Source organism: Devosia sp. P2_G7, assembly GCF_056403495.1.
This window is the reverse complement of the sequence record NZ_JBFUFI010000004.1, coordinates 1-110,469: the sequence shown is the minus strand read 5'-3', so window position 1 is coordinate 110,469 and position 110,469 is coordinate 1. Positions and strand designations below refer to the sequence as shown.

Sequence of the window (110,469 nt, the reverse complement as noted above, 5' to 3'; positions counted from 1 at the left end):
CCATCGCCTGGACGGCGTGCGGGTTGGCTTTGCATTCGCCGCGATGCGCCTTGCAGAACTCAGAGGCGCCCACCGGAATGCTGGTGATGCCGCCTGCGGGGGCGAAGGCCGGGTTGGTGAAATCGACCTGGTCGGCGCGTGCCGGCATGGCGAGAATGAATGCCGCCATCCCGATTGCGACTGCCGCTGCGATGAACCCTTTGAACTTCGACATCGTGGTTGCCCCCTGACGGAAGCCACGATGCCCGGGCCAAATTGCCCCGAACGAAAAACTGCAAGCTAGTTTTTATGCGAATTAGAACGGTCCCGGTGAGGACTCGTTAGGCATAGCGAGGCGGTTGGGAAGCGGGGGTTAGTTGACCCGCAGGTTCTGCTGCACGACGGTCAGCATTTCCTGGGCTGAGACGAACTCGACGCCGACGCCATCGGCGAAATGGCGGACGACGCGGGCGCGCATGCGGCCCAGCGTGACCGGCGTGCCCATGGCGGGACGCACGGCGAGCTCGATGGCGGCGCCGGAGAGCGAGATGTCGATGATCTTGCAGTTGTAGCGGCGGCCATCGTCGAGCACGACGGTCGAATGGCGGTTGTCGGGCACCACGCGCTCGTGCCGGCGGTCTTCCGGCAGGTTGAGCAGGTCCTTGTTGGCGAGCCAGGTGAGCTGGGCCGCCATCTTGTCGCGCTTGCGGAGGGTCGCGACGACATCCATCTTGAAGCCGCCGTCGATGATATCAGTCACGTCGCCCTCGATGCGACCGAGGTGGTCGATATAGGCGATCACCTTCTCGCCCGGTCCGCCCGAAATGGGGGCAATGACCACGGCGTCGCCGGGAGACATCTCCAGCACCTGGCAGGGGAATTCACGACGATCGCTGAGCATGTAGCGGCCGAGCAGCGATACCTTTACGCGCTGAAAGCGTGGCAGCTGCGCGTAAGAGCGGGCAGGTCGCGCCGAGCGGGTATTTTCGGTGAGCATATGAACGACCTGCCGGGGGCCAAGCGATTGATTGGCCTAGGCTAGTCCACTCTTGGTTAACCGAAGGTAAGGCTTGCGGCGCGGAATGCTCCAAAGTGCCGATTTTTAGCGCCGGCCGCCGTCGATCACCGCCAGGTGGGCATAGCGGCGAGCCGTGCGGCCGAAAACCGTGGCGCTCATCGGGGTAGGGACCGACGCACCGGCGCTGGCGAAGACCAGGTCTTCGGCCGGCACCGCGGTCGCCATTTCCGCGGTCATGTCCGCCAGCGACACGTCGTCCGGCCAGATCAGCCGCAGGCCCGTGATGCGCTGCTCCATGATCGGCTGCACGCCGAACCAATAGGGCTCGTCGATCGAGGTCATGGCGCCGAGCAGGCGGGTCTGGGTGGAGCCGTTGTGACGCAGCGGCAGGAGGATCGTCTCGACCGACAGGCGCGTGTGCACCGCCGTCGTGCCCTGGAACGTGACGAGGGCAACCGCATGATCCTCGGTGACGGCGCGGACCAGGGTGTCGATGGCGTCGCGGTCACGTTCGTGCCACAGACGCGTAAAGGAGCGGCCCTTGAGCTCGCGGGCATAGGCCGAACAGAGATGCGAGCCGGCAAGCCGGAAGTCGAACTCGCTGGAATCGTTGAGTTCTAGAATGAACGTGTTAGCCAGTGCGGTGCGGATGCGGGTGGGGTCGATGTCCCGCCGATCCGGAGCGCTGCGCGAACCGCGAAGCGCATTCCAATAGTCGAACAGCGCCTTGGTGCTGGCCTTTTGCATAGTCTTTTTGCCTTGTTCCCAAACCCCCGGATCGTCTCCCGGGAAGGGACGACCGCCGCAGAGCCATAGAGTGTCAAAACCGGCGGCGGAAATCGCCCTTAAACAATTGTTAGGGTTAACGTGGCGGACCCCGTGTGGATAATTCGGGGGATTGGGCTACAAAGCCCGGAAAACCGGGAGCTTTCATGTCCGACGAGCAAAAAACCCAGGGAACACAGGGGCCTGAGGCCCATCAGCCGGCGATCCTGCTGCCCGGGGTGATCACCGCGCTGCTGGGCCTGATGCTGGCCGTACATGTCGCGAGAGCCTTCGTTCTTAACGAGTCCGGGGACCTTCAGCTTATCTACTGGCTGGCCTTCATCCCGGCTCGCGCGATTGCCGCAGGGCAGTTTGAAGGGGGGTGGATACCGCTCCTCTGGACACCGTTCACGCACGCCTTCCTGCATGCCGGATGGGACCACCTTTTAATCAATTGCGCCTGGTTGGCCATTTTCGGCACCCCGGTCGCCCGCCGCTACGGCCCCGCCGCCACGGTGATTCTCTTCCTCGTCACGGCTGCCGCGGGCGCCGCGGCGTTTGCTGCGACCACCCTGCCGGACGTGCAGTTGCTTATCGGTGCCTCGGGGGGCGTTGCCGGGCTCACGGGCGTTGCCTGCCGCTTCATCTTCCAGCCGGTGATTGTGGCTCGCGATCCCGAGACCGGCGAGGAGTTAGTGCTGGGCCGCCGCATGGCGAGCCTTGGCGAGTTGATGCGCAACCAGCGTGCGGCCTTCTTCATTGTGGTCTGGCTGGTTCTCAACGCTGCCGTGCCGTTCCTGCCCCTATTGATCGGGCAATCGATCGGCATCGCCTGGCAGGCCCATCTGGGCGGTTTCCTCGTCGGCCTGTTCCTCACGCCGCTGTTCGAGCGCCGCCCGCAGGAGAGTACGAAATGAGCGACAGCCCAGAACTCACCGAGCGAATCGTCACGCTGGAGACGAGGATCGCCTTTCAGGATCAGGCCATCGAGGAACTGAACGCGGCTCTTGCCGAGCACTTCAGGGAAATCGAGGCGCTGAAGCGCGACCTGCATAATCTCGGCGCGCAGCTCCGCGACGTCGAATCCCACCCGGCGCTAGCGCCGGGCGTTGAGCCGCCGCCGCCGCATTACTGAGGCTTGTAGACCTCGGCCGGATCGAACAGCCGGGGCTCGCCGGTGTGGCGGAGCGTCGTGCTATCCTCGACGATGCGATAGAAGCAACTCTTCCGGCCGGTGTGGCAGGCGGCGCCGCGGCCGGTCTGCTCGACCAGTAGCAGCACCACGTCCTGATCGCAGTCGGTTCGCATCTCAATGAGCTTCTGGACCTCGCCCGAGCTCTCGCCCTTCTTCCAGAGCTTCTGGCGCGAGCGCGAGTAATAGTGGAGCTCGCCGGTCTCGATGGTCAGCCGTAGTGCTTCTGCGTTCATATGCGCCACCATCAGCACGCGATTGCTGCCGGCCTCCTGCGCCACCGCAGTGACGAGGCCGTGCGCGTCGAACTTTGGCGCGAATAGCGTGCCTTCCTCGAGGTCGGCATGGCTGAGGGTGCTGGGGTCGGCGAACGTTGTGCTCATGGGCGGGTTCTATCCCGCGCACGGCCTCGGCTCAATCCATGCGCCTAATCTTCGAGCGCGATCCAGATATCGAGCGATCCAAGTCCGGTCCGCGGATTGAAGGCATCGCCATAGTGCTCGATGTAGCTGTGGGGCGCCTGCTTCTTGCGATAGCCGGAGCTTGGCAGCCACTCGCTGAAGATGGCGTCGAGCGTCGAGAAGATCGTGGTGATGTGGCCGCGATGGGTGAGCCGGGCATAGCGTTGCGCCGGCACCACGATCTCGTCGAACTCGGGCGGCAATTCCGCGTCTTCCCCCACCTCCATGGCGCAAATGTACTCGGTCGTTCCGTCCTCGGGGAAGTAGCGCCCGCAGGTGCCATAGGTGCTGCAGTCATCGATCGCGCCGTGCACGTTGCCGACATAATGGCTGAACCGCTGCCACTGGGCGGGGATCGAAGGGCCGAGCGGCAACTTGTGGCGGCCCATGATGCCGGCGAGGCGCAGGGCAGGGCGCCTCTCGATCTCCGGCGCGCTGAGCGTGACCTGGGTTATGGGGTCGAGGCGCATCGGCTGCAGCAGCGGCAACTCGGCGAGCGAACGCCGCCGCCGCAGGTCCTCGGGCGTCAGCCCCATGAGGTCGCGAAACGCGCGCGTGAAGGCTTCGTGCGAGCCGTATCCGGCATCGAGCGCGACGCCCAGGATGTCAGGCGCCCCACCGGCGAGGGCCTTGGCGGCCTCCGTGAGCCGGCGACCGCGAAGGTAGTGCTTGATGGAGTAGCCGGTTTCTTCGGGAAAGATGCGCGACAGGTGATAGCGCGACACCCCGGCATGCACCGCCAGCTCTTCGAGCGTCAGCGGCATGCCGAAGCGGGACTCGATCATCCAGAGGGTCTTGGCGACGGCGGACATGGGCTCACCCTATGCACGGCAGTCTATACCACGCTTGATCGCAGTTGCGGTCCCGCGTGAGCTTAGGTCCCTTCGATCGGTGGAAGTACTTAGCGGGGTGTTGCAGCGACAGCACGCGCCGTCAATTTCGCAGCAGCAGCGGATGTGCGATCGGCAGAGAACTTGCCGGCCTTCCCTGTAGATGCCTCTATATCGGCCAGTATTGGGGGCAAAAATGAAACGGATAGTTGCAACATTGGCCGGCCTTGCGCTGGCAATACAGGTGGCGCCGGCGTTGGCATTCGACTGGAACGGCTTTTACGCCGGCGTGAGCGCCGGTTACAGCGTCGGCCACTCCGACGCGGCCTACGATGCCCCGGATATCCTCGCGCCGTTCAGCACGTTCAACCTCGACAGCGACCCCACGGGCGCCTTTGTCGGCGCCACCCTGGGCGGCAACGCGGCAATGAGCAGCGGTCTTGTCGTCGGCGTCGAGGGCGACCTGTCCTACGGCAACATCACTGACACGATCGCGGACGACTTTGCGACCTATCGCGGCGACCTGGGCAACACCATCACCTCGACCTCCGACTTTTCCGGCACGCTGCGCGGTCGTCTCGGCTTCGACGGTGGTGAGTTCCTGCCGTTCCTGACCGCCGGCCTCGCCGGCGCACACGTCAAGGTTGAGGCGACCGACGGTAACCTCAGCGATGACGCGACGCTGTTCGGGTGGACTGCGGGGGCGGGCGTGGAGCTCGCGACGAGCGACAGCATGACCGTCAAGGCCGAGTATCTCTACACCGACCTCGGCGAGCACACGTGGTTCGAGGGTGCACTCTGGTCGTCGACGTCGCATTCCACGTCGAACGCAATCCGGCTCGGCCTGAACTTCGCCCTCGACTGAGCAGCGCCGGCTTCCGGCTCAGCGCTTGCCGATCATGGCGAAGAAGCGGTCCTGCTCGTTGCGATCCTCAGCGAACACCCCGGTGAAGCGCTGGGTGATGGTCAGGGCACCATGGGCGCGCACGCCGCGCATCGACATGCACATATGCTCGGCCTCGATCATCACCGCGGCGCCGCGCGGGTTGAGGTGCTCGTTCACCGCGTCGATAATCTGCGCCGTCATGTTCTCCTGCACCTGCAGGCGGCGGGCGTAGACCTCGACCAGGCGAGCCAGCTTCGATAGGCCCACCACGCCGTCATGGGGCAGGTAGGCGATGTGCACCTTGCCGAAGAACGGCACCATGTGGTGCTCGCAATGCGATGAGAACGGGATGTCGCGCACCAGCACGACGTCGTCGTAGCCGCCGACGTCCTTGAAGGTGGTCTGCAGGATTTCCCGCGCGCTCTGGTGGTAGCCACCGAAGAACTCGCCATAGGCGTCGGTGACGCGGTGGGGGGTATCGAGCAGGCCCTCGCGGCTCGGGTCATCGCCCGCCCAGGCGATCAGCGTGCGAACGGCCTCCTCGGCCTCCGCGCGGCTGGGGCGGGTGATTTCAGAGACGAGCTTGGCGTGCTGCGGCTTGGCGCTGGCGTCCATCTTGTTCCTCGGTCAATAGCAGGCGACAGACGCAATACGTCGCCCCACGGTTCCCGGTGTTGTCAGTGACGATGGACGCCGCTGACTTGTTGCATCTCGATGATTATATAGGTTGCCGACGAACGCGGCCAAGGAACAGTTTCGCGAAAAAGATGGAACTCAGCGATCTTTATTCGGACCGGATCCTCGAACTCGCCGGCAATCAACCACGACCGGGTCGCCTCGCCGATCCCGACGCCAGCGCCCGCAAGGTCAGCCGGGTGTGCGGCTCGACCATCGAGGTGGACATCAATGTCGCCGACGGAGTGATCACCGGCTATGGCCATGACATCCAGGCCTGCGCGCTGGGACAGACCTCCGCCGCAGTGGTCGCGACCCACGTGGTTGGAACCCCGGTAGCGGAGTTTCGGCGCGTTCGTGACGAGATGACGGCGATGCTCAAGGCCGACGGCCCGCCGCCGTCTGGCGAGAAGTGGGCTGATCTCAAGTACCTCGAACCGGTCCGCGAGTACCGTCCGCGCCACACCTCGACGCTGCTGGTGTTCGACGCAGTGTGCGAGGCGCTCGACAAGCTCGAAGCTCCGCGGGTGGCGGCCGCCGGCTGATGCAGCGCGCCGTGCACGTGTTCTGGACCATCGTCGACTGGCCCTTCAAGCTCGTCTCCTACGTGCTGATCCAAGGCTATCGCTACTCGCTGTCGATGTTCATGGGCCGCAACTGCCGGCACTCGCCCACCTGCTCGGAATTCACCCGCGACGCCATCTGGCGGCACGGGTTCTGGCCTGGGGGCTGGATGGGCGTGGCTCGGATCGTGCGCTGCCGGCCGGGCGGCACGCACGGGTACGATCCGGTGCCGGAAGCGGTGCCGGAGACGGCGCATTGGTATGTGCCGTGGACTTATGGGCGCTGGAAGTAGCAGTTCACACCGATTGCGGAGCGTTGGGCGGGCGCGTAGCCTTCCTTGCGAGGGCACGGAGGTGGGACTATGCGCCAATTCTTCGTGACGACAGTGCTAGCGGGCGTACTGGCTGCGCAAGTTTTCGTCTTTCCGGTCATCCAGCCAGCTTCGGCGGCGACCAAGCTGACACAGAGCCAGCAGGCTGCGATTTACTTGCGGTGCAAGAAATCCGGCGGGACAGGCAAGGCCTGTTGCGCGGCCGCCGAGGGGACCTGGAAGCCCGACCCCATAGGTGCCGGCGGCACCTGCGACCTGGGTGGCGCCAGCCTGAAGCAACTGCCGGGCGGCCGCATCCTCCTGGCTCCGAACAAGGCACTGACTGCGCCCTGATGACGGACCATCAGGGCGAGTGTGTTGCGGGATCGGAGCGTCCAGCCCTCCACCGAGCCGCTGAGCGCGCGCCGAACTTGTTGCCTTTGCTCTGGCCGTGCTAGACACGCCGCCTTGCCGGCATGCCGCCGGCACAATTCCCAATTCTGGAGATGAAAATGATCAAGGTGACGTTCCCCGACGGTGCAGTACGCGACTATGCGCGTGGCACCACCGGGACCACCGTGGTCGAGGGCATCTCCCCAAGCCTCGCCAAAAAGACGGTCGCCATGAAGTGGAACGGGGTCCTCAGCGACCTGTCCGATCCGCTCGAGGAAGACGGCAAGATCGAGTTCGTGATGCGCGACAGCGCCGACGGGCTCGGGCTGATCCGCCACGACTCGGCGCACGTCCTCGCCGAAGCGGTGCAGGAGCTGTGGCCGGAGACGCAGGTCACGATCGGCCCGGTCATCGAGAACGGCTTCTACTACGACTTCAAGCGCGACATGCCGTTCTCCGAGGACGACTTCCCGGCCATCGAAAAGAAGATGGCGGAGATCATCGGCCGCGGCGCCGCCTTCACCAAGGAAGTGTGGACGCGCGACGAGGCGAAGCGCGTGTTCGCCAGCAAGGGTGAGAACTTCAAGGTCGAGCTGGTCGACGCCATTCCAGCCGACCAGATGATCAAGATCTACAAGCAGGGCCAGTGGTTCGACCTCTGCCGCGGCCCGCACATGCGCTCGACCAAGGACATCGGTACGGCGTTCAAGCTGACCAAGGTGGCCGGCGCGTACTGGCGTGGCGACAGCAACAATCCGGTGCTGAGCCGCATCTACGGCACTGCCTTCGCCAACCAGAAGGAACTCGACGAGTACCTCCACATGATCGAGGAGGCCGAGAAGCGTGACCATCGGAAGATCGGCCGTGACCTCGACCTGTTCCACCTGCAGGAAGAGGCGCAGGGCTCGGTGTTCTGGCACCCCAAGGGGTTCGTGCTCTACAACCAGATGGAAGAGTACATCCGCCGCCGGGTGAACGCGAACGGCTACAACGAGGTGAAAACCCCGCAGCTGATGTCGTCGAAGTTCTGGGAGGCCTCGGGCCACTGGGGCAAGTACCGCGAGAACATGTTCGTGGTGCCCGATGAGGTCCCTGGCACCGAGGAAGAAGGTCCGGTTCTATCGGGTAAGGCAGAGCTCATGGCGCTCAAGCCGATGAACTGCCCGGCCCACATCCAGATCTTCAACCAGGGCATCAAGAGCTACCGCGACCTGCCCATCCGCATGGCGGAGTTCGGCTGCTGCCACCGCAACGAGGCGCACGGCGCGCTGCACGGCCTGCTGCGCGTCCGCCAGATGACCCAGGACGACGCCCACATCTTCTGCACCGAGGAGCAGATCCAGGAGGAGACGGAGCGCTTCGTCCACCTGCTGTACTCGGTGTACGAGCACATGGGCTTCGAGAATGTCGTCATCAAGCTCGCGACGCGGCCGGACAAGTTCGGCGGCACCATCGAGCGCTGGGACGCGGCTGAGAAGGCCCTGGGCGATGCGCTCAAGGCCACCGGCTACGACTTCGTCATCGCCGAGGGCGAGGGCGCCTTCTACGCGCCCAAGCTCGAGTTCCATCTGAAGGACGCCATCGGGCGCTCCTGGCAGGTGGGCACGCTGCAGCTCGACTATGTGCTGCCCGAGCGGCTCAACGCCACCTACGTGGCCGAAGACGGCTCGCGCAAGTACGCGGTGATGCTGCATCGCGCGATCCTTGGATCGCTCGAGCGCTTCATCGGCATGATGATCGAGCACTATGCCGGCAAGATGCCGATGTGGCTGGCGCCGACGCAGGTGGTGGTCGCGACCATCGTCTCGGAGGCTGACGACTATGCGAAGAAGCTGGTCGCCCAGCTCAACGCCGGCGGCATCCGAGCAGAGCTCGACGTGCGCAACGAGAAGATCAACTACAAGGTGCGCGAGCACTCGGTGCAAAAGGTGCCGCTGATGTTCGTGGTTGGAAAGCGCGAGGCTGAGGAGGGGACGGTGTCCGTTCGTCGTCTCGGCACTGAAGGCCAGAAGGTGATGCCGGCAACCGACGCGATCGTCGAGCTGATGGCGGAAGCCGTGCCGCCCGACCTGAAGCAGAAGGCCGCGGCCTGATCGACTGGACAGAGAGGGGCCGCAGCGATGCGGCCCCTTTCATTTGGCCGGCCTACTTCTTGTCGGGAACATAGCAGTTGTCAGCGACGAGAATGACCTCGCCCAGCTTCAGCGCGGCGAGCGATTCCTTCACCGGGTAATAGTCGCAGTCGTCCTGCTCGACGAGCGAGCCGTTGCTGTCGAGCTGCTCGCAGTAGCCGCCGGGACGCTTGTAGCCTTCGGGCGCGTCGGGGCCGCAAAGGGCATTGGTGCTCGAGCCAGCAAAGGCCGGCGTTGCAACCGGGAACGCCGCCGCCGAAGCGATGAGCAGGGTGATGGCAAGGATGTTCTTCAAGGTTCTCTCCTGAGTTGTTTCGCCAGAAAACTGGCGAGAAAGACGGGCATCTGGTCCGCCGGGTATGGAGCAACGCTACTCAGGACGCGCTGAATTGAACCCGAACTCGCCGTTCAAAGGTCGTTCATAGTCATAATACGACTTATGATGATTCGGGCTGATGTGACCGACTTATGCGCGCAAAAGACGAGGGCCCGTCCATCAGGACGGGCCCTTTGCATCTACGTCGGTCGTGGCCGCAACACGGCTAACGGTCACTGATCTTCGGGGCCATCACCGTCATCGACGACGCAGTACAGGCCGCAGCTCTCGCCGCTATCCGAGGTCGAGCTGTTGGCGCCAATCTGCTCGCAATAGCCGCCGGGGCGCTTGTAGGCCTCCGGTCCATCAGGGCCACACTTGGCGCTGATGCTGGTGTCTACCGCGAAAGACGGAGTTGCGATGGGGAAGGCTGCGAGGGAGGTGGCCAGGAGAGCCACGGTGATGAATTTGTACATTGTGCGTCCTTTGGTGCTGTCCGGCGATCTGTGAGCGGATATCGTTATGATGATCCGTCGAATGAACGGCTTTGTAGGGAAAATGGCGTGAACCGTCGTGGAACCTGCCATTCAGGTTCGGTTCAGCCCCGAGACCAAGGGCAATGTTTGCGCGCAAACAGAAAGGGCGGCTATGGAGCCGCCCTTTTCGCAGATGTTCAGCCGCAGTTGTCAGGCAGCTGCGATGTGAATGCTGATCCGGCGGCCGTTGCCGGCAGGCATGGCCGGGGCCGTTCGGCAGAGCAAGCGTGCCGGTTCGTCGCCGGCATTGCGGTAGGCGAACCAGGTCTTGGCGGGGATGCGGACGAACGATCCGGCGGCGACGAAGCCGGCGGCGCCGTTGATCATCACCTCGAGAGTGCCTGTCTTCACCACGAGCACGGTCTCGGCAAGATCGTGCTGCTGCGGCCCGATCTGCACCTGCGGCGGCAGCGTGTGCGACTGCGCCTGGTACTGGAAACCGGCACCGGACGGATTGGCGACGTGAACGACGCGGTCGCCTGCGATGAAGAATGCATGCCTCGACATGACTGGTCCCCCCCAAGGGACATGTGTCCGAAACGTGCTGCCGTATCTAAGATAGGGCAGATGAACGGCATTTGAATAGTGGAGAAGAAAAGAGCGGCGCGACGGCCGCTCTTTCTGCGAGCGCCTAGAGCAGCAGCGGCAGATAGTTGTAGCAATTCTCGGCGACGATCACCTTCTCGGCCGGCGCCTTCAGGTCGAAGAAAGTCGGATAGTAGTAGGTGAAGTCGCAATCCTCGGACTCGACGAGCGATTTGTTCGAGCCGACCTGGTCGCAGTAGCCGCCCTCGCGCTTGTAGGCTTCCGGGGCGTCAGGGCCGCACAGGGCCTGGATGCCCTTGTCGACGGCGAAAGACGGGGTGGCGACCGGGAAGGCAACGAGCGAGGTGGCGAGCAGTGCGAGCGCAATGATCTTGTGCATTATGTTCTCCTGTTAGACGAGCAGCCCGCCGGTGGGCGGGCACGAAGCGAACGAACCGTTCGCGTCGTTGGCCGGTCTGATAGGAGGGGTTGCTTGAACCGATTCCGAACTTGCCGTTCAGCGGTGGTTCAGCGGATCGTGGGGTCGCGGAACTGCACGCCGAGCTCTTTGACGGCCCGCCAGACGACGATGCAGGCCTGCGGCCGGACCTTGTCGACCACCAGATCGAAAGTGCGCGGAATGCGGGTTACCGAGGCGACTTCGAGCTTGGCGCCGGTCTCGGACAGGTTCCGGATGATGCAACGAATCCGGGTGCGGCCGCCGTCGAATACGATAGTTGCTTCGATAACGGTGTTGCGACGCGGCGAAAGTCGCTTTTCGAGACGGATATCCAACGGTCAATTCCCCCAAAACCCGTGCGGACAATGCCTGATGCGACGTTGGGGAAATGCTTATGGAATGGATAAACTTGTGCGACGAGTTGCCTATTGCAATCCGGCGAGACGCAGGCCTTGCAGATAGCGCGCCAGCAGCGACGGATACATGAACCGCAGCCCGTCGCCGATCGAGGCGATGGTCACGTCCGGGTGGGCGCGCTGGAACTGCTCCAGTGAATCGCGGGCAGCCGCGAGGTCGCCCTGATGAGCCTGGTACACGGCGAGATCCCGATAGGGCCAGGTGATGCCGGGACGCTCCGACATGGCACGCTGGGCCCAGGCGATCGCCTCCTGAGGGCGGCCGGCAGCGAAATTGGCGAGCCCCATTCCCAGGTGCACGTTGAAGGCGAACGGATCCATCGGGGATAGGCGAGCAGCGCGCTCGAAGGCTGCAAGGCCTTCCTCCGGCGTGCCGAGATAGACATGGCCCCAGCCGCGGCGCATCCAGGCCCAGGCGTGGTTGGGATCGAGTTCGAGCGCGCGGTCGGCGAAGGTAGCGGCCTGCGCCACGTTGCCGCCCAGCATCATCATCGCAGAGGCGAGGGCGGTTAGCGCGGTGGGATCGTCGGCGACATGCTGCGATGCGGTCTCGACCAGCTCGGCGGCTATGCGTCGCTCGGCGGCGAAATCGGTGGTCCAGTTATAGGCCACCTGCTGCCCATGCGCCCAGGCGGCCAGGGCTGCCGCCAGCCCGTAGTGGGGTTCGAGCCCCAGCGCCCGGGTCAGCAGGGTAATGGCTTCGCGATTGTCCTCCGGGCTATGCGACCAGAGGTGGGGCAGCGAGCGCATCACCAGGTCGTAAGCCGCGAGGGTGTCGGGGCGCTTCTTGCGGGCCCGCTCGACCTCGGCGCGTCGGATGGACGGCTGGATGGCGCTCGCTACCTCGGCGGCCATGCGATCCTGCAGGTCGAAAAGGTCCGCGACGGCGCCATCGACCTTGTTGGACCAGATGTGGCTGCCGGCATCGGACTCGACGAGCTGCGCGGTGATCCGCACACGTTCGCCGACCCGGCGGACTGAACCTTCGACGACGTAGCGTACCCCAAGCTCACGGCCGATCTGGCGGATATCGACGCCGGCGCGGCCCTTGTAGGTGAAGGCCGAATTGCGGGCGATGACGAAGAAGTCCTTCACCCGGCTCAGCGTTGCGGTGATCTCCTCGACCACGGCGTCCGCGAAATAGCTCTGGTCGGCCTCGCCCGAGAGGTTGTCGAACGGCAGCACCACCACCGAGGGGCGGTTGCTCGGCGGCGGAGGGGGTGGGGATTCGATTTGCTGCGGGCGCGCCACTCCAGCCGGATGCCAGGCGTAGATGCGGACGGTCTTGGTGATGTTCTTGAGCTCGGTGGGGCCCATGTCGATGAACGGCAATTCGATCGTGCCGTCCAGGTACTGGTACATCCACTTGGTGATGCACATGCCACCGGCCGGCGAGTGGCTCTGCACGCGCACCGCCAGGTTGATGCCCGAACCATAGAGGTCGTTGCCGGCCACCAGAACGTCGGCCAGGACGATGCCGGCGCGCACCTGGAACATCTCGCCACCCGGCGCGTGGATCTTGCGCTCATGGATCTGGCGCTGCAGGTCGGCGGTCCATTGGACGGCGGCGACGACGCTGTTGAACTCGGCCAGGAGGCCATCGCCCATGGTCTTGAAGACCTTGCCGCCGGCGGCCCCGATGGTGCGCGAGATCAGCCGATCGTAGACCCGCTGCACGAGGCGCAGGGTCTGACGTTCATTGCGCTCGACGAGGCGGGAATACCCCACTACGTCCAGCGACACGATCGGGACTAATCGACGGTCGGGCTGAGCCATTCTCTGTGCTTCTGCTGCAAGCCTCCGCTCTATAGCACTGTGAAATGTAACGGAGATAGCGGGCGCGCGCGGGACTCGCGAACAATTCGAGAGGAGGTTGGCCGCAACGGACTTGCCGACGCCTCAGGCGGCGGGTTCGCACGCCGCGGCCCGGTCCAGCAGCAGGATGCGCTCACGCTCATTGCGGGTGAGGCTGGCGGCGCGCTCGAACTCGCGGCGGGCCTCTGCAAGGCGCCCCAGTTTCACCAGGAAATCACCGCGGACGCTGGGAAGCAGATGGTAGTTCCGCAGTGTCGGATCGTCGGCAATCGCATCGAGAATGGCGAGGCCGTTGGCGGGACCGAAGGCCATGGTGTGGGCCACGGCGCGGTTGAGTTCGATCACCGGACTTGGCGTCGCGTCGGCCAGGGTGTCGTAAAGCGAGGCGATGCGGCTCCAGTCGGTCTGGTCGGCGCGTCGGGCACGGGCATGGCAGGCGGCGATCGAGGCTTGCAGCACGTAGGGGCCGGTGCCGCCGAGGGCCTCCGCCCGTTCGAGGCCGACGAGGCCTCGGCGGATCAGCATCTGGTCCCACAGCGCGCGGTTCTGTTCGAGCAGCAGCACCGGCTCGCCGTTCGGGCCGCTGCGGGCACGCAGGCGCGAGGCCTGGATTTCCATCAGCGCTACAAGGCCGTGCACTTCCGGTTCGTCGGGTGTGAGGCCGGCAAGGATGCGGCCGAGGCGCATCGCCTCCTCACAGAGCTGCGGTCGGGTCCAGTCGTCGCCGGCCGTGGCGGAGTAGCCTTCGTTGAAGATCAGGTAGAGCACCTCGAGGACCGAGGCGACCCGTTCGGCGCGGTCGCTGCCGCGTGGCACCTCGAAGGGCAGGCCGGCTTCGGCGAGGCTTTTCTTGGCGCGGACGATGCGTTGGGCGATGGTTGGTTCCGCCGCAAGGAAGGCGCGGGCGATCTCGTCGGTGGTGAGGCCACCCAGCAGCCGCAGCGTCAGGGCGACGCGCCCCTCGGGCGACAGCACGGGGTGGCACGAGGTGAAGATCAGCTTCAGCAGGTCGTCGCCCACATCGTCGTCGAGCGGCGTGTCGAGATCGGGCGGGGTCTCCTCCTCCTCGCGGATGTCGTAGCCGAGCTCGTCGAGCTTGCGGGCGGCCATCTTGTTGCGGCGGAAATAGTCGATGGCGCGGCGCTTAGCGGTCTGCATCAGCCATGCACCGGGGTTGCGCGGTACGCCGCTCTCCGGCCAGTGGTTGAGGGCGACGATCAGCGAATCCTGCGCCAGCTCCTCGGCTAGGCCGACGTCGCGCACGATTCGCGTCAGGCCGGCGATCAGCCTGGCCTGCTCGATGCGGAATACCGCCTCGATGGCGCGGTTTGTCTCTCTCTCGGTCATCGCGGCAGATCAGACCAAATCCGGTCCGCCGCGGCAAGGTGCTCATCCTGCGCCAAGCGGGCGGCGCGCCGCGTCGTTGCTCGCCATGGCTTCGGTATAGGCCTCGCCGAAGTCCTCCTCGGTGAAGAGCTGGCGGATCTCGATCTCGACGTTGCCGTGGCCGTCGAGCTTGGGCCACGTCTTGACCCATTCGATAGCTGCCTCACGTGAGGGAACCTCGATCAGGGTGTAGCCGGCGATCAGTTCTTTGGCCTCGGCGAACGGTCCGTCGATGACAGTGGGCTTGCCGTTGCTGAACTTCACCTTGGCGCCACGGGAGCTCGGCATCAGGCCGGAACCGGCGATCACGATGCCGGCCTTGGCCGCGTCCTCGTGGAATTGCGTCATGTCGGCGATCAGGTCGGCGCCGGGCATAACGCCCGCCTCGGTTTCGGCGTCCGCCTTGCGGATGACCATGAAGCGCATATCTCGATCCTTCTGGGCAGGTTAGTTCGTGATGGGTTGCTGGGTGGCGTCGCGCCAGGCCTGTTCCTTGGCAACCGCCTCCTTGGGCACGACCTCGGCAAAGTCAGCCGCCTCGAAGATCCGGCGGAGTTCGATCGTTTCGCCATCGTCGAAGGGGATGCGCTTCACCCACTCGAGGGCTTCGTCCTGCGACTTGGCGCTGATGATCCAGAAGCCGGCGACGAGTTCCTTGGCTTCACCGAAGGGGCCATCGCGGACGACCAGGTTGCCGGCTTCGGAGGTCACGCGTGCGCCTTTGCTCGATGGATGGAGTCCCTCGGCTGCGAGCAGCACGCCGGCGTTGATCAGGTCCTCGTTGAACTTGCCCATGGCCTCGAAGACTTCCGGTGCGGGCATGACGCCGGCCTCGGATTCGGGGCTGCCTTTGACGATGATCATGAAGCGCATTTCGATCTCCTTGTTCCGTTGCAGGCACCGCGCCAGCGGCGCGACCTCTTCCTGCCTCAATGACACAACGAGCGAGGGGGCGTGGAATCGACACAGCCCGATACGATTCTTCAGATTCTCTTCGGGACGGATCCGCAGACGGTCAATAGACCGTCGTAAGAACCTCGATTTCCTTGGCTGCCCCCGGCTGCACCTGGAACTCGCGATTGTAGACCTGTTCGCCGCGCTTGGCGAAGACCAGGTAGTCTCCCTCTCCGAGCACCGTGGAGGGGAAGGCGCCGATATTGGAGAACACCGTCTGGCCGTCGGCCGTCTTCACCGTCCAGTCGATATCGGCAATGGCCTCGCCGCCGGCTTCGCTGACGAGCTTGAACGAGACCTGGGCGGCGCGGTGGTAGAGCGTGGCGTCGGTCAACTGGCCGGGCTCCACCCGCAGGTCGGCGCGCACGACCGCGTTCACGTCGCCGAAGTAGGAGACGATGTGGTAGGTGCCGGCATTGAGGGTAACGATGTCGTTTGGGCTGAGGTTCTGCGCCACCAGCGTGCGGTCTGCTTCGCTGCTGCCGGTGGTGTAGATGTCAAAGCGGAGCAGGTTGATCGGGATGGCGACGTCGCCGGTTACCGCTGCGTTGAGCCGCATCGCGCCGGCATCCAGCACGAGTTGCTTCGAGTTCTGACCCTCGGCCACGGTCAGCGTGTCGGTGGTCTGGGCTCGGCCATAAGCGACGTGCACCACGTAGCTGCCCGGCGGCAATTCGAGATGCGCAGTGGCGTCGTCGGATTTCTTCGCCAGCACCAGGTCGCCCGCCGCGTCGGTGCGAGTTTCGAAGACACGCCAGGTCACGCCATCGGGCAGGGTGCTGCCGTCGTCGGTGATCTTGGCCATCAGCGTGACCGGCTGCGGCGTGGTGTTGATGGCAGCGACGGCAGCGGTCGCTGCTGCTGCGGGGCTGGCTTCGGGCGCGGCCGCGTCGGCGGCGTCGGGACTGGGCGTATCAGCAGGAGCTGGCGTATCGGCGAGTTGTTCGACCGCCTGCGGCATGCGGTCGGCGCGGCGGGGCAGCGGGACCGGCGGGTCCTCGGCGATGGCCAGCATGGGCGCGAGCATCGCTGCGATCCCGAGAATGCCGATCCAATACCTGAGTTTCACCCTAACGACCCCGCAGTCGCGCGCCTCTGGCGCATCGCTTCAAAATGCCTCGCGTGCCTACGCTTGGATTGGGGAAAAGCTGTGTCATAAGGACCAGACGCTCGCAAGGACCAGACCATGCCCATCAACGCCGCAGTGCGCGACTATCTAAAGACCCGCCGTTCGGTCGGCATCGGTTTCCTGAAAGACCCCGGCCCAACGGCAGAGGAACTGCAGGAAATCCTGACCATCGGGACGCGCGTGCCTGACCATGGCAAGTTCGTGCCGTGGCGGCTGATTCTCATCGAAGGCGAGGATCGCGTGCGGGCCGGCGAGCGGCTGGCCGAGATCGCCAAGCGCAAGCGCCCGGAACTGGACGAGGCTGGTCTCGATCTCGAGCGGCGGCAGTTCCTGCCGGCCCCGTTGACCATCGGCGTGCTGCTGTCGCCCAAGCCCAACCCGAAGGCGCCGGAGATGGAGCAGTTGCTGTCGGCCGGCAATGTTTGCTTCAACCTCTCACATGCGGCGTTCGCCATGGGCTTTGCCGCGAGCTGGACCAACCGCTGGTACGGGTTCGATACGGAAGCCCAGAGCATGCTCGGCGCCCGCGGCGGGGAGCGGTTCGTGGGCTTCGTCCATATCGGCACGCCGACGGCGGTGATCGAGGATCGCGATCGGCCGAACCTCGAAGATGTCGTGAGTAAGTGGCAGGGCTAACCATTCGTTAACCAGTCAGAGGTGATTGGTTAATCGAATGTTAGCAACGGACCCTTCGAGTCGATGGGCGTGAAGCCGATATCGGTGCCGCAGCCGCTCGCCTATGCCATGGATACGGCAGGGGCGAAGAGCGATGTCGACTTCGATTACCTGCTGCGCACCGCCATCCGGGAAAGCAGCCTCGATCCCGAAGCCAAGGCGCCGACATCGAGCGCTACCGGGTTGTTCCAGTTCCTCGACAGCACCTGGCTGCAGGTCATGAAGCAGGAAGGCCCGCGGCTCGGCTACGGACAGTACGCAGACGCCATCAAGGTCGACTCGGACGGGGATTATTACATTGCCGACAAGGCGCTCCGGCAGGAAGTTCTGAAGCTGCGCGAAGACCCGCAGATCGCCTCGGACATGGCCGCCGCCTTCACCCGCAGCAATGGGGCGTATCTGTTCGAGAAGTTCGGCCGCATGCCGAGCCCGGGCGAGCTCTACATCGCGCATTTCCTCGGGGAGCAGGGTGCAGAGAAGCTGTTCAACGCCGGCCTCAAGGATCCGGACCAGATTGCCGCCAAGCTGTTTCCGAAGCAGGCCAAGGCCAACCGGTCGATCTTCTACGAAGGCGGCGAGGCGCGGACGATACGACAGGTGTACCGGGCGCTGGTGGCAAAGCACGACGGCGCGGCCGACCCTCGCTTCCAGGCCCAGCAACTGGCGGTCGATCCGGCGGCAGCGGGGAAATGGGACGCGGCCCCAATCCCGTCGCGCTTCTCGACCGATGACATGTCGTTCACCTCGCTGTTCTCCAACGAGGGTGAAGTACAGGGCCGGACGCTGATGAGCCCGGTCAGCGAGGCCCAGGGCAGTGCGCTGTTCACCCAGATGTATGGCCAGGACGGTACCCTGCCAAAGCCCCCGAAGTTATGGTGAACCGTTCCTTAAGCCTTCCTCGATAGCGTCTTTCTCGGCGCCTACCGGAGAGCTTGATGGTCGCGTACCAGGATTTCGTCACGCTGAGCCAATCGCGTGACAGTGAGGAGCGGGGGCAGGCGGCCCACCTCGCGGCCATGGCCTATCTCAACCATTTCGGCCCGGCTGATGAGCATGCGGCGCTCTATGCCGCGCTGATCGGCTTCCTCGACGATCCGTCGGTGCGCGTGCGCGGCGCGCTGGCCTATGGGTTGCTGCATGCCGTGGAGGCGCCGCGGCCGATTCTCCTGGCGCTGCTGCAGGATAGTCCGGTGATCGCCCGTGCCGTGGTGCAGTATTCGCCGGCACTGGTGGATGCCGACCTGATGGCGCTGATCCGGGGCGCCGACGAAGCCATGCTGCTGGCGACTGCAACGCGCGAGCGGATCAGCCAACGCGTTGCCGAGGCGCTCGTTGCCAAGGGTGGGAGGCTGCTGCTGACCAAGCTGCTCGACCGGCCGGATGTGCCATTCTCGGCGGTGATGCTGCGGCAGGTGGCGGATCGCGATGGCGCCGAGGACGCCGAGTTGCGTGGGCTGCTGCTGGCGCGGGACGACCTGCCGGCCGATGCGCGGCTGGTGCTGGTGCAGGCGGTTGCCGCCGCGCTTCGCGGCGCGCGGGTCATCAGTGGCGCGGTTGCTCCACATCGGCTCGACCGGTTGCTCCGGGACGCGACAGACACCGCACTGACGGCGATCGGCGAACGGGAAGCGGCGGCGGGCAGGGCGCCTTACGCGGCGGAACTGGTGGAATCGGAGAGTGTGTCCACGCGCGTCATGCTGCACGCCATCGTCCAGGGCCACGTGCTGTTCTTCGCCGACTGCGTCGCGCAACTGGCGGAAACGCCGCGCGAGAAGGTGTTCACCCTGCTCGAGCATGGCAGCCGGGCGGCGCTGAACGCGCTGTTCTCGCGCTGCGGTCTCAGCGAGGCCGTACGCAACATGCTGGCGCGGCTGATCTTCCACGCCCGCGCGGCGAACCTCGCGGACGACTTGGCGGCGCGGCACTTCGTCGTGACAGCGCTGACCGAGGAACTGATCGTCGAGCATGATGGTGTGATCCCGCCGGACCTCGAGGAGGCCTTCGCCTATCTCAGCGAGCAGAACGTCATGCTCGCCCGGCGAGCTGCGCGTGGCGTGATGTCAGCCTTCGCCGGGATGACCCAGGCTGAGATGGCGCTACCGCAGGTCTCGGTGGAAGAGCGGCTGGCGCTGCCGGCGGCCTAGTAGCGGAACTGCTCGCTCAGCACGCGTTCGTCGAGCCCGGTGCCCGGATCGAACAGCAGCGTCACCTTCTGGCTGCGGTTCTCCCGCACCGTCACCTCGATGACGCGCTGGAATTCGACATTGTCGGCAACTGCACTCACCGGCCGCTTTTCGGCCTCCCGCGTGCGGAACGTCACCACGGCCCGGTTGTTGAGGATGGCGCCGCGCCAGCGGCGCGGACGGAACGGCGAGATCGGCGTCAGGGCCAGCAAAGGCGAGTCGATCGGCAGGATCGGACCGTGGGCCGAGAGGTTATAAGCGGTCGAGCCGGCCGGCGTGGCAAGCAGCACCCCGTCACAGATCAGTTCCTCGAGCCGTGGCTGGCCGTCGACGAGGATTTCGACCTTCACCGCCTGATAGGTCATACGGAAGAGCGACACCTCGTTGAGGGCAAGGGCCTTGTGCTCGGACCCGTCCGCGAGGCGAGCGTTCATTTCGAGCGGGTAGATGTGCGTTGGACGTGCCGCCGCCAGCCGGGCGGCCAGGTCGTTGGACGAGAATTCGTTCATCAGGAAGCCGACGGAGCCGAAGTTCATGCCGTAAACCGGCACGTTCTTGCCCATCTTGCGATGCAGCGTCTGCAGCATCAGCCCGTCGCCACCGAGCGCCACGACATGGGTGGCTTTGTCGAAGCCGCAGTCGCCGTAGCGCTCGCGCAGCAGGTCCGCGGCGCGGTCGGCCTCCGGCGTGCCGCTCGATACGAAGCTTACTCCTTCGATGCGTTCAGTCACTGCCGGCCCCTCGCTACCAAGCCCGCTGCCTAGCATGCACAGGTGACGCGGGGAAGAACGGGTTGATTGGGCCCTTCGTCTCAACTACATGAGCGGCAAGGAATTTGAGGACAGAAATGCGCGCCGAAATCACCAAGGTCATCGCCGAAATCGAGCAGGTCGTAAGCCTGCTGAGGAGGCATCTTTGACTGGGACACAGCTGAAGCACGTCTCGACGATCTGACGGCTCGCACCGAGCATCCCGACTTCTGGGCCGACCCCGACAAGGCGCGGCCGATCATGCAGCAGCGTGATGAGCTCGATGTGCAGGTGAAGGCGGTGAAGGCGTTCGAGGCCTCGGTCCGCGACAATTCCGAACTCATCGAGATGGGTGAGGCGGAGAACGACGCCGGCATCATCAAGGAAGCTGAAGAGGCGCTGCAGGAGACGCTGAAAGATGCGCGCTCGGCCCAGGTCGAGACGCTGCTCTCTGGTGAAGCCGATTCGAACGACTGCTACCTCGAAATCCACTCCGGTGCCGGCGGCACCGAGAGCCAGGACTGGGCCAACATCCTGTTGCGCATGTACACGCGCTGGGCGGAGCGGCGGAAGTTCAAGGTCGAGACGATGGAAATCCACGATGGCGAAGAAGCCGGGATCAAGTCGGCGACGATCAAGGTCACCGGCCATAACGCCTATGGCTGGCTGAAGACCGAGAGCGGGGTGCACCGTCTCGTCCGCATCTCGCCCTACGACAGCGCGGCGCGGCGCCACACCAGTTTCTCGAGCGCGTGGGTCTATCCGGTGGTGGACGACACCATCAACATCGAGATCAACGAAAGCGACCTCAAGGTCGACACCTATCGTTCGTCCGGTGCCGGCGGCCAGCACGTGAACACGACCGACTCGGCGATCCGCATCACCCACGTCCCGTCGGGCATCATCGTTGCCTGCCAGCAGGAACGCAGCCAGCACAAGAACCGTGCGACGGCCATGGCCATGCTGAAGGCACGCCTCTACGAGGCAGAGTTGCAGAAGCGCGAGGAAGCGGCGAACGCGGAATCGGCCGCCAAGACCGATGTGGGCTGGGGTCACCAGATCCGCAGCTACGTGCTGCAGCCCTACCAGATGGTCAAGGACCTCAGGACCGGCCACGAGACCTCGAACACCTCGGCGGTGCTCGATGGAGACCTCGACGACTTCATGGAAGCGTCGCTGGCGGCCCGCGTGAGCGGCTACGCCGACAAGGTCGCCGACGTCGACTAATGAGATTGGCCGGCGACTTGCGTCACCGGCCAATCAACCGTCAGGACCCGAATATCGAAATGAGCGCCCAGGGCCACCTTGGCGCATGGGTAATGTGTTACCGGTTACGTGTAACGCGCGCATGATGTATTTGAACTAGTGTGCATATTCTGCGTTTCGAACCGTGGCGCGGCTGCAGCTTGCAGCTCATTTCGGAGGTTCGCGGTGGAGGACGACCTAGTCGACAGGATCTACGAAGCCGGGGCCATCCCTGACTTGTGGCCAAGCGTGCTCGAGGAATTGGGTAAGGTTGGCAAGGTCAGCGGGACGCTATTGTTCGCCGTGCGCGGCGAGTCGGCGCATTGGACCGCCTCGCCAAGTCTACACGACATGTCGAAGGGCTATTTCGAGGCCGGTTATCCGGGCCGCGACGATCGCACTGCCCGGTTGTTGGCCTACGACCATTCCGGCTTCGTCACCGATCTCGACGTGTTCACGCGGGAGGATTGGGAGGCCGATCCGATCCGGCAGGAGTTCTTTGTGCCACGCGGCTACGGCTGGGGAGTGGCAACCGGCATCAAGGTGCCGACCGGCGACCTGCTGATCTTTCACGGCGAGCGGCGTCTCGAGGACGGGCCGGTGGAGCGCGACGTCGTGGCGCGGCTCGATTTGCTGCGGCCGCATCTGGCGCGAGCCGCGCTGATGTCGGCGCGTATTGCGTTCGAACGCGCGCAGGGAGCGGTGTCGGCGTTGGAGATGGTGGGCGTCCCCGCTGCAGTGCTGGGGCCGCGAGGGGCAGCAATCGCCACCAACAAGCTCCTGGATGCCCTGAGCCCCGATGTCGTGCAATCGCGGCCGACGCGGTTAGGGCTCGCCAATCCGCGGGCTGACCAGATGCTGATCGACGCGCTGGAAGCGGCCGAGCTGGGATTGCACACCGGGCCTTCAAGGTCGATCGCCGTGCCGGCCAGCGAGGGCCGCGCGGCAATGGTGGCGCATATACTGCCGATACGGGCTTCGGCGCGCGAAGTGTTCACGGGGGCAGCCGCGGTACTGCTGATGACCCCGGTGACGCTCAGGGAGTTGCCCGATCTTGCGGTGATCCAGGGGTTGTTCGATCTGACGCCGGCCGAGGCGAGGATTGCTCGCGCGCTTGGTGGCGGGATGACCATAGGCCAGATCGCCGCCACCACCGGCGCGAGCGCAGCAACCGTGCGCAATCAGGTGCAGGCAGTGTTCGGCAAGACCGGGATGCATCGGCAGGCCGAACTCGTCGGCCTGCTGCAGGGACTGTCGCCGACCGCTGGCGAGGCGCCTCCACCGTCGCCTAGCGCGGTGTCTCCACTGTCGCAATCGCCGCCGCGTAAGTGATGCCGCCGCCGAAGGCGACGAGCCCGAGCCGGTCGCCCGGCTTGGTGGTCGGCAGCGCATCCATCAGCGCGAGCGGGATGGTCGACGAGCTGGTGTTGCCGAGATTGCGGATGATCGAGTGCGCAGGACGGCCCGAGCGGCGGGCAATGGCGTCGATTATGCGCTGGTTGGCCTGGTGCGGCACCATCAGATCGATATCGTCCATGGTGATGCCTTCGGCCGCGCAGGCAGAGGTCAGCGTCGCTGTCATGGCGCGGACAGCATCGGCGAATACTTCGCGGCCGTTCATCTTGATGTAGCCCTCACCGGCGCGCGGCACGCTCAGCAGTTCTCCCGATTCCGGGGCGCCGGCGATGGTCGGCTGGGCGAAGGTGAAGAGCGTCGGCTGATCATGGCCCGGCCCCTGCACCAGCGAAGCGGTTGCGGCATCGGCGAACAGCACAGCGGTGTTGAAGTCGTTCTGGTCGAGCAGCGGCGACAACACCTCGGACGTGACCACGAGCACCCGTGCATCCGGGTTGTTGGTCACGTAGTCGCGGGCATTGGCGAGCGCGTAGAGGTAGCCCGAGCAGGCGGCGTTGATGTCGTAAGCCGGCAAGCTGGCGCGGCCGGCGGTGCTGACGGCGTCGGCGACCCGGCAGGCGAGCGACGGGGTGATCACATCCGGCGTGCCGGTGGCAGCGATCACCAGGTCGATGTCGCCGATCTCGAGTTGCTGTTCATCGAGCAGCTTCTGCGTCGCTGAGACGGCGAGCGAGAATACTGTCTCGCCGGGCTGCACCCAGCGGCGGCTCTCGATGCCGGTGAGCTTGACGATGTCGCCGGCGTCGCGCGTCTGCCAGTTGCCCTTGAGGTCCGAGTTCTGCACTTTTCGGGCGCCGGTGATGCCGGCAATGCCGGCGACGCCAACCGGAATATCGGCGCGGCCGACGATCGCCGGAGCAGGCTGCGCAGCGGCGCGGCGCTTCAGGATCGCCTTGTCGATGCGTTCGGCGGTGACGGTGGTCTGCTGCCGCGCCACGGAGGCGTCGGCCTCGACGAACATCAGCGGCGCGCCGACCGGGACCTTCTGCTTGAGCTCGACCGGGATCGACAAGACCTTACCGGTGACCGTGGCCTGCACGTCGACTGCTGCCTTCGTCGCCTCGACTACGGCGACGAGATCGCCGGTCTTGATCATGTCGCCCGGCTTCACCAGCAGCTCGACGATCTCCACCTCGTCGTCCGCCGGTCCGGAGCCGATGGCGGCGATGGCAGCAGGGCCCGCATCCGCCTTGGGCGCTTCCCATTCGAGATCGAATTCAAGGAGCGCTGCCGCGGCTTCCATGATCCGCCGGTAGGAGGGCAGGGTGTCGATCTGCCGCTCGAACTGGAACGGCACGTGGATATCATCGCGAGTGACGCGTTTGGCGCTCACCGGCACGCCGGCGTGCTCCATCACCGTCGCCATCACCTCGGCACCGAAGCCGGCGGTGTGGTTGTCCTCGTGAACGACGAGGAGGCGCTTGGTGCGGCGGACGGAACGCAGCACGGCGTCCTGGTCCCAGGGCGAGATCGAGCGCAGATCAATGATGTCGAGTTCTGCGCCTGCGCCAGACAAGGTCTCGGCGGCCAGCAGCGACTGGGTCAGTGGGTTGCCCCAGGTGACCAGCGTCAGGTCGTTCCCCTGTCGCACCGCGCGGGCGCGGCCAGGAGTGACGAAGTGCTTGGTGGTGTCGTCTGAAGTGCGGCGATCCGACAGGTTCAGCCCGCTCTTGGGGTAGAGGAACACCGTCGGCCGCTTGCTCTGGAAGGCGGCGTTGAGCAGGCCCGCGGCATCGCCGGCGCTCGATGGCATCACCACGTCGATGCCGGGCACGTGGGCGAGGATCGATTCGAGCGTCTGGGCGTGGAACGGGCCGAGCCCGGCCTTGTAGCCGCCGCAGCTCACCATCAGGATCACCGGCGCCTGCCAGGTCCCATCGGTGCGCCAGTACATCGAGCCGAGCTCGGAGATGATCTGGTTGAAGCCGAGCGGCAGGAAATCGGCGAACTGGATGAAAGCAACAGGCCGCTGGCCGGTCAGTGCGCGGCCGATCGAGGTGCCGATGATGGTCGATTCGGACAGCGGCGCGTTGCGAACGCGGCCGGGAAAGGCGGTCGAGAGGCCTTTCGTGACGCCGAATACGTCGCCTTTGGGATCCTCGATGTCCTGGCCGAGCAGGTGCACTTCACGGTTGGCGGCGAGCTGATCGCGCAGCACGCGGTTCAGTGCCTCGCGCATGGTGAGGTTCGGCGCCTTGGGGTCGCCCCGATACTCCTTGGTGTGCGCGAAATCTGCCGGGTAGGGCGCCTTGGCCTCTCCAGCGGTCTGCGGCACCGCTTCGCCGCGTGCCTCGAGGACTGCCGCCGCGACTTCACCGATCAGCGTGGTCTCGAGCTGCACCAGCGCGGTGTCGCCCATCTGCGACTCGCGCAGCGATTGGCGAATGGCCTCGAGCGGATCGCGGCTCTTGCCGGACTTCAGGTCGTCGGCGGCACGATAGAGTGCCTGGTCGTCGGCATTGGTGTGATCCGACAGCCGCTCCAGTTCCATCAGCAGCAGCGTCGGGCCGCGCGTGGCGCGGGTATGAGTTACGGCGGACTCGAACGCGGCGCGGGTGGCCGCCAGATCGACGCCGTCGACGCGGCGGATCGGCAGGCCGAAGAAGCTTTCCGCCGGACCGTTGGGCAGGTCGAAGAAGGTCTGGCCGGGGGTCTTGGTAGAGATGGCCCAGTTGTTGTTCTGGATGACGAAGACCACCGGCGCCGCGGTGCGCACGGCTTCGCCAACCGCCTCGAGGAACTCGCCTTGCTGGGTGGTGCCGTCGCCGACGCAGCAGATCACGACCGGCGAATCGGGATGGAACTTCACCGCCTGGGCGTTACCCACGGCGTGCAGCGCGTTATTGCCGACCGGGCCGACCATCGAGGCGACGTTCAGCTCACGCGCCGAATAATGGGCGCTCATCTGGCGGCCGGCGGAGTGGGACGGGCCAGTTGCCAACAGGCTGCGGAAGAATTCGACCAGCGGCAGGCCACGCGCCAGAAGTAGCGCCTTGTCGCGATAGTGGAGGTGGAGCCAATCCTGCTGGCCGAGATAGTCGGCGATCAGCGCGGTCGACTCGTGCCCGGCGCCGGAGACGTGAAAATGCGCAAGACCCTGCTTGACCAGGTCCTGTTCCACGCGGTCGATCTCTCGGGCGAGAAACATCGCCCGGTGCAGCCGCAGCATCGTTGGAATGTCTGAGGTCATCAGCATTGTGTCGGGAACCTAGACCCGCTCCCGGCGAAAAACCAGAGCAACTAGCTGGTCTTGGGCGAATGCATGGCTGATTTGCTTAAGTCGTTGCGGAGTTGCAATCGGCTAGGCGCCGAGGAACCTCGCGAGCCGCTTACCAACGGCGAGATACTTGCCGGGGTCCACTGCGACATCCTTGCGGCGCACTTCAAAGTGCAGATGCGGTCCGGTGGAGCGGCCGGTGGACCCGACCTTGGCGATCGGCGTGCCGGTGTTGACCACCTGTCCCTCCTTGACGAGGAAGGCACTGAGGTGGCCGTAGCGGGTAACAAGCCCGGTGGTGTGGGTGATCTCGACCAGGTTGCCGTAACCGGACTTCTCGCCGACGAAGGTCACCTTGCCATAGCCGGCGCTGAGGACCGTGGTGCCGCGGGGCGCCGGGAAATCCAGGCCGGCATGAAAGGCGCGGCCGCCGGTGAAGGGGTCCTTGCGGTTGCCGAAGGTCGAGCTGATGCGGTTCAGCGACCCCATCGGCTTATGGATCGGCGCGAGGTCGATGGCGCTGCGGGCGGCCTTGAAGCGAGCCAGCGCCAGGTAGACATCGTTGGCGTCATCGACGATGCCGGCGGCGTCGGGGCCATCCACTGGCGGCTGGTAGGGGCCTCCGACGGCGTCGGCGAGCCCCTCGGGCATGCTCGGCTTGATGCCGAGGCCGCTGAGCTCATCGAGGATGGTGTCGGTCGATTCGGTGGCGGATTCGGAGAGAGCCGCCAGCGCCATGCGGCTATCATCCATCATAGTGGTCATCGAGGCGCTGACCTCGGCAAGATTTCCGGCAGGCGTGGCGGTGGGGACGAGGGCGGCTGCAACAGGCGGTGAGTCATCGTCGTCGACGGGCGTCGCCGCGGCGGTCTCGATACCGAGCTCGGCGGCCTTCTCGGCAAGTTGCTTCACCAGCTGATGCTGCTCGAGCAGCACTTCCTGCTGCTGGGTCAGTTCCTGCAGCTGCAGGTTGATATCGCCAGCCTGGGCAAACTGGCGCGAATGCAGCCGGTCGACCTCGACGCGCAACTGGGCAATGCGATCCTCGTAGGCGGAAACGACCACGTCGCTCTGGCCGCTCAGGAGGGCAGAGATATCCGGAGCCATCAGAAAGCCGACGAGGGTGAGAATGTTGGTCGCCAAGAGGGCGGTGAAGCCGGCGTAGAAATAGATTGGCCGGATACCGGGCCCGTGGTCGCGCCGTGCCTTCTGGGGCGGTGCGCCAAACACCTTGGTAACCGGCTGTACGCCGTTCGATTTCGCACGCACCGCCGCAACTCCGGGACGCCACTCAACTGGTCCCGATCATGAACTGTTAGGGTTAACAAACGCGAAAAGGCGGCTTACGCGCCGGCGCTACGCCTTGGCGCGCCGGGGTTTGGGAGCAGGTATTCCGGTGCGCTCCACCAGCGCCCGAGTCGCTGCGAGCACCTTTTCGGCATGGCCCTTGATGCGGGTGGCGTGGAAGACTTCGGCGACGTTGCCATCGGGGCCAACCAGCACGGTGATGCGCTTCACCCCCATATACTCGACACCCCACAGCTTCTTCAGCTGCCAGATGCCATAGGCTTCGATCGCCTTACGCTCGGGGTCGGCGGCGAGGATCACGCCCAGATTAAACTTGTCTCGGAACGAGCAGTGTTTTTCGACGCTGTCGGGAGAAATGCCGACGACGATCGCACCGAGACGCTTGAATTCGGGCATCTGGTCGGTGAACTCGATGTTCTCGAGCGTGCAACCTTCGGTGTCGTCCTGCGGATAGAAGTAAAGCACCACGGGGTGCCCGAGATGATCGGACAGGCGGAACTTCTCGTAGCTGTCGGTGACGAGCTCGAAGTCGGGGGCAGGGCTGCCGGGGCTGGGTACGGTCATGTAATCCGGTTCGATAGACAGTGGAGCGCCGGAAAAGCGGCGCATCCAAGGGGTGTTAGTGCCATATTGCAGCCGGTATCATCAGGCAGTGAACCGCTGCTCGCTTTGATTCTAGAATAGGGCGGCAAAGCGAGCGGCCTCAAGTCGGAAAGCAGTGAAACCTACTCCAGCCCCTGGCTCCCAGCTCCGAAAGCGCTCGGCATGGCGCATCCTGGGTAGGATCGCGGCGGCGACAGTCGCTGCGCCTGTAATCCTGCTCGTCGCCATGTACGCCGTGCTGCTCATCACGCCGATTCCGCTTCCTTTCGTCAGTTCGCAGGTCCGCAACCTGGTGATCGGCTCGATGCCGGCCGGCAGCCAACTCGAACTTGGCGACATGGCGCTGGCGCTCGAGGGGTTCGTCTGGCCGGTCATCCAGTTCAAGCCAGTGACTTTTACCGACGTGAAGACGGGCGGCACGGTCAGCATGGACGCGCTGGAGGTGGGCTTCTCGCCGATACGCGCCCTGGTCGGGCAGCCCGGCGCGACGGTGACGATCGTTGGGCCGCATTTGCAGGTGAACCAGGATCTGTTCGGGCCGCGGCTGGCGAAGTTCGAATATGTCGACGAGCCGGATGGTGGCCGCACGGTGCGGATCATCGAGGGGCAGGACCAGTTCCCCGAGGTGAATCTCTCGACCGGCGGCGTCGACGTAAAGGGCCAGGTTCCCGAGGCCAGCCTCGGCATCCGCTCGGATAATGACTGGCTGGTCTACAACCTCGAGGCCGCCGCCAAGGGCATCGCCGGCATCGTGCAGCAGGCCAAGCTCGGCAACTTCTCGCGGCTGGTGGTGCGCAACGGCGCACTCGACATGAACGATGCGCTCTATGGCGTGCTGCGGCACTTCACCGAGATCAACATCGACATCGCGCCCAACGCGGACGGCAAATCGGCCTCCGGCAATTTCTCCGCCGGCATTGGCGGCTCGGTGATGAACGGCATCCTCGAGTGGGTGGAGACGGGCGACGGCGGAGCGCGGCTCAAGGCCTCGATCACCAACCTCGATCCGGGCGCCTTCGCCCCGTTCGTCGGCGAGCAGGAGACGGCGATCTCCGTGGTGGGCACGGCGTCGGTTTCCATCGATGTCGGCTTTACTGACGTGCAGAAGATCACCGATGGGCTGTTCCATGTCGATCTGACCGGCATGGACGTGCGAGTGAACAACCAGTTCTTCCCCATCGCGACCTCGATCGCGGAAGTCGTCTGGGACCCGGCCATCGGGCAGTTCACCATGGGTGAGATGCAGGTGAGCGTGGCTGGCAGCACCGGCTATGTCAGTGGGGTGTTCAAGCTGGGCCTCGACCCGCTTTACGGTCCGATCGTCGGCATGAAAGTGGCCGCGCGCGATGTCTCCATCTCGAACGAGCTGGGCGCGCCAGAAGCGCCGTTCACCGAGGTCAACTTCCAGGGCTGGTCGGCGCCGCTCTATGGCGCCACCGGCATCGATCAGTTCGAGGCCAAGAAGGCCGATGGCAGCCAGCTCGTTTCCACCGGCCGCATCGACGTGGTGCGGCGCGGCACTGGTTTCGAGATGAACATCGCCGGCGATGGGCTGTCGGCAGACGACCTCAAGCGGCTGTGGCCCGCCTTCCTTGCGACCGAGTCGCGCGACTGGTTCGTCAAGAACGTGGTTGGTGGCCGGATCAAGAAATCGACGATGCGCTACGACTTTCCGATCGGTTCGCTCGGCGAGCCCGGGGAGAACAAGCCGATGCCGAAGAATGCGATGTCGATCGACATCGTCGGTACCGGTGTGCAGATCAAGGCGCTCGACACGATGGATCCGATCACCATCGAAGGCGAGATGAAGCTGAGCCTGAAGGACACCGACATCCAGATTTCCGGCGACGGAGCGACGATCCCGACGCCCAAGGGAAACATCTCGATTGCCAATGCCGGCTTCATCATCGGATCGAACAGCGACACCGAAGCCGTTTACGAGATCTCGGGCGACCTGTCGGGCGGCATTCCGGCGCTTATCGCCTGGACCAAGGAGAACCAGCCGGACGCACTGAAAAAGGTGGCGCTGCCGTTCGATCTCGACATTCTGAACGGCCAGGTCTCGCTGGGGCTGGTGGCAACCTTCGTCACCGACAAGAAGACCAACCAGCCGAGGACGATGGACTATGTCATCAACGGCACGCTGCAGGACCTCGAGACGTCTTCGCCGATCCAGGGGCACACGATCGGCAAGGGGCAGCTGCAGTTCCGCTTGACCCAGGCCGGCTTCAACGTGGGCGGTACCACCGAGCTCGACGGGGTCCCCGCCGAGGTCTCGGCCATGGGAACACTCGATCCCAAGAAGCCGGACGTGGTGCTGACCGCGAAAGTGGATTCCGACGCGTTCAAGAAGTTTGGCGTCGATGCTTCGGCCTTCGTCGACGGGCCGCTGACCGTGTCGGTGAAGCCGCTCACCGACGGAACCATCCAGTTGGCCGCGGACCTCAGCGCCGCCAGCCTCAACATCAAGGACCTCGGCATCAGCAAGAAGGCCGGCGTCAAGGGAGCGGCGCAGGCGCAGATCAAGATGGCGGGCGACGCCGTCACCATCAACGACCTCGGCCTCGGCTTCGGCGACGTGAAGCTCGAGGGCAGCCTCGACTTCGATCTCAAGAACGGGCTGCAATCAGCTGAGTTCACGTCGTTCGCGCTCAGTCCGGGCGACCAGGCGCAGGTGTCGCTGACGCCGATCCGCAACGGCTACCAGGTGCGCCTGCGCGGCGACCAGCTCGACCTGAAGCCAATGCTGCAACGCTTCTTCAGCCTCACTGGCGACTCGACGGGCGGCCCGCAGGCGACGGCGGTCAATCAGACCATCGCGGTCGATGTGGAGTTGAAACGCGCGCTCGGGTTCTACAAGACCACGGCGTTCAACGTCGATCTTGACCTGGTGCTGCGCGGGGCGGACCTGCAAAGGGTGAACCTGCAGGCTAATCTCGGCGGCGATCGCAGCGTCTCGGTTACCACCAACCCGACGCCCGACGGCAAGGTCATGTCAGTGGCGTTCAACGACCTCGGAACGCTCCTGCGGCTGATGAACGTCTACCCCAATATCGAGGGAGGCGTTGGCAGCCTGGTGGTTGAGACCATCAAGGATCAGAAGATCGACCAGGGGCAGTTCGCGCTGCGCAACTTTGCCTTCGTCAACGAGGGGAACGTGGCGCAGATCCTCGGCAACCACACCGAGTCCAAGCAGATGATTGCGCGCTCCAACAAGCTCGAGTTCAAGAGCGCGGAGGCAGAGTTCGTGCGCCGCAGCGACCGGGTGGAAATTCGCGATGCTGTGCTGGCCGGCGCTACCGTCGGGGGCACGGCGCGTGGCTTCATCTATACCGACAAGCGCCAGTATGACCTCACGGGCACCTATGTGCCGCTGTTCGGTCTCAACAACGCGTTCTCCAAGCTACTTGGGCCGCTGGCCGGCCGCGATGGCGAGGGATTGTTCGGGGTGACGTTCGCCATCCGCGGGCCGCTCGACAAGCCGGACTTCAAGATCAACCCCATGTCGGCGCTGGTGCCGGGCGCGTTCCGGCGGATGTTCGAATACCGCGCGAAGGAAATTCCGCGCGTCGAGTGACCGGCGGGGTAGGTTGATTTCAATCAAAGTATAGGTTGGCGGAACGGCCTAGGATCTCCACATGATCATGCGGAGGTACATGAAATGTATGCACATATTCTCGTTGCAACGGATGGTTCGGAGCTGGCTTCACGGGCTCTCGACCATGCGCTCGGTCTCGCCAAGGCGCTCGGCTCGGCGGTGTCGATCGTCACGGTGACCGAACCGACGGCGGTACTTGGCGGGGGCTACGCTTCCGTCGCCGGAACCGCGTTCGATCCGATTCCTGAATTGATCGAGGCTCAGGAGGCAGCCGCCAAGGATCTCCTGGCGAAGGCCGAAACGGCGGCCTCCGCTGCGGGGGTCGTCGCGAAGACGGTCTACGTCAACGACAGTTTCCCGGCTGACGGCATCATCAACACCGCCAACTCGGTTGGTGCCGACTTGATCGTCATGGGCTCGCACGGCCGCCGCGGGCTTGGCCGGCTGCTGCTCGGCAGCCAGACCAATAACGTGCTGGCGCACACCACCATCCCGGTGCTGGTGACGCGCTGAAGCCGGTCAGATCGGCTTCAGCAGGGCGTGCTTCTTCTTGCCGACGGAAAGCTTGATCACGCCTTCAGGCAGCAAGGCGGCCGTACCCAGAGTGGCACGGTCGTCGGTTGCCGGCTCGTCGTTGACGCGCACGGCGCCGGACTGAATGTGTCGGCGCGCCTCGCCGTTAGACGCGGCAAGGCCGGCGGTCACGAGCGCCGCAAGCAGGCCGATGCCGGCGTTGAGGTCGGACTTCGTAACCTCGGCCGTGGGCAGTGACAGGTCGAGCGACCCCGCCTCGAAGGTGGCCGAAGCGGTCGAAGCCGACTGCTCCGCGGCCTCGCGGCCGTGCACGATCGCGGTGACTTCCGTCGCCAGCACCTTCTTCGCCTCGTTCAACTCAGACCCGCCCAGTGCCGCAAGCTTCTCGATCTCGTCGAGCGGCAGGCGGGTGAAGATTTTCAGCCATTTGCCAACGTCGGCGTCCTCGGTGTTCCTGAAGTACTGCCAGAAATCGTACGGGCTGAAGAGGTCGCCGTTGAGCCAGACGGCACCGGACGCCGACTTGCCCATTTTCTCGCCCGACGCCTTGGTGAGCAGCGGGGTGGTGAGCGCATAGAGCTGCGGGCCGCCCATCTTGTGGCTGAGGTCAACGCCGTTGATGATGTTGCCCCACTGGTCGGAGCCGCCCATCTGCAGCACGGCGCCATATTCCTTGCTGAGCACGGTGAAGTCGTAGCCCTGCATGATCATGTAGTTGAACTCGAGGAACGTGAGCGACTGCTCACGTTCGAGCCGCGTCTTCACACTGTCGAAGGACAGCATGCGGTTGACCGAGAAATAGCGGCCGATCTCGCGCAGGAACTCCACGTAGTTGAGCTTCAGCAGCCAGTCGGCATTGTTGACCATGATCGCATCCGTCGGGCCATCGCCGTAGCGCAGGATGCGGCTGTAGACCTTCTTGATGCTCTCGATGTTGGAGTTGATCTTTTCGACCGTCAGCACCTGACGCTCGGCCTCCCGGCCAGTCGGATCACCGACCATCGACGTGCCGCCGCCCATCAGGCTGATGGGGCGGTGGCCGGTTTCCTGCAGCCAATAGAGCAGGGTTACCGTGATCAGGTTGCCGATGTGGATCGAGGTCGCCGTGGCGTCGTAGCCAACGTAGCCGGTTATGGTCTCCTTGGCCGCAAGGGCATCGAGCCCTTCCGGATCTGAGATCTGGTGGATGAAGCCTCGCTGATCGAGGACGTTCAGGAAGTCGGACTTGAACTTGGCGGCCATTGGCTTGCCTTTTGTAATCGACCGGCTCGTCATGAGGGTGCGCGCACCCTCATGAGGACCTCATCCCGAGCCTTCCGAAGGAGGAGGTCCGGGGCGTATGGCTAGCGCCCCTTGCCCGCCGCGATTTCCGCGCGGCGCCGGTCAAGATAGTCGGCGCAGCGTTCGGTCAGTTCGTCGATCTTGCCTTCGTAGAAGTGGTTGGCACCCTCCACCTGCTGCTGCTCGATGGTGATGCCCTTCTGCGTCTTCAGCTTGTCGACCAGCTTCTGCACCGATTGCGGCGGCGCGACGCGGTCCTTGTCGCCATGGATGATCAGGCCCGAGGACGGGCAGGGGGCGAGGAACGAGAAGTCGTAGAGGTTTTCCGGCGGGCTCACCGAGATGAAGCCTTCAACCTCGGGGCGGCGCATCAGCAGCTGCATGCCGATCCACGCGCCGAACGAGAAACCGGCGATCCAGCAGCCGCGCGACTCACGGTTGAGGCTCTGCAGCCAATCGAGCGCCGCCGCGGCATCGCTGAGTTCGCCGATGCCGTGATCGAACAGGCCCTGCGAGCGGCCGACGCCGCGCGAGTTGAAGCGCAGCACCGAGAAACCGCGCTGCGCGAACATGTAGAACAGGTTGTAGACGATCTGATTGTTCATCGTGCCGCCGAACTGTGGATGCGGATGCAGAACGATGGCGATCGGGGCGTTGGGGTCCTTGCCCTGCTGGTAGCGGCCTTCGAGGCGGCCCTCAGGTCCGTTGAAGATGACTTCTGGCATAACGTCGTTTCCTTGGGCCCCGCCGGACACTAAGGCGCATAGCTGATGCTCGCGCCCGGGCCGGTCTCTCGGCTTGACGAATGGTGCGCCGCTCCCTAAAACATGGGTCGAAAAGTCCAGTTTCGAATAATTCTAAACTGGGTTTTCGCAGGCGGCAGTTGGTGTTCCAACCGCTTCCGGTTGCTAGTGAGCGCTCCTTGTAGAGAAAGTGAGCGCCCGATTTCAAGAATTGTTTCGGGCTCCTGCGAGCGCCTCGGCGTCGCAGCCTGCATTCGGAACAGATCAGGCGAGCCTTGGGTTCATGACGCGACAGTCGATCTATCTCGATCACAATGCGTCGGCGCCGCTTCTGCCGGAGGCGCGTGCCGCCCATATTGGTGCGCTGGACCTCGTCGGCAACCCCTCATCCGTGCATGCCCAGGGCAGGGCGCTCCGCGCCGTCATCGACAAGGCTCGCGCACAGGTGGCGCGGCTGGCCGGGGCCGAGCGTGACCAGGTGGTGTTCACCGGATCAGCCACGGAGGCCATCACCCAGGCGATCGTCGGCGGCGCCAAGGCGTTCAATGTCGATGCCCTCGTAGTGTCGGAAGGCGAGCACGCGGCGGTCCTGAAGGCAGCTGAGGCGACTGGGCTGCCGGTGAAGAAGATCGGCCTCGATGCCGATGGAGTGATCAAGGTCGACGAGATCGCGGCGGCTTTGGCTGCGGCGGACCTCGTCGGGATGCGCGTGCTGGTCGCAGTGCACCTCGTCAACAACGAGACCGGCGTGATCCAGCCGGTCGATCGTATCGAGGTGCTGGTGGGCCCGAGCCCGCATTATCTTTTTGTCGATGCGGTGCAGGGGTTTGGCAAGATGGGGCTCGAATTCAGCTCCCGCGCACCCGATATGATGGCAGTGAGCGGCCACAAGATCGGCGCTTCGGCTGGGATCGGCGCGTTGCTGATGAAGGGTCACGCCGACCAGGTCCGGTTGATCCCGGGCGGCGGCCAGGAAAGCGGACGTCGGGGCGGCACAGAGTCGGCCGCGGCGATCGCAGGTTTCGGCGCAGCGGCTGAAGTGTTCGCCGAACGCTTCTATGCAGCGAACGTGAGCGAGTTGGTGCGGACCGCTGAGGATGGGATGCGACTGATTGCGCCCGACCTCGTTGTCTTCGGTGAGAAGGCTGACCGGATCGGCAACGTGACGAATTTCGCGGTGCCGGGGCTGAAGAATGCGGTGGCGATGATGGGGCTCGACCTCCTGGGTCTTGCCGTCTCTTCGGGTTCCGCCTGCTCCTCCGGGAAGGTCGGCCCGAGCCATGTGCTGGCTGCGATGGGCGTGCCGGCCGAGTTGAGTGAGTGCGCAATGCGGGTGAGTTTCGGCTGGTCCTCCACGATCGAGGACGTCGAGGCTTATCTCAGAGGTTTTGGCGAAGTGGTTGGGCGTCACAAGTCCCGCCGCGTCGCAGCATAGGAAGAAGACAATGGCCCGTTACGATATCCCGACTTTGAAGGAAGAGATCGAGGGAGACACCGTCGAGAAGGTGCTCGCGCTCGATGTCGACAAGTACAAGTACGGGTTCGAAACTGACATCGAAGTCGACAAGGCGCCCAAGGGCCTCAACGAGGACACCATCCGCTTCATCTCCGCCAAGAAGGGCGAGCCGGAGTGGATGCTGGAGTGGCGGCTCGACGCCTACAAGCGTTGGCTGACCATGGACGAGCCGACCTGGGCCAAGGTGCACTACCCCAAGATCGACTTCCAGGACATGTACTACTACGCGGCGCCCAAGAGCTCGAACCGGCCCAAGAGCCTCGACGAGATCGATCCGGCGCTGCTCGAGATGTACGAGAAGCTCGGCGTGCCGCTGAAGGAGCGTGAGCTTCTCGCGGGCATCGAGCAGCCGAAGGTTGCCGTGGATGCCGTGATCGACTCCGTTTCGGTCGGCACGACGTTCCGCGCCGAGCTTGAGAAGATGGGCATCATCTTTTGCTCGATCTCGGAGGCGATCCGCGAGTACCCGGACCTGGTGAAGCAGTACCTGGGCTCCGTCGTGCCGGTGTCCGACAATTACTACGCGACGCTGAACTCCGCCGTCTTCACCGACGGCTCGTTCTGCTACATCCCCAAGGGCGTCCGCTGCCCGATGGAGCTCTCGACCTATTTCCGCATCAACGAAGCCAAGACCGGCCAGTTCGAGCGCACCCTGCTGATCGCCGACGAGGGCGCTTACGTTTCGTACCTCGAAGGGTGCACGGCACCGGCCCGCAACGAACACCAGCTGCATGCGGCGGTGGTCGAGCTCGTCGCGCTCGCCGACGCCGAGATCAAGTACTCGACGGTGCAGAACTGGTTCCCTGGCGACAAGAACGGCAAGGGCGGCGTCTACAACTTCGTCACCAAGCGCGGCGATTGCCGCGGCGATCGCTCGAAGATCAGCTGGACGCAGGTTGAAACCGGCTCGGCGATCACCTGGAAGTACCCGAGCTGCATCCTGCGCGGCGACAACTCGTCGGGCGAGTTCTACTCGATCGCCATTTCGAACGGCTATCAGCAGGTCGATAGCGGCACCAAGATGCTGCATTTGGGCAAGAACACCACGAGCCGGATCATCTCCAAGGGCATCGCGGCGGGTTTTTCGGACAACACCTATCGCGGCCAGGTCTCTGCTCACGCCAAGGCCAAGGGCGCGCGCAACTTCACCCAGTGCGACAGCTTGCTGATCGGCGACAAGTGCGGCGCGCACACCGTGCCGTACATCGAAAGCCGCAACGCAACGGCGGTGTTCGAGCACGAAGCGACGACGTCGAAGATCTCGGACGATCAGATGTTCTACTGCCAGCAGCGCGGCCTCTCGGAAGAGGAAGCTGTGGCGCTGATCGTCAACGGGTTCGTCCGCGACGTGCTGCAGCACCTGCCGATGGAGTTCATGGTCGAGACGCAGAAGCTGATCTCGATCTCGCTCGAGGGCAGCGTCGGCTGATGGCCAAGTACTGGTTCGCGCGCCGGTTTCCGGTCACCGAGGTCAACGCCAATCGGATGGGTCCGGTCAGCCGTGAGGGCTGGCTGGTGGTCTGGTCGTTCGTGGGCTCAATGGTGCTGGGCGCCATCGGGCTGGTCGTCGCCTCGTTCGCGTTCCGGCAGCCGATGATCGGCTTCATCATCCTGATCGTGCTGTCGTCGATCGGCATGACAGCGTTCCTGACGCTCGCCTATCAGAAGGGCGACAAGAACCACACCGTGGACGACTACAAGTCGGGCAGGGTGCGCCAGAGACCCAGCCAAGACATGGGGCGCCAGTCGTGAGCAGGCCGATCGTGAACATTGCCGATCTCGACCTCAATCACGAGGTGAAGGGTTCTCTCTACGAGGCGTCCGACGCCCGGATCGGGCCGATGATCGGGGTCCGTGACCTCGGGATCAGCTATACCGAGGTGCCGGCTGGCAAGTCGGCCTGCCCGTTCCACAACCATCACGTCGAGGATGAGATGTTCATCATCCTCGAAGGCGAGGGCACGTATCGGTTCGGTCCGGATAGCTATCCGATCAAGGCTGGCGATGTGCTCGGCGCCCCGGCCGGCGGGCACGAGACGGCGCACCAGATCATCAATACGGGCTCGGGCCCGCTCCGCTATTACGGCATCTCGACGATGTCGATCGCAGACGTCTGCGAATACCCTGACTCGGGCAAGTTCGGCGTGTTCAGCCGCTCCACCCGCAACCCCTACGACAAGTCCACCGTCCGCCACCTCGATCGTCTGGGCAATGGCCTCGACTATTGGGACGGCGAACCCGGCGCAGAAGGCACAGAGAAATGACCACCCCCATGCTCGAAATCCGCGACCTCACCGTCCGCATCGAGGAACGCGAGATCCTCAAAGGCGTGAATCTCGTCGTCCCCAAGGGCGAAGTGCACGCGATCATGGGGCGCAACGGCTCGGGCAAGTCGACGCTCAGCTATGTGCTGGCGGGCAAGGAGGACTATGAGGTCACCGGCGGCGAAGTGCTGCTCGACGGCGTCAACATCCTCGAGATGGAGCCGTCGGACCGTGCCACGGCCGGACTGTTCCTTGCCTTCCAGTACCCGATCGAAATCCCGGGCGTCGCGACCATGACGTTCCTCAAGGCGGCGCTGAATGCCAAGCGCAAGGCCAATGGCGAAGGCGAGCTCTCCACTCCCGACTTCATGCGGGCGGTGAAGGAAGCCGGCGCATCGCTGCACATCGACAGCGACATGCTGAAGCGCGCCCTCAATGTCGGGTTCTCCGGTGGCGAGAAGAAGCGCGCCGAGATCCTGCAGATGGCGCTGCTGAAGCCCAAGATGTGCATTCTCGACGAGACCGATTCCGGCCTCGACATCGACGCGCTGAAGGTGGTGTCCGAGGGCGTCAACGCGCTCCGCTCGCCGGACCGCTCGATGCTGGTGATCACCCACTACCAGCGGTTGCTGAATCACATCGTGCCGGATGTCGTGCATGTGTTCTCAGACGGCAAGGTGGTGGAGAGCGGTGGCAAGGAGTTGGCGCTGGAACTCGAGGCCAAGGGCTATGCCGGCTTCGACGATGCGGCGGCGTAAGGGAAATGACCATGCATGTCCCTGTCCGGCTCGGGCCGGCTGAACTGAAGCTCATCGACCAGCTCACGGCCGCCGGTGCGGTCGCGGAGGCCGAGCGCCTGACTGGTGCCGGTCTGCCAACACGGCGGGTCGAGGCCTATCATTATACCGACCTGAAGCAGTTGCTGCGCTCGGTTCCCGAACTGGCGGGTGCTGCCACCGAGGCGAGTGCTCCGGCGCTGCGCGTCGCCGGTGCCTATCAGCTGATGATCGCCAATGGTGTGGTGCAGGAGACCGGCACGGCGCCGGCCGGCGTCATCGTCGGCAAGGCGGCGGGTGGCGTACTCGACACCCGTGACGATGTGGTTACGCGTCTCAACATGGCGCTGACGAAGGAGTGCCTGACGCTCGATCTCGACGGTTCCGTCGATCCGGTGATCCAGATCGACCGTCGCACCGAAGGCGCGGCCGGTCACTCGACCAGCGCCGCGAAGATCTTCGTTTCCGATGGCGGCAGCGCAGTGATCCTCGAGACCTATTCGGGCAGCGATGAAGCCCACCTTGGCAACCACGCCACTTACCTGGCGGTCGGCAAGAACGCCAAGGTGACCCACATCACGGTGAACCTCGCGGCCAAGACCGCGACGCACTTTGCCTCGAACGAGTATCACCTCGCCGAGGGCGCGCAGTTGCGCACCCTGATCATCAACGCCGGCGGCGCGCTGAGCCGTACCCAGCTGTTCCCGCGCTACGAAGGCGCCGGAGCGCACGCCGATGTCACCGGGCTCAACCTCGTCAGCGACGGGCAGCACAGCGACATCACCATGGATGCACTACACGCCGTCCCGCACACGTCGTCCAAGCCGCTGTTCAAGTCGATCGCCCGTGGGCGGTCGAAGGCGGTGGTGCAGGGCCGGCTGGTTGTGGCGCGCGATGCGCAGAAGACCGATGCCAAGCTGATGAGCCAGGGGCTGATGCTCTCGGACGAAGCCGAGATCCTCACCAAACCCGAGCTCGAGATCTATGCCGACGACGTGGTCTGCGGCCACGGCTCGACCTGTGGCCGGCTCGACGACGAGTCGCTGTTCTACCTGGTGAGCCGCGGCATCGCGAAGGCCGACGCCGAGACCATGCTGGTTCGGGCTTTCCTCGCCGAACTGATCGACCCGATCGAGGACGAGGCGTTGAACGAGGCGCTGACGGCCGTGATCGAGGACTGGCTGGCAAGAGGCTAGTGGTTTGCACATGAGCTTCGATCTCGCCAAGATCCGCGCCGATTTCCCGATCCTCGAAGAGAAGATCCACGGGAACCGGCTGGTCTATCTCGACAGCGGCGCGTCGGCGCAGAAGCCGAACCAGGTGCTCGACCGGATGGATTGGGCACATAGGCACGCCTATGCCAACGTCCACCGCGGCCTCCACACGCTCGCCAACCGGGCCACGGAGGCCTACGAGGGCGGACGCGAAGCAGTGCGGCGGTTCGTCAATGCCAAGCGGCCGGAGGAGATCATCTTCACCCGCTCGGCCACCGAGGCGATCAACCTCGTCGCGGCGTCCTTCCTCGGTCCGCGGATCGGCGAGGGCGACGAGATCGTGCTCTCGATCATGGAGCACCACTCCAACGTCGTGCCGTGGCATTTCCATCGCGAGCGCAAGGGCGCGGTGCTGAAGTGGGTGGACGTGCGCGACGACGGCAGCTTCGATCTTGATGCGTTCGAGGCGGCCCTGTCGCCGAAGACGCGGATGGTGGCGATCACGCATATGTCGAACGTGCTGGGCACGGTGACGCCGATCAAGCAGATCATCGAGATTGCCCATGCGCGGAAGATCCCGGTGCTGATCGACGGCAGCCAGGGTGCGGTGCACCTCAAGGTGGACGTGCAGGACCTGGGCGCCGATTTCTATGTGTTCACCGGCCACAAGCTCTACGGCCCGACCGGTATCGGCGTGCTGTACGGGCGCTATGACCTGCTCGCCGACATGCAGCCCTACCAGGGCGGTGGCGAGATGATCGACGTGGTGACCCGCGACACCGTCACTTACAACGAGCCGCCGCACCGCTTCGAGGCCGGCACGCCGCCGATCGTGCAAGCGATCGGGCTCGGCGCCGCCATCGACTATGTCGAGGGGATCGGCCGTGAGGCGGCGCAGGAGCACGAAGCGGAACTTACCGGTTACGCGATGGAACGTCTGCAGCGGATCAATTCGCTGCGCCTGATCGGCACTGCGCCGGGCAAAGGCGGTATCTTCTCGTTCGAGGTCAAAGGCGCCCACGCGCACGACGTCTCGACGATTCTCGACCGTTACGGCATCGCGGTGCGCGCCGGCACGCACTGCGCCATGCCGCTGCTGCAAAGGTTTGGGGTCACCTCTACCTGCCGGGCCTCCTTCGGCCTATATACCGGCAAGGATGATATCGACGCTTTGGTCGAGGGCATCGAAAAGGCGCGAAGCTTTTTCGCGTAAGGGTTGGATATGTCTGACGAAGCGAACGAACTGGCTCCCGATACCGCTGCTCCCACCGTCGAGGTGGTAGCGGAGGAGCCGCTGCGAATCTCGCCGACTATCGCGGCGTCACTGCCCGCTGAGGACGTGGAGCGGATCACCAAGGACCTCATCGGGGTGCTGAAGACGGTCTACGACCCCGAAATCCCGGTCGACATCTACGAGCTGGGGCTGATCTACAAAGTCGACCTCGATGACGACCGCAACCTCACCATCGACATGACGCTGACCGCACCAGGCTGTCCAGTGGCCGGCGAAATGCCGGGGTGGGTGGAGAACGCGGCGCGCTCGGTCGAGGGCATCCAGGACGTCACCGTCAACATGGTCTACGATCCGCCATGGGACGCCTCGCGCATGAGCGAGGAAGCGCAGGTCGCACTGAACTGGTGGTAAAGTTCACGCGTTAGGTCTATATATCGTCTTGTTACGATGAAGGTCTGCAGCCGATGCCTTTGAAGATCATGAGCCTCACCGATGCTGCCGTCGAGCGCATCAACGAGATCATCGAGGACAGCGCCACGCCGGTGATGGGCGTGCGCGTCGGCATCAAGGATGCCGGCTGCGCCGGGCAGTCCTACACGCTTGCTTATGTCTCGGAGCCGGTGAAGGGCGACGACCATATCGAGGACAAGGGCGTCCACGTCTTCGTCGAGCCCAAGGCGACGCTGTTCCTGCTCGGCACCGTGATGGACTTCGAGGAAGACATCCTCAAGTCCGGCTTCACCTTCAAGAACCCGAACCAGACCGGCGAATGCGGCTGCGGCGAGAGCGTGCAGCTGAAGCCTGCGGATCTGAAGGCATTGGCCGAGGCTCGGCAGCACGCCTGATCCGGAGCGACCGGGCTTGGCACGCCACTAGCGTTGCGCTACATCCATCCCGCTTGCTTCAACCTCACCCCGGCAAAGGACCGGGCCATCCAGGATATCGATGTGTCCGGCGCAGCCGGAGTGAGTGCGGCCACGGCCGCCTGTTTGACGGAGTCCACCATTGACCGCCGCCGCTTCCTCAAAGCCCGAGGCTTTGACCATCATTCCGCCTGACCATCCGCTCGTCGGCCGCGTCACACCGCCGGGGTCGAAGTCGATCACCAATCGCGCGCTGCTGCTGGCGGCGCTCGCGAAGGGAACAAGCCGGTTGACCGGGGCGCTGAAGAGCAAGGATACGGCGCTGATGGCCAAGGCGCTTATCCAGATGGGCGTCAGTGTCGAGGAACCGGATGCGACCAGCTTCGTCGTCACCAGCGATGGCACGCTGAAGGCGCCGACCGAACCGCTAGTGCTGGGCAATGCCGGCACCGCCACGCGCTTCCTGACGGCTGCCGTATCGCTGGTCGAGGGCAGGGTGGTGGTGGACGGCGACGACGCCATGCGCAAGCGCCCGATCGAGCCGCTGCTGGTGGCGCTTCGCTCGCTCGGCATCGATGCGACCAGCGAAACCGGCTGCCCGCCGGTGGTGATCAACGGCACCGGTTCGTTCGGCAGCGGCCGCGTCGAGATCGATGGTGGCCTCTCCAGCCAGTACGTCTCGGCGCTGCTGATGGCGGCGCCATTCGGCGAAGGTCCGATCGAGGTGGCACTGACCGGCAAAGATCTCGATGCGCGGGGCTACGTGAACCTGACGCTCGCGGCGATGCGGACGTTCGGCGCCAGCGTCGAGCAGGTTAATGAGATGACGTGGAAGGTCCAGCCCACCGGCTACCAGGCAACGGACTTTCACATCGAACCCGATGCCTCGGCTGCAACCTACCTCTGGGCCGCCGAAGCGCTGACGGGCGGCAAGATCGACCTCGGCGTGCCGATGGACGCGTTCACCCAGCCCGACGCCGAGGCTGCGAAGCTGATCCGCATGTTCCCCCGCATGCCGGCGGTGATCGATGGCTCGCAGATGCAGGACGCCGTGCCCACCCTCGCCGTGCTCGCCGCGTTCAACGAGACACCGGTGCGCTTTATCGGCATCGCCAATCTCCGGGTCAAGGAATGCGATCGCATCTCGGCGCTCTCCACCGAGCTCAACCGGATTCGGCCAGGGCTGGCGCATGAAGAGGGCGATGACCTGGTGGTGTCGTCGGACCCGCGGCTGATCGAGCTGAAGCACCGTAACGCCCGCACCAGCATCGAGACCTATGAGGATCACCGCATCGCGATGAGCTTCGCGCTGGCGGCACTGAAGATCGGCGGGATCTCGATTCTCGACCCGGACTGCGTGGGAAAGACCTACCCGGGCTATTGGGACGCGCTGCGGTCGCTCGGGGTGGAGACGGCCTAGGCCGCGACGATATCGTCGTCCTTGAGGTCGTTCTCGCCCACCACCAGGTTACGGCCGCGGTGCTTGGCAGCGTAAAGGCAGCGGTCGGCGCGCTCGATCAGGCTCGAGGGCGTGTCTTCGGGCCGGTACAGCGCGACGCCGAACGACGCGGTGACCCGGCCGAGCTTCTCGTTGGTCGAGCGCTTCAGCAGTTCCTTGGCCTGGATTGCCTTGCGGATATTGTCGGCGAGGATCATCGCGCCTTCGAGATCGGTATCCGGCAGCACCGCGGCGAACTCCTCGCCGCCGTAACGGGCGGCGATGTCCTTGCCCTTGATGTTCGATTTGAGCGTCATGGCAACGAGGCGCAGCACCTGGTCGCCGGTCTGGTGGCCCCACGTATCGTTGAAGCGCTTGAAGTGGTCGATGTCGATCAGCATCAGGCACAGGTGGTCGCCGCTCTCCTGTGCCCGGCCGATTGCACGCAGCAGGCCATCGTCGAACGCCTTGCGATTATAGACTTTGGTCAGCGGGTCGAGCAGGGCCTCGCGGCGCACGTCGTCGAGGTCGCGCTGCAGTGCCTCGATGTCGTCGCGCGAGGCGGCGAGGTTCATCTCGAGCAGGTTGTTGGCGTCCTGCATGCGGCGGGTTTCCGCCAGCAGAGTGTTAGCCAGTTCGCGCAGCCGGACACCGTCGAGCTGGTCCGCCCCCAAATCGCCGCCGGCTACCTGCAGCGTTGCAGAGTAGGCGTTGGCGGTGGTCATGGCGGTATCGATCGCGTCATGGATGGCGACGATGCGGTGCGACATGCGCTCGGAGACGCTGGAGATGCGAGCGTCGGCGTCCTGCGCCTTGAGGAATTCGTTGTAGAGTCGCTCCGCGATGTCGGCGTTGGCGTGGCCATCGCGGAAAATGGCGTTGATGCGGGCGTTTAGCGCCGGGTTGATACCGGTCGCATAAGTATAGAGCAGCTCATAGAACTGCGGGTACGGTGGAATCGTCGCGCGCTTCAGCAGGTCGATCGCCGAATTCGCGTAACCGAGAGCGCGTCTGAATTCCTGCTCTGACACCGTTCCCCCAAGCACCGGTCGACGCCGGTAGTTCGGGCGCCATTGTCTGTCTTTCAGGATTAACGGCGCGTAAAAACACTTCGGCCGCTAGGTATTCTACGCAGATCGGCAGACGAAGTCTGTTGATCGAGCCTATTTCCGGAGCAGAAACGCCGGAATCGGTCCATCCGAACCGAACGGCGAATCGGCAACAATCCCCTCCACGTGATCGTTGCGCGGTGCGCGACCCGGTTTCTCGGCGCCGTTGCCGCGGTTGCGCTCGGCACGCGGAGCCTCGCTGCGGGGCGCGTCGTTGTGTGCCGGGCGGCGCGAGCGCTCTGTATGCTGGCCACGCGGCTCGCGGTTCTCCTGCGGCGCGGCTTCGGCCGGCACTGCCTCGTTCTCACGTGCACGGCCCCCGCGGCGGCCACGACCACTGCGTGGAGCACGCGGCTCGGTGCCTTCCTCGGCGGCCGGAGGCGCGGCGCGCTCGACCGGCGCTCCGCCCAGCTTCACCTCGGGAATGTCCTTGGCGATCAGCTTGGTGATGGCGTCGATGTACTTGCCGTCCGACGGAGTCGCCAGCGTGATTGCAACACCCGAGCGACCAGCGCGACCGGTTCGGCCGATGCGGTGCACGTAGTCTTCGGCATGGGTCGGCACGTCGAAGTTGAAGACGTGGCTCACCGCCGGGATATCGAGGCCGCGGGCCGCGACGTCGCTGGCGATCAGCAGCTTCAGCTTGTCAGTCTTGAAGCTGTCGAGCGTCTCCGTGCGGCTCTTCTGGTCCATGTCGCCGTGGAGGCCTCCGGCCGAGAAGCCGTGGCGCTCAAGCGAACGGGCGAGGGTCGCCACATCGCGCTTGCGATTGCAGAAGATGATCGCGTTCTTGAGGTTCTCTTCGTCGCGGATCAGCCGGCGCAGCGCGTCGCGCTTTTCCTCAGGCTTACCGGAGACGCGCACCAGGCGCTGCTCGATGGTCTCGGCGGTCGAGTTCTGCCGCGCCACTTCGATCTTGATCGGATCGCGCAGGAACCGGCTGGTGAGGCGCTGGATTTCGGGCGGCATGGTAGCCGAGAAGAAAAGCGTCTGCCGGCGTGGCGGCAGCAGGCCGCAGATGCGCTCGATGTCCGGGATAAAGCCCATGTCGAGCATGCGATCGGCTTCGTCGATGACGAGGATGTCGACGCCGGTGAGCAGGATCCTGCCGCGCTCGAACTGGTCGAGCATACGGCCAGGGGTGGCGATCAGCACGTCGGCGCCACGATCGAGCACCTTGTTCTGGTCTTCGAAGCTGACGCCGCCGATCAGCAACGCAACGTTGAGCTTGTGGTTCTTGCCGTACTTTTCGAAGTTCTCGTGCACCTGCGCCGCGAGTTCGCGCGTCGGTTCGAGGATCAACGTACGGGGCATGCGGGCACGGGCACGGCCGCTTTCCAGCAACGTCAGCATCGGCAGCACGAATGATGCGGTCTTGCCGGTGCCGGTCTGGGCGATGCCGATGATGTCCTTCTTCTGAAGAACATGCGGGATGGCCTGCGCCTGGATATCGGTGGGCTTGGTGTAACCGGAGGCGGCAACCGCATCCATCACCTTGGCGCTGAGGCCGAGCCCGGTAAAGTCATTTGCCAAATCAGTGGTCCGCTCAAGTAGGAAAGGCAGATCGACGGGCAGCTACTTGAGAAGGTGCGGGTCGACGAACTGTCGCAAAGAACAAGCCGGATAATCAGGCTTCGCCTTGCAGCAACCAATCCGGACTCCGCCCTGTCCGGGGCTGCGCGCGACGCGCCCGGAACATAGTGGAAACCCCTTGCGAGTCAACGGGATTTGCGCCCGCGTGATTAATCGCGGCGCCAATAGGTCGCGGGGGTTGCCGCGGTAACGGCTAGATGGGAACGAACTGGCTAGATGTCCAGGTCCGTCACGAACGCCGCGTTCTCCTGGATGAAGTCGAAGCGGGCTTCGGGGCGATTGCCCATCAGGCGGTCGACGGCGGCGCGCGTATCCTCGAGGTCCTGGCGGATGCGGACCTGCAACAGCGTGCGGCTGTTCTTGTCCATGGTCGTCTCGCGCAGGTGCACGTAGGGCATCTCGCCGAGGCCCTTGAAGCGGGTGATGTCCGGCTTCTTGCCCTTGAACTCGGTGGCCAGCAGCTGGTCGCGGTGCGCGTCGTTCATCGCGTAGGCGACCTTGGGGCCGGCGCTGATGCGGAACAGCGGCGGCATGGCGAGGTAGAGATGGCCGCCATCGATGAGCTTGGGCATCTCCTGGAAGAAGAACGTCATCAGCAGCGATGCGATGTGGGCGCCATCGACGTCGGCGTCGGTCATCAGGATGACCTTGTCGTAGCGCAGCTCGTCCTCGCGATAGCGCTCGCGGGTACCGCAGCCGAGCGCCTGGATCAGGTCGGCGATAGCCTGGCTGGCCTGTATCTTGTCGCGGGTGGCGCCGGCGACGTTGAGGATCTTGCCGCGCAACGGCAGGATCGCCTGGCTCTTGCGGTCGCGCGCCGACTTGGCGCTGCCGCCGGCCGAGTCGCCCTCAACAATGAAGATCTCGGCGCCCTGGGCGGCCGACTGCGTGCAGTCGGCCAGCTTGCCGGGCAGGCGGAGCTTGCGGGTTGCCGACTGGCGGTCGACTTCCTTTTCCTTCTTCCGCCGCAGCCGTTCCTCGGCACGCTCGATGGCCCAATCGAGCAGCTTGCTCGCCTGGTTGGGCGAGGCGGCGAGCCAGTGGTCGAATGGGTCGCGCAGGGCCGTATCTACGATGCGGGTGGCCTCGGGCGAACTCAGCTTGTCCTTGGTCTGGCCAACGAACTCGGGTTCGCGAACGAATACCGAGAGCATGGCCGAGCACTGCACCAGTACGTCCTCGGCGGTCAGCTGCGCGGCGCGCTTGTTGCCGCTGAGCTCGGCGTAGTTGCGCAAGCCGCGGAGCAGGGCGACGCGCAGGCCCTGCTCGTGCGTGCCACCATCGCCAGTCGGCACGGTGTTGCAGTAGGAGTTGACGAAGCCGTCGCCGAGGCACCAGGCCACCGCCCACTCGACCGCGCCGTGCGTGCCGGGCTTGCCGATGGTGCCCGAAAAGATGTCCTCGGCGATGCGCGGCTCGCCCTCGATGCGGTTGCCGAGGAAATCGCGCAAGCCGCCCGGGAAGTGGAAGGTGGCCTTGGCCGGCACATCCGAAGTGGCGAGGCTCTCGTCGCAGGTCCAGCGGATCTCGACGCCACCGAACAGGTAGGCCTTCGAGCGCGTCATCTTGAACAGGCGGGCAGCGGAGAACTTGTGCTCGCCGAAGATCTCCGGATCGGGGTGGAAGCGCTGCGTGGTGCCGCGCCGGTTCTGCACCTTGCCCACGGTCTCGACGCCGCCGAGCGGTTTGCCGCGCGAAAACGCGATGCGGTAGAGCATCTGGTCGCGCGCCACCTCGGTGACGAGGCTGTCGGACAGCGCATTCACCACGGAAACGCCAACGCCGTGCAGGCCGCCCGAGGTCTCGTAGGCCTTGCCGTCGAACTTGCCGCCGGCATGCAGCCGCGTCATGACGATCTCGAGGGTCGACACGCCCGGGAATTTCGGGTGGTTCTCGACCGGGATGCCGCGGCCGTTGTCGGTGACGGTCAGGAACCCGTCTTCGCCGAAGTGCACCTCGATGCGGCTAGCGTGACCCGCAATAGCCTCGTCCATCGAGTTGTCGATGACTTCGGCGAACAGGTGGTGCAGCGCGTTGGCGTCGGTGCCGCCGATATACATGCCGGGGCGGCGGCGTACCGGCTCCAGCCCTTCGAGCACTTCGATGTCGGCGGCGGAGTAGGAGGCGGCGTGGGCGACGCTGGGCGGCGGCGAGGCAGGGGCGGACGCTTTTGGCGGCGTGGGCGTGCTCGCGCGCTGCGGAGCAGGGGGCTCGTCCTCAGGGCCGAAAAGGTCTTCGATCGCCGCCATGAAATCTCCGTCCGAGGCGCGAATCAAGCGCCTCACAAGCTCTAGCATACTTGCCGCTTAGGGTGGGTTAAGCGGGAGGTAGGGCGCCCCGCGGCCCCTGTCAACCGGTCGTGAACGGCAAGTGAATGCACGGTTCCGCGAGCGTTCAACGGCGGGCGGCTAATCCACCGCTCGAGATTGCGGAGCGCCTTGCTGGGGCCGGTAGGCAGTGTCCGGGCAGGGCGTTCGGCAATCTCACAACGTTCGCGCCTGATATCACTCGGGATTCCGCCGCCGTGTTGCCTGCAACATGAACGGAGGATGAACGGGCGATACCGCATTGGTTAAGAATGCAACGTTTAGGGTCGTGGCACGCTAGTGGACCTGGCACCTGTAGCGACTCGCAAGGAGACTAAAAATGACAACGATGCTCAACACCGTGCTGAAGTCCGGACGTGCCGCGATCGTGGCTCTGACGCTGGGCGCCGCCACGGTCACGGCGCTGCCGGTCCAGGCTCAGTCGTTCAGCTTCAGCTTCGGCATCAATGGTGGAGGCTCCGACTTCGCATTCGGACTCCGCGATGGCCGGAAGTTCAAGCGTGAATGCCTGACCAACAATGAGATCCGTCGCGGCCTGCGCCGCAACGGTTTCGAAGACATCCGCTTCCTCGATCGCCGTGGCGTGCGGGTGAAGGTTTATGCCGAGTTTGGCCGCAGGGCCTTCATCCTGACCATCAACCGCTGCACCGGCCGCGTGATCGACATCGATCGGGTGCGCCGTGACCGAGGCTACGACCGCGAGGATCGCCCTGGCGTCGGGCTGCAGTTCAACTTTGGCGGCGGAAGCATGGGCTACTGAGCCACCTACCGGCGGGAGCCGGATCCTCCCTCGCGCTCCCGCCAGGTCCCGGCCCCACAAGGCCGGGATTTTTTTGTTTCGGGAGCCGCAAAGGAGAACGTTATGAAAGCCACCACGCTTATCCGCGCCGCCGTGCTCGGTCTGGCGCTCAGCGCTTCGGCACTCCCCGTGCAGGCGCAGAGCATGCAGTTCCAGTTCGGCTTCGGCACCGACGGTTTCGGCTTTCGCCGGCCGCTGCTCTGCCTGGAGCTGACCGACCGGCAGATCCGCAACGCCGTCCGCGACCAGGGCTACAGCAACATCTCGCTCAACGTCGCCAATAACCGCCGCATCCAGGTACGGGCGACCCGTGGCGGCTGGGTCTATCTGCTCAGGGTATCGACCTGCACGGGTGCTATCCTCGATCGCGAGCGGCTCCGCCGCAGCTGATCGAAATCTCAGTGAATCCAGAGCGTCCGGTACCGTACAATGGGCCGGACGCGTTGTTTTGGAGCACTCCGTTTAGACTTCGTTCGTTTCTTCGAAGCACTTTCTTAAGCGCTCACGACTATAAATTTCACATACGGTTTTCGTGTCTGGAGTAGCCGTATGCGCGCCCAAGCCAAGAGCGGTCTCGCGTACCTTGAGACCGGTTTTCGGGCGCCACGCGACAGCGGATGGCAGCAGGCCGGGTTTAATAGTTTTGCGTACCGGCTTGCCCATCTTGCGTTGCCTCGCCCGCTGATGCTCACCGCCATTGCCGCGCTCTTCTACCTGGCGTGAGCGGGAGCTGGCACTTGACCTTCAATCCTGCCTGATGCTCTAAACGCCTCGTCCGCAATGCAAACCAAGGAGGGTCGCGTGGGCTATCGTCATGACCAGCACCGCAGTCGCGGCCCTGTTTCGGCCCTGCAGCTTTAGTTGCAGGGCTGGCCGAAGGGGTCCGGACGTCTTCGTCGTCTCACCATTCTGGTCTGCCCAAGCCGGCTCCGCTTTTTGCGTGAGCCATTGACGGCACCGGCGCATACGCGCCCCGATATCCAGAAGAGACGAAAATGGGCTCGATCAGCCTCAAGAACCTCGCCATCACCGCCACCGATCCGCTGTTCCACGACCTGAGCCTCGTTGTCGCCGATGGCGATCGCGTCGGGCTCGTCGCCGGCAACGGTTTGGGCAAGACTTCGCTGCTGCGGGTCATCACCGGGCTGGCCGAGCCGACGACCGGCGAGGTCGTGCGTTCGCGTGGCCTGAGGATCGGCTACGTCGAGCAGGACGTGCCGGCCGAGCTGATGTCGTTGACGATGCGCGACGCCGTGCTGGGCGCCCTGCCGGAAGCGGATCGCGATTCCGATGCCTGGCGGGCCGATGTGGCGCTCGACGGGCTCGAGACGCCGTATGAGTTGCGCGACCGGTTGGTCTCGGCGCTCAGCGGCGGGTGGCAGCGGCTGATGCTGATCGCACGGGTGTGGGTGACTGATCCCGATGCGCTGTTGATGGACGAGCCCACCAACCATCTCGATCTGTCAAAGCTGTTCCGGCTCGAGACCTGGCTGAACCGCGAGGCGCGCAACCTGCCGCTGATAGTTGCGAGCCACGACCGGGATTTCCTCGACGCGGTGACCAACCGCACGCTGTTCCTGAGACCCGGAACCTCCCGCTACCTGCCGCTCGCCTACTCTGCGGCGCGCCGGGAGATCGAGCGCGAGGATGCGTCGCAAGAGGCGCAGAACGAGCGTGACCTGAAGGAGGCGGGCAAGCTCAGGAAGCAGGCGGCCAAGCTCAACAATATCGGCATCAACTCGGGCAGCGACCTGCTGGTGGTGAAAACCAAGCAGCTGCGCGAGCGGGCGGCGAAGATCGAGGAGGCGGTGCGTCCGGCGCATCGCGAGCGCTCGGGCGAGATCAAGCTCGCCAACCGGGGCACCCATGCCAAGCTCCTGGTAGCGATCGAGAACGTTACCGTGACGACGCCCGCGGGGCAGGGGCTGTTCAAGATCGACAAGCTCCACATCTTCCAGGGCGATCGCATCGTGCTGCTGGGCAAAAACGGCACCGGCAAGTCGCAACTGGTGAAGCTGATCCACCGCGCTATGACCGATCCGGAAGGCGTGCCGGGTATCCGAGTGACGCCGTCGCTGGTGCTCGGCTACACCGACCAGGACATGTCGCAACTGCCGGTGAAGGAGACGCCGGACAGCTTCATCTCGGTCACCTTCAAGCAACCGGACGCGCGCGTGCGAAGCCTCCTCGCCGCGACCGGTTTCGTCATCGAGAAGCAGACGCGGCCGATCGGCCAGCTGAGCTTCGGGCAGCGCGCCCGGCTCGGGCTGCTGGCCCTGCGGCTGACGGAGCCGAACTTCTACCTGATGGACGAGCCGACGAACCACGTCGATATCCCGGGTCGCGAGGCACTCGAAGGTGAGATCCTGGCGCACGAAGCGACCGCAGTATTGGTGTCTCACGATCGCAGCTTCGTCAGGAACGTCGGGACGAGATACCTGCAGATCGACGGCAAGCGACTCAAGGAAGTCGAGGGACCGGAGGCGTTCTTCGAGGCGATGATGCTGGAGGTGGATGAAAGGTAGTCGCCTGGTCGTAGTACAAATCACCTACGGCGGGGGCTGCTTAACTCCACCCGATGAGAGCTGGCTGTACTTTTCGGTGCGATGTCATTAGTTGCCCCGCCGAAATACTGTGCGTCCACGCAGCAGGTAAGGTCTGGTTCATAGCTGCACATGCAAGCTTGCGTACGACGACACGCGGGATTGTCCGGCTATGGCTCAGGCGAAGCAAGACGGGACCTTACGCAGCCCCAGCCCGGCCAGCCGCAAGGACGTGCGTTTCATCGGCGATGTGATGGGTAGCTACGTGCTCGCGAGCCGCGCGCAGACGCCTGGAGCGGTCAAGGTGTTCGCTTGCCGTTCACGCAGCATCTCGCCGCACGAAGCCGTCCTTAATGCTCCGGTCGCCGGTGCCCCCGGCGATGCACTGACCATGACCTTGCAAGGTCTCGGAATTCTCCATGGGCGGATCAGTCGCATCCTCGAGGGCGGATTTGCGGTGGCCTTCGATTGTACCGAGCAGGAACAGGTGACGCTCGGGGCGCGGATCGACTGGCTGAAGCGTCGGACGCTCAAGACGGTGAGCGACCGCCGGGGCCACAGGCGGGTGCTGCCGCGAGAGACCCGCGCCAGTCTGGTGCTGGGCGGTGGCAAGCGGTTCGAGTGCTTCATCATCGACATGTCGCAATCGGGCGTGGCGGTCTCGGCCGACGTGCTGCCGCCGGTGGGGTCCCTTGCCGGGGTTGGGGCCGTTCCCGGTCGCGTCGTCCGGCACATCGAGGCCGGCTTCGCCGTGCAGTTCGCCGAACTGCAGTCCATCAGCCAACTCGAGGGACTGCTCACCTTGACGACCAGCGATCATCGCCTCCTTGCCGGCGAGAAGCTCGCGCTGAAGAGTAGCGTCCGGCCGCCCTCGCGGCTCGTATGGTAACCGTATTCTTAGTGGAGCCCCTAGGGATTGCCGGTAGGAGGCAACGGGGCATTCAGGCTTTCACGCTAGCGTGATGATAACGATTACATCTAACGCCAGCCAGGAAGCTCGCAATGAGGCAGGATGCCTCCCCGCGGTCCAGCGATGTACGATTCATCGGCGCGCTGATGGGCCGCTATCTGCTCGCCAGCCGCAAGAATCGCACCCATCGCGTCCAGGTCTTCGCCTGCCGACTGCAGAGCATTTCGCCACAGTTGATGGTCGCGTCGGCCCCAGTACTTGGTGCTCCCGGCGAAGAGCTTTCTGCCAATTTCGAACCCTTCGGAACCGTCAGGGGCCGGGTTGCCCGGCTGATCGAAGGTGGATTCTCGATGGCGATTGAGGCTAACCCCGACGAGCGCGACCTGCTGGTCAAGCGCATCGGCTGGTACAAGAAGAAGGTGTTCCAGGGCGTGGCCGACAAGCGGGCACATCGGCGCCTGATGCCGCGCGACCCACGCTCGACAATCCTCTTCGGCGATGGCAGCCGCTTGCCCTGCCTGATCATCGACATGTCGCGCTCGGGCGCAGCGCTGTCAGCGGACGTACAGCCCGATCTCGGCACACCCCTGGCAGTGGGCCGGGTGGTGGCGCGTGTGGTGCGCTGGCTGGAGGTCGGCTTCGCCGTGCAGTTCCTCAGCGAGCAGGACCCCGAGGGCCTCGAGGAGCGCCTGCACCTGTCCGCCGGCGCCTAGCGCTCGGTCAGCGCCAGTTTGGCCCCCAGCGCCACAAAAGCGGCGGCGAAGCTGCGACGCATCCAGGTGAGGACGCGCGGGCGGGTGACGATGTGCTGGCGCACCGCGGCGGCGAACACGCCGTAGATGGCGAAGATCACGAAGGTGGCTGCCATGAACACCGCGCTCAATTCCAGCATCTGGGGCAGGGCGTCGGGCGAGTCCGTCCGAACGAACTGGGGCAGGAAGGCAAAAAAGAAGATCGACAGCTTCGGATTGAGGATGTTGATCAGGATGCCCGAGACCAACACCTGGCGCACTGATTTCGGCGCCGCCTCGGTGTTGACGCTGAGAGCGCCTTTCTCCCTGAGCGTCGCCCAGGCCATGTAGAGCAGGTAGGCGACGCCGAGGTATTTGACGATCTCGAAGGCCAGTGCGCTGGTGTGAAGCAGGGCGGCGAGCCCGGTGATCGCCGCGGCCATGTGCGGGATGATCCCGAGCGTGCACGCGAGTGCCGCGAGGATGCTGGCACGCGCGCCGCGCGTAAGGCCCGCAGCCAGCGTATACAGCACGCCGGTCCCCGGCGAGGCGACGATGACCAGCGTGGTGATGAGGAATTCGGGCGTCATGGCGAGCTCCGGACCGGCAAGGCTGGCGGCAGCATAGCCATGTCGGCGAAGAGCGCCAGAGGGTTGACGGGCCAGGTGATTTGGCATCCTGGCGTGTCGCTGCTAGGCTCCGTTCCATGAAGCGCATCGTGCAAAGCCGGCCGGTCGACTCGCCCTTCGTCGAGAGCATCAGCTCCGTACGTTTCGATACGACCGGGACGACGCTGATGCAGCCCGATGGCTGCTGGGATATCGCCATCATCAAGCGCGGCGATGAGACGATGGTGCTGCGCACCGGGCTCACTACCCAGCCGGTGGTCTACGAGCACGAGGCGGGCGACGAGCAACTGGTGATCTCGTTCAAGCCGCACAGCTTCATGCCGCTGATGCCCGGCGACGTGATGCGCGACGAAGGCGTGATGCTCGAGAAGTTCGGCAAGGGCGGCTTCTGGATCGGCACCGACGTGCGGGAGATCCCGACCTTCGAGAACGCCGATGTGTTCGTCGAACGGCTGGTGCGGGATGGCATCGTCGACAGCAACGAACTGGTCGCCTCGGTGGTCGAGGGCCAGCCCAAGGCGATGACCGAGCGCACGCTGCAGCGGCATTTCCTCCGCACCACCGGGCTGACCTACAAGCACTTCACACTGGTGCAGCGGGCGCAGAAGGCGGTGTCGATGCTGCAGATGGGGCGGCCGGCGGTGGACGTGGCTCTGGCGCTTGGTTTTTCCGATCAGGCGCACATGATCAATTCGCTGAAGGTGATCATGGGGCAGACCCCCAAGGAGATCATCCGCGCCACCCCGAGCGAGGTTGTCGGAAACTTCCAATAATCGCGGATGGGGGTTGGGTACGAAGGGGGTGTCTTCACCGCTAACCCCCAAACGGAGTACCCAAAATGGCCACCATCACCCCCTTCAAGATCGACGTTTCCGCCGCTCAGCTGCAGGATGTCCAGGACCGCCTCGCCCGCACCGTGCTGCCGAGCGAAGTCGACGGCAGCTGGGCCGCCGGCCCGACCAACGCCTATGTCCGCGGTGCCGTCGACCGGCTGCTCAACGGCTTCGACTGGCGCAAGGCCGAGGCCGGGATCAACAAGCTGCCGCAGTTCACCACCGAGATCGACGGGCAGAACGTCCACTTCATCCATGTGAAGTCGGCTGAGAAGAACGCCACGCCGCTGCTGCTGATCCACGGCTGGCCGGGTTCGGTGGTCGAGTTCCTCGACGTGATCGGGCCGCTGACCGATCCGGTTGCCCACGGTGGCAAGGCCGAGGACGCATTCGACGTTGTGGTGCCGTCGCTGCCCGGCTTCGGTTTCTCCGGCCCGACCCGCGAGGCCGGCTGGAACAACGTCCGCATCGGCAAGGCCTTCGTCGAGCTGATGGATCGGCTCGGCTACCAGCGCTTCGGCGTGCAGGGCGGCGACGCCGGTGCCATCATCGGGCCCGAGATCGGCCGGCTGGCGCCGGAGCGGGTGATCGGCGTGCATCTCAACGCAGCGACCATGGGCTTCATCCCGTTCGGCCCGGTTTCACCGGAAGAGATCGCGACCTTCACCGACAGCGAGAAGGTACGGCTGCAGCGGGTGCAACGCTTCATGGCCGAGCACTTCGGCTTCAACGTGATGCAGTCGAGCCGCCCGCAGTCGCTGGCCTACGGCATCTCGGACTCGCCGGCGGGGCTGCTGGCCTGGATCAGTGAGCTGTTCACCAGCTTCGGCGACCGGGTGGATGCGGTGCCGCTGGACAAGTTCCTCACCAACTTCATGATCTACTGGTTCACCGGCACCGCCGCCTCGTCGATCCGGCTGTACTACGAGAATGCGCATGATCCGGAGGCCTGGTCGCCCAAGGCGAATTCGGGTGTGCCGACCGGCGTCGCGGTGTTCGGCTACGATGAAGTGCCGATCCGTCGCTATGGCGAGGCCAGCAACACGATCGTCCGTTGGAACGAGTTCGACGTCGGCGGGCACTATGCGGTGCTGGAAGTGCCGGACGTTTGGGTAGGCGACGTGCGCGGGTTCTTCGGCGATATCCGCTGAGCGCCAGCCCTGGAGTCGAAAGGGGCCCAACTGGGCCCCTTTGCTCGTCTCGATCAGGTGGAAGGCTGGCGGCGGAAGATGCCGCGGATCGCCTTCCATGCAGGCGCGATGGCAAAACTGGCGACCGGGATGAGCAGCAGTCCCAGCAGCAGGCCGAAAACAAGGTCGGCGACGATGACGGCCAGTTCCGTCGCCAGCTCCGCAAACGCCGGCAGCAGCTCTGCCGCGCCATGGGCGATCCCCTCGATCAGATGGTCGAGCTGGTCGAGGCCGAAGCCGGCGAGGCCGTGGACGACGATGCCGCCGCCCACCCAGATCATCGCCGCGGTGCCGACGACGCTGAGGAACTGCATGATCCACGGCATGGCAACAAGAATGCCGCGGCCGAAGGCCCGGCCGCCGCGCGTCAGGCCCTTCCGGGCCAGGGCTAGGCCGATATCGTCGGCTTTGACAATCAGCGCCACCGCGCCATAGACCAGCAGCGTGATGCCGATGCCGACCACGGCGAGGACCAGCGCCTGCTCCCAGAACGGCATCTCCGGCAGCGCGGCCAGCGCAATGGTCATGATCTCGGCCGAGAGGATGAAATCGGTCTGGATGGCGCCCGCGACGCGCTCGTTCTCCAGCGATCTTGGCTCGTTCGCCGGCTGCTCCAGGTCGGCTTCGAGCGCGTGCGCCTCGTGCGGAAGTACCGCCTCGTAGACCTTCTCGGCGCCTTCGTAGCAGAGATAGGCGCCGCCGATCATCAGCAGCGGGGTGATGAGCCAGGGTGCGAAGAAGCTCAGCGCCAGCGCCGCGGGAAGCAGGATCAGCAGCTTGTTGCGGACCGAGCCGACGGCGATCTTCCATACGATCGGCAACTCGCGATTGGCCTCGAACCCGGTGACGTAGTTGGGCGTCACCGCCGTATCGTCGATCACCGCGCCAGCGGCCTTCAGTCCGGCCTTGGCGGCCTGTCCCGCGACGTCGTCGATCGAGGCCGCCGCCACCTTGGCTAGCGCCGTCACGTCGTCGAGCAGTCCGAGCAGGCCGATACTCATGTCGAATCCCCATTGTTGGCGTTCAGCATGCCAGCCCCCGAGCACCGAGCAAACAGGTGGGGCTGTCATCAACGCGGCGACAGCGCTAAAGCTGCCGGCCACTCACAAGGAGACTGCTGTGCTGCCGTGGATTGAGCTGGGTCGGGCGAAGGTGCCGGGGGGCGATGAGTTCCGGCTGATGCAGCGCGGCCAGGAGTTCACTATCTTCGCCGGGACGATCGGGCTGATGAGCAGCCGGCTGAGCGGCTCCGAGGAAGTGATGGCGACGATTGCCGCCGAGCGCATCGGCGGCCGGCCGAAAGCGCGAGTGCTGATCGGCGGGCTCGGCATGGGTTTTACCCTGCGCGCGGCGCTTCAGGCGTTTCGGTCGGACGTGGAGCTGGTGGTTGCCGAGCTGGTGCCGGAGATCGTCACCTGGGCCCGCGGGCCGCTGGCCACCATCCACGGCGACAGTCTCGACGATCCGCGCGTGACGCTGCGGCAGGGTGACGTCGGCGGCGTCATGGCCGGCGACGCGCAGAAGTTCGATGCCATCCTGCTCGATGTCGACAATGGCCCCGAAGGCCTATCGCGCCCCGGCAATGACCGGCTCTACAGCCACGGTGGCATCGCCGCCGCCAAGGCAGCGCTGCGGCCCGGCGGGATGCTCGCGGTATGGTCGGTGGCCCCGGACGCGCATTTCACCAAGCGGCTGCAGCAATCGGGGATGAAGGTCGAGGAACTGAAAGCCCGCGCGCACGGCGGCAAGGGCGCGCGGCACGTGATCTGGGTGGCGACGAGGGCGTAGCCGGCTCGGCCTAACCTGACGTCAGCGCGCGACGATAGCCTCAAGCGTCGCCAGGAACGCCGGGTGAGCCATGGCGACCGCGGAACGCAGCCAGCTGATGGCGTCGGCGTTGAGGTGCGGTAGGCAGCGGCGCAGATCCTCGAGATCCTTCGGGCGGGGTTCCTTACACTTGTAGAGGAGCTGAATCTCGGGAGCGATGATGGGGAACCCCAGCGTGGAGGTCGTGAAAGTCGATTGGATCGGTCGCTGGATGGTTGGTTCGCGTCGATAGGCCCAGGCGTCATCCCGTTGGGATTCGGCGACGATTTCGAAGTCCCACAGAAGCTCGCCGACCCGGCGCAGCCAGAGACTGAATGGCGGTGCGGGCAGAGGTTCGCCGGTCCGGTACGGCGTCAGCTGCTTGTTGCGGGCAATGGCGATTTCAAAGCCCTGAAGCGAGGGCAGGAGCCTTGCCAGGTCGGTGTGGAAGCAGGCGATCTCGATGTCAGAGTGCTCGCGGGTGGTCTCGCCAAGCCACAGGTCGAGCGCCCAGCCGCCGGCAATTGCCCACGGCACACTGGCGCCAGAGAGCCAACCGGCAAGTTCCTGGGGTGAGGTTTGGCGCCAGCGGCTCGACATCGGAGCTCCAGAGCGATCGAAGGCGGATCGATAGCGCTGCGCCAGAAAAGAAGAAAGGGCCCCCGAGGGAGCCCTTTCAATTCGTCGATCGTGTCGGCGATTACGCCGAGTAGTACATCTCGTACTCGACCGGGTGCGGGGTGTGCTCGAACTTGATCACTTCCGTCATCTTCAGCTCGATATAGCTGTCGATCTGGTCGTCGTCGAACACGCCACCGGCCTTGAGGAAGTCGCGGTCCTTGTCGAGGCTCTCGAGCGCCTCGCGGAGCGAGCCGCAAACGGTCGGGATCTGCTTCAGTTCTTCCTTGGGCAGCTCGTACAGATCCTTGTCCATCGGGTCGCCCGGGTGGATCTTGTTCTTGATGCCGTCGAGGCCGGCCATCAGCATCGCGGCGAAGCCGAGATACGGGTTGGCCAGCGGATCGGGGAAGCGCACTTCGACGCGCTTGGCCTTCGGCGACTGGCCGAAGGGGATACGGCAGGAAGCCGAACGGTTGCGCGCCGAGTAGGCGAGCAGCACGGGGGCTTCGAAGCCGGGCACCAGGCGCTTGTACGAGTTGGTGGTCGGGTTGGTGAAGGCGTTGATGGCCTTGGCGTGCTTGATGATGCCGCCGATGTAGTAGAGCGCGTCCATCGACAGGCCGGCGTACTGGTCACCGGCGAAGAGGGGCTTGCCGTCCTTCCAGATCGACTGGTGGCAGTGCATGCCCGAGCCGTTGTCGCCATAGACCGGCTTCGGCATGAAGGTGGCCGTCTTGCCGTAGGCCTGGGCGACCTGCTGGATCACGTACTTGTAGATCTGGACCGAGTCTGCCGCCTTGATGATCGGGCAGAACTTGATGCCGAGTTCGTGCTGGGCCGAGGCCACTTCGTGGTGGTGCTTTTCGATCGGAACGCCCATCGCGCCCATTGCTGCCAGCATCTCGCCGCGGATATCCTGCGCGCTGTCGAGCGGCGGAACCGGGAAGTAGCCCTTCTTCAGCGCGATGTGGTGGCCGGTGTTGCCCGACTCGTACTCGGTGTCGTTGTTGGTCGGCAGTTCGGTCGAGTCGACCGAGAAGCCCACCTTGTAGGTGGTGTTCGAGTAGCGGACGTCGTCGAAGATGAAGAATTCGGGCTCGGGGCCGAAATAGACCGAGTCACCGATCCCCAGCTCCTTCACGTACGCCTCGGCCTTCTTGGCCGTGGTGCGCGGGTCGCGGGAATAGGGCTGGTAGGTCAGGGGCTCGAGAATGTCGCAGTTGATGGCGAGGGTCGAGGCGCCGAAGAACGGGTCCATGTAGGCCGAGTTCGGATCGGGCATCAGCACCATGTCCGACTCGTTGATGGCCTTCCAGCCGGCGATCGACGAGCCGTCGAACATCGTGCCTTCTTCGAACAGGTCTTCGTCGACCATGGTCTGGTCGAAGGTCACGTGCTGCAGCTTGCCGCGCATGTCGGTGAAGCGCAGGTCGACGTACTTGATATCCTCATCTTTGATGCGCTTGAGGATGTCGGCTCCAGTGGTCATTCAGTTCCCCTGTGTAAGGCTGGGTTGATGTAGGCGGGCGTGGCGCGTCTCAGAGCGCGTCGTCGCCGAATTCGCCGGTGCGGATGCGGATAGCCTGTTCGATCGAATAGACGAAGATCTTTCCGTCGCCGATGCGACCGGTTTGCGCAGCCGTGCGGATCGCTTCGATCGCTTTTTCGGCGAGGTCGTCGGGGCACACTACCTCGACCTTCACCTTGGGCAGGAAGTCGACGACATATTCCGCGCCCCGGTAGAGCTCGGTATGTCCCTTCTGACGGCCGAAACCCTTGGCTTCGGTGACGGTGATACCCTGCAGACCAACTTCCTGCAGCGCTTCCTTCACTTCGTCGAGCTTGAACGGCTTTACGATAGCCTCGATCTTCTTCATTCAGGCCTCCAACAGGCACCGGTCGGGTGCCGCTCGGTTGTATGCAGGGTCCGTGCCAGCTCGCCGGCGGGCAAGAAAACCTTGCCAAAATAAGCGCCTACGACGAACATCTGATCCTGCAGGCGAGGCGTCATTGCAGGCGCATGCACAAAAGATGTGCATCGCGCCGCTGGTTTGTTCATTTCGGTGTTCGGAACGAGCGAACGGACAGTGACAAAGATCGGTTTGCAGCGAAAGTGGGCAAATGCTCGGGCTGAAGAACGGTACGAACGCGCTGGTCGACTACGATCCGGATTGGCCGGCTGAGTTCGAGCGCGAACGCAACCGCCTCGCCTCAGCGCTCGCCGGCGTGGCCATCGGCATCGAGCACTACGGCTCCACCGCGGTCCCGGGCATGCGCGCCAAGCCGATCCTCGACATTCTCGTCGGCGTAGCGCCACTCGAGAACTGGCAGCTCGGCCACGATCCGTTGCTGGCCCTTGGTTACGACTACGCCGAGAACGCCGGCGTCCCCGGACACTACATCTTCGGTCGAGGCCGCGACGCGACCGAGCGGACTCACCTGGTCCACGTTGTCGAACACCTCGGCCACTCCTGGCGCACCAACCTGGCATTCCGCGACGCGCTGCGCGCCGATACCGATCTTCGCGACGCGTACGCAGAAGAGAAGGAACGAGCGGTCGCCGCAGCGCCGGTTGGCCGCGGTAGATACAATGAGCTGAAGGGCGCATTCATCGCGGCCGCCAAGGCGCGACTGGAGCGGTAGTACCCCGCACTCCACCTCTCCCTTTGACCTTCCCCAATTCTTCACATATATGCACCCGACCCGGCCGACGGGGCACCTTGCGGGTGTGGCGGAACTGGTAGACGCACTGGATTTAGGTTCCAGCGCCGCAAGGCGTGGAGGTTCGAGCCCTCTCACCCGCACCAGCCGCCACCCGCACCCCGGCCACACGAAATTGAAAAGTTAACGGGATACCCCAATGCAGGTCACAGAAACCCTCAACGAGGGCCTCAAGCGCAAACTTTCCCTGGTCATCCCGAAGAAGGATCTCAGCGAGCGGCTGGATGCGCGGCTCGACGAGCTGAAGGGCACTGCGAACATCAAGGGTTTCCGCCCCGGCAAGGTGCCGACCGCGCACCTGAAGAAGGTCTATGGCCGTTCGGCGATGTCGGAAGTGCTGTCCGACGCGATCAACTCGACGGTCTCCAAGACCCTCGACGACCGCTCCGAGCGCGCCGCCACGCAGCCCAAGGTCGACCTGCCGGAAGACCAGGACGTGATCAACAAGGTGCTGGACGGCGATGCCGACCTGAACTTTGACGTCAGCTACGAAGTGCTGCCGCCGGTGACCCTGATGGACTTCAAGACCCTCGCGGTCGACAAGCCGGTCGTCGAGCTCGACGAGAAGGACGTGGACACCGAAGTGCAGCGCGTCTTCGCGCAGCAGCGCGGCTATGAGGAAAAGGGCGAGGACGGCGTCGTCGAGAACGGCGATCGTCTCGGTCTCTCGTTCAAGGGCACTATCAAGGGCGAGGCTTTCGCCGGCGGCTCGGCCGACCACGCGCACCTGACCGTCGGTTCGGGCGAGTTCATCCCGGGCTTCGAAGAGCAGCTCGTGGGCATGAAGAAGAACGAGACCAAGACCGTCAAGGTCACGTTCCCCAAGGACTACGCGCAGGACGAACTGGCCGGCAAGAAGGCCGACTTCGAAGTCACCATCCTCCACATCGATGGCCCCAAGGCCGGTGAGCTCAACGACGAGTTCGCCAAGTCGCTCGGCCTCGAGAACGTCGAGGGCCTGCGCAACGCCGTGAAGGACCAGATGAAGGCGGCGCTCGACTCCATGGGTCGCCAGGCGATCAAGCGCCAGATTCTGGACCAGCTCGACGAAGGCCACAAGTTCGCCGTTCCCGAGCAGCTGGTGGAAGCCGAGTTCAACACCATCTGGCAGCGCGTCGTCCACGAGGTCGAGCACCACGGCAAGTCCTTCGAAGACGAGGGCACGACCGAGGAAGCCGCCAAGGAACAGTACCAGAAGATCGCCGAGCGCCGCGTGCGCCTGGGTCTGGTGGTCGCCGAGATCGGCAACCAGAACAAGGTCGAGGTCACCGAGGACGAGCACCAGCAGGCGCTGATCGCCGAAGTGCGCCGCTTCCCGGGCCAGGAACAGCAGGTCTACGATTACTACCGCAAGAACCCGCAGGCCCTCGCTGGCCTCCGCGCGCCGGTGTTCGAGAACAAGGTGGTGGATTTCGTCACCGAGCTCGCCAAGAAGACCGACAAGCCGATGACCCGCGCCGAGCTGAGCAAGATCATCGCTTCGGACGAGGACGAGGTTCCGGAGGAGCACCACCACTAAGCTGGTGCGCTCCAATCACAAGTTCAGGGCCGCCCTTCGGGGCGGCCTTTTTGTTTTCGGCGGGCGCGGCTAGGGTCGGCGCATGACTAGCGAACACGTCCTCCTTACGCCAGCCGAAATGGGTCGCGCCGATGCGCTGGCGGTCGCATCGGGCATCCAGTCGTTCAAGCTGATGGAGGCGGCGGGCAACGCTGTCGCCGATGTGGTGCAGGAGCGCTATCCCGAGGGTCAGGTGCTGATCCTTTGTGGGCCGGGCAACAATGGCGGCGATGGGTTCGTTGCCGGCAAGAAGCTCAAGGAACTCGGGCGCGAGGTTCGGGTGGCGCTGTTCGGCGAACGCGACCGGCTGAAGGGCGATGCGGCATTCTTCGCCGACCTGTGGAATACACAGATCCAGGCGGCCCGGCCAGATGGGCTGCGTGGCGCGAAGGTGATCGTCGATGCGCTGCTGGGTGCAGGGCTCGATCGGGACATCGAGGGCGGGCTGGCGGAGCTGATCGAGGCCGTGAACGGGATGCGCGTGCCGATCGTCGCGGTGGATGTGCCCTCGGGCATTGACGGGGCGAGCGGGCAGGTGCGCGGCGTCGCGGTTAAGGCCGATGTATCGGTGACGTTCTTCCGGCTGAAGCCGGGGCACCTGCTGCTGCCAGGCCGGGCGCGGTGCGGCGAGGTAGTGCTGAGCCAGATCGGCATTCCCGAGAGCGTGCTCGGCGACATCAGGCCGAACCTCAGCCGCAATGGCCCGGAGCTGTGGAGCCTGCCCAGGCTCGATCCCGAGGGCCACAAGTTTACTCGCGGCCACTGCGTGGTGATGTCCGGCGGACCGCTGCAGACCGGCGCCAGCCGGATGACGGCGATGGCGGCGCTGCGGACCGGGGCAGGGCTGGTGACGCTGGCGGGCGCACATTCGTCGCTGCTGATCCAGGCCAACCACGTCACGGCGATCATGCTGAAGCCAGTAGATGGGGCGGCGAGCCTGCAGCTGCTGCTACAGGATCAGCGGATCAACACAGTGGTGATCGGGCCCGCGGCGGGGTTGGGTGAGGCGACCAAGGCGAACGTGTCGGTCGTGCTGCAGAGCGATGCTGCCGTGGTGCTCGATGCCGACGCACTGACCAGCTTCAAGGATAGTCCGGAGGCGCTGTTTTCGGCGATCAAGGCCAAGCCCGAGCGGCCGGTGGTGATGACCCCGCACGAGGGCGAGTTCGAGCGGCTGTTCGGTAAGGTGGATGGTTCGAAGGTCGACCGGGCGCGCTCGGCGGCGCTGCGCTCCGGCGCCATCGTGGTGCTGAAGGGCAGCGACACGGTGGTCGCAGCGCCGGATGGTCACGCGGTGATCAACGACAATGCGCCGGCGATATTGGGCACGGCCGGCTCGGGCGACGTGCTGGCGGGCATCATCGCGGGGCTGTTGGCGCAGGGCATGAAGGGGTTCGACGCCGCGTGCGCCGGAGTGTGGATGCACGGCGAGGCGGGCAACCTTTGGGGTGGGCCGGGGCTGATTGCTGAGGACCTGCCGGGGTTGATCCCGGATGTCCTGAGGGAGCTAATGGGTGAGGCTTAGGCGCTGGGGATTTCTTGCGGCCGGGTCACTTACATTCGGCGCCGTTCTGACGGTGTTGGCCGGAATGGCGATGATCGCCAAGGGTGGCTCCCATGTCGAATACTGCCCGCGACTACCGGATCGGTACTGGATTCCGTGCATGCCGTCGTGGGAAGGGATCACGACAGCGATGCTGTTGACGGTGGGCTGGGGCGGGGTCGCGTTCGCCGTCGGGGCCGTGGCGCTGCTCTTGCTCGACCTTGCGAACTGGATTGGGCGGCGGATTCGACGCTGACGCCTACCAAGCCACCTCCAGCCGCTCCAACCCATGGAAGTGGTAGATGTTCTTGTACTGCGGCTCGGCGGCGAGCCGCAGCCCCGGCAGCCGCTCGAACAGCGTCTTCATCGCCACCTGCAGCTCGATCCGCGCCAGAGGCGCGCCGATGCAGAAGTGGATTCCGGCGCCGAAGCTGACATTGGCGCCATCCTTGCGGAACGGATCGAACCGGTTGGCCTCGGCGAAGCGGGCGGGGTCGCGGTTGGCGGCGCCAAGCATCAGGCCGATGGTCTCGCCCCGCTTGAAGCTCAGGCCGTTGTCGAGCGTCACATCCTGCAGCGCGTAGCGGGTGAACATATGGAGCGGCGCGTCGAAGCGAACACACTCTTCAACCGTGGCTTCGGTCTGGTCCTCGCCCGCGAACAGCGCCTTGCGGTCGAGGTCGCTCTCGAGGATCGCCTTCACGCCATTGCCGGTCGTGTGGACGGTCGCCTCGTGCCCGGCGTTGAGCAGCAGGATAGTGGTGGAGATCACCTCGTCCTCGGTCAGCCTCTCGCCGTCGATCTCGGTGGTCAGCATGTGGGTGAGGAGGTCCTCCCTCGGCTGCCGGCGGCGCTCAGCGATCATCTGGCGCACGTAGTCCATAAATTCGATCGAGGCTTGGTTGGCGTCGAGCTCGGTCTCGTGGGTGACGCCGAACATGTACATGGCGACCATGCGGTTCGACCAGTCGACCAGTTGCATCGCCATGTCGGCGGGGAGGCCAATCATCTCGGTGATGACAATGGCCGGCACCGGCGCCGCGAAGGCCCGGAGTAGCTCGACGTGGCCGTCGGCCTCAAAACCGTCGATCAGCTCATTGGCCAGCCGCTCGATGCGCGGGCGCAACTGCTCGACGTTGCGCGAGACGAACGCGCGGTTGACCAGCGCCCGCAGCCGGGTGTGAGCGGGCGGCTCGAGGTTGAGGAGTGTGTATTTCTCGGTCTGGTCGAAGGCGGCGGTGTGCGCCTTGGGCGGCGCCATGCCGAGCTGCTCGCGGCTCATCAGGTGGAGGATCTGCCGGCCGAAGCGCTTGTCACGGAGCAGTGCGCTCACGTCCTTGAAGCCGGCAAAGCACCAGTGCCCGTAATTATCCCAGAAGAAGGCGGGCGAGGCCGCGTGCACCGCGTCGTAGAAGGCATAGGGGTCGCGGTAGAAGGCGAGTTCGCGCGGCTGGGCGTTGGCGTGGCGGTCGGTGAGGATGAAGGGAGCGGCTACGGACAAGGATTGAACCTGCTGAAACGGAAACTGACAGCCATGCTATAGGGCGATCCGGCCCGACGGGAAGCCGTCAGGGGTAGCGGAAACAACTTGCCGCAGCGGAAAAACCGGCTAAACGCCTCGCCAGACACCCATTGGAGTTCGAGCCCGTGAGCGACCTCACCCTGACCGAAGCGATCGACAACATCTACACCTCGCTGCGCGAGAACAACGCCGATATCGACGTCCACATCGCGGCGCTGAAGGCGGCGATGGCCAAGGAAGGCGCCAAGGAAGCCGTGTTCGATCCGGCCAAGCTCGCGCAAAACAACCGCCAGGGCCGCAAGACCATGCAGTCCTACTTCAAGAAGCGCGGCGTCGTGGTGAGCTTCGCGGCATAGCCGCCCCACCGGACTGCCTCCCCATCCGGGCAGCTTCCCTCGATCCCTCGGGTTGCGCGAATATGGGACTATTGCGGCCTGCCACATTGGCGCCTATCTGTCGCTTTACCGCCCGTTAAGCGGGCATCGCCTGAAGTCGGCCGCGAGCGCTGATTCTTCCTTCAAAGGGGCAAATCTCCAAATGAGAGATCCGGTCGATACCTTCTACAACTACCTCGTGCCCACCGTGGTCGAGCAGACGACGCGCGGCGAGCGCGCTTTCGACATCTATTCGCGCCTGCTCAAGGAGCGCATCATCTTCGTGACCGGCCAGGTCGAAGACCAGATGGCGTCCCTGATTGCGGCGCAGCTGCTGTTCCTCGAGTCGGAAAATCCGAAGAAGGAAATCAGCCTCTACATCAACTCGCCCGGCGGCGTCGTGACCTCCGGTCTCGGCATCTACGACACCATGCAGTTCATTCGCCCGCCGGTGGCGACGCTGTGCATCGGGCAGGCGGCTTCGATGGGCTCGCTCCTCCTCGCCGGCGGCGAGAAGGGTCTTCGCGCGGCCCTGCCGAATGCTTCGATCATGGTGCACCAGCCGTCCGGCGGCTATCAGGGCCAAGCGACCGACATCCTGATCCACGCCCAGTTCACCGAGAAACTGAAGCGCCGGCTCAACGAAATCTACGTCAAGCATACCGGCCAGGACTACGACGCCATTCACAACGCGCTCGAGCGTGACCGTTTCCTCAGCCCCGAAGAGGCCAAGGAATTCGGCATCATCGACTCGATCTTCGAAAAGCGGGCTGCGCCCGACGCGTGATGGAGGTTTTACCTATTAAGGTGAATCTCAACGTCCTACGCGAGTGTGACACTTGTGTGATTGTGTGGGTCCCGGCTGGCCGTTAAGGTCGGTCGGGCTTACATTTTGTTTAGGTATCCGGGGCTAGCGTTCTTCTCTAGCCGGGATGGGAGCCCGAACTCCCAGGAGTGACAGGATGTCCAAGGACACGACCAGCGGCGAATCTTCCAAAAACACGCTGTACTGCTCGTTCTGCGGGAAATCGCAGCACGAGGTCAGGAAGCTGATCGCCGGGCCGACCGTCTTCATTTGCGATGAATGCGTCGAGCTGTGCATGGACATCATCCGCGAGGAAAACAAAACCTCGATGGTGAAGTCCTCGGACGGCGTCCCGACGCCGGCCGAAATCTGCAAGGTGCTGGACGACTACGTGATCGGCCAGTTCCGTGCCAAGCGGGTGCTGAGCGTCGCGGTGCACAACCACTACAAGCGGCTGCACCACGCCACCAAGAACCAGGACATCGAGCTTTCGAAGTCGAACATCCTGCTGATCGGCCCGACCGGTACCGGCAAGACGCTGCTTGCGCAGACGTTGGCCCGTATCCTCGACGTGCCGTTCACCATGGCCGATGCGACGACGCTGACCGAAGCCGGTTATGTCGGCGAGGACGTCGAGAACATCATCCTCAAGCTGCTGCAGGCCGCCGACTACAATGTCGAGAAGGCCCAGCGCGGCATCGTCTATATCGACGAAGTCGACAAGATCAGCCGCAAGTCGGACAACCCGTCGATCACCCGCGACGTGTCGGGCGAGGGCGTGCAGCAGGCCTTGCTGAAGATCATGGAAGGGACCGTCGCTTCCGTTCCGCCACAGGGCGGCCGCAAGCATCCGCAGCAGGAATTCCTGCAGGTGGATACGACGAACATCCTGTTCATCTGCGGCGGCGCGTTTGCCGGCCTCGAGCGCATCATCGCGGCACGCTCCGAAGGCTCGGGCATCGGCTTCTCCGCCGTGGTCAAGGATCCAAAGGACCGTCGCGTCGGTGACGTGCTGAAGGAAGTGGCGCCGGAAGACCTGGTGAAGTTCGGGCTGATCCCCGAGTTCATCGGCCGTCTGCCGATCCTCGCCACGCTCGAGGATCTCGACGAGCCTGCGCTGATCGAAATCCTGACCGCGCCGAAGAACGCGCTGGTCCGGCAGTATCAGCGGCTGTTCTCGATGGAAGAGGTCGAGCTGACCTTCCACGAGGATGCGCTCAAGGCCATCGCCAAGCATGCCATCGAGCGCAAGACCGGCGCCCGCGGCCTCCGCTCGATCCTCGAAGGCATCCTGCTCGACACGATGTACGAGCTCCCGTCGCTGGAAGGCGTCGAGGAAGTGGTGATCAGCGAGGAAGTGGTGAACGGCAAGGACGTCCGTCCGCTGTACATCTACGCCGAGCGCAAGAAGGAAGAGGCGCTGTCCACCAGCGCTTGACCCTTCTCGACACAGAATCGAAGGCCTCGCCGCTCATCCGGCGGGGCCTTTTCTTTTTGGACTGGGCGGTCGCATAAGGGCGCCGTGGAGGGTGAGCGATGCGGATCGGTGTGGCACTCGGCAGCGGCGCGGCGCGCGGCCTGGCCCATATCCCGTATATCGAGGCGATGGACGAGCTGGGGCTGAAGCCTTCGGTGATCGCCGGATCGTCGATCGGCGCACTGATCGGATCGGGTTGGGCCAACGGCATGAGCGGAGCGGAGCTGCGCGAGCATGCCTACAGCGTGCTGGGCAGCGTGCAGCAGATCGCCACGACCTTGTGGAACCGCAACCGGCCGAACCTCAAGCGGCTGATGGCCTCGGGGCTCTCGGTGCAGGTCAACTCCGAGGGGATCGCGAATGCCTTCCTGCCCGAGGGCTTCCCCGACGATTTCGCCGAGCTGAAGGTGCCGTTCTATGTCGTCGCGACCGACTTCTACGCCTGGAAGGAGGTCGTGTTCGACAGCGGCCCGCTGCGGCCGGCGATCGCGGCCTCGATGGCGATACCGAGCCTGTTCCGGCCGGTCAGCCTCAACGGCCGCTACTTCATCGATGGTGGGGTGAGCAACCCGTTGCCGCTGGGGCACATCGCAGGCAGGTGCGATGTGCTTATCGGCATCGACGTGCACCGAACCCCGGAACTGCTCGATCCGACGCGCGAGCCGAGCATTACCGATGCCGCAGTGGTGGCGACGGATATCATGTCGCAGAAGCTAGTGGACGCAACGGTGCTGCAGCACCCGCCGGATGTCTACGTGCGCGCCGAGGTTGGGCCGTTCAGCGGCCGCGAGTTCTGGCGGGTGCGCGAGATCGTCGACAACGCCGAGCGAGACAAGGATCGCTTCAAGCGGGCGGTCAGCGATGCGCTGCTGGCCTACGGCGTGCGCAAAGGCGGGCGCCGGTGACCGACCTGCCAGCCGAATTGACTGCTGCCGTTCGCCGCCTTGCCGAGGGGCGGAAGGGCCTCGGCGACAGCTCGACCCGGATATCCGAGCACTACCGTCAACGCGGCGCCTCACGGCAGGTGATCGGTGGCGCCGATGACGCCATCGCCTATGCGCTGAGCCGGATGCCGGCAACCTACGCCGCCGTTTCGGCCGTGCTCGCTGAGCTCAAGGCGCGTGCTCCCGACTTCGCCCCGCGAACGCTGCTCGACGCGGGGGCAGGGCCCGGAACGGCCGGCTGGGCGGTCGTCGAGGCGTTCGAGGACGTCGCATCCACGCTCATGGATCACAACCAGGCCTTTCTCGCCTTGGCCGAGACCCTGGCGGAGGGATCGGCTCTCGCCGGAGCGGCTCTGGTGGAGGCCGACCTGTCGCGTTTCGAGCAGCAGACCCTATACGACCTCGTTACTTGTGCCTATGCCCTGACCGAACTGCCGGATGCCGAGATACTGGCCGCAGCCGAGCGGCTCTGGCGGCATTGCGATGGCGTCCTCGCGGTCATCGAGCCCGGCCGGCCGCGCGACTACCAGCGGCTGATGGCGGTGCGCCAGCGGCTGATTGAGCTCGGGGGCAGAGTGCTGGCACCGTGTCCGCACGAAGCGCCGTGCCCGCTGGTAGAGCCCGACTGGTGCCATTTCTCGGTCCGGCTCAGCCGAACGCGCGATCATATGCGGATGAAGGGCGGCACGCTCGGCTACGAGGACGAGAAGTTCAGCTATCTGATCCTCGCCCGCAACGGCATCGGGACCCCGGCGAGGGGCCGCGTGCTGCGCCGGCCGGAGGAGAACAAGTTTTCGGTGGCGCTGTCCGTGTGTGCCCCGGAGGGACTCGAGGCCCGCGTCGTGCCGAGCCGGGACAAGCCGGCATTCAAGGCGGCGAAGAAGCTCGACTGGGGCGATGCCATCGGCTGACAGGTCGTCGGCTGAATTCCGTACCATAGGTTCACTTGTCGCGGTCCTGTGACGCGCGTAGGCTTCAATTGAAGCGGGGAAGCAAGAGGACGAACCATGAAATTCAAAGACATTCTGGGCACGATCGGCAACACGCCGGTGGTCCGGATCAACAAACTCGGTCCCAAGAACGTCAAGCTCTACGTCAAGGTCGAGGCCTTCAATCCGCTCGGCTCGGTGAAAGACCGTCTCGCACTTGGCGTCATTGAGGCGGCCGAGAAATCCGGCGCGCTGAAGCCGGGCCAGACCGTCATCGAAGCCACCAGCGGCAATACCGGCATCGGTCTCGCCATGGTGTGCGCTGCCAAGGGCTATCCGCTGGTGGTGACCATGGCCGAGAGCTTTTCGGTCGAGCGCCGCAAGCTCATGCGCTTCCTCGGGGCCAAGGTGGTGCTGACGCCAGCCGCCGAGCGCGCCAACGGCATGATCCGCAAGGCCGAGTCGCTGGCCGAGGCGAATGGCTGGTTCCAGACCCGCCAGTTCGAGAACGAAGCCAACCCCGACATGCATTCGCGGACTACGGCCCAGGAAATCCTCCGCGATTTCGCCGATGAGAAGCTCGACTACTGGGTCACCGGCTTTGGCACCGGCGGCACGCTGACCGGCGTCGGCCGGGTGCTGCGCGACAAGATGCCGAACACCAAGATCATCGTCGCCGAGCCCGAAGGCGCGCCGATGCTGACCAGCGGCGAGGGCCAGGAGCGCCGGGCCGACCACGCTGCCACCGGCAGCCATTCCGCCTGGAAGCCGCATCCGTTCCAGGGCTGGAGCCCGGACTTCATCCCGTGGATCACCAACGAGGCGGTCACCGAGAAGCTGTTCGACCAGGTGCTGACCATCGCCGGCCCCGACGGCATGAAGTGCTCGATGGACCTGGCGCAGAAGGAAGGCATCTTCGTCGGCATCACCGCCGGCGCCACCTTCGCAGCGGCCCTGAAGGTCGCAGAAAGCGCGCCGGACGGCTCGACCATCCTCGCGATGCTCCCCGACACGGGCGAGCGCTACCTGTCGACGCCGCTGTTCGCCGACGTTCCGGCCGAGATGACGCCGGAAGAAGAAGCGATTTCAGTCTCGACCCCGGGCCAGCAACTGCCGCCGAAGGTGGCAGCTTAAGAGCTTGGACTGCCCCTCACCCCGCCCTTTGGGCACCCCTCTCCGCCAAGGGGAGAGGGGGAGGCGAGGGGCCCCGCTCCACAACGCCCCTCTCCCGTACGGGAGAGGGTGGCTCGCCGAAGCCGAGACGGGTGGGGGCAGTAGAGAACTAAGCAGCCACCCTCGGCACCGGTCCGACATAGAGCGACTTCGGCCGGATAAGCCGGCCGTTCGCGGCTTCTTCCTTGGCGTGGGCGATCCAGCCGCCGATGCGGCTTGCCGCAAAAATCGCCGTGAAAGTCTCGCGCGGGAAGCCAAGGGCCTCGAGCAGCAAAGCCGGGTAGAACTCGACATTCGTCGCCAGCACGCGGCCGGGCTTGTGGCGCTTGAGCGCCGCCAGCGCTTCGGCCTCTACATGTCCGGCCAGCGCGATGCGTGTGGTATCGACGGCGCCCGACTGGGCCAACCGGTCGAGCGCGGCTTTCAGCGCATCGGCCCGCGGATCGCGGACGCGATAGATGCGGTGGCCAAAACCCATCAACCGGCGACCGCTGGCGAGCTCGTTCTCGATCCAGGCCGCGGCGTTCTCAGGCTTGCCGACCGCATCGAGCATGTCGAGCACCGGCCCCAGCGCCCCACCGTGCCGCGGCCCCTTGAGGGCCCCGAGTGCCGCGAGGGACGACGAGTTGAGCCCTGCAAGCGTCGAAGCCACCACGCGCGCCGCGAAGGTGGACGCGTTGAGGCCGTGATCGGCGACGGTGACGAGATAGGCGTCGAGTGCCGCGGCCATGGCAGGCGCCGGCTTGGCGCCGCCAAGCATGGCGAGCATGTCGGCAGCATGGCCCAGCGAGGCATCTGGCGCGTGCAGTGGCTTGCCGGCCTGCAGCCGGATCAGGGCCGGTAACAGAACCGCCGGAGCGGCCGTGAGCAGCAGCGCCGTGTCGAGATCAGTGCCGTCGGGCAGGCGCGCCATGAGCGCGCGGACGCCGTCATAGACCGGCCGGCCGGCAAGGAACGGCAACTCGCGTTCGAGCGTGCGGAAGACTTCGCTCCGCGCCTTCGCGAGCGGCGGCGCCAGGTCCTGGGGCAGGTCGGGGAAAAACCCGTCCCAGAGCAGCGACAGCACCTCCTCGTAGCTCGCCCGGCCGGTTAGCGCGTCCAGCGGCTGGCCGCGGATGATCAGTCGCCCCGCCAGCCCGTCCACGTCCGAGAGGACGGTTTCGGCTGCGACGACGTCTTCGAGTCCATTGCTCATGTGAGCCTCCTTGGCTGTTTGCAAAGGAAGGTAGGCGCGCTAACATTGACGTCAATCTTGATCATATGGATCAATGTCAGGGGGCAACATGTGGCTCAATGCAACAGAGGCGCTGGCCCGGCTCGGTTCGAAGCCGCAGTCGCTCTACGCCAATGTCAGCCGCGGCCGGATCCGGGCGAAGCCTGACCCCCAGGATACCCGCCGCAGCCTCTATCGTGAGGAAGACGTGGAGCGCCTGGCATCGCGGGCCCGGGGCCGCCGCAGCACGGCGACAGTCGCTTCCGAAGCGATCAGCTGGGGTGATCCGGTGCTGCCCTCCGCCGTCTCCACCGTCAGTGGCGGCCGCCTGTATTATCGCGGCGTTGATGCAGCCGAACTGTCGGCGACAGCTACGCTGGAGGACGTCGCGACCCTCCTATGGCAGGGCCCCTGCGAGCTTCACGACACCTCATCCTCCGCCCCGACCGATGCTCCAATGAATGCGGCCTTTGCTGAACTTGCCCTGCGCGCGGCGTCTGACCCACCCAGCTACGGCCGTTTTCCAGCCGAGTTACGTGGGGAGGCCGGAACGGTTCTCGCCAGCCTTGCCGACGCCATGCTCGGCAGCGGGGCAGGGCTGCTGCATCAGCGACTCGCGCAATATCTCGGTCGTCCCTCGGCGGCTGATGCCCTGCGTCGGGCCCTGGTGCTGCTGGCTGATCACGAGCTCAACACCTCGACCTTCGCAGCGCGGGTCACCGTTTCCACAGGTTCGTCGCTGGCCGCCGGCGCGTTGGCCGGCCTCGCAGCGCTCAGCGGCCCGCTGCACGGCGATGCCGCGTCCGCGGTGCTGGCGCTCGCCGCCGATATCGGCGCCGACCCGCGCCGCGCGACCCGCGCCCTGCGCGAGTGGCTGGACGAAGGGCGCGTCGTTCCCGGGTTCGGGCACCGGCTCTATCCGGGCGGGGACATCAGGTGCGCGGCGTTGCTGGCCGCCATCGAGGCGCCGCCGATATTTCACGCCCTTGAAACCGCAGCAGAACGCCTGATCGGCGATCGGCCCAACGTCGACTTTGCCCTCGCCGCGCTGAGTGTCGCCTACGACTTGCCGCGCCATGCGCCGGCCACCATCTTTGCCCTGGCGCGGTCGGTTGGCTGGCTGGCGCATATGCTGGAACAGGCGGCTGCCGGGCAGTTGATCCGGCCACGGGCGCGCTATGTCGGGCCAGCGCTGCAGACCGTCTAGTCCCGCGACAACGTGCCCTTCGCTGATGCAGCGGCAGCACACAGTGGCGCCGCATTGCAGGCATACCCGTCATTACGGGTAGGTTGACTTGCCCTTTGCTGAGGGCGCCCTATTTAATCAGCAGAATCAGGCTCGCCGCCCATCGTGGGGACCGGCCCGATTGCTAGACGGGCGCGGGCTCGCGCTTCCCTCCCTTTGAGCCCTGCGCCCAGGAAAGGACCAAATATGTCGGACGTTACCCAAGGCGGCGCCGGAATCGATCGCGATCGGGTTTACCCGGTGCTGCCGCTACGCGATATCGTTGTCTTTCCGGGCATGATCGTGCCGCTCTTCGTCGGCCGCGAAAAGTCGGTGAAGGCGCTCGAAGAAGTGATGCGCGACGACAAGCACATCCTCGTCGTCACCCAGAAGAATGCCCAGGACGACGATCCGTCGCCTGAAGAGATTTATGCCACCGGCACCATCGCCTCGGTGCTGCAGCTGCTGAAGCTGCCCGACGGCACCGTCAAGGTGCTGGTCGAAGGCCTGCGCCGCGCCAAGATCGACCAGTACCTGCAGACCGTCGATTACTTCGAAGCCGAAGCCACGACGCTGCCGGAGCCCGAGGAAGACGAGACCGAACTCGAGGCGATGGCGCGTTCCGCCCAGTCCGAGTTCGAGAACTACGTCAAGCTCAACAAGAAGATCTCGGCCGAGGTGGTCAACGCCGTCAGCCAGATCACCAACCATTCCAAGCTTGCCGACACAATCGCCAGCCACCTGGTGATCAAGATCGAGCAGAAGGAAGAGCTGCTGGGCACCGTTTCGGTGAGCGAGCGGCTGCAGAAGATTCTCGGCCTGATGGAAGGCGAGATCGGCGTCCTGCAGGTGGAGAAGCGCATCCGCAGCCGCGTCAAGCGGCAGATGGAGAAGACGCAGCGTGAGTACTATCTCAACGAGCAGATGAAGGCGATCCAGCGCGAGCTGGGCGACGGCGAGGAAGGCTCGAACGAGCTGACCGAGCTCGAAGAGAAGATCAAGAAGACCAAGCTTTCCAAGGAAGCCCGCACCAAGGCCGACGCCGAGCTCAAGAAGCTCAAGACGATGAGCCCGATGTCGGCGGAAGCGACGGTCGTCCGCAACTATCTCGATTGGCTGCTGACGCTCCCGTGGGGCAAGAAGAGCAAGGTCAAGCGCGACCTGGTCTACGCCGAGCAGGTGCTGGACGAGGATCACTACGGCCTCGAGAAGGTCAAGGAGCGCATCCTCGAGTACCTGGCGGTGCAGTCCCGCACCGGCAAGCTCAAGGGCCCGATCCTCTGCCTCGTCGGCCCTCCGGGCGTCGGCAAGACCTCGCTTGGCAAGTCGATTGCCAAGGCGACCGGCCGTGAGTTCGTGCGCATGGCACTCGGTGGCGTCCGCGACGAGGCCGAGATCCGTGGCCATCGCCGTACCTATATCGGCTCCATGCCCGGCAAGGTGATCCAGTCGCTCAAGAAGGCGGGCAAGTCCAATCCGCTGTTCCTGCTCGACGAGATCGACAAGATGGGCCAGGACTTCCGTGGCGATCCGTCGTCGGCGCTGCTCGAAGTGCTCGATCCGGAGCAGAACCACACGTTCGCCGACCACTATCTGGAGGTCGACTATGACCTCTCGGACGTGATGTTCGTCACCACCTCGAACACGCTCAACATCCCCGGCCCGCTGATGGACCGCATGGAGATCATTCGCCTCTCGGGTTACACCGAGGAGGAGAAGTTCGAGATCGCCCGGCGCCACCTGATCCCGGAGACGCTGAAGGAAAACGGCCTGCAGCCCAAGGAATTCGTCATCGACGATGACCAGCTGATGGCCGTGGTCCGCAACTACACCCGTGAAGCCGGCGTCCGTAACCTGAAGCGCGAGCTGAGCAAGCTGATGCGGAAGGCCGTGCGCGACATCCTGGTCAAGAAGTCGACCAAGGTGGTCATCACTCCGGAGCTGCTCGAGGAATATCTCGGGCCGGCATTCTTCCGGAACGACAAGATCGATGCCGAGCCGCAGGTCGGCGCGGTGACGGGCCTCGCCTGGACTTCGGTCGGCGGCGAGATCCTGACGATCGAAGGCGTGATGACGCATGGCAAGGGCCGCATGACGGTGACCGGCAACCTCAAGGAAGTGATGAAGGAATCCATCACTGCCGCCTCGGGTTACGTTCGCTCGCGGGCTGTCGATCTCGGCATCAAGCCGCCTCTGTTCGACACGCGCGACATCCACCTGCACGTGCCGGAAGGCGCGACGCCGAAGGATGGACCGTCCGCCGGCATCGGCATGGCCACGGCGATCGTCTCGCTGATGACCGGTATTCCGGTGCGGCACGACATCGCGATGACCGGTGAGGTGACGCTGCGCGGCCGCGTGCTGCCGATCGGCGGGCTCAAGGAAAAGCTCCTTGCGGCGCTCCGCTCGGGCATCAAGACCGTGCTGATCCCCGAGGAGAACACGCGGGATCTCAAGGAGATTCCGAAGAACGTGACCGAGGGGATGGAGATCATCCCGGTGAGCCGGATGGACGAGGTGCTGAGCCGCGCACTGATCCGCCAGCCCGAGCCGATCGAATGGAAGTACGACGACGACAAGCCGGCGGCCGTAGTGCCGGTGGTCGACCCGACCGTCGACGGCGACGAAGCCGGCTCGAGCCTGCCGCACTAAGCGGGCTTGCAGTGATGAAAATGGAAACGGCGCCTCAGGGCGCCGTTTTCGTTTGTGGCAGGACCGGGGGTCGTCCAACTATCTCATCGTGGGTAGGGCTTCGATAGTGCCAGAACCACCAGCGGGCACCTCCCGGGGGAGGATGGGTGGGGGTGAGCAGAGCCGCGATCACGAGGTGACGCGTGAGAACCGCGTCGTCGATCAACCGGGCTGGCACAAGTTGGTACGGATCACCACTTTGGCATTTCATTTGCCAATGCAGACAAGAACGAATAAAGAACGCGCCCCGCGTATCGACCGGCTGGAGGGCCCCGAGTTGAACAAAGCACTTATCGTGATCCTGGCCGCCGTGACGCTAGGCGCCGTTGGCATCGGGCTGATCTTTCCGATTCTGCCGCGCCTGCTGGAGGACGTCACCCATACCGGTGAGGTGACGACACTGATCGGCATCATGCTGGCGCTGTATTCGGCGATGCAGTTCCTGTTCTCGCCGGTGCTGGGGGTGCTCAGCGACCGCTATGGCCGGCGCCCGGTGCTGCTGCTATCGCTGGCTGGTGCCGCCATCGACTACCTGATCATGGCATTTGCGCCCGAGCTCTGGATGCTGGTCCTGGGCCGCGCCATTGCCGGCGTCACCAGTGCGAACATGGCGGTGGCCACGGCCTATATCACCGACATTTCGGCCGAGGAGGAGCGCGCCAAGCGCTTCGGCTACTTCCACGCCATGTTCGGCATCGGCTTCATCATCGGGCCGGTGATCGGCGGCATTCTGGGCGACATATGGGTCCGGGCGCCGTTCCTCGTGGCGGCAGGCCTCAACGCGGTCAACTTCGCGCTGGCGCTGTTCGTGCTGCCGGAATCGCGCAAGGGCGACAGCTCCGCCAAGTTCGACTTCAAGACGCTGAACCCGTTCCGGCCGTTGGGCTGGGCGTTCAGCTTCACGGCGCTACTGCCGCTGATGGCCATCTTCGTGATCATGAATTTCGTCGGCACCATGTACGGCACCATCTGGGCGCTGTTCGGCCAGGACATGTTCCAGTGGAACGGCCTGATGATCGGGCTCTCGCTAGGGGCGTTCGGGCTCTTCCACGCCGGCGCGCAGGCCTTGCTCACCGGTCCGGTCGCGGCGCGGTTGGGCGAGCGTTGGGCGATGATTCTGGGCATGGCCTGCGAGCTCACCGCGCTGCTGATTCTGGGCTTCGCCACGCAGGGCTGGATCGTGTTCGCGCTGGCCCCGCTGTTCGCGCTCGGCGGCATCGGCATGCCGGCGCTGCAATCGCTCACCACAAAGCAGGTCGATGCCGACAACCAGGGCAAGCTTCAGGGCGTGCTCGCCAGTCTCGTCAGCCTCTCGGCAGTATTCGGCCCGCTATTCTTCTCGATGGTGTATTTCGCCCTCAAACCGACCTGGCCGGGGCTGATCTGGATCGTCGGGGGAGGCGTGTATTTGCTGGCTTTGCCGCTGCTTTTGGGCATCCGGAGAACGCCGCTCGCCACAGTAACGCCCGAAGGCTGACAAAGTTGAGCCTAAATTGACAGTTCATTAACAGAATTGCTGTGCCCAGCTTGCGGAAAAGCCCGGATTTCCTTGCGTTCCGAGCAGAATCGAAGAAGGGTCACGGCGTTTTGGTTCGCCTCAGAGGGCGGGCATCCCACAGTGAGGAAACGCTATGTCTAACAAGAACGATCTGATCGGCGTCGTCGCCGACAAGGCGGGCCTGACCAAGGCCCAGGCTGGGGAGGCTGTCGATGCCGTGTTTGACGCCGTCACCGCTTCGCTGAAGAAGGGCGAAGAAGTTCGCCTCGTCGGTTTCGGCACGTTTGCCGTTTCCAAGCGCAAGGCTTCGATCGGCCGCAACCCGGCAACGGGCGCCGAGATCAAGATCCCGGCCTCCAACCAGGCCAAGTTCAAGCCCGGCAAGGGCCTCAAGGACGCGATCAACTAAGATCGCGTTCCGGTCGACAAGACCACATGGCCCCGTGCGCTTGCCGCCGGGGCCATTTGCTTTTTGGGGCAGGGCGCTGAAGTTGGCTTGGTGCTGGCGCCAAGCGCATGTCGGTCATTCGAGGGGAATGGTGGGCGGTGACGGTCTCGAACCGCCGACCCTCTCGGTGTAAACGAGATGCTCTACCAACTGAGCTAACCGCCCGTCAGCGACGTGGTCGCGACGAAGGCGCACTAACTAGGGTTTTGGCCGCGAGGCGTCAACCCGTGGCACTCCGATCTGGGCTGTGCGTCGCAACAATCCCCCTGTAGGCTCACATCGCTAAACTTCACGGTTCGTCGGACTTAGGCCAGGGGAGGGCTCTGATGTCGATTGCCGAAGTAAGCCGCTTTGATCTGCCTGGTTTTGCGGGCACCCTGATCCACCCAGACCATGCCGACTACGATGACGCGCGCCGCGTCTACAACGGCATGATCGACCGTCGGCCGGCGGTGATCGCGCGCTGCAGCAGCGCCGACGACGTGGTGCTGGCCATCGGCCTTGCCCGTCGAGAGGGTTTGCCGCTCTCGGTGTTCGGCGGCGGCCATGCGGTCACCGGTGCGTCGGTTTGTGACGGCGGGGTGTGCATCGATATGCGCGGCATGAAGGGGATGACCATCGATCCTGCGGCGCAGACCTGCCGCGTCGAGGCCGGGCTGAACTGGGGCGAGTTCGACGCGGCCACTGCCGCATACGGCCTCGTGCTCACCGGTGGCCGAAACCCCACCACCGGCGTCGCCGGGCTGTCGCTGGGCAGCGGCAGCGGCTGGTTGGAGCGGAAGTTCGGCTTCGTCTGCGACAATCTCATCAGTGCCGAAGTGGTCACCGCAAACGGACGCAAGGTGGTCGCGTCCGCCAGCGAGAATCCAGAGCTGTTCTGGGGGCTGCGCGGTGGGGGCGGCAATTTCGGCATCGTCACGGCGTTCCACTTCCGTCTGCACAAGCTCGGCCCGATCGTGCTGGCCGGCGTGCTTATGTACCCGGCGCCGATGGCCGGTGCCGTGTTGCGGCACATTCGCGATTTCATGCGCACCGCGCCGGATGAGGTGGGCACCGGAATGGCCTTCACCACCGCGCCCGACGCGCCATTCGTCCCCGAGCCGGCACGCGGCAAGCCGATCGTGGTGGTGCAACTGATCTATGCCGGCGACGTGGAAGAAGGGCAGCGGGTGCTGGCGCCGTTCCGGGCCTTTGGTCCGCCGGCGGCCGACCTAGTGCAGCCGATGCCTTACACCGAGTTCCAGAAGATGGGCGGCAACTTCCCCGGCTCGCAGAACTACTGGACCGCCGACTTCCTCAACGAGCTGCCCGAGGAGGCGATCGACGCCTATGCCGCGCTGGCGCTGACGCCGGTGTCGCCGCAGTCGGCCATCATCCTCGTTCCCGGCGGTGGCGCGCCGTCGCGAGTCGATGAAGAAGCGACGGCCTTCGGCATGCGCACCGCGCCGTGGAACGTCCACTACATCTGCGGCTGGATGGATCCGGCCGACAACGAAGCCAACATTGCCCGCGTCAAGGAGATTGCCTCCGTGCTGAAGCCCTGGTCGACCGGCCGGGTCTACCTCAACTACATCGGCAACGAGGGGCAGGATCGAGTCGACGCGGCGTTCGGCGCCGCCAAGCTTGCCCGGCTGCGCGCGCTCAAGGCCGAGTGGGACCCCGAGAACCTGTTCCGCCACAACCACAACATCCGTCCGGCGGGTGCGGGGGCTTAGCGAGCGACACCGCATTCGATGGGGAAAACGCCAGTCTGGAAAGGCATTTGCAGGCAGGCGTGGAAAAGCTGGAAGAAAGTATGCGGCGCGCGCGGTTTCGGCGCTTGACACTCTCCGACCCTCCCTCTAAACGGACGCCACGTTGCGCGGACGACTTGTTCGCAAGCGCTGCGGGAGTAGCTCAGTTGGTTAGAGCGCCGGCCTGTCACGCCGGAGGTCGCGGGTTCGAGCCCCGTCTCTCGCGCCACCCTTTCTCATCACATTGTTGAAGAATACCGGGTGGCGATGATCGCTTGATGGCGGTCGCCATGCTCTGCCCTTGCAAGGACCGTCCCCTCACCACATTTCAATTGTACCAGCCCCTGGGTGCGTCGGAACCGCGGGGCGGGGTGGTGCATTGAAGTCTGTTGGAGGCGATCTCGGAGACCAGACATGCGGATGTCGTTGCGACTGATGCTTGCAGCAGCAGCACTAGCCGGCACGGTAGGGGCCGCGGCTGCGTCTGACCTCATCACCGTGCCGGTCGGTTCCAGCGCCGTCGGCGTTCCTGTCGCAAGCGGATTCGACTGGAGCGGCTTCTACGCTGGCGTCTACGGCGTGGTACAATCCAGCCCGGCGCGTGGCGGCGAGGTCGGGGCGGGCATCGAGGCCGGCGTGAATGCGCAGCTCGACTTCTTCCTCGTCGGCGGCGAGGTGGCCCTGCATGGGCTGACCAGCGACACCATAGACACAGCCTACGGCCAGGTTACCGGTCGCGGCGGCGTGCTGGTTACCGATGACCTGCTGGCCTACGCCTCGGCCGGCTACGGCATGGAGCTCACCGGCACCGGCGAGCGTGACCTGCTGGCGGGTGGCGGTCTCGAATACGCGGTCAGCGACGATATCTCGGTCAATGCCGAGTACCTGCGCGGCTTCGATCTCGAGGGTGGCAACCCGAAGGACCAGTTCAGCCTCGGCGCGCGGTTCCATTTCTAGCGATTCCGCGGCGACCCGCGGCATCGCCAGTCACGCGTTTGCACAGCCTCAACCATGAGCAAAGCACTCCGATAGCGACAATCGTCGGAAGACCGTTGCGGGCAGGGCGTCTCAGCCGGATTCCCGTGCTAAGTTGAGCGTAATGATCAACATTAGTTTTCCTTGAATCGCTGCAAGGCGTGGGCTAAGCCCGTGCCACACGAAGTCGCGTCGTCTCGCGGGCCCAAAATCGCCCGTCTGGCCGCGCGAGCCGGCCACTCCCAGCCGGCCCGACCATTAGGCTGCACAATGAACGAGTTGCTCAGCAACTACCTGCCGATCATCATATTCGTCGGTCTGGCTGCCGTTATCGGCCTGGCCCTCATGGTTGCCCCCTTCATCGTTGCCTACAAGCGACCGGACCCGGAAAAGGTGTCGGCGTTCGAGGCTGGGTTTGAAGCGTTCGACGACGCGCGCATGAAGTTCGATGTGCGCTTCTACTTGGTGTCGATCCTGTTCATCGTGTTCGACCTCGAAGTGGCGCTGCTGTTCCCGTGGGCCGTGGCTTTCCGCGATGTCGGCTGGTTCGGCTTCTGGGCGGTCATGATCTTCCTCGGGGTACTGACTATCGGCTTTATCTACGAATGGAAGAAGGGCGCGCTGGAATGGGATTGAGTGAGCAGACGCTGGTCGCGCCGCAGCCCAAGGGCCTGATCGACCCGCGCACCAACAAGCCGATCGGCGCCGACGATCCGTTCATGGCGGATGTGAACGCCGAGCTGGCGGACAAGGGCTTCCTCGTTTCGACGGCCTCGCAGCTGATCACCTGGGCGCGTACCGGATCGCTGATGTGGATGCAGACGGGCCTCGCCTGCTGCGCCGTGGAAATGATCCAGATGTCGATGCCGCGCTACGACATCGAGCGATTCGGCACTGCGCCGCGCGCCTCGCCGCGCCAGGCGGACGTCTTGATCGTCGCCGGCACGCTCACCAACAAGATGGCTCCCGCCCTCCGCAAGGTCTACGACCAGATGCCGGAGCCGCGCTACGTCATCTCGATGGGCAGCTGCGCCAATGGCGGCGGCTACTATCACTATTCCTACTCGGTGGTGCGCGGCTGCGACCGCGTGATGCCCGTGGACATCTATGTCCCGGGTTGCCCGCCGACAGCTGAGGCGCTGCTCTACGGCATCCTGCTGCTGCAGAAGAAAATCCGCCGCACCGGCACGATCGAACGTTAGGACCGGCCATGATTGACGGCCCCATTCCTTCACCGCTCGCGGCGCTCGCTGAACGCGCCCGTAACGCGCTCGGCGACAAGATCATCGACCACAAGCTGGCCTATGGCGAGCTGACGCTGTCGGTCCAGCGCGATGCCATCATCGACGTGGCGACGTTCCTCCACGACCACGAGGCATTCATTTCGATCATCGACGTGTGCGGCGTGGACTTCCCGGAGCGCGACGAGCGCTTCGACGTGGTCTATCACCTGCTCAGCCCCAAGCAGAACCTCAGGGTGCGGCTGAAGCTGACGACGGATGACACGCAGCCCGTGCAGTCGATCACCGGCATGTACCCGGGCGCCGACTGGTTCGAGCGCGAGACGTACGATCTGTTCGGCATCCTGTTCACCGGGCATCCGGACCTGCGCCGGCTGCTGACCGACTACGGGTTCGACGGCTACCCGCTGCGCAAGGACTTCCCGACCACCGGCTATGTCGAAGTGCGCTACGACGAAGAGCGCAAGCGCGTCGTCTATGAGCCGGTGAAGCTGCCGCAGGAATTCCGGCAGTTTGACTACCTGTCACCTTGGGAGGGTACGGATTACGTGCTGCCCGGCGACGAGAAGGCGAAGAACTGATGTCCGAAGTCGACGTCCGCAATTTCACGATCAACTTCGGGCCGATCCACCCGTCGGCGCACGGCGTGCTGCGCCTGATCCTCGAACTCGACGGTGAAGTCGTCGAGCGGGTCGATCCGCATATCGGGCTGCTGCATCGCGGCACGGAGAAGCTGATCGAGACCAAGACCTACCTCCAGGCCGTGCCGTATTTCGACCGGCTCGACTACGTGGCACCGATGAACCAGGAGCACGCGTTCTGCCTCGCAGTGGAAAAGCTGCTCGGCATCACCGTGCCTTTCCGAGGCCAGCTGATCCGCGTTCTCTATGCCGAGATCGGGCGGCTGCTGTCGCACATGCTCAACTGCACGACGCAGGCCATGGACGTCGGCGCGCTGACCCCGCCGCTCTGGGGTTTCGACGAGCGCGAAAAGCTCATGATCTTCTACGAGCGCGCCTCGGGCAGCCGCATGCATGCGGCCTATTTCCGGCCGGGCGGCGTGCACCAGGACCTGCCGCAGGCGCTGATCGATGATATCGGCGCGTTCTGCGACCCGTTCCTCAAAGTGCTAGACGATCTCGAAAAGCTGCTCACCGGCAACCGCATCTACATGCAGCGCAACGCCGATATCGGCGTGGTGTCGCGCGACGATGCATGGAAGTGGGGTTTCTCGGGCGTCATGGTGCGCGGTTCGGGCGATGCCTGGGACCTGCGCAAGGCCCAGCCCTACGAGTGCTACGACCGGCTCGAGTTCGACGTTCCCGTCGGCAAGAACGGCGATTGCTACGACCGCTATCTCGTCCGCATGGACGAGATGCGCCAGTCGATCCGCATCATGAAGCAGGTGCTCGATCTCTTGAATTCGCCCGAAGGGCAGGGGCCGGTGGCGTCGACCGACGGCAAGGTGGTGCCGCCCAAGCGCGCCGAGATGAAGCAGTCGATGGAAGCGCTGATCCATCACTTCAAGCTCTACACCGAAGGCTACAAGGTGCCGGCCGGCGAGGTTTACGCCGCCGTCGAAGCACCGAAGGGCGAGTTCGGCGTCTATCTCGTCAGCGACGGCACCAACAAGCCGTACCGCTGCAAGATCCGCGCGCCAGGCTTTGCGCACCTGCAGGCGATGGATTTCCTCTGCCGCGGGCACATGCTGGCCGACGTCGCCGCCATCCTCGGCTCGCTCGACATCGTGTTCGGCGAGGTCGACCGCTGATGTCGCCCACCGCACTCGCCCAAGGCCAGCTCGACGCCTACAACGCGCAGGATCTCGACGCGTTCATGACGTTCTACGCCGATGACTGCGTCATTGCCGGCCCGGATGGCAAGATCACCCAGGACGGCGCGACCGCCATCCGCGAGCGCTATGCGACGATGTTCGCCAAGTTCCCGCAGAACCAGGCGATCCTGATCAACCGCATCGCGGCGGGAAACACTGTCGTCGACCACGAAGACGTCCGGCGCGCGCCGGATGGCGAGCGCTTCGAAGCGATCGCGATTTACACCATAGCGGGCGGCAAGATCGCCCGCGTCGATTTCGCAGGATAGAGCATGTCCGTCCGCCGCCTCGCAGATGAGACCGTCCAGCCCGAGAGCTTTGCTTTCTCGAAGGCCAACCAGGCCTGGGCTGAAAAGAAGATGGCTGAGTACCCGCCCGGCCGGCAGCAATCGGCCGTGATCCCGATCCTGTGGCGTGCCCAGGAGCAGGAAGGCTGGATCACCCGCGCGGCGATCGAGTCGATCGCCAAGATGCTCGACATGGCCTACATCCGGGTGCTCGAGGTCGCGACCTTCTACACGCAGTTCCTGCTGCGGCCGGTCGGCACGAAGGCGCATATTCTCGTCTGCGGCACGACGCCCTGCATGCTGCGTGGCGCCGAAGACCTGCGCGAGGTCTGCCAGCACAAGATCAACCACGAGCCGTTCGAGACCAATGCGGATGGCACGCTGAGCTGGGAAGAGGTCGAGTGCCTCGGCGCCTGCGTGAATGCTCCGCTGGTGATGATCGGCAACGACACGTACGAGGACCTGACGGTCGATAGCCTCGAGTCGCTGATCGACAAGTTCGCCGCCGGCAAGGGCAGCGAAGTGCCCACTGGTCCGCAGATCCAGCGCCAGTTCGGCGCCGCCGAGGGTGGGCAGACGACGCTGCTGGAAAAGCCGACCGCCAAGCGCACCTACAAGCCGTTCCCGCCACCGCCGGCTCCGGCGCCCGCTCCGGGTGCTCCGGGTGCTCCGGCTGCTGCGGCTCCCGCCGCGGCTGCCCCGGCTCCTGCCGCAAAGGTGGCAGAACCCGCGCCGACCAAGCCCGGTCGCAAGCGTGGCGACGTTCCTGAAGAGGCCGCTCCGGCGCTCAAGGAGCCCGCGGGTGCGCCCAAGGCCTCCGTCGCCAAGGCTGAGTCGGAGCGCAAGAAGGCAGATGCCGCCGCCAAGGCCGATGGCAAGCCGAACAAGGCGATGCGAGAAGATGCCACCGGCGCCGAATCGCCGGCCGGCAAGATCGATGCGGGCAAGGCGCCGGGTAAGCCGCGCACCAAGAAGGGCAGTGTGTGATGCTGGAAGATAAAGACCGCATCTTCACCAATCTGTACGGCAACGGCGACTGGGGCCTCGAAGGCGCCCGGGCGCGCGGTGGCTGGCAGGATACCAAGAAGTTCATCGACAACGGTCGCGACTGGATCGTCAACGAGGTCAAGGGCTCGGGCCTCCGCGGCCGCGGCGGCGCCGGCTTCCCGACCGCGCTGAAGTGGACCTTCATGCCCAAGGAGGGCGTCAATGACGGCCGCCCGAGCCAGCTTCTCGTCAATGCCGACGAGTCCGAGCCCGGCACCTGCAAGGACCGCGAGATCCTGCGGCACGACCCGCATCACCTGATCGAGGGCTGCCTCCTGGCCGGCCGCGCCATGGGCGCGCACATCGCTTACGTCTACATCCGTGGCGAGTTCATCCGCGAGCGCCAGCGCTTCGAGGAAGCCGTGCAACAGGCCTACGACGCCAAGCTGATCGGCAAGAACAACATCCATGGCTGGGACTTCGAGATCGTCGTCCATCACGGCGCCGGCGCCTACATCTGCGGCGAAGAAACCGCGCTGATGGAGTCGCTGGAGGGCAAGAAGGGCCAGCCGCGCCTGAAGCCGCCGTTCCCGGCGGCGATGGGCGTCTACGGCAACCCGACGACCGTCAACAACGTCGAGTCGATCGCCGTGGTCCCGGAAATCCTGCGCCGCGGCGGCGCCTGGTTCGCCGGCATCGGCCGTCCGAACAACACCGGCACCAAGCTGTTCATGGTCTCGGGCCATGTGAACAAGCCTGCGACCTTCGAAGACGCACTAGGGGTGTCGTTCCGCGAAGTCATCGAGAAGCATTGCGGCGGCATCCGCGGCGGCTGGGACAACCTGCTGGCGGTCATTCCGGGCGGCGCTTCCTGTCCGGTGGTGCGCGGCGAAGACATGATGGACGCCATCCTCGATTTCGACGGGATGCGCGAGAAGAAGTCGTCGTTCGGTACCGGCGGCATGATCGTCATGGACAAGTCCACGGACATCATCAAGGCGATCTGGCGTATCGCGGCTTTCTTCAAGCACGAGAGCTGTGGCCAGTGCACGCCGTGCCGTGAAGGCACCGGCTGGATGATGCGCGTCATGGAGCGCATGGTCGAAGGCCGCGCCCAGAAGCGCGAGATCGACATGCTGTTCGAAGTGACCAAGCAGATCGAAGGGCACACCATCTGCGCCCTCGGCGATGCGGCGGCCTGGCCTGTCCAGGGGCTGATCCGCAACTTCCGCGACGTCATCGAGGCGCGGATCGACCAATACACCTGGTCCTCGACCAGCGAGGGCGCCGTGCCCTCGATCGCGGCGGAGTAAGACTGATGGCCAGCATCAAGGTCGACGGCACGCTCGTCGAGGTCCCGGACTACTACACGCTGATGCAGGCGGCCGAGGCCGCCGGCGCCGAGATCCCGCGCTTCTGCTACCACGAGCGCCTGTCGGTCGCCGGCAACTGCCGCATGTGCCTCGTCGAGGTGAAGGGTGGGCCGCCGAAGCCGCAGGCCAGCTGCGCCATGTCGGTCAAGGACCTGCGTCCGGGCCCGAACGGCGAGCCGCCGGAGATGTTCACCAACACCCCGATGGTCAAGAAGGCCCGCGAAGGGGTGATGGAGTTCCTGCTCATCAACCACCCGCTGGATTGCCCGATCTGCGACCAGGGTGGCGAATGCGACCTGCAGGACCAGGCCATGGCCTATGGCGTGGACAAGAACCGCTACGCCGAGAACAAGCGCGCCGTTGAGGACAAGTATCTCGGGCCGCTGGTGAAGACGTCGATGAACCGCTGCATCCACTGCACGCGCTGCGTCCGCTTCACCACCGAAGTCGCCGGTATCGCCGAGATGGGCCTCCTGGGCCGTGGCGAAGATGCCGAGATCACCTCGTATCTCGAGAAGGCGCTCACCAGCGAACTCTCGGGCAACGTCATCGACCTCTGCCCGGTCGGCGCTTTGACTTCGAAGCCCTACGCCTTCGCGGCTCGTCCGTGGGAACTGGTGAAGACCGAATCCATCGACGTGATGGACGCCGTCGGCTCCAACATCCGGGTCGACAGCCGTGGTCGCGAAGTGATGCGCATCCTGCCGCGCGTCAATGAGGCGATCAACGAAGAGTGGATTTCGGACAAGACCCGGTTCATCTGGGATGGCCTGAAGAGCCAGCGCCTCGATCGCCCGTATGTCCGCTCGGGCGGCAAGCTGAAGCCCGCCACCTGGGATGAGGCATTCGCGGCGGTTGCCAAGGCGATCAAGGCCTCGGGTGGCGGCAACAAGGTCGGCGCGATCGCCGGCGACCTTGCCTCGGTCGAGGACATGTACGCGCTGAAAGCGCTGATGACCTCGCTGGGCTCCGGCATGACCGACAGCCGTCCGGCGATGTCGGGGATCGATCCGTCGATGCCGCGTTCGGCTTACATCTTCAACCCGACGATCGCGGGTATCGAAGAAGCCGACGCTATCCTGATCATCGGTTCGAACCCGCGCAAGGAGGCTTCGGTCCTTAACGCCCGGATCCGCAAGGCCTGGCGCGCCAAGGGCATGCCGATCGCCGTGATCGGCGACCAGGCCGACCTGACCTATGACTATGAATACCTCGGCAATGGCTTTTCGGGCCTTCTCGACCTCGTCGCCGGCAAGGGCGGCTTTGCCGAGAAGCTGGCCGCCGCGAAGAAGCCGCTGATCATCGTGGGCGAGGGAGCTGTTTCGCACGGTGCCGCGCACTCCAAGCAGATCGGCCGCGATACCATCGCGCTCGCCGCCAAGCTCGCCACCGGCGCAAATGTCGCCGAGGGCTGGAACGGCTTTGCGCTGCTGCACAACGCAGCAGGTCGGGTCGGCGGCCTCGATATCGGCTTCGTGCCGCACAATGGCGGCGTCTGCTCGGCCGACCAGGTTGGTCTCGCCGGCGAGGGCAAGCTCGACGTGCTGTTCCTGCTGGGCGCCGATGAGTACGACACCGCGGCGATGGGCAAGGCGTTCGTCGTCTATGTCGGCACGCACGGCGATGCCGGTGCACACCGCGCCGACGTCATCCTGCCGGCTGCCACCTACACCGAGAAGTCGGGTACCTACGTCAATACCGAGGGTCGCGTGCAGCTCGCCGAGCGCGCCGTGTTCCCGCCGGGCGAGGCGAAGGAAGACTGGGCGATCTTCCGTGCCTTGTCGGCCGTCCTCGGCCAGCCTCTGCCGTTCAACTCGCTCACTGGGCTGCGCGCTGCGATCTATGCCGAGTTCCCGCATCTCGCGCGCCTCGACCAGATCGCCGCCGGTTCGGTGGCCGATGTGAAGAAGCTCGCGGGCGCCGCGATCAAGACCAAGTCCGCGACCTTCACGTCTCCGGTCGCCGACTTCTACCTCACCAACCCGATCGCGCGGTCGTCCGCGACGATGGGCGAATGCGCCGCGCTGCAGGCCGGTCTCCGGCAGGCAGCAGAGTAAGAGGCCCAGATGGATTTCGTCGTTTCAGCGCTGGACTACCTGCTCGGCATCCCGATCTTCGGGTGGGGCGAACAGGTCGGTTTCATCTACAAGGGGCTGCTGCTCCTCGTAGCGCTGCTGATCTTCACCGCCTACATCCTGCTCGCCGACCGCAAGATCTGGGCGGCCGTGCAGCAGCGTCGTGGCCCCAACGTCGTCGGCCCGCTCGGGTTGTTGCAGAGCTTCGCGGACTTGTTGAAGTTCGTGCTCAAAGAGCCTGTAATCCCGGCAAGTTCGGACAAGGTGCTGTTCATCCTGGCGCCGCTGGTGACGTCGATCCTGGCGCTCTCGGCCTATGCCGTGATCCCGTTCGACAAGGGCTGGGCGCTTGCCAACATCAACATCGGCGTCCTCTACATCTTCGCCATCTCGTCGCTCGGCGTTTACGGCATCATCATCGGCGGTTGGTCGTCGAACAGCAAATACGCCTTCCTCGGCGCGCTGCGTTCGGCCGCGCAGATGGTGTCGTACGAAGTCTCGATCGGCCTCGTCATCATCACGGTGCTGCTCTGCGTCGGTTCGCTGAACCTCACCGACATCGTTGTGGCGCAACAGTCGGGCGGCATCGCCACCATGCTTGGCGTGCCGTGGCTCAGCGTCCTGAACTGGTACTGGCTGCCGCTGTTCCCGATGTTCGTGATCTTCTACGTCTCGGCACTGGCGGAAACCAACCGCCCGCCGTTCGACCTGCCGGAAGGTGAGTCCGAGCTCGTGGCCGGCTACATGGTCGAATATTCCTCGACTCCGTATCTGCTGTTCATGCTCGGCGAATACATCGCGATCATCCTGATGTGCGCGATGACGACGATCCTGTTCCTCGGGGGCTGGGCAGCGCCCATCGACGCGCCGCCGTTCACCTGGATCCCGGGCGTCGTCTGGTTCGGCCTCAAGCTCTGCCTGGTGTTCTTCATGTTCGCGATGGCAAAGGCGATCGTGCCGCGCTACCGCTACGACCAGCTGATGCGTATCGGCTGGAAGGTGTTCCTGCCGATCTCCCTGCTCATGGTCGTCGTCGTTGCCGCGGTTCTCCAGCTCACCGGCTGGGGCTGGCACGGAGGTGCCGTCTGATGCGTTTCGCCCAGTTCCTCAACGGCCTGCTGCTGCGAGAGTTCGTCGGCGCTTTCTTCCTAGCGATGAAGTACTTCTTCGCGCCCAAGAAGACCGTGAACTACCCGTTCGAGAAGATTCCGTATTCGCCGCGCTTCCGCGGTGAGCATGCGCTCCGCCGCTATCCAAACGGCGAAGAGCGTTGCATCGCCTGCAAGCTCTGCGAAGCGATCTGCCCGGCGCAGGCCATCACCATCGAGGCCGGCCCGCGCCAGAACGACGGCACCCGCCGCACGGTGCGCTACGACATCGACATGGTGAAGTGCATCTATTGCGGTTTCTGCCAGGAAGCCTGCCCGGTCGACGCCATCGTCGAAGGGCCGAACTTCGAGTTTGCGACCGAGACACGCGAGGAGCTGTATTTCTCCAAGGAGAAGCTGCTTGCCAATGGCGATCGCTGGGAGCGTGAAATCGCTGCCAACCTCGCCGCCGACGCGCCGTACCGGTAAGGGATCGAGATGACGCTGCCGCTGTTCTTCTTCTACGTGTTTTCGGTCATCACCGTCGCCTCGGCGCTGATGGTGATCGCGGCGCGCAATCCCGTGCACTCGGTGCTGTTCCTGATCCTGGCGTTCGTCAATTCGGCCGGGCTGTTCATGCTTGCCGGCGCCGAGTTCCTGGCGCTGATCCTGATCGTCGTCTATGTCGGGGCCGTCGCGGTTCTGTTCCTGTTCGTCACCATGATGCTCGACGTCGATTTCGCGTCGCTGCGCCAGGGCATGCTGCAGTACGCGCCTGTCGGCATGGTGGTGGGCATTATCCTGTTGCTCGAGCTGCTATTGGTCGGGGGTAGCTTCGTGCTGCCTGTCGACTCCGGGGCCTCGGCCATGGTGCCGATCGAGGCCGGGATCAGCAACACCCGGGCCATCGGGCAGCTGCTCTATACGCGCTACGTCTTCCTGTTCCAGGGCGCCGCCGGCGTGCTGCTGGTGGCGATGATCGGCGCGATCGTCCTCACGCTCAGGCACAAGTCGAATGTCAAACGTCAGGACGTGTTCCGCCAGACTGGGCGCAAGCGCTCGGAAGGCACGGAACTGGTCAAGGTCAAATCGGGGCAGGGGCTCTAAATGCTGGCAGAAACAGGCATCGGGCTCGGGCACTACCTGACCGTCGGGGCGATCCTCTTCACGCTTGGCGTGTTCGGTATCTTCCTCAACCGCAAGAACATCATCGTCATCCTGATGTCGGTCGAGCTGATCCTCCTCGCGGTGAACATCAACTTCGTGGCGTTCTCGGCACAGCTGAGCGATCTCGCCGGACAGGTGTTCGCGCTCTTGATCCTTACGGTGGCTGCTGCTGAAGCGGCGATCGGTCTCGCCATCCTCGTCATCTTCTATCGCAACCGCGGCTCCATCGCCGTGGAAGACGTCAACTCGCTGAAGGGCTGACCCGGTGCTTATCCAGGCCATCGTATTCTTCCCGCTCGTCGGGGCCCTGATCGCAGGTTTGCTGGGCCGTATCATCGGTCACCGCACCAGCGAGTACATCACCACCGGGCTGCTGATCGCCGCCGCGGTGCTGAGCTGGATCGTCTTTGCCGGCTACTGGTTCGCTCCGGAAGCCGCCGAGGCCGCCGGTCATGCCGAAGCTACCAAGGTGGAGGTGTTCCGCTGGATCGCCTCCGGTGCGCTCGACCTCCGCTGGGTGCTGCGCGTCGATACGCTGACCGCGGTGATGCTGGTCGTCGTCACCACCGTCTCCAGCCTCGTCCACCTCTATTCGATCGGCTATATGGCCGATGATCCGCACCGCGCGCGGTTCTTCGCCTACCTGTCGCTGTTCACGTTCGCCATGCTGATGCTGGTGACCGCCGATAACTTCCTCCAGATGTTCTTTGGCTGGGAAGGCGTGGGTCTGGCGTCCTACCTGCTGATCGGCTTCTGGTACACGCGGCCCTCGGCCAATGCCGCCGCCATCAAGGCGTTTGTGGTCAACCGCGTCGGCGACTTCGGCTTCGCGCTGGGCATCTTCGCCGCCTTCGTGGTGCTCGGTCACCTCGATTTCGATGGCGCGTTCCACGCTGCGGACGGCCTAAAGGGCAACCTGCCGGTCATCCACTTCCTGTCGTGGGACTTGGATGCCATGACTGTGGTCTGCCTGCTGCTGTTCATGGGCGCCATGGGCAAGTCCGCGCAGTTCCTGCTCCACACCTGGTTGCCGGACGCCATGGAAGGCCCGACCCCGGTTTCTGCGCTCATCCACGCCGCCACCATGGTGACCGCCGGCGTGTTCATGGTGGCGCGGCTGTCGCCGCTGTTCGAGCTGTCGCCCTTCGCCATGACCGTGGTGATGCTGGTCGGCGCGATGACCGCGTTCTTCGCGGCGACCGTCGGCCTGGTCCAGAACGACATCAAGCGCGTCATCGCATATTCGACCTGTTCGCAGCTCGGCTACATGTTCGTGGCGCTCGGCGCCGGCATGTTCTCGGCGGGCATCTTCCACCTGTTCACCCACGCCTTTTTCAAGGCTCTGTTGTTCCTCGGCGCCGGCTCGGTCATCCATGCGATGCACCACGAGCAGGACATGCGGAACATGGGCGGGCTCCGCAAGAAGATCCCGGTCACCTACTGGCTGATGATCATCGGCACGCTGGCGCTCACCGGCGTCGGCATTCCCGGCACGCCGCTCGGTTTCGCCGGGTTCTTCTCGAAGGACGGCATCATCGAAGTCGCTTATGCGGCTGGCGGATCGACCGGCTACATCGCCTTCTGGGCCCTGGTGATCGCAGCGATGTTCACGAGCTTCTACTCGTGGCGCCTGATCCACCTGACGTTCCACGGCAAGCCGCGCGAAGCACACCACGGCCACGATGCGCATGCTGCCCACGATGACCACGGGCACCACGGCAGCGCCTACGATAATGCGCACGAGAGCCCCAACGTCATGCTGGTGCCGCTCTATATCCTGGCTGCCGGTGCGGTGCTGGCGGGCGTGGTATTCAACGACCTGTTCTTCGGCCATGCCGAGCACATCGCGCACTTCTTCCAAGGCTCGCTGGTCGTTCCGACGGAACTGCTCGAGACCGCGCACGGCGTGCCGCTGTGGGTGAAGTGGTCGGCGACTGTCGCCATGCTGCTCGGCTTCGCCGCTGCGTACCAGATGTACATCCGCGATCCGGCGGCGCCGAAGCGGTTGGCTCACGCCAACCCCGGGCTTTACCTGTTCCTGCTCAACAAGTGGTACTTCGACGAGCTCTACGACCGCATCTTCGTCAAGCCGGCGCTCTGGCTCGGCAATGCCCTGTGGAAGGGCTTTGACGACATGCTGATCGACCAGACCATCACCGAAGGCCTCGGCAATCGGGTGAAGGCCATCACCGGTCGCGTCGTCAAGCTGCAGTCCGGCTACCTCTATCACTACGCTTTCGCCATGCTTATCGGTATCGCGGCGCTGCTCACCTGGGCCATCGCCGCCGGGGGACTCCTGGGATGATCTTCAGTGACCACCTTCTGACGGTCATCACCTTCCTGCCGACGCTGGGCGCGTTGCTGCTGCTGTTCGTCGGCGGTCGCGACGAGGCGGGGACAAACCTGTCGCGCTGGATCGCGCTCGTTGTGACGCTGGTGACGGCGGCACTGAGCCTTTATCTATGGTATCTGTTCGACCCGTCGAACACCGGCTTCCAGTTCGTCGAGAATATCCCATTCAGCGACTCGATCGGCTACCGCATGGGCGTCGACGGCATCTCGGTGCTGTTCATCCCGCTGACGGCCGTGCTGATGCCCGCGGTGATCCTCTCGAGCTGGAGCTCCATCACCAAGCGCGTGCGGGAATACCTGATCGTCTTCCTGGTCCTCGAGACGTTCATGATCGGCGCCTTCGCGACGCTCGATCTGGCGCTGTTCTACGTGTTCTTCGAGGGCACGCTGATCCCGATGTTCCTGATCATCGGCATCTGGGGCGGGGCGCGGCGTATCCAGGCGACGTACAAGTTCTTCTTCTACAGCTTCACCGGCACGGTGCTGATGCTCATCGCCATCATGGCGATGTTCTGGCAGGCCGGCACGCTCGACATCACCAAGCTGCTGACCTTCAAATTTGCGCCGGAAGTCCAGACCTGGCTCTGGATCGGGTTCTTCGCCTCGTTCGCGGTGAAGATGCCGATGTGGCCGTTCCACCGCTGGCTGCCGGAAGCACACGTCGAGGCGCCGACGGGTGGCTCGGTGATCCTGGCCGCGATCCTTCTGAAGCTTGGCGGCTACGGCTTCATCCGCTTCTCGATCTCGATGTTCCCCGATGCGTCGCACCAGTTCTCGACGTTCGTCTACGTGCTGTCGATCGCGGCGATCATCATCACCTCGCTCGTCGCACTGGTGCAGACCGACATGAAGAAGCTGATCGCCTATTCGTCGGTGGCCCATATGGGCTTCGTGACGATGGGTATCTTCACCGGCAACGTCTACGGCATCCACGGCGCGATCTTCCAGATGATCTCGCACGGCGTCGTCTCGGCCGCGCTCTTCCTTTGCGTCGGCGTGGTCTATGACCGGATGCACACCCGCGAGATCTCCGCCTATGGCGGGCTGGTGTCGCCGATGCCGCGCTATGCAGTGGCCTTCATGGTATTCACCATGGCCAATGTCGGCTTGCCGGGTACGTCAGGCTTCGTCGGCGAATTCCTCACCATGCTGGCGGCATTCCAAGCCAATACCTGGGTGGCGTTCTTCGCGGCCTTCGGCGTGATCCTGTCGGCGGCCTATGCGCTCTGGCTCTATCGCCGGGTGATCTTCGGCGCCTTCACCAAGGAGTCGCTGAAGGGCATCCTCGATCTCGACGCGCGTGAAGTCGCCGTGCTGGTACCGCTGGTGATCCTCACCATCCTCTTCGGCTTCTATCCCGCGCCGATCCTCGATGCGACTGCCGCATCGGTGAATCTCGTCGCTGAAAACTTCGCCAACGCCATCGGCACCGCTCCCGCAGCGGTCGCCGCGGTGACCGGCCACTAGGAGACGGGCATGCTGTCCGACGTCACGAGCTTCGCTTCGCTCGCACCCGCCTATCCTGAACTGCTGCTCGCCACCGGCGCCGTGGTGGTGCTGCTGATCGCGCTGTTCTGGAAGGGCATCAGCCCGACCGTGGTGGCCATCGTCTCCATCGCCTTGCTGGTAGCGGTGCTCGCGGTGCTGCTGCTGCAGCCGGCGACCGGGGTGCTGTTCAACGGCGTGTTCATCGTCGATGGGTTCGCTCGCTACATGAAAGCACTGGTGCTGGGTGGCGCCGCAGCGACGCTGCTGATCTCGCTGTCGAACTCCAAGGAGCACGGCATCGACAAGTTCGAGTACTCGGTGCTCGTGCTGCTGGCGACGCTGGGCATGATGATCATGGTCTCGGCCAACGATCTGATGAGCCTCTATATCGGCCTCGAACTGCAGAGCCTCGCGCTCTACGTGGTCGCCGCGATGAAGCGCGAAGACCAGAAGGCCACCGAAGCCGGCATCAAGTACTTCGTGCTCGGTGCCCTCAGCTCGGGCATGCTGCTCTACGGCGCGTCGCTGGTCTACGGCTTCACCGGCACTACCCAGCTCGACCTGATTGTCTCTGCGATCTCGCTCGACAGTCGCTCGATCGGGCTGATCTTCGGCGTGGTGTTCCTGCTCGCCGGTATCGCCTTCAAGATCTCGGCAGTGCCGTTCCACATGTGGACGCCGGACGTCTACGAGGGTGCTCCCACGCCGGTGACGGCGTTCTTCGCGGCCGCTCCGAAGGTCGCCGCGATGGCGCTCTTCATCCGCGTCACCACCGTCAGCTTCGCCCCGATCACCCATGATTGGCAGCAGGTCGTCATCTTCCTCTCGATTGCCTCGATGGTCCTCGCCGCCTTTGCCGCCATCGGGCAGAACAACCTCAAGCGCCTGCTCGCCTATTCGTCGATCGGCCATGTCGGCTTCGCGCTCGTCGGCCTGTCGGCTGGCACTGCCGTCGGCGTCGAGGGCGTTGCCGTCTACATGGCGATCTACATCGCGATGACCGTGGGCATCTTCGCCTGCGTCCTGGCGCTCCGCACCGAGAACGGTCCGGTCGAGACGATCTCCGAACTTGCAGGCCTGGCGCAGCGCCGGCCGTTCGTTGCGGCGGTGATTGCCATCCTGATGTTCTCGCTGATCGGCCTGCCGCCGCTCGCCGGGTTCTTCGCCAAGTGGCAGGTGTTCCTCGCCGCGGTCGAGCAGAACCTCTTCGTTCTCGCCGTGATCGGCGTCCTCGCCTCGGCGGTGAGCGCGTTTTACTATCTGCGCATCGTCAAGGTGATGTATTTCGACGAGCCGGTGGCGAAGTTCGCCGCCGTGCCGGGTGAACTCAACGTCGTCATGGCAGCGATCGGCTTTCTCATCGTCACCTATTTCGTGACCGTGGGTTCGCCGCTCACAGCCGCTGCCCACAGCGCGGCCGGAAGCCTGTTCTAGTGGCAGGGTTCTGGCTTGGGTCCAGGGCGGTCTCCCGCGGCTATAGGCTGAACGGCTTCGACAGCGTCGGCTCGACCTCGAACGAGGCCGCCAATGCAGCGAAAGCCGGCGATGTCGGCGATGTCTGGTTCTGCGCATTGCAGCAGACCGCCGGTCGTGGCCGGCGCGGCCGCCCGTGGCAGTCGCCGCACGGCAACCTCGCTGCCAGCCTGCTCGTGGTGCCCGACGCCGATCCGGCGATCTCCGCCACCCTCGGCTTCGTCGCCGGGGTGGCGCTGAACCGAGCCCTTGCCGACATCGTCCCCGCAGCCCGCTTCAAGACCGGCATCGACGGAGCCGACCTGGCTCACGGCCGCATCGCGCTCAAGTGGCCGAACGACGTGCTGGCCGATGGCGCCAAGCTCGCCGGCATCCTGCTCGAAGCCCACAAACGCCCGGATGGCTCGATGGCCATCGTCATCGGCATCGGCGTCAACGTGGTGGAGGCCCCCGAGGGGCTGCCGTATCCCGCGACGTCGCTCCGCGCCCTCGGGCTCGATACGAGCGCCGAGACCGTGTTCGGTGCGCTGTCGGACGCCTGGGTCGAGGCGTTCGAGATCTGGAACCAGGGCAGGGGCATAACCCAGGTGCTCGAACTCTGGCGCAAATCGGCCGCCGGGATGGGCGCCGAGGTTGCGGTGAACCGCGATGGCGATATCGTCCGCGGCATTTTCGAAACCATTGATGAGGCGGGGCGACTGATCGTCCGCGCCAATGACAACAGTCGCATTGCCATCACCGCCGGTGACGTGCATTTCGGCACGACCGCAAGCGTTAGGAACTGACAATGGCAAAGCCGAGTCCCGATGAGCTCGTCTTCGTTCCGCTTGGCGGCGTGGGCGAAATCGGCATGAACATGGGCGCCTACGGCTTCGGGCCGGAGCGCAGCCGCAAGTGGATCGTCGTTGATTGCGGCGTGACCTTCGCCGGCCCGGAAGAGCCCGGTGTCGAGCTGATCCTGCCCGATCCCGCCTTCCTCGAGGAGAACGCCGACGACATCCTGGCGCTGATTCTGACCCACAGCCACGAAGACCACTACGGCGCGGTGCTCGACCTGTGGCCAGCCTTCGACCGCCCGGTCTACGCCACCGCCTTCACGGCCGCCATGCTGAGCGCCAAGAAGGAGTCGGAGGGCATCGTCGAGGACGTCGAGGTCAAGCCGATGCAGGTCGGTAAGCCGTTCACGGTCGGCCCCTTCACCATCGAGGCGATCAACGTCGCCCACTCGATCCCGGAAAGCTGCGCGCTGTTGATCACCACGCCGATCGGCCGCGTCGTCCATACCGGCGACTGGAAGCTCGATCCGCATCCGGTCGGCGCGCCGCCGACCGATGTGGGCCGTTTCGCGCAGATCGGCGCCGACCGCTCGACGCCGATCGCGCTGATCTGCGATTCCACCAATGCGATGAAGGACGGCACCAGCCCGTCCGAGGACGAGGTCGCGGCGACGCTCGCCGCGCTGATCGCCGAGTCGACGCATCGCGTCGCCGTCACCACCTTCGCCTCCAATGTCGGCCGGGTGATCTCGGTCGCCCGCGCTGCGCAGAAGGCCGGCCGCAAGGTGGTAATGTCGGGCAGGGCGCTGCACCGCATCAGCGGTATCGCCCGCGAGCTCGGCATGCTGGAGGGGATCGATCCGTTCCTCGACCAGAACGAGTACAAGACCCTGCCGCGCGCCAAGGTCGTGCTGCTCTGCACCGGCAGCCAGGGCGAAGCCCGCGCCGCCATCGCCCGCATCGCCCGCGAGGAGCATCCCGAGATCTCGCTCAACGCTGGCGACCGAGTGATCTTCTCGTCCTGGGCTATCCCGGGCAACGAGCGCGAAGTCATCGACATCCAGAACATGCTGATCGACCGCGGCATCGACGTGATCACCCAGACGCACGGCCTGGTGCACACCACCGGCCACCCGCGCCGCGAAGAGCTGAAGCGGCTCTACGACCTGATCAAGCCGGACGTGCTGGTGCCAGTGCACGGCGAAGCCGCTCACCTCGAGGCGCATGCGCTGCTCGGCCGCCAGCATGGCATCGATACCGTCGTCCACGCCCGCAACGGCGATATGGTCCGGCTGTTCCCCAACACCACCCAGTTCCCCGGCGAGGTCCGCGTCGGCCAGCTCTATCTTGATGGCAACGTGCTCTGCACACCCGAGGAAAGCGGCGTGAAGGGCCGCCGCAGGCTCAGCTTCGGCGGCCATATCGTGGTCAGCCTCTGCGTCAATGCCAGCGGCCAGGTGCTTGCCGGCCCCGAACTGGTGATCGAAGGCCTGCCGGATGTGGAGGATGACGACGAGTCATTGCCGCAACTGGTGCGTCGCGCCGTCACAGGCACGCTCAAGTCGATTCCGCCCAAGCGCCGCAATGACCCCGAGTTGGTCAACACGGCGCTGCAGCGGGCGGTGCGCAGTGAAGTTTCGTCCTACTGGGGCCGCAAACCCAACGTAACGATCTTCGTACACCGCGTCTGAGCCCGCCATGCAAGTCGGCACATTCCTAGCGATCTTCTTTGTCACCTGGTGGATCTGCCTGTTCCTGGTGCTGCCGTTCAAGGTGCGCAACCAGGTCGATGCGGGCGAATGGGTGCAGGGCACCGAACGCGGCGCCCCGGCGGGCATCCTGCGCCTCTGGCCAAAGCTGCTGATCACGACGATCCTCGCCATCGTGGTCACGGGCCTGCTGCTCTGGGCGCTGACCACCCCTTGGCTGATCGAGTACTGGCGGTAGAGAGCCGAACGTCGCCATAGCCTCGGTAGGCGCAACCTAGCTCCCGCCAGCCCGCTTCTTCGCCTTGGGCAACGCGTGCGCGTGAGCCATCTCCAGCGCCGCCTGCAACTCCCCCTCGCTGAGCTTCGCCAGCACTGCCGTCGTCCAGCCCTGCCGGCCCCAGCCATTGTCGATCGGGATCAGGGCTTCAGGCGCCAGCATGGCCTTGAACTCCTGCTCGTCGGGCGTGAGCTTGAGGTTGGCGGTCAGGCCATCGGCAGCGAGGGTGGCGTAGATGCGGGCGACCTTGAACGCCGCGCGGTCGAAGTGCGGGGCTTCGGTGGTGCCGGCCAGCGACAGTGCAATTGCCCTGAAGTCAGAAGAACTTGTCATCGATTCTTCATCCCACAATGAAAAAAGCAGGGCCTAAGCCCTGCTTTGAGAAGTTTTTCGACAATACGTTGGTCTTAGGCACACGGTTAGATGGCAGCCAACGCTCCTCCCTTGACGTTGTCGACGTCCGGCAACTTGCGGTTGCCTGTGTTCTTATGACGCGGGACCCTAACAACTGAATCTGGGGCTGCCAAGTGGATTCTGCATGGCAGCCATGGCAATTTTACATAGTATTCAAGTCATGATTTGGGGGCGCTCAGCGACTGCGCAAAAGTGCCGCACGACCAAGCGTTTGCCTAAGTTTCGCGCGCTTTTGCGGGCTCCACTTTGTCCCGCTTTGCGCTATAGGGTTCCTCCAACCGAATCCGGCGTACCCGAGGACCGTTCATGCGTTTGAGCCGCTACTTCCTGCCCCTCCTGAAGGAGACGCCGAAAGAGGCCGAGATCGTCTCGCATCAGCTGATGCTGCGCGCCGGCATGATCAAGCAGCAGGCGGCAGGCAGCTATTCGTGGCTGCCGCTGGGCTTCAAGGTCCTCAACAAGATCGTCAGGATCATCGAAGAAGAGCAGAACCGCTCTGGTGCCATCCAGTTGCTGATGCCGACTATCCAGTCCGCGGACCTCTGGAAGGAAAGCGGCCGCTACGACGCGTATGGCAAGGAGATGCTGCGCATCGAGGATCGGCACGAGCGCGACATGCTGTTCGGGCCGACCAACGAGGAGGTGATCACCGACATCTTCCGGACGTACGTGAAGTCCTACAAGGACCTGCCGCTGAACCTCTACCACATCCAGTGGAAGTTCCGCGACGAGGTACGGCCGCGCTTCGGCACCATGCGCTCGCGCGAGTTCCTGATGAAGGACGCCTATTCGTTCGACCTCGATGAGGCCAGCGCGACGCAGGCGTTCTACCGCATGTTTGTGGCCTATCTCCGCACCTTCCACCGCATGGGGCTGGTGGGTGTGCCGATGCGCGCCGATACCGGCCCGATCGGCGGCGACCTGAGCTACGAGTTCCACGTCCTCGCCGAGACCGGCGAGAGCGCGGTATTCCTCGACAAGCGCCTGGTGGACAAGCCGATTCCGCCCATCGACATCGATTTCCGCAGCGACCTGACGCCGATCTTCAAGGATTGGACGTCGCTATTTGCCGCCACCGACGAGATGACCGACGAGACCCAGTTCAAGGCTGCCGTCGACGCGGAGCACCAGCTCGCCGCCCGCGGCATCGAAGTCGGCCACATCTTCTACTTCGGCACCAGATACTCGAAGCCGATGAAGGCGACCGTCACGAGCCAGGAAGGGCAGGCGGTCGAGGTCCAGATGGGCAGCTACGGCATCGGCCCGACCCGGCTGGTGCCCGCCATCATCGAAGCCTCGCATGACGATGCCGGCATCGTCTGGCCGGTGAGCGTGGCGCCGTTCGAGGCCGTGGTGATCAACCTCAAGGTCGGCGACGCCGACAGCGATCGCGCGGCCGAGCGCCTCTACGAAGACCTCAAGCTCGAGGGTATCGACGCGCTCTACGACGACCGCGACCAGGGCGCCGGGGGCAAGTTCGCCGCGGCCGACCTGATCGGCATCCCGTACCAGCTGATCGTCGGCCCGCGCGGCCTCAAGGACGGCCAGGTCGAGATCAAGCACCGCAAGTCCGGTGAGCGCGAGACGCTGTCCATCGAAGAGGCGGTCGGCCGGCTCAAGAAGCTGATCGTGCCGCAGCGGCGGGACAACGTTTGACCGACGCCCCGCCCATCGCGGCGAAGGGACCGGGACCGTTCTCGCGTTTCGAGTTCCTGGTGGCGGGCCGCTATCTGCGGGCCCGCCGCAAGGAACGCTTCGTTTCAGTGATCGCGGTGCTGACACTGCTTGGCGTCGTGCTTGGCGTCGCCACGCTGATCGTCGTGATGTCGGTGATGAACGGCTTTCGCACCGAGCTCCTGGGCAAGATCCTGGGCCTCAACGGCCACTTCGTGGTGCAGTCGGTCGCCGGGCCGATGGCCGACTATGACGACGCCGTGGTGCGTCTCGAAGGCGTCGACGGGGTGCGCTACGCCATTCCTTATGTCGAGGGGCAGGCGCTCGCGTCGGGCGTCTCCAGCGCCACGGGCGTCGTGGTGCGCGGCATCAGCGAGGCATCGCTGAACAAGCTCGATCTGCTGCGTGATGGAGCAGCGCTCGGTGGCTGGGACCAGTGGGACGCCAGCCAGGGCGCCGCTATCGGCCAGCGGTTGGCGGAGCGGCTGGGACTGGCGCTCGGCGACCAGATCACCATCATCAATCCCAACGGCACTCCGACCCCGTTCGGCATGACACCGGCCGAACGCACGCTGCCGGTCAACGTCATCTTCAACATCGGCATGCCCGAATATGACGGCTTCTACGTCTACCTGCCGATGCAGGAGGCGCAGGCCTATTTCCGGCTATACGAGGACCAGTTGAAGCCCGGCGTCGCCATGCCCGGCGTGATGGCGACCGACGAGGAGATTGATGCCGCTTACGAGCGCGTCTACCAGGCCAGCGGCGTCGAGGTGTTCGTCACCGACCCCGACAACATCGCCGGCATGCGTTCAAAGCTGCAGGCAGCGCTCGAGCCCGGCTTCGACATCGCCGACTGGCAACAGCGCAACGCCACGTTCTTTTCGGCGCTGCAGGTCGAGCGGGTGGTGATGTTCGTCATCCTGTCGCTAATCATCCTCGTCGCCGCCTTCAACATCATCGCTAGCCTCGTCATGCTGGTGAAGGACAAGGGACCGGACATCGCCGTCCTCCGCACCATGGGCGCAACCCGCGGCTCGATCCTTCGCATCTTCTCGATGACCGGCTTCGCCATCGGCCTGTCCGGAACGCTGCTTGGGCTGATCCTCGGGCTGGTATTCGCCTTCAACGTCGAGGCCATCCGCTCGGCGGTCTCCAACTTCTTCAACATTTCGATCTTCCCGCCCGAACTGTTCCTGATGTCGAGCCTGCCATCGCGGGTGGATGTGCATGAGGTGGCACTCGTGGTGCTGCTGTCGCTCGGCCTTACCTTCCTCGCCACCCTCTACCCGGCATGGCGCGCCGCGCGTCTCGACCCGATCGAGGGTCTCAACCAATGACCGACAAAGTCGCCGATCCGGGCCCGTTCTCGCGGTTCGAGTTCCTGGTGGCCGGCCGCTACCTGCGGGCCCGTCGGCGCGACCGCTTCGTCTCGGTGATCGCCGGGCTGACCCTCACCGGCATCGCGCTCGGCGTCGCGGCACTGATCGTTGTCACGTCGGTGATGAATGGCTTCAACGCCGAAATCGTCTCCAAGCTGCTCGGACTCAACGGGCACTTCTCCGCCTATCCGATCGAAGCGCGCTTCACCGACTACGACGAGTCCGCCATCCAGATTCAGAACGTCGACGGGGTGGTCGCGGCGATCCCCTATGTCGAGGGGCAAGCACTCGCCTCTGGCGCCAAGGCCGATTCCACCGGCGTCATCGTCCGCGGCGTGTCGCTCGCCTCGATCGAGAAGCTGAAGCTGCTGCACGACGGCGCCCTGCTCGGTCACTGGGATGGTTGGGACGAGGGGAACGGCGTCGCCATCGGCCGCCGGCTCGCCGAGAAGCTGAAGGTCAATATCGGGGATACGGTGACGCTGCTCAGTCCCGATGCGCAGGGTGCGCAGGGCGGCAACCGGCCGAAGACGCGCTCGTTCCCGGTGCAGGTGATCTTCGACCTCGGGATGACCGAGTTCGACAGCTTCTACCTCTACATGCCGCTGCGTCCCGCGCAGGACTACCTCGACATGTTCGACCGGGTGCTGAAGCCCAACGCTTCGGTTCCGGCGCTCGACGCCACGGAGGAGGACCGGGAGGCGGCCTACGACCGGATCTACCGTGCCACCGCCATCGAAGTGTTCATCGACAACCCAAGCGCGCTCGATGCCATGCGGCTGAAGATCGGCCAGCAGATCGAGCGGCCGCTTATCCTCTCGGACTGGGAGCAGCAGCACCAGAACTTCTTCGATGCGCTGCAGACGCAGGGCAGCGTGATGTTCATCATCCTGTCGATGATCATCGTGGTGGCCGCCTTCAACATCATCTCCAGCCTCATCATGCTGGTGAAGGACAAGGGCACCGATATCGCGGTGCTGCGCACCATGGGCGCGACGCGCGGCTCGATCATGCGCATCTTCGGCATCGCCGGAGTGGCGATCGGGGTCGGCGGCACCTTGCTCGGCATGGCGCTCGGGCTGCTCATCGCGGCGAACGCAGAGTCGATCCGGGCATTCCTCTCCAGCGTGCTCGGCTTCACCATCTTCCCGCCCGAGGTGTTCTTCCTCTCCTCGCTGCCCAGCCGCACCAACCCCTCGGAAGTCGCGGCCATCGTCGCGGTGGCGATGGGCTTGTCTTTCCTCGCCACGCTCTATCCGGCCTGGCGTGCCGCCCAATACGATCCCGTCGAGGCCCTGCGCTATGAGTGACGTCCATCTCAAACTCGCGAAGGTGCACCGCCACTATGGTGAGGGGGAAACGCTGGTCCGCGTGCTGGAAGCCGCCGATCTCGAGGTGAAGGGCGGCGAGCTCGTCGCCATCGTCGCGCCGTCGGGCGCCGGCAAGTCGACGCTGTTGCACATCTCAGGCCTGCTCGAACGCCCGCAGGGTGGCGACGTGGAGATCACCGGCATCTCGACCAGCAAGCTCAATGAGCGCGGCCGCACGCTGCTCCGTCGCGACACCATCGGCTACGTGTACCAATTCCATCATCTGCTGCCCGAATTCTCTGCAATCGAGAACGTCGCAATGCCGCAACTTATCGCCGGGCGCGACCGCGCCGCGGCCGAGAAGCGCGCGATGGAACTACTCGAAATCCTCGGCATCGCCCCCCGCGCCCAGCACCGCCCGGCCGAGCTCTCGGGCGGCGAACAGCAGCGCGTCGCCATCGCCCGCGCGGCGGCAAACCACCCCCGCATCATCCTTGCCGACGAGCCGACCGGCAACCTCGACCCCTCGACCAGCGATGTGGTGTTCGACGCCCTGGCGGCGCTGATCCGCGAGGAGGGGGCAGCCGCCCTGATCGCCACCCACAATCACGAACTGGCGCGGCGCGCCAACCGGATCGTGACGCTGCGTGGCGGGCTGATCGAGCCGATCACCCTCTAGGCTTCCGGCTGAACCTCGTCCGCGTCGGACTCGCTGGCGCGGCGCATCCGCTCGCGGTCCAACAGGGTGTTCACCCGGGTTCTCAGGCCGCGGATCTGCCGGGCCTGCCGCTCCGTGGTGTCCCTGAGCTGGCGGATGCGGGTCTCCGCCGCCTCCTGATGGTTGACGTCCCATTCGCGCACCCGCCGGATCACCACCTTGGTCTCCGGCAGCGGATCGAGCAGCGTCTCCCAGTCGGTGCCGAGAGAGGCGACGAGCTTGTCCGCCGCCAGCGCAGCCGAAGCGCGTTCGCCCGGCTGATCGGAGCCCATCAGCTTCAGGATCCGGATGAGTTTCTTGCGGGTGCGGCCATCTATCGCCATGGTTGAAGGGGTAACCGCATCGCTACGCGAAATCCAGCCGTCTACTGCTTCTCGGCCATCAGCGCGGTCACCTCGGCGAAGGTGATGGCGTCATCGAGGTAAGTCGCAGTCCCAGGACCCAGCAGTTCGCGAGATGCATCCCGCAACCCGGTCAGCGCGGCGCGGGCGAATGAACTGCCGGTGCTGACCCGTCGGACACCGGCGGCCGCCAGGTCGGCGATGGAGTAGGGCGTGTTCTTGGCTCCCAGCACGACATTCACGGGCTTGGTCACCGAAGCGCAGACGGTGCGAATGACCTCGAGGCTGGGCAGGCCGGGCGCGAACAACACGTCGGCGCCCGCCTTCTCATAGGCTTGCAGGCGGCGGATGGTGTCGTCGAGGTCATTGCGACCATGGAGGAAGTTCTCGGCCCGGCCGACGAAGGTGAATGGGAAGGGCAGGGAGTGGGCAGCCTCTGCTGCCGCCGCCACACGTTCGACCGACAGGTTGAAATCGTAGATCGGCGCATCGGCGTTTCCGGTGGCATCCTCGATCGAGCCCCCGACCAGGCCGACTTCAGCGGCCAGCCGGATGGTCTCGGCGGCGTGCTCGGGTGCATCGCCGTAGCCATTCTCGAGGTCGGCGCTGACCGGCAAATCCACGGCGGCGACGATATCGGCGGCGTTCCGCAGCGCCTCATCGCGACTGACGCTACCTTCGCCGTCACGGCGACCGAGCGCAAATGCCAAACCCGCACTGGTCGTCGCCAGCGCCTGGAACCCGAAACCGGCCAACAGCCGGGCGCTGCCGGCGTCCCAGGGGTTCGGCATGATGAACAGCGGGCCCTGGTGAAGTGCCTGGAAACGCTCGGCTTTCTGCTGCTGGTTCAACTCTCGTTCTCCTCGGTGCCCGGTCGATCCCCGACTCGCGCGTTAACCATGTATTCATGGCTAAGCCGATGTCGCTAGACAAGAACAAATTGAGAACATACAAGAACGGAACAGAAACTTTGGAGGTTCCGATGCTCTCTTTCGTCAAGGATCTGCTGGCTTTCGTCACCATCTGCGGCTTCTCGGTCGCCTCGCTCACCTGGATGGATATCGCTGCCCGACTCGTGTGAGTGACTTGTGGATTGACGTCCTCGTGTGTGGCCGTGGTGCCGCCACGGGGGTAGGAACGACGAATGGCTGGCCCCGGCTTCATTCACCTGCACGTACATTCGGCTTACTCGCTCCTCGAGGGGGCGCTGCCGCTGTCGAAACTGCTCGACCTCGCCAAGGCCGACAAGCAGCCGGCGCTCGGCATCGCCGATACCAACAACCTGTTCGGTGCCCTCGAGTTCTCCGAAAAGGCGGCGGGCAAGGGCATCCAGCCGCTGATCGGCGTCGAACTGGCGATCGACTTCTCCGAGATGGAGGACAGCCAGGACCGTATGCAGGAGCGCGGCCACGACCGTGGTCGCTACGGCAAGGGCGGGCTGGTGCTGCTCGCCGCCTCCGACACCGGGTTCGCCAACCTGTCTTCGCTCGTCAGTCGGGCACACCTCGAAGGCGAGAATGGTCGCGCCGCAGCCAAGCTCGCCTGGATGGAGCGTCACGCGCTCGAAGGCATCATCTGCCTTAGCGGCGGTCCAGAAGGGGCGATCGACCCCTGGTTCGGTAACAATCTGGATACGATTGCGCAGGCCCGGCTCGACCGGCTCCGCGAGCTGTTCGGCGATCGCTTCTATATCGAGTTGCAGCGCCACGGACGCCCGCAGGAGACGCTGAACGAAGCCAAGCTGATCGACTACGCCTATGCCCGCGGCGTGCCGCTGGTGGCGACCAACGAACCATTCTACCCCGGCCCGGTGGATCACGAGGCGCATGACGCGCTGCTGGCCATCGCCGGTGGTACGGTGGTGGCGCAGACCGAGCGGCGGAAGCTATCCGACCAGCACTATTTCAAGACCCGCGAGGAGATGCAGAAGCTCTTCGCCGACCTGCCCGAAGCGCTCGACAACACCATCGAGATCGCGCAACGCATCGGTTACCGGCCGAAGAAGCGCGATCCGGTGCTGCCGAAGTTCGCCGCCGCCTCCGACCTTACCGACGCCGAGGCCATCGCCGCCGAGGCGAATGCCCTCGCCGAGATGGCGCGCACTGGGCTCGACGAGCGGCTGAAGACAGTCGGCGTCGCCCCCGGGAAGACCGAAACCGAGTACCGCGAACGGCTCGAGTTCGAGCTCGATATCATCCAGAAGATGAAGTACCCGGGCTACTTCCTCATCGTCGCCGACTTCATCCGCTGGGCCAAGGCGCAGGACATCCCGGTCGGCCCGGGTCGCGGCTCGGGCGCCGGTTCGCTCGTCGCCTATGCGACTACCATCACCGACCTCGATCCGCTGCGCTACAACCTGTTGTTCGAGCGCTTCCTCAACCCCGAGCGCGTGTCGATGCCGGACTTCGACATCGACTTCTGCCAGGACCGCCGCGAAGAGGTGATCCGCTATGTGCAGAAGAAATACGGCGAGGCGCAGGTCGCGCAGATCATCACCTTCGGTACGCTCCAGGCCCGCGCCGTGCTGCGCGATGTCGGCCGCGTGCTGCAGATGCCGTACGGCCAGGTCGACCGGATCGCCAAGCTCGTGCCGGCCAATCCGGCAGACCCATGGACGCTCGAGCGCTCGCTGAAGGAAGTGCCGCAGCTCAAGATGATGGCCGACGAGGACGAGCAGGTTGGCGAGTTGCTCGCCATCGGCCAGAAGCTCGAGGGCCTCTACCGCCACGCCTCGACCCACGCCGCGGGCATCGTCATCGGCGACCGGCCGCTGCAGGAACTGGCGCCGCTCTACCGCGATCCGCGCTCGGACATGCCGGTCAGCCAGTACAACATGAAGTGGTCGGAATCGGCCGGGCTGGTGAAGTTCGACTTCCTCGGCCTGAAGACGCTGACCACCATCAAGCGCGCCGTCGACATGATCAATCGGCACGGCGACGGCAAGTTCCGCATCGAAGACATCCCGATCGACGACGAGAAGACCTACAAGCTTTACGCCATCGGCGACACCGCAGGCGTGTTCCAGGTGGAAGGCGCCGGCATGCGCCGAGCCCTGGTCGACATGAAGCCCGACCATTTTGAGGACATCATCGCGCTCGTGGCGCTCTATCGGCCGGGCCCGATGGAGAACATCCCGCTATTCAACGACCGCAAGCACGGTCGCGAGGATGTGGAGTATCCGCACCAGGCGCTGAGCACAGTGCTCGACGAAACCTACGGCATCATCGTGTATCAGGAACAGGTGATGCAGATCGCGCAGATCCTTTCCGGCTACTCGCTTGGCGAAGCCGACATGCTGCGCCGCGCCATGGGCAAGAAGATCAAGGCCGAGATGGACGCGCAGCGCGCCCGCTTCCAGGAAGGCTGTATCCGCTACGGCCTGAAGAAGGGCCTTGCCGACACCATCTTCGACCTGCTCGCCAAGTTCGCCAACTACGGTTTCAACAAGTCGCACGCCGCGACCTACGCGCTGGTCAGCTACCAGACCGCCTACCTCAAGGCGCATTACCCGCACGAGTTCTTCGCGGCGACCATGACGCTCGACATGGGCAACACCGACAAGCTCAACGAATTCCGCCAGGACGCCAAGAAGCACGGCATCGAGATCGTGCCGCCTTGCGTCAACCGCTCGGACGATGTGTTCAACACCCACGACGGCAAGGTGTTCTATGCCATCGGCGCGGTGAAGGGTGTCGGGCAGGCGGTCGCCGAGCACATCATGGCGGCACGCGGCAACCAGCCGTTCAGTGACCTCGGCGATTTTGCCGCCCGAGTGGACGCCCGCATCATCAACCGGCGCACGCTGGAAGCCCTGGTCAATGCCGGCGCCTTCGACCAGTTGGTGCCCCGCCGCGAGCAGGCCTTCGCCGCCATCGACTCGATCGTCGCCACAGCGCAGCGGACCAATGCCAACGCCGCCGACGGCATCATGGACATGTTCGCCGCCGATCGGCCGGAGCCCATCGCGCTCAGTCAATCGGTAACGAACTGGCTACCGGCCGAGCGGCTGGCGCGCGAACACGGCGCCATTGGTTTCCACCTTTCAGGCCATCCACTCGACCAATACGCGGAGCTGTTCGACCGGCTACGCGTCCAGCCTTATGCCGATTTCGAGCGGGCGGTGAAGGAAGCCGACGCGCGGGCAGGGCGCCTCGCCGGAACGATCGCCACCCGTAACGACCGGCGTACCAAAAAGGGCACGCCGATGGCCATCCTCAGCCTGTCCGACGCCAGCGGCGGCTACGAGGTGATCTCGTTCTCCGAGCAGATCGCCCAGTTCTCCAACATCCTGCAGCCCGGCAAATCCGTGGTGTTGACGGTTGAGGCCGACGAGCGCCCCGACGGCATCAGCCTCAGGTTGATCAACGCCGAGCCGATCGAGGGCCTGGCCGAAAAGATCGGCCGCCGCCTCACGGTGTTCGCCGGCTCGGAGAAATGCCTCGCCCCGATCCGTTCGCAGCTGAAGCCCGGCGGCGAGGGGCAGGTCAGCTTCATCGTCATCCGCGATGCGGGCGCGAAGGAGTACGAGATCGAGCTCAAGGGCGGCTACCGGCTCAGCGCCGAACTCGCCGGCAGCATCAAGGCGATGGATGGTGTGGTGGATGTACGGTTGAACTAGGGGTCGCGGGGACCACAGGCCGGCCTGATTGTTGCCCACGCACCAGGCGCTTCCCCTTCTGACGGGGGTGGAGCCACGATGCGGAGGTCGCCTTGCCGTGCGTATCACAGCAAGATCGGACGTGCTCGCGTGGGTGGATCAGCCAGAGCACTGGGTCCCGGCTTTCGCCGGGATGACGGCAGGTGGGAGGGGCAAGAGCGAGCACACCGAAATTTCTTATCCCCCCACTCCCCACCCATGCGATTCTCCCCCCGTCCGCTGCACCGAAGCGAGATCATGACGAGTGGTTGGTGCGGTGGAGACCGGGTGGGCTGCGGGTCGCTGCAGTTCAGGCGGAAACCATCACGGCAAGGACCGGTTCGCCGG

The 110,469-nt window shown here is 64.7% G+C and carries 107 protein-coding genes and 3 tRNA genes (1 of these 110 only partly in view); 74 read left to right on the top strand and 36 right to left on the bottom strand.

Annotated elements, in window-relative coordinates:
* The 3 genes from AC1DWU_RS08395 to AC1DWU_RS08385 all read right to left on the bottom strand — a co-directional run.
* Positions 1-214: the start of a transglutaminase-like cysteine peptidase gene (locus AC1DWU_RS08395; RefSeq protein WP_477149518.1), read on the bottom strand. It extends 410 nt beyond the left edge of the window; only the first 214 of its 624 coding nucleotides appear in the window; the start codon lies at positions 212-214; its stop codon lies off the left edge, out of view.
* A 138-nt stretch (positions 215-352) separates the two neighbouring features.
* Positions 353-976, bottom strand: a complete 624-nt coding sequence (locus AC1DWU_RS08390) for a PilZ domain-containing protein (RefSeq protein ID WP_477149517.1) — start codon at positions 974-976, stop codon at positions 353-355.
* Between the two features lie 105 nt (positions 977-1,081).
* The gene (locus AC1DWU_RS08385) at positions 1,082-1,744 is read right to left on the bottom strand and encodes a PAS domain-containing protein (protein ID WP_477149516.1); all 663 of its coding nucleotides are present in this window, start codon (positions 1,742-1,744) and stop codon (positions 1,082-1,084) included.
* Positions 1,745-1,929: 185 nt separating this feature from the next.
* Between AC1DWU_RS08385 and AC1DWU_RS08380 the strand changes: the two genes are divergently transcribed.
* A complete protein-coding gene (locus AC1DWU_RS08380) occupies positions 1,930-2,679 on the top strand; it encodes a rhomboid family intramembrane serine protease (protein ID WP_477149515.1) in 750 nt (249 codons plus the stop codon).
* Positions 2,676-2,897: a SlyX family protein gene (locus AC1DWU_RS08375; protein WP_477149514.1), complete on the top strand. Its 222-nt coding sequence runs from the start codon at positions 2,676-2,678 to the stop codon at positions 2,895-2,897. Before AC1DWU_RS08380 ends, AC1DWU_RS08375 begins: the two co-directional genes overlap by 4 nt.
* On the opposite strand, the gene hisI is transcribed toward AC1DWU_RS08375, so the two are convergent.
* Both hisI and AC1DWU_RS08365 read right to left on the bottom strand, forming a co-directional pair.
* Entirely contained in the window at positions 2,891-3,337 is a 447-nt protein-coding gene (gene hisI, locus AC1DWU_RS08370; RefSeq protein WP_477149513.1) for a phosphoribosyl-AMP cyclohydrolase, read from the bottom strand. The genes AC1DWU_RS08375 and hisI overlap by 7 nt on opposite strands.
* 44 nt (positions 3,338-3,381) lie before the next feature.
* Positions 3,382-4,227, bottom strand: a complete 846-nt coding sequence (locus AC1DWU_RS08365; protein WP_477149512.1) for an AraC family transcriptional regulator — start codon at positions 4,225-4,227, stop codon at positions 3,382-3,384.
* Between the two features lie 214 nt (positions 4,228-4,441).
* On the opposite strand from AC1DWU_RS08365, the gene AC1DWU_RS08360 reads away from it, so the two are divergent.
* Positions 4,442-5,110, top strand: coding sequence for an outer membrane protein (locus AC1DWU_RS08360; RefSeq protein ID WP_477149511.1), 669 nt, complete (start codon positions 4,442-4,444; stop codon positions 5,108-5,110).
* 18 nt (positions 5,111-5,128) lie between these two features.
* Here AC1DWU_RS08360 and folE read toward each other — a convergent pair whose 3' ends face one another.
* Positions 5,129-5,746, bottom strand: coding sequence for a GTP cyclohydrolase I FolE (gene folE, locus AC1DWU_RS08355; protein WP_477149510.1), 618 nt, complete (start codon positions 5,744-5,746; stop codon positions 5,129-5,131).
* 152 nt (positions 5,747-5,898) lie between these two features.
* Here folE and AC1DWU_RS08350 point away from each other — a divergent pair, with 152 nt between their 5' ends.
* The 4 genes from AC1DWU_RS08350 (at position 5,899) to thrS (ending at position 9,166) form a co-directional block, all read left to right on the top strand.
* Positions 5,899-6,351, top strand: a complete 453-nt coding sequence (locus AC1DWU_RS08350) for an iron-sulfur cluster assembly scaffold protein (RefSeq protein WP_477149509.1) — start codon at positions 5,899-5,901, stop codon at positions 6,349-6,351.
* A complete protein-coding gene (gene yidD, locus AC1DWU_RS08345) occupies positions 6,351-6,662 on the top strand; it encodes a membrane protein insertion efficiency factor YidD (protein WP_477149508.1) in 312 nt (103 codons plus the stop codon). The genes AC1DWU_RS08350 and yidD overlap by 1 nt, the downstream gene beginning before the upstream one ends.
* A gap of 69 nt (positions 6,663-6,731) precedes the next feature.
* Positions 6,732-7,034: a hypothetical protein gene (locus AC1DWU_RS08340; RefSeq protein WP_477149507.1), complete on the top strand. Its 303-nt coding sequence runs from the start codon at positions 6,732-6,734 to the stop codon at positions 7,032-7,034.
* A gap of 158 nt (positions 7,035-7,192) precedes the next feature.
* Positions 7,193-9,166 carry a threonine--tRNA ligase gene (gene thrS / locus AC1DWU_RS08335; RefSeq protein WP_477149506.1) on the top strand — a complete coding sequence of 658 codons (1,974 nt, stop codon included), beginning with the start codon at positions 7,193-7,195 and terminating at the stop codon, positions 9,164-9,166.
* 52 nt (positions 9,167-9,218) lie between these two features.
* Here the strand turns inward: thrS and AC1DWU_RS08330 are convergent, their stop codons facing one another.
* From AC1DWU_RS08330 to AC1DWU_RS08285, 10 genes are all read right to left on the bottom strand, one after another.
* A complete protein-coding gene (locus tag AC1DWU_RS08330) occupies positions 9,219-9,500 on the bottom strand; it encodes a hypothetical protein (protein WP_477149505.1) in 282 nt (93 codons plus the stop codon).
* A 254-nt stretch (positions 9,501-9,754) separates the two neighbouring features.
* Entirely contained in the window at positions 9,755-9,997 is a 243-nt protein-coding gene (locus AC1DWU_RS08325) for a hypothetical protein (RefSeq protein ID WP_477149504.1), read from the bottom strand.
* Between the two features lie 210 nt (positions 9,998-10,207).
* Positions 10,208-10,564 carry a cupin domain-containing protein gene (locus AC1DWU_RS08320; protein WP_477149503.1) on the bottom strand — a complete coding sequence of 119 codons (357 nt, stop codon included), beginning with the start codon at positions 10,562-10,564 and terminating at the stop codon, positions 10,208-10,210.
* Positions 10,565-10,688: 124 nt separating this feature from the next.
* Complete coding sequence (locus AC1DWU_RS08315) at positions 10,689-10,982, bottom strand: hypothetical protein (protein ID WP_477149502.1); 294 nt, start codon at positions 10,980-10,982, stop codon at positions 10,689-10,691.
* 128 nt (positions 10,983-11,110) lie between these two features.
* Positions 11,111-11,377 (bottom strand): PilZ domain-containing protein, encoded by a 267-nt coding sequence (locus AC1DWU_RS08310; RefSeq protein WP_477149501.1) that lies wholly within the window; start codon positions 11,375-11,377, stop codon positions 11,111-11,113.
* A gap of 90 nt (positions 11,378-11,467) precedes the next feature.
* Positions 11,468-13,234: an adenylate/guanylate cyclase domain-containing protein gene (locus AC1DWU_RS08305; protein ID WP_477149500.1), complete on the bottom strand. Its 1,767-nt coding sequence runs from the start codon at positions 13,232-13,234 to the stop codon at positions 11,468-11,470.
* Positions 13,235-13,357: 123 nt separating this feature from the next.
* Positions 13,358-14,620: an RNA polymerase sigma factor gene (locus tag AC1DWU_RS08300; protein WP_477149499.1), complete on the bottom strand. Its 1,263-nt coding sequence runs from the start codon at positions 14,618-14,620 to the stop codon at positions 13,358-13,360.
* 42 nt (positions 14,621-14,662) lie between these two features.
* A complete protein-coding gene (locus tag AC1DWU_RS08295) occupies positions 14,663-15,085 on the bottom strand; it encodes a YciI family protein (RefSeq protein WP_477149498.1) in 423 nt (140 codons plus the stop codon).
* A 21-nt stretch (positions 15,086-15,106) separates the two neighbouring features.
* Positions 15,107-15,532 carry a YciI family protein gene (locus tag AC1DWU_RS08290; protein WP_477149497.1) on the bottom strand — a complete coding sequence of 142 codons (426 nt, stop codon included), beginning with the start codon at positions 15,530-15,532 and terminating at the stop codon, positions 15,107-15,109.
* Between the two features lie 142 nt (positions 15,533-15,674).
* Positions 15,675-16,682, bottom strand: coding sequence for a hypothetical protein (locus AC1DWU_RS08285; protein ID WP_477149496.1), 1,008 nt, complete (start codon positions 16,680-16,682; stop codon positions 15,675-15,677).
* Positions 16,683-16,799: 117 nt separating this feature from the next.
* On the opposite strand from AC1DWU_RS08285, the gene AC1DWU_RS08280 reads away from it, so the two are divergent.
* The 3 genes from AC1DWU_RS08280 (at position 16,800) to AC1DWU_RS08270 (ending at position 19,561) form a co-directional block, all read left to right on the top strand.
* Positions 16,800-17,378 (top strand): nitroreductase family protein, encoded by a 579-nt coding sequence (locus AC1DWU_RS08280; protein WP_477149495.1) that lies wholly within the window; start codon positions 16,800-16,802, stop codon positions 17,376-17,378.
* Between the two features lie 69 nt (positions 17,379-17,447).
* Positions 17,448-18,296, top strand: coding sequence for a lytic transglycosylase domain-containing protein (locus AC1DWU_RS08275; protein ID WP_477149494.1), 849 nt, complete (start codon positions 17,448-17,450; stop codon positions 18,294-18,296).
* A gap of 56 nt (positions 18,297-18,352) precedes the next feature.
* Entirely contained in the window at positions 18,353-19,561 is a 1,209-nt protein-coding gene (locus AC1DWU_RS08270; RefSeq protein ID WP_477149493.1) for a DUF2336 domain-containing protein, read from the top strand.
* Here AC1DWU_RS08270 and AC1DWU_RS08265 read toward each other — a convergent pair.
* The gene (locus tag AC1DWU_RS08265; protein WP_477149492.1) at positions 19,558-20,367 is read right to left on the bottom strand and encodes an NAD kinase; all 810 of its coding nucleotides are present in this window, start codon (positions 20,365-20,367) and stop codon (positions 19,558-19,560) included. The two genes, AC1DWU_RS08270 and AC1DWU_RS08265, sit on opposite strands and share 4 nt — an antisense overlap.
* 80 nt (positions 20,368-20,447) lie before the next feature.
* Here AC1DWU_RS08265 and prfB point away from each other — a divergent pair.
* Both prfB and AC1DWU_RS08255 read left to right on the top strand, forming a co-directional pair.
* Positions 20,448-21,576 (top strand): peptide chain release factor 2 gene (prfB, locus tag AC1DWU_RS08260; RefSeq protein ID WP_477149491.1). Its coding sequence is split into 2 segments (ribosomal slippage): positions 20,448-20,516 and positions 20,518-21,576, totalling 1,128 coding nucleotides; the frame shifts between segments, so codons are not numbered across the junction.
* A gap of 204 nt (positions 21,577-21,780) precedes the next feature.
* Positions 21,781-22,926 (top strand): helix-turn-helix transcriptional regulator, encoded by a 1,146-nt coding sequence (locus AC1DWU_RS08255; protein WP_477149490.1) that lies wholly within the window; start codon positions 21,781-21,783, stop codon positions 22,924-22,926.
* Here the strand turns inward: AC1DWU_RS08255 and AC1DWU_RS08250 are convergent.
* The 3 genes from AC1DWU_RS08250 to AC1DWU_RS08240 form a co-directional block, all read right to left on the bottom strand.
* On the bottom strand, positions 22,883-26,200 hold the full coding sequence (locus AC1DWU_RS08250) for a beta-ketoacyl-ACP synthase 3 (protein ID WP_477149489.1): 3,318 nt from the start codon (positions 26,198-26,200) through the stop codon (positions 22,883-22,885). The two genes, AC1DWU_RS08255 and AC1DWU_RS08250, sit on opposite strands and share 44 nt — an antisense overlap.
* A 111-nt stretch (positions 26,201-26,311) precedes the next feature.
* Entirely contained in the window at positions 26,312-27,496 is a 1,185-nt protein-coding gene (locus AC1DWU_RS08245) for a M23 family metallopeptidase (RefSeq protein WP_477149488.1), read from the bottom strand.
* Positions 27,497-27,583: 87 nt separating this feature from the next.
* On the bottom strand, positions 27,584-28,099 hold the full coding sequence (locus AC1DWU_RS08240; protein ID WP_477149487.1) for a peroxiredoxin: 516 nt from the start codon (positions 28,097-28,099) through the stop codon (positions 27,584-27,586).
* A gap of 154 nt (positions 28,100-28,253) precedes the next feature.
* On the opposite strand from AC1DWU_RS08240, the gene AC1DWU_RS08235 reads away from it, so the two are divergent.
* Positions 28,254-31,715 (top strand): hypothetical protein, encoded by a 3,462-nt coding sequence (locus AC1DWU_RS08235; protein ID WP_477149486.1) that lies wholly within the window; start codon positions 28,254-28,256, stop codon positions 31,713-31,715.
* 84 nt (positions 31,716-31,799) lie between these two features.
* The gene (locus AC1DWU_RS08230) at positions 31,800-32,249 is read left to right on the top strand and encodes a universal stress protein (protein WP_477149485.1); all 450 of its coding nucleotides are present in this window, start codon (positions 31,800-31,802) and stop codon (positions 32,247-32,249) included.
* 6 nt (positions 32,250-32,255) lie between these two features.
* On the opposite strand, the gene tyrS is transcribed toward AC1DWU_RS08230, so the two are convergent.
* Entirely contained in the window at positions 32,256-33,512 is a 1,257-nt protein-coding gene (tyrS, locus tag AC1DWU_RS08225) for a tyrosine--tRNA ligase (RefSeq protein WP_477149484.1), read from the bottom strand.
* A 101-nt stretch (positions 33,513-33,613) separates the two neighbouring features.
* Positions 33,614-34,276, bottom strand: a complete 663-nt coding sequence (locus AC1DWU_RS08220) for an alpha/beta hydrolase (protein ID WP_055049272.1) — start codon at positions 34,274-34,276, stop codon at positions 33,614-33,616.
* Between the two features lie 301 nt (positions 34,277-34,577).
* Between AC1DWU_RS08220 and AC1DWU_RS08215 the strand changes: the two genes are divergently transcribed.
* From AC1DWU_RS08215 to AC1DWU_RS08170, 10 genes are all read left to right on the top strand, one after another.
* On the top strand, positions 34,578-35,729 hold the full coding sequence (locus AC1DWU_RS08215; protein ID WP_477149483.1) for a cysteine desulfurase family protein: 1,152 nt from the start codon (positions 34,578-34,580) through the stop codon (positions 35,727-35,729).
* A gap of 10 nt (positions 35,730-35,739) precedes the next feature.
* Positions 35,740-37,239, top strand: a complete 1,500-nt coding sequence (gene sufB, locus AC1DWU_RS08210) for a Fe-S cluster assembly protein SufB (RefSeq protein WP_477149482.1) — start codon at positions 35,740-35,742, stop codon at positions 37,237-37,239.
* Positions 37,239-37,562 (top strand): hypothetical protein, encoded by a 324-nt coding sequence (locus AC1DWU_RS08205; RefSeq protein WP_477149481.1) that lies wholly within the window; start codon positions 37,239-37,241, stop codon positions 37,560-37,562. Before sufB ends, AC1DWU_RS08205 begins: the two co-directional genes overlap by 1 nt.
* Positions 37,559-38,074, top strand: a complete 516-nt coding sequence (locus AC1DWU_RS08200) for a cupin domain-containing protein (RefSeq protein ID WP_477149480.1) — start codon at positions 37,559-37,561, stop codon at positions 38,072-38,074. The genes AC1DWU_RS08205 and AC1DWU_RS08200 overlap by 4 nt, the downstream gene beginning before the upstream one ends.
* A gap of 8 nt (positions 38,075-38,082) precedes the next feature.
* A complete protein-coding gene (sufC, locus tag AC1DWU_RS08195; protein WP_477149742.1) occupies positions 38,083-38,832 on the top strand; it encodes a Fe-S cluster assembly ATPase SufC in 750 nt (249 codons plus the stop codon).
* Positions 38,833-38,843: 11 nt separating this feature from the next.
* A complete protein-coding gene (gene sufD, locus AC1DWU_RS08190; RefSeq protein WP_477149479.1) occupies positions 38,844-40,046 on the top strand; it encodes a Fe-S cluster assembly protein SufD in 1,203 nt (400 codons plus the stop codon).
* Between the two features lie 10 nt (positions 40,047-40,056).
* Positions 40,057-41,277 carry a cysteine desulfurase gene (locus tag AC1DWU_RS08185; RefSeq protein WP_477149478.1) on the top strand — a complete coding sequence of 407 codons (1,221 nt, stop codon included), beginning with the start codon at positions 40,057-40,059 and terminating at the stop codon, positions 41,275-41,277.
* 9 nt (positions 41,278-41,286) lie between these two features.
* A complete protein-coding gene (locus tag AC1DWU_RS08180; RefSeq protein ID WP_477149477.1) occupies positions 41,287-41,709 on the top strand; it encodes an SUF system Fe-S cluster assembly protein in 423 nt (140 codons plus the stop codon).
* A gap of 53 nt (positions 41,710-41,762) precedes the next feature.
* On the top strand, positions 41,763-42,143 hold the full coding sequence (locus AC1DWU_RS08175) for a HesB/IscA family protein (protein WP_477149476.1): 381 nt from the start codon (positions 41,763-41,765) through the stop codon (positions 42,141-42,143).
* 160 nt (positions 42,144-42,303) lie between these two features.
* The gene (locus AC1DWU_RS08170) at positions 42,304-43,581 is read left to right on the top strand and encodes a 3-phosphoshikimate 1-carboxyvinyltransferase (RefSeq protein ID WP_477149475.1); all 1,278 of its coding nucleotides are present in this window, start codon (positions 42,304-42,306) and stop codon (positions 43,579-43,581) included.
* Here the strand turns inward: AC1DWU_RS08170 and AC1DWU_RS08165 are convergent.
* The 3 genes from AC1DWU_RS08165 to parE all read right to left on the bottom strand — a co-directional run bounded on the left by AC1DWU_RS08165 (position 43,578) and on the right by parE (position 48,550).
* On the bottom strand, positions 43,578-44,630 hold the full coding sequence (locus tag AC1DWU_RS08165; RefSeq protein WP_477149474.1) for a GGDEF domain-containing protein: 1,053 nt from the start codon (positions 44,628-44,630) through the stop codon (positions 43,578-43,580). The genes AC1DWU_RS08170 and AC1DWU_RS08165 overlap by 4 nt on opposite strands.
* A 132-nt stretch (positions 44,631-44,762) precedes the next feature.
* Positions 44,763-46,199 (bottom strand): DEAD/DEAH box helicase, encoded by a 1,437-nt coding sequence (locus tag AC1DWU_RS08160; RefSeq protein ID WP_477149741.1) that lies wholly within the window; start codon positions 46,197-46,199, stop codon positions 44,763-44,765.
* 314 nt (positions 46,200-46,513) lie between these two features.
* Positions 46,514-48,550: a DNA topoisomerase IV subunit B gene (gene parE / locus AC1DWU_RS08155; RefSeq protein WP_477149473.1), complete on the bottom strand. Its 2,037-nt coding sequence runs from the start codon at positions 48,548-48,550 to the stop codon at positions 46,514-46,516.
* Between the two features lie 397 nt (positions 48,551-48,947).
* On the opposite strand from parE, the gene AC1DWU_RS08150 reads away from it, so the two are divergent.
* The 6 genes from AC1DWU_RS08150 (at position 48,948) to AC1DWU_RS08125 (ending at position 53,593) form a co-directional block, all read left to right on the top strand.
* The gene (locus AC1DWU_RS08150; RefSeq protein WP_477149472.1) at positions 48,948-49,388 is read left to right on the top strand and encodes a hypothetical protein; all 441 of its coding nucleotides are present in this window, start codon (positions 48,948-48,950) and stop codon (positions 49,386-49,388) included.
* Positions 49,389-49,490: 102 nt separating this feature from the next.
* Positions 49,491-49,817, top strand: coding sequence for a hypothetical protein (locus AC1DWU_RS08145; RefSeq protein ID WP_477149471.1), 327 nt, complete (start codon positions 49,491-49,493; stop codon positions 49,815-49,817).
* Between the two features lie 159 nt (positions 49,818-49,976).
* The gene (locus AC1DWU_RS08140; RefSeq protein WP_477149470.1) at positions 49,977-50,150 is read left to right on the top strand and encodes a hypothetical protein; all 174 of its coding nucleotides are present in this window, start codon (positions 49,977-49,979) and stop codon (positions 50,148-50,150) included.
* Positions 50,151-50,422: 272 nt separating this feature from the next.
* Entirely contained in the window at positions 50,423-51,952 is a 1,530-nt protein-coding gene (locus AC1DWU_RS08135) for an ABC-F family ATP-binding cassette domain-containing protein (protein WP_477149469.1), read from the top strand.
* Positions 51,953-52,142: 190 nt separating this feature from the next.
* On the top strand, positions 52,143-52,859 hold the full coding sequence (locus tag AC1DWU_RS08130; RefSeq protein WP_477149468.1) for a PilZ domain-containing protein: 717 nt from the start codon (positions 52,143-52,145) through the stop codon (positions 52,857-52,859).
* A gap of 113 nt (positions 52,860-52,972) precedes the next feature.
* The gene (locus tag AC1DWU_RS08125) at positions 52,973-53,593 is read left to right on the top strand and encodes a PilZ domain-containing protein (protein ID WP_477149467.1); all 621 of its coding nucleotides are present in this window, start codon (positions 52,973-52,975) and stop codon (positions 53,591-53,593) included.
* Here AC1DWU_RS08125 and AC1DWU_RS08120 read toward each other — a convergent pair.
* Positions 53,590-54,201, bottom strand: coding sequence for a LysE family translocator (locus AC1DWU_RS08120; protein ID WP_477149466.1), 612 nt, complete (start codon positions 54,199-54,201; stop codon positions 53,590-53,592). The two genes, AC1DWU_RS08125 and AC1DWU_RS08120, sit on opposite strands and share 4 nt — an antisense overlap.
* A 116-nt stretch (positions 54,202-54,317) precedes the next feature.
* Here AC1DWU_RS08120 and AC1DWU_RS08115 point away from each other — a divergent pair, with 116 nt between their 5' ends.
* Positions 54,318-55,013 carry a helix-turn-helix domain-containing protein gene (locus AC1DWU_RS08115; RefSeq protein WP_477149465.1) on the top strand — a complete coding sequence of 232 codons (696 nt, stop codon included), beginning with the start codon at positions 54,318-54,320 and terminating at the stop codon, positions 55,011-55,013.
* A gap of 65 nt (positions 55,014-55,078) precedes the next feature.
* Entirely contained in the window at positions 55,079-56,224 is a 1,146-nt protein-coding gene (locus tag AC1DWU_RS08110) for an epoxide hydrolase family protein (protein ID WP_477149464.1), read from the top strand.
* 53 nt (positions 56,225-56,277) lie between these two features.
* Here AC1DWU_RS08110 and AC1DWU_RS08105 read toward each other — a convergent pair whose 3' ends face one another.
* On the bottom strand, positions 56,278-57,264 hold the full coding sequence (locus AC1DWU_RS08105; protein ID WP_477149463.1) for a DUF808 domain-containing protein: 987 nt from the start codon (positions 57,262-57,264) through the stop codon (positions 56,278-56,280).
* Between the two features lie 118 nt (positions 57,265-57,382).
* On the opposite strand from AC1DWU_RS08105, the gene AC1DWU_RS08100 reads away from it, so the two are divergent.
* Positions 57,383-58,051 (top strand): spermine/spermidine synthase domain-containing protein, encoded by a 669-nt coding sequence (locus tag AC1DWU_RS08100; protein ID WP_477149462.1) that lies wholly within the window; start codon positions 57,383-57,385, stop codon positions 58,049-58,051.
* A 21-nt stretch (positions 58,052-58,072) separates the two neighbouring features.
* On the opposite strand, the gene AC1DWU_RS08095 is transcribed toward AC1DWU_RS08100, so the two are convergent.
* The 3 genes from AC1DWU_RS08095 to AC1DWU_RS08085 all read right to left on the bottom strand — a co-directional run bounded on the left by AC1DWU_RS08095 (position 58,073) and on the right by AC1DWU_RS08085 (position 60,567).
* On the bottom strand, positions 58,073-58,669 hold the full coding sequence (locus AC1DWU_RS08095; RefSeq protein ID WP_477149461.1) for a nucleotidyltransferase domain-containing protein: 597 nt from the start codon (positions 58,667-58,669) through the stop codon (positions 58,073-58,075).
* A 100-nt stretch (positions 58,670-58,769) separates the two neighbouring features.
* Positions 58,770-60,179, bottom strand: coding sequence for a type I glutamate--ammonia ligase (gene glnA / locus AC1DWU_RS08090; protein WP_477149460.1), 1,410 nt, complete (start codon positions 60,177-60,179; stop codon positions 58,770-58,772).
* A gap of 49 nt (positions 60,180-60,228) precedes the next feature.
* Positions 60,229-60,567, bottom strand: coding sequence for a P-II family nitrogen regulator (locus AC1DWU_RS08085; RefSeq protein ID WP_046105125.1), 339 nt, complete (start codon positions 60,565-60,567; stop codon positions 60,229-60,231).
* Positions 60,568-60,811: 244 nt separating this feature from the next.
* On the opposite strand from AC1DWU_RS08085, the gene AC1DWU_RS08080 reads away from it, so the two are divergent.
* The 5 genes from AC1DWU_RS08080 (at position 60,812) to AC1DWU_RS08060 (ending at position 64,768) form a co-directional block, all read left to right on the top strand.
* Positions 60,812-61,333, top strand: coding sequence for a GrpB family protein (locus AC1DWU_RS08080; protein WP_477149459.1), 522 nt, complete (start codon positions 60,812-60,814; stop codon positions 61,331-61,333).
* A 79-nt stretch (positions 61,334-61,412) separates the two neighbouring features.
* Positions 61,413-61,497, top strand: a tRNA-Leu gene (locus AC1DWU_RS08075).
* Positions 61,498-61,550: 53 nt separating this feature from the next.
* Positions 61,551-62,930, top strand: coding sequence for a trigger factor (gene tig, locus AC1DWU_RS08070; protein WP_477149458.1), 1,380 nt, complete (start codon positions 61,551-61,553; stop codon positions 62,928-62,930).
* 82 nt (positions 62,931-63,012) lie between these two features.
* Positions 63,013-64,494 (top strand): NAD(P)H-hydrate dehydratase, encoded by a 1,482-nt coding sequence (locus AC1DWU_RS08065; protein ID WP_477149457.1) that lies wholly within the window; start codon positions 63,013-63,015, stop codon positions 64,492-64,494.
* A 64-nt stretch (positions 64,495-64,558) separates the two neighbouring features.
* Positions 64,559-64,768: a hypothetical protein gene (locus AC1DWU_RS08060; RefSeq protein WP_477149456.1), complete on the top strand. Its 210-nt coding sequence runs from the start codon at positions 64,559-64,561 to the stop codon at positions 64,766-64,768.
* Between the two features lie 3 nt (positions 64,769-64,771).
* On the opposite strand, the gene AC1DWU_RS08055 is transcribed toward AC1DWU_RS08060, so the two are convergent.
* Positions 64,772-66,013, bottom strand: a complete 1,242-nt coding sequence (locus AC1DWU_RS08055; RefSeq protein WP_477149455.1) for a cytochrome P450 — start codon at positions 66,011-66,013, stop codon at positions 64,772-64,774.
* A gap of 146 nt (positions 66,014-66,159) precedes the next feature.
* Between AC1DWU_RS08055 and AC1DWU_RS08050 the strand changes: the two genes are divergently transcribed.
* The 6 genes from AC1DWU_RS08050 (at position 66,160) to cysK (ending at position 71,697) form a co-directional block, all read left to right on the top strand.
* The gene (locus AC1DWU_RS08050) at positions 66,160-66,390 is read left to right on the top strand and encodes a hypothetical protein (protein WP_477149454.1); all 231 of its coding nucleotides are present in this window, start codon (positions 66,160-66,162) and stop codon (positions 66,388-66,390) included.
* A 181-nt stretch (positions 66,391-66,571) separates the two neighbouring features.
* Positions 66,572-67,195 (top strand): ATP-dependent Clp protease proteolytic subunit, encoded by a 624-nt coding sequence (locus AC1DWU_RS08045; RefSeq protein WP_477149453.1) that lies wholly within the window; start codon positions 66,572-66,574, stop codon positions 67,193-67,195.
* Positions 67,196-67,370: 175 nt separating this feature from the next.
* Positions 67,371-68,651 carry an ATP-dependent Clp protease ATP-binding subunit ClpX gene (clpX, locus tag AC1DWU_RS08040; RefSeq protein ID WP_477149452.1) on the top strand — a complete coding sequence of 427 codons (1,281 nt, stop codon included), beginning with the start codon at positions 67,371-67,373 and terminating at the stop codon, positions 68,649-68,651.
* Positions 68,652-68,749: 98 nt separating this feature from the next.
* The gene (locus AC1DWU_RS08035; protein ID WP_477149451.1) at positions 68,750-69,595 is read left to right on the top strand and encodes a patatin-like phospholipase family protein; all 846 of its coding nucleotides are present in this window, start codon (positions 68,750-68,752) and stop codon (positions 69,593-69,595) included.
* Positions 69,592-70,545, top strand: coding sequence for a small ribosomal subunit Rsm22 family protein (locus AC1DWU_RS08030; RefSeq protein WP_477149450.1), 954 nt, complete (start codon positions 69,592-69,594; stop codon positions 70,543-70,545). Before AC1DWU_RS08035 ends, AC1DWU_RS08030 begins: the two co-directional genes overlap by 4 nt.
* Positions 70,546-70,641: 96 nt before the next feature.
* Positions 70,642-71,697 (top strand): cysteine synthase A, encoded by a 1,056-nt coding sequence (gene cysK, locus AC1DWU_RS08025; protein WP_477149449.1) that lies wholly within the window; start codon positions 70,642-70,644, stop codon positions 71,695-71,697.
* 148 nt (positions 71,698-71,845) lie between these two features.
* On the opposite strand, the gene AC1DWU_RS08020 is transcribed toward cysK, so the two are convergent.
* The gene (locus AC1DWU_RS08020) at positions 71,846-72,931 is read right to left on the bottom strand and encodes a citrate synthase/methylcitrate synthase (protein ID WP_477149448.1); all 1,086 of its coding nucleotides are present in this window, start codon (positions 72,929-72,931) and stop codon (positions 71,846-71,848) included.
* 88 nt (positions 72,932-73,019) lie between these two features.
* On the opposite strand from AC1DWU_RS08020, the gene AC1DWU_RS08015 reads away from it, so the two are divergent.
* The 4 genes from AC1DWU_RS08015 (at position 73,020) to AC1DWU_RS08000 (ending at position 78,772) form a co-directional block, all read left to right on the top strand.
* On the top strand, positions 73,020-74,156 hold the full coding sequence (locus AC1DWU_RS08015; protein ID WP_477149447.1) for a citrate synthase: 1,137 nt from the start codon (positions 73,020-73,022) through the stop codon (positions 74,154-74,156).
* A gap of 225 nt (positions 74,157-74,381) precedes the next feature.
* Entirely contained in the window at positions 74,382-76,826 is a 2,445-nt protein-coding gene (gene lon, locus AC1DWU_RS08010) for an endopeptidase La (protein WP_477149446.1), read from the top strand.
* 316 nt (positions 76,827-77,142) lie between these two features.
* The gene (gene tet, locus AC1DWU_RS08005; protein ID WP_477149445.1) at positions 77,143-78,342 is read left to right on the top strand and encodes a Tet(A)/Tet(B)/Tet(C) family tetracycline efflux MFS transporter; all 1,200 of its coding nucleotides are present in this window, start codon (positions 77,143-77,145) and stop codon (positions 78,340-78,342) included.
* A gap of 154 nt (positions 78,343-78,496) precedes the next feature.
* Positions 78,497-78,772 (top strand): HU family DNA-binding protein, encoded by a 276-nt coding sequence (locus AC1DWU_RS08000; protein ID WP_477149444.1) that lies wholly within the window; start codon positions 78,497-78,499, stop codon positions 78,770-78,772.
* Between the two features lie 128 nt (positions 78,773-78,900).
* Here AC1DWU_RS08000 and AC1DWU_RS07995 read toward each other — a convergent pair.
* A tRNA-Val gene (locus tag AC1DWU_RS07995) sits at positions 78,901-78,976 on the bottom strand.
* Positions 78,977-79,137: 161 nt separating this feature from the next.
* Between AC1DWU_RS07995 and AC1DWU_RS07990 the strand changes: the two genes are divergently transcribed.
* The 21 genes from AC1DWU_RS07990 to AC1DWU_RS07890 all read left to right on the top strand — a co-directional run bounded on the left by AC1DWU_RS07990 (position 79,138) and on the right by AC1DWU_RS07890 (position 99,607).
* Positions 79,138-80,526 carry an FAD-binding oxidoreductase gene (locus tag AC1DWU_RS07990; protein ID WP_477149443.1) on the top strand — a complete coding sequence of 463 codons (1,389 nt, stop codon included), beginning with the start codon at positions 79,138-79,140 and terminating at the stop codon, positions 80,524-80,526.
* 170 nt (positions 80,527-80,696) lie between these two features.
* Positions 80,697-80,773: transfer RNA gene (locus AC1DWU_RS07985), tRNA-Asp, on the top strand.
* 185 nt (positions 80,774-80,958) lie between these two features.
* Positions 80,959-81,501, top strand: coding sequence for an outer membrane protein (locus AC1DWU_RS07980; protein WP_477149442.1), 543 nt, complete (start codon positions 80,959-80,961; stop codon positions 81,499-81,501).
* 288 nt (positions 81,502-81,789) lie between these two features.
* Positions 81,790-82,155: an NADH-quinone oxidoreductase subunit A gene (locus tag AC1DWU_RS07975; RefSeq protein ID WP_477149441.1), complete on the top strand. Its 366-nt coding sequence runs from the start codon at positions 81,790-81,792 to the stop codon at positions 82,153-82,155.
* The gene (locus AC1DWU_RS07970) at positions 82,146-82,721 is read left to right on the top strand and encodes a NuoB/complex I 20 kDa subunit family protein (RefSeq protein WP_055881654.1); all 576 of its coding nucleotides are present in this window, start codon (positions 82,146-82,148) and stop codon (positions 82,719-82,721) included. The genes AC1DWU_RS07975 and AC1DWU_RS07970 overlap by 10 nt, the downstream gene beginning before the upstream one ends.
* Before the next feature lie 8 nt (positions 82,722-82,729).
* Positions 82,730-83,341: an NADH-quinone oxidoreductase subunit C gene (locus tag AC1DWU_RS07965; protein ID WP_477149440.1), complete on the top strand. Its 612-nt coding sequence runs from the start codon at positions 82,730-82,732 to the stop codon at positions 83,339-83,341.
* Positions 83,341-84,531, top strand: coding sequence for an NADH-quinone oxidoreductase subunit D (locus AC1DWU_RS07960; RefSeq protein WP_477149439.1), 1,191 nt, complete (start codon positions 83,341-83,343; stop codon positions 84,529-84,531). Before AC1DWU_RS07965 ends, AC1DWU_RS07960 begins: the two co-directional genes overlap by 1 nt.
* On the top strand, positions 84,531-84,863 hold the full coding sequence (locus AC1DWU_RS07955) for a nuclear transport factor 2 family protein (protein WP_477149438.1): 333 nt from the start codon (positions 84,531-84,533) through the stop codon (positions 84,861-84,863). Before AC1DWU_RS07960 ends, AC1DWU_RS07955 begins: the two co-directional genes overlap by 1 nt.
* Positions 84,864-84,866: 3 nt before the next feature.
* Positions 84,867-85,868 (top strand): NADH-quinone oxidoreductase subunit NuoE, encoded by a 1,002-nt coding sequence (gene nuoE / locus AC1DWU_RS07950; RefSeq protein WP_477149437.1) that lies wholly within the window; start codon positions 84,867-84,869, stop codon positions 85,866-85,868.
* Positions 85,868-87,181, top strand: a complete 1,314-nt coding sequence (nuoF, locus tag AC1DWU_RS07945) for an NADH-quinone oxidoreductase subunit NuoF (protein ID WP_477149436.1) — start codon at positions 85,868-85,870, stop codon at positions 87,179-87,181. Before nuoE ends, nuoF begins: the two co-directional genes overlap by 1 nt.
* Positions 87,182-87,186: 5 nt before the next feature.
* Complete coding sequence (gene nuoG, locus AC1DWU_RS07940; protein WP_477149435.1) at positions 87,187-89,298, top strand: NADH-quinone oxidoreductase subunit NuoG; 2,112 nt, start codon at positions 87,187-87,189, stop codon at positions 89,296-89,298.
* A gap of 9 nt (positions 89,299-89,307) precedes the next feature.
* Positions 89,308-90,405 (top strand): NADH-quinone oxidoreductase subunit NuoH, encoded by a 1,098-nt coding sequence (gene nuoH, locus AC1DWU_RS07935; RefSeq protein ID WP_477149434.1) that lies wholly within the window; start codon positions 89,308-89,310, stop codon positions 90,403-90,405.
* Positions 90,405-90,893 carry an NADH-quinone oxidoreductase subunit NuoI gene (nuoI, locus tag AC1DWU_RS07930; RefSeq protein ID WP_055881640.1) on the top strand — a complete coding sequence of 163 codons (489 nt, stop codon included), beginning with the start codon at positions 90,405-90,407 and terminating at the stop codon, positions 90,891-90,893. The genes nuoH and nuoI overlap by 1 nt, the downstream gene beginning before the upstream one ends.
* A 9-nt stretch (positions 90,894-90,902) precedes the next feature.
* On the top strand, positions 90,903-91,511 hold the full coding sequence (locus tag AC1DWU_RS07925; RefSeq protein ID WP_477149433.1) for an NADH-quinone oxidoreductase subunit J: 609 nt from the start codon (positions 90,903-90,905) through the stop codon (positions 91,509-91,511).
* Positions 91,512-91,832 (top strand): NADH-quinone oxidoreductase subunit NuoK, encoded by a 321-nt coding sequence (nuoK, locus tag AC1DWU_RS07920; RefSeq protein ID WP_477149432.1) that lies wholly within the window; start codon positions 91,512-91,514, stop codon positions 91,830-91,832.
* A 4-nt stretch (positions 91,833-91,836) separates the two neighbouring features.
* The gene (gene nuoL / locus AC1DWU_RS07915) at positions 91,837-93,876 is read left to right on the top strand and encodes an NADH-quinone oxidoreductase subunit L (protein ID WP_477149431.1); all 2,040 of its coding nucleotides are present in this window, start codon (positions 91,837-91,839) and stop codon (positions 93,874-93,876) included.
* Complete coding sequence (locus tag AC1DWU_RS07910) at positions 93,873-95,390, top strand: NADH-quinone oxidoreductase subunit M (protein ID WP_477149430.1); 1,518 nt, start codon at positions 93,873-93,875, stop codon at positions 95,388-95,390. Before nuoL ends, AC1DWU_RS07910 begins: the two co-directional genes overlap by 4 nt.
* Before the next feature lie 9 nt (positions 95,391-95,399).
* Positions 95,400-96,845 carry an NADH-quinone oxidoreductase subunit NuoN gene (nuoN, locus tag AC1DWU_RS07905; RefSeq protein ID WP_477149429.1) on the top strand — a complete coding sequence of 482 codons (1,446 nt, stop codon included), beginning with the start codon at positions 95,400-95,402 and terminating at the stop codon, positions 96,843-96,845.
* Complete coding sequence (locus tag AC1DWU_RS07900; RefSeq protein WP_477149428.1) at positions 96,845-97,669, top strand: biotin--[acetyl-CoA-carboxylase] ligase; 825 nt, start codon at positions 96,845-96,847, stop codon at positions 97,667-97,669. Before nuoN ends, AC1DWU_RS07900 begins: the two co-directional genes overlap by 1 nt.
* A 2-nt stretch (positions 97,670-97,671) precedes the next feature.
* A complete protein-coding gene (locus AC1DWU_RS07895; RefSeq protein WP_477149427.1) occupies positions 97,672-99,351 on the top strand; it encodes a ribonuclease J in 1,680 nt (559 codons plus the stop codon).
* Positions 99,352-99,358: 7 nt separating this feature from the next.
* Positions 99,359-99,607, top strand: coding sequence for a DUF1467 family protein (locus AC1DWU_RS07890; RefSeq protein ID WP_477149426.1), 249 nt, complete (start codon positions 99,359-99,361; stop codon positions 99,605-99,607).
* A gap of 36 nt (positions 99,608-99,643) precedes the next feature.
* Here AC1DWU_RS07890 and AC1DWU_RS07885 read toward each other — a convergent pair whose 3' ends face one another.
* Positions 99,644-99,979: an MmcQ/YjbR family DNA-binding protein gene (locus tag AC1DWU_RS07885; protein WP_477149425.1), complete on the bottom strand. Its 336-nt coding sequence runs from the start codon at positions 99,977-99,979 to the stop codon at positions 99,644-99,646.
* A gap of 387 nt (positions 99,980-100,366) precedes the next feature.
* On the opposite strand from AC1DWU_RS07885, the gene proS reads away from it, so the two are divergent.
* The 4 genes from proS to AC1DWU_RS07865 are packed head-to-tail and all read left to right on the top strand — an operon-like array spanning position 100,367 to position 105,105.
* A complete protein-coding gene (gene proS, locus AC1DWU_RS07880; protein WP_477149424.1) occupies positions 100,367-101,716 on the top strand; it encodes a proline--tRNA ligase in 1,350 nt (449 codons plus the stop codon).
* A complete protein-coding gene (locus tag AC1DWU_RS07875; protein WP_477149423.1) occupies positions 101,713-103,074 on the top strand; it encodes an ABC transporter permease in 1,362 nt (453 codons plus the stop codon). Before proS ends, AC1DWU_RS07875 begins: the two co-directional genes overlap by 4 nt.
* The gene (locus AC1DWU_RS07870) at positions 103,071-104,426 is read left to right on the top strand and encodes an ABC transporter permease (protein WP_477149422.1); all 1,356 of its coding nucleotides are present in this window, start codon (positions 103,071-103,073) and stop codon (positions 104,424-104,426) included. The genes AC1DWU_RS07875 and AC1DWU_RS07870 overlap by 4 nt, the downstream gene beginning before the upstream one ends.
* On the top strand, positions 104,419-105,105 hold the full coding sequence (locus AC1DWU_RS07865; protein WP_477149421.1) for an ABC transporter ATP-binding protein: 687 nt from the start codon (positions 104,419-104,421) through the stop codon (positions 105,103-105,105). Before AC1DWU_RS07870 ends, AC1DWU_RS07865 begins: the two co-directional genes overlap by 8 nt.
* Here the strand turns inward: AC1DWU_RS07865 and AC1DWU_RS07860 are convergent.
* Both AC1DWU_RS07860 and AC1DWU_RS07855 read right to left on the bottom strand, forming a co-directional pair.
* Complete coding sequence (locus AC1DWU_RS07860; RefSeq protein ID WP_477149420.1) at positions 105,102-105,467, bottom strand: hypothetical protein; 366 nt, start codon at positions 105,465-105,467, stop codon at positions 105,102-105,104. The two genes, AC1DWU_RS07865 and AC1DWU_RS07860, sit on opposite strands and share 4 nt — an antisense overlap.
* A 41-nt stretch (positions 105,468-105,508) precedes the next feature.
* Positions 105,509-106,336: an isocitrate lyase/PEP mutase family protein gene (locus AC1DWU_RS07855; protein WP_477149419.1), complete on the bottom strand. Its 828-nt coding sequence runs from the start codon at positions 106,334-106,336 to the stop codon at positions 105,509-105,511.
* Positions 106,337-106,629: 293 nt separating this feature from the next.
* Here AC1DWU_RS07855 and dnaE point away from each other — a divergent pair, with 293 nt between their 5' ends.
* On the top strand, positions 106,630-110,103 hold the full coding sequence (dnaE, locus tag AC1DWU_RS07850) for a DNA polymerase III subunit alpha (RefSeq protein WP_477149418.1): 3,474 nt from the start codon (positions 106,630-106,632) through the stop codon (positions 110,101-110,103).
* The last annotated feature ends 366 nt before the right edge of the window (positions 110,104-110,469 follow it).

What these genes read in the sequence shown, in the direction of transcription:
- AC1DWU_RS08390 (WP_477149517.1), bottom strand. Translation starts at nt 976, where the DNA reads ATGCTCACCGAAAATACCCGCTCGGCGCGACCTGCCCGCTCTTACGCG.
- AC1DWU_RS08385 (WP_477149516.1), bottom strand. Translation starts at nt 1,744, where the DNA reads ATGCAAAAGGCCAGCACCAAGGCGCTGTTCGACTATTGGAATGCGCTT.
- AC1DWU_RS08380 (WP_477149515.1), top strand. Translation starts at nt 1,930, where the DNA reads ATGTCCGACGAGCAAAAAACCCAGGGAACACAGGGGCCTGAGGCCCAT.
- AC1DWU_RS08375 (WP_477149514.1), top strand. Translation starts at nt 2,676, where the DNA reads ATGAGCGACAGCCCAGAACTCACCGAGCGAATCGTCACGCTGGAGACG.
- hisI (WP_477149513.1), bottom strand. Translation starts at nt 3,337, where the DNA reads ATGAGCACAACGTTCGCCGACCCCAGCACCCTCAGCCATGCCGACCTC.
- AC1DWU_RS08365 (WP_477149512.1), bottom strand. Translation starts at nt 4,227, where the DNA reads ATGTCCGCCGTCGCCAAGACCCTCTGGATGATCGAGTCCCGCTTCGGC.
- AC1DWU_RS08360 (WP_477149511.1), top strand. Translation starts at nt 4,442, where the DNA reads ATGAAACGGATAGTTGCAACATTGGCCGGCCTTGCGCTGGCAATACAG.
- folE (WP_477149510.1), bottom strand. Translation starts at nt 5,746, where the DNA reads ATGGACGCCAGCGCCAAGCCGCAGCACGCCAAGCTCGTCTCTGAAATC.
- AC1DWU_RS08350 (WP_477149509.1), top strand. Translation starts at nt 5,899, where the DNA reads ATGGAACTCAGCGATCTTTATTCGGACCGGATCCTCGAACTCGCCGGC.
- yidD (WP_477149508.1), top strand. Translation starts at nt 6,351, where the DNA reads ATGCAGCGCGCCGTGCACGTGTTCTGGACCATCGTCGACTGGCCCTTC.
- AC1DWU_RS08340 (WP_477149507.1), top strand. Translation starts at nt 6,732, where the DNA reads ATGCGCCAATTCTTCGTGACGACAGTGCTAGCGGGCGTACTGGCTGCG.
- thrS (WP_477149506.1), top strand. Translation starts at nt 7,193, where the DNA reads ATGATCAAGGTGACGTTCCCCGACGGTGCAGTACGCGACTATGCGCGT.
- AC1DWU_RS08325 (WP_477149504.1), bottom strand. Translation starts at nt 9,997, where the DNA reads ATGTACAAATTCATCACCGTGGCTCTCCTGGCCACCTCCCTCGCAGCC.
- AC1DWU_RS08320 (WP_477149503.1), bottom strand. Translation starts at nt 10,564, where the DNA reads ATGTCGAGGCATGCATTCTTCATCGCAGGCGACCGCGTCGTTCACGTC.
- AC1DWU_RS08315 (WP_477149502.1), bottom strand. Translation starts at nt 10,982, where the DNA reads ATGCACAAGATCATTGCGCTCGCACTGCTCGCCACCTCGCTCGTTGCC.
- AC1DWU_RS08305 (WP_477149500.1), bottom strand. Translation starts at nt 13,234, where the DNA reads ATGGCTCAGCCCGACCGTCGATTAGTCCCGATCGTGTCGCTGGACGTA.
- AC1DWU_RS08300 (WP_477149499.1), bottom strand. Translation starts at nt 14,620, where the DNA reads ATGACCGAGAGAGAGACAAACCGCGCCATCGAGGCGGTATTCCGCATC.
- AC1DWU_RS08295 (WP_477149498.1), bottom strand. Translation starts at nt 15,085, where the DNA reads ATGCGCTTCATGGTCATCCGCAAGGCGGACGCCGAAACCGAGGCGGGC.
- AC1DWU_RS08290 (WP_477149497.1), bottom strand. Translation starts at nt 15,532, where the DNA reads ATGCGCTTCATGATCATCGTCAAAGGCAGCCCCGAATCCGAGGCCGGC.
- AC1DWU_RS08280 (WP_477149495.1), top strand. Translation starts at nt 16,800, where the DNA reads ATGCCCATCAACGCCGCAGTGCGCGACTATCTAAAGACCCGCCGTTCG.
- AC1DWU_RS08270 (WP_477149493.1), top strand. Translation starts at nt 18,353, where the DNA reads ATGGTCGCGTACCAGGATTTCGTCACGCTGAGCCAATCGCGTGACAGT.
- AC1DWU_RS08265 (WP_477149492.1), bottom strand. Translation starts at nt 20,367, where the DNA reads ATGCTAGGCAGCGGGCTTGGTAGCGAGGGGCCGGCAGTGACTGAACGC.
- AC1DWU_RS08250 (WP_477149489.1), bottom strand. Translation starts at nt 26,200, where the DNA reads ATGACCTCAGACATTCCAACGATGCTGCGGCTGCACCGGGCGATGTTT.
- AC1DWU_RS08240 (WP_477149487.1), bottom strand. Translation starts at nt 28,099, where the DNA reads ATGACCGTACCCAGCCCCGGCAGCCCTGCCCCCGACTTCGAGCTCGTC.
- AC1DWU_RS08230 (WP_477149485.1), top strand. Translation starts at nt 31,800, where the DNA reads ATGTATGCACATATTCTCGTTGCAACGGATGGTTCGGAGCTGGCTTCA.
- tyrS (WP_477149484.1), bottom strand. Translation starts at nt 33,512, where the DNA reads ATGGCCGCCAAGTTCAAGTCCGACTTCCTGAACGTCCTCGATCAGCGA.
- AC1DWU_RS08220 (WP_055049272.1), bottom strand. Translation starts at nt 34,276, where the DNA reads ATGCCAGAAGTCATCTTCAACGGACCTGAGGGCCGCCTCGAAGGCCGC.
- AC1DWU_RS08215 (WP_477149483.1), top strand. Translation starts at nt 34,578, where the DNA reads ATGACGCGACAGTCGATCTATCTCGATCACAATGCGTCGGCGCCGCTT.
- sufB (WP_477149482.1), top strand. Translation starts at nt 35,740, where the DNA reads ATGGCCCGTTACGATATCCCGACTTTGAAGGAAGAGATCGAGGGAGAC.
- AC1DWU_RS08205 (WP_477149481.1), top strand. Translation starts at nt 37,239, where the DNA reads ATGGCCAAGTACTGGTTCGCGCGCCGGTTTCCGGTCACCGAGGTCAAC.
- sufC (WP_477149742.1), top strand. Translation starts at nt 38,083, where the DNA reads ATGCTCGAAATCCGCGACCTCACCGTCCGCATCGAGGAACGCGAGATC.
- sufD (WP_477149479.1), top strand. Translation starts at nt 38,844, where the DNA reads ATGCATGTCCCTGTCCGGCTCGGGCCGGCTGAACTGAAGCTCATCGAC.
- AC1DWU_RS08185 (WP_477149478.1), top strand. Translation starts at nt 40,057, where the DNA reads ATGAGCTTCGATCTCGCCAAGATCCGCGCCGATTTCCCGATCCTCGAA.
- AC1DWU_RS08180 (WP_477149477.1), top strand. Translation starts at nt 41,287, where the DNA reads ATGTCTGACGAAGCGAACGAACTGGCTCCCGATACCGCTGCTCCCACC.
- AC1DWU_RS08175 (WP_477149476.1), top strand. Translation starts at nt 41,763, where the DNA reads ATGCCTTTGAAGATCATGAGCCTCACCGATGCTGCCGTCGAGCGCATC.
- AC1DWU_RS08160 (WP_477149741.1), bottom strand. Translation starts at nt 46,199, where the DNA reads ATGGATGCGGTTGCCGCCTCCGGTTACACCAAGCCCACCGATATCCAG.
- parE (WP_477149473.1), bottom strand. Translation starts at nt 48,550, where the DNA reads ATGGCGGCGATCGAAGACCTTTTCGGCCCTGAGGACGAGCCCCCTGCT.
- AC1DWU_RS08150 (WP_477149472.1), top strand. Translation starts at nt 48,948, where the DNA reads ATGACAACGATGCTCAACACCGTGCTGAAGTCCGGACGTGCCGCGATC.
- AC1DWU_RS08145 (WP_477149471.1), top strand. Translation starts at nt 49,491, where the DNA reads ATGAAAGCCACCACGCTTATCCGCGCCGCCGTGCTCGGTCTGGCGCTC.
- AC1DWU_RS08140 (WP_477149470.1), top strand. Translation starts at nt 49,977, where the DNA reads ATGCGCGCCCAAGCCAAGAGCGGTCTCGCGTACCTTGAGACCGGTTTT.
- AC1DWU_RS08135 (WP_477149469.1), top strand. Translation starts at nt 50,423, where the DNA reads ATGGGCTCGATCAGCCTCAAGAACCTCGCCATCACCGCCACCGATCCG.
- AC1DWU_RS08130 (WP_477149468.1), top strand. Translation starts at nt 52,143, where the DNA reads ATGGCTCAGGCGAAGCAAGACGGGACCTTACGCAGCCCCAGCCCGGCC.
- AC1DWU_RS08125 (WP_477149467.1), top strand. Translation starts at nt 52,973, where the DNA reads ATGAGGCAGGATGCCTCCCCGCGGTCCAGCGATGTACGATTCATCGGC.
- AC1DWU_RS08120 (WP_477149466.1), bottom strand. Translation starts at nt 54,201, where the DNA reads ATGACGCCCGAATTCCTCATCACCACGCTGGTCATCGTCGCCTCGCCG.
- AC1DWU_RS08115 (WP_477149465.1), top strand. Translation starts at nt 54,318, where the DNA reads ATGAAGCGCATCGTGCAAAGCCGGCCGGTCGACTCGCCCTTCGTCGAG.
- AC1DWU_RS08110 (WP_477149464.1), top strand. Translation starts at nt 55,079, where the DNA reads ATGGCCACCATCACCCCCTTCAAGATCGACGTTTCCGCCGCTCAGCTG.
- AC1DWU_RS08105 (WP_477149463.1), bottom strand. Translation starts at nt 57,264, where the DNA reads ATGAGTATCGGCCTGCTCGGACTGCTCGACGACGTGACGGCGCTAGCC.
- AC1DWU_RS08095 (WP_477149461.1), bottom strand. Translation starts at nt 58,669, where the DNA reads ATGTCGAGCCGCTGGCGCCAAACCTCACCCCAGGAACTTGCCGGTTGG.
- glnA (WP_477149460.1), bottom strand. Translation starts at nt 60,179, where the DNA reads ATGACCACTGGAGCCGACATCCTCAAGCGCATCAAAGATGAGGATATC.
- AC1DWU_RS08085 (WP_046105125.1), bottom strand. Translation starts at nt 60,567, where the DNA reads ATGAAGAAGATCGAGGCTATCGTAAAGCCGTTCAAGCTCGACGAAGTG.
- AC1DWU_RS08080 (WP_477149459.1), top strand. Translation starts at nt 60,812, where the DNA reads ATGCTCGGGCTGAAGAACGGTACGAACGCGCTGGTCGACTACGATCCG.
- tig (WP_477149458.1), top strand. Translation starts at nt 61,551, where the DNA reads ATGCAGGTCACAGAAACCCTCAACGAGGGCCTCAAGCGCAAACTTTCC.
- AC1DWU_RS08065 (WP_477149457.1), top strand. Translation starts at nt 63,013, where the DNA reads ATGACTAGCGAACACGTCCTCCTTACGCCAGCCGAAATGGGTCGCGCC.
- AC1DWU_RS08060 (WP_477149456.1), top strand. Translation starts at nt 64,559, where the DNA reads ATGGCGATGATCGCCAAGGGTGGCTCCCATGTCGAATACTGCCCGCGA.
- AC1DWU_RS08045 (WP_477149453.1), top strand. Translation starts at nt 66,572, where the DNA reads ATGAGAGATCCGGTCGATACCTTCTACAACTACCTCGTGCCCACCGTG.
- clpX (WP_477149452.1), top strand. Translation starts at nt 67,371, where the DNA reads ATGTCCAAGGACACGACCAGCGGCGAATCTTCCAAAAACACGCTGTAC.
- AC1DWU_RS08035 (WP_477149451.1), top strand. Translation starts at nt 68,750, where the DNA reads ATGCGGATCGGTGTGGCACTCGGCAGCGGCGCGGCGCGCGGCCTGGCC.
- cysK (WP_477149449.1), top strand. Translation starts at nt 70,642, where the DNA reads ATGAAATTCAAAGACATTCTGGGCACGATCGGCAACACGCCGGTGGTC.
- AC1DWU_RS08020 (WP_477149448.1), bottom strand. Translation starts at nt 72,931, where the DNA reads ATGAGCAATGGACTCGAAGACGTCGTCGCAGCCGAAACCGTCCTCTCG.
- AC1DWU_RS08015 (WP_477149447.1), top strand. Translation starts at nt 73,020, where the DNA reads ATGTGGCTCAATGCAACAGAGGCGCTGGCCCGGCTCGGTTCGAAGCCG.
- lon (WP_477149446.1), top strand. Translation starts at nt 74,382, where the DNA reads ATGTCGGACGTTACCCAAGGCGGCGCCGGAATCGATCGCGATCGGGTT.
- AC1DWU_RS08000 (WP_477149444.1), top strand. Translation starts at nt 78,497, where the DNA reads ATGTCTAACAAGAACGATCTGATCGGCGTCGTCGCCGACAAGGCGGGC.
- AC1DWU_RS07990 (WP_477149443.1), top strand. Translation starts at nt 79,138, where the DNA reads ATGTCGATTGCCGAAGTAAGCCGCTTTGATCTGCCTGGTTTTGCGGGC.
- AC1DWU_RS07980 (WP_477149442.1), top strand. Translation starts at nt 80,959, where the DNA reads ATGCGGATGTCGTTGCGACTGATGCTTGCAGCAGCAGCACTAGCCGGC.
- AC1DWU_RS07975 (WP_477149441.1), top strand. Translation starts at nt 81,790, where the DNA reads ATGAACGAGTTGCTCAGCAACTACCTGCCGATCATCATATTCGTCGGT.
- AC1DWU_RS07970 (WP_055881654.1), top strand. Translation starts at nt 82,146, where the DNA reads ATGGGATTGAGTGAGCAGACGCTGGTCGCGCCGCAGCCCAAGGGCCTG.
- AC1DWU_RS07965 (WP_477149440.1), top strand. Translation starts at nt 82,730, where the DNA reads ATGATTGACGGCCCCATTCCTTCACCGCTCGCGGCGCTCGCTGAACGC.
- AC1DWU_RS07960 (WP_477149439.1), top strand. Translation starts at nt 83,341, where the DNA reads ATGTCCGAAGTCGACGTCCGCAATTTCACGATCAACTTCGGGCCGATC.
- AC1DWU_RS07955 (WP_477149438.1), top strand. Translation starts at nt 84,531, where the DNA reads ATGTCGCCCACCGCACTCGCCCAAGGCCAGCTCGACGCCTACAACGCG.
- nuoE (WP_477149437.1), top strand. Translation starts at nt 84,867, where the DNA reads ATGTCCGTCCGCCGCCTCGCAGATGAGACCGTCCAGCCCGAGAGCTTT.
- nuoF (WP_477149436.1), top strand. Translation starts at nt 85,868, where the DNA reads ATGCTGGAAGATAAAGACCGCATCTTCACCAATCTGTACGGCAACGGC.
- nuoG (WP_477149435.1), top strand. Translation starts at nt 87,187, where the DNA reads ATGGCCAGCATCAAGGTCGACGGCACGCTCGTCGAGGTCCCGGACTAC.
- nuoH (WP_477149434.1), top strand. Translation starts at nt 89,308, where the DNA reads ATGGATTTCGTCGTTTCAGCGCTGGACTACCTGCTCGGCATCCCGATC.
- nuoI (WP_055881640.1), top strand. Translation starts at nt 90,405, where the DNA reads ATGCGTTTCGCCCAGTTCCTCAACGGCCTGCTGCTGCGAGAGTTCGTC.
- AC1DWU_RS07925 (WP_477149433.1), top strand. Translation starts at nt 90,903, where the DNA reads ATGACGCTGCCGCTGTTCTTCTTCTACGTGTTTTCGGTCATCACCGTC.
- nuoK (WP_477149432.1), top strand. Translation starts at nt 91,512, where the DNA reads ATGCTGGCAGAAACAGGCATCGGGCTCGGGCACTACCTGACCGTCGGG.
- AC1DWU_RS07910 (WP_477149430.1), top strand. Translation starts at nt 93,873, where the DNA reads ATGATCTTCAGTGACCACCTTCTGACGGTCATCACCTTCCTGCCGACG.
- nuoN (WP_477149429.1), top strand. Translation starts at nt 95,400, where the DNA reads ATGCTGTCCGACGTCACGAGCTTCGCTTCGCTCGCACCCGCCTATCCT.
- AC1DWU_RS07895 (WP_477149427.1), top strand. Translation starts at nt 97,672, where the DNA reads ATGGCAAAGCCGAGTCCCGATGAGCTCGTCTTCGTTCCGCTTGGCGGC.
- AC1DWU_RS07890 (WP_477149426.1), top strand. Translation starts at nt 99,359, where the DNA reads ATGCAAGTCGGCACATTCCTAGCGATCTTCTTTGTCACCTGGTGGATC.
- AC1DWU_RS07885 (WP_477149425.1), bottom strand. Translation starts at nt 99,979, where the DNA reads ATGACAAGTTCTTCTGACTTCAGGGCAATTGCACTGTCGCTGGCCGGC.
- proS (WP_477149424.1), top strand. Translation starts at nt 100,367, where the DNA reads ATGCGTTTGAGCCGCTACTTCCTGCCCCTCCTGAAGGAGACGCCGAAA.
- AC1DWU_RS07870 (WP_477149422.1), top strand. Translation starts at nt 103,071, where the DNA reads ATGACCGACAAAGTCGCCGATCCGGGCCCGTTCTCGCGGTTCGAGTTC.
- AC1DWU_RS07865 (WP_477149421.1), top strand. Translation starts at nt 104,419, where the DNA reads ATGAGTGACGTCCATCTCAAACTCGCGAAGGTGCACCGCCACTATGGT.
- AC1DWU_RS07860 (WP_477149420.1), bottom strand. Translation starts at nt 105,467, where the DNA reads ATGGCGATAGATGGCCGCACCCGCAAGAAACTCATCCGGATCCTGAAG.
- dnaE (WP_477149418.1), top strand. Translation starts at nt 106,630, where the DNA reads ATGGCTGGCCCCGGCTTCATTCACCTGCACGTACATTCGGCTTACTCG.